Genomic DNA, 115,343 nt, shown 5'->3' on the forward strand with positions numbered 1-115,343 from the left:
CGTAGAGATGCATTTTTTGTGACAATGGTAGAACCTTTTCTGAACCATACGCATAGCGTATGGTTTTCTTTTCATAAAATAAAAACAGCAGTAAGGAGGCTAACACTCAGAAAAGTCTTACTGCTGTTTTCTATTAGAATGATCTTTAATGCGCACAGGAATTCGATACGAAACAAATATGATTATCTGTGTAATTACAAAATAAAACTACTATAGTAAAAAGAAGATAAAGACGATGATAATAAATGCATCGAATATAATTTTCTTGATGTTTTTATCAACAACATCAGGTAAGGACATAAGTATAAATCCTAGAATTAGAGTGTAGCGACATATGTTCATAATTGTTGCTGTAAACTCGATATTAAATGAAAACTTTAAAAATATACTTATAAATAAAATGACAAACGACGCAATTGCAATAAAACTGCCGTATGTAGCTATCTTTGTTACGAGACTATTTTGATTATTTTCAGCCATTGTAAAATCCTCTTATTTCATCTTAATTATTTTAAACATATCATTTTCCTGTTATTTAATAAAGTTTCTTGACACGATTGGCTGATGTAATTGATATGATTAGTTTTGAAAAATAGACAAATTAGATGCATTGATTTCACTGTTATGAGTTCATAAATAATTATTTATGATACCACGTTATTGTGAATGTTTTTATAAAAATAAAGCAAAAGTTTTATATAGTAATGAAAATCATGATACTTGTCGTTGTAGTGATTAAAATGTGATAAAATAACAAATGCTAGGATTTTTTAAAAGAGGTGAATCAAAGGATGATTGGTATAATTGGTGCCATGGAAGAAGAAGTAACAATATTAAAAAATAAATTAACACAATTAAGCGAAATTTCAGTTGCACATGTTAAATTTTATACTGGCATTTTAAAAGATAGAGAAGTAGTGATTACCCAAAGCGGCATTGGAAAAGTTAATGCTGCAATTTCTACGACATTATTAATTAATAAGTTTAAACCGGACATCATTATTAATACAGGTTCTGCTGGAGCTTTAGATGAAAGTTTAAATGTAGGTGACGTTCTTATAAGTGATGATGTAAAATATCATGATGCGGATGCAACAGCATTTGGTTATGAATATGGACAAATACCACAGATGCCGGTAGCATTTCAATCAAGTAAACCTTTAATAGAAAAAGTATCTCAAGTTGTACAACAACAACAATTAACAGCTAAAGTAGGCTTAATTGTAAGTGGTGATAGCTTTATCGGTAGTGTTGAACAACGCCAAAAAATTAAAAAAGCATTTCCAAATGCGATGGCGGTTGAAATGGAAGCAACTGCAATTGCACAAACATGTTATCAATTTAATGTACCATTTGTTGTAGTTCGTGCAGTTTCAGACTTAGCAAATGGAGAAGCGGAAATGAGCTTCGAAGCATTTTTAGAAAAAGCAGCTGTATCATCAAGTCAAACTGTTGAAGCATTAGTGTCTCAATTATAAAAAGGTAAAGGTGAGTTAAATGGGTTTAGTTCGCAAGTTTTTTATGCCGAATTCATATGTTCAATCAATATTTCAAATTGATTTAGACAAGTTAGTGGACAAAGGTGTTAAAGGTATTATTACAGATTTAGATAATACGCTAGTAGGTTGGGATGTTAAAGAACCTACAGAACGTGTTAAAGCATGGTTTAAGGAAGCTAATGAAAAAGGAATCACTATTACAATCGTGTCTAATAATAATGAGTCTCGTGTTGCTAGTTTTAGTCAGCATTTAGACATCGATTTTATTTTTAAAGCGAGAAAGCCAATGGGGAAAGCGTTTGATAAAGCAATAACTAAGATGAATATCAGACCAGATCAAACTGTTGTAATAGGTGACCAAATGCTTACTGATGTATTTGGTGGTAATCGTCGAGGTTTATATACAATTATGGTCGTTCCAGTTAAACGAACTGATGGCTTTATTACGAAGTTTAATAGATTAATTGAAAGACGATTATTACGTCATTTCAGTAAAAAAGGTTATATCACATGGGAGGAAAATTGATTGTCTGACATTTTAAAATGTATCGGTTGTGGTGCGCCACTTCAATCTGAAGATAAAAATAAACCTGGTTTTGTACCAGAGCATAATATGTTTCGTGATGACGTGATTTGCAGACGTTGTTTCCGCTTGAAAAATTATAACGAAGTTCAAGATGTAGGATTAGAAAGTGAAGACTTTTTAAAATTATTATCAGGACTTGCGGATAAAAAGGGTATTGTCGTCAATGTTGTGGATGTATTTGACTTTGAAGGATCATTTATTAATGCAGTTAAACGTATTGTCGGAAACAAAAAAATCATTTTAGCAGCAAATAAATTGGATTTATTGCCGAAACAAATTAATAAACGTCGAGTTAAAGAATGGTTAAAACGAACAGCAAGAAAATATGGTTTGGAAGCTGACGATGTCGTATTAATTTCAGCTGAAAAAGGCTGGGGCATAGACGACTTATTATCATCAATTGCGAATATTCGAGAAAATGAAGATGTGTATATTGTAGGGACAACGAATGTTGGGAAATCTACATTGATTAATAAACTGATTGAAGCTAGTGTTGGTGAAAAAGATGTAGTAACAACTTCAAGATTCCCTGGAACAACTTTAGATATGATAGATATTCCTTTAGATGAAACATCATTTATGTATGATACACCAGGTATTATTCAAGATCATCAAATGACGCATTTAGTTAGTGAAAAAGAATTGAAAATTATTATGCCTAAGAAAGAAATAAAACAACGCGTATATCAATTAAATGAGGCGCAGACATTATTCTTCGGCGGTCTAGCGCGCATAGATTATGTATCAGGTGGTAAACGTCCGTTAGTTTGTTTCTTTTCTAATGACTTGAATATACATCGTACTAAAACGGAGAAGGCCAATGATTTATGGCGTAATCAACTTGGCGATTTATTGACGCCACCTGGAAATCCACAAAATTTTGACCTTAATGAGGTAAAGGCTGTTAGACTTGAAACAGGCAAAGAGAAACGCGATGTTATGATCTCTGGTCTAGGCTTTATAACTATAGGACCAGGAGCTAAAGTAATCGTTCGTGTTCCTAAAAATGTTGATGTTGTATTAAGAAATTCTATTTTATAAGGTGATTTAAAAAATGAAATTTGCAGTTATCGGAAACCCTATTTCACATTCCTTGTCGCCCGTTATGCATAGAGCAAATTTTAATTCTTTAGGATTAGATAATACTTATGAAGCTTTAAATATTCCAATTGAAGATTTTCATTTAATTAAAGAAATTATTTCAAAAAAAGAATTAGATGGCTTTAATATCACAATTCCCCATAAAGAACGTATCATACCGTATTTAGATTATGTTGATGAACAAGCGATTAATGCAGGTGCAGTTAACACTGTTTTGATAAAAGATGGCAAGTGGATAGGGTATAATACAGATGGTATCGGTTATGTTAAAGGATTGCACAGCGTTTATCCAGATTTAGAAAATGCATACATTTTAATTTTGGGCGCAGGTGGTGCAAGTAAAGGTATTGCTTATGAATTAGCAAAATTTGTAAAGCCCAAATTAACTGTTGCGAATAGAACGATGGCTCGTTTTGAATCTTGGAATTTAAATATAAACCAAATTTCATTGGCAGATGCTGAAAAGTATTTAGCTGAATTCGATATCGTTATTAATACAACACCAGCGGGTATGGCTGGAAATAACGAAAGTATTATTAATTTAAAGCATCTTTCTCCCAATACTTTAATGAGTGATATTGTTTATATACCGTATAAAACACCTATTTTAGAGGAAGCAGAGCGCAAGGGAAACCATATTTATAATGGCTTAGATATGTTTGTTTACCAGGGTGCGGAAAGCTTTAAAATTTGGACTAATAAAGATGCTGATATTAATTCTATGAAAACAGCAGTTTTACAACAATTAAAAGGAGAATAACATATGCTTACTGGCAAACAAAAAAGATACTTAAGAAGTTTAGCACACAATATTGATCCGATTTTTCAAATTGGAAAAGGCGGTATCAACGAAAACATGATTAAACAAATAGATGATACGTTAGAAAACAGAGAATTGATAAAAGTACATGTACTACAAAATAACTTTGATGATAAAAAAGAATTAGCTGAAACATTAAGCGAAGCTACGCGTAGTGAATTAGTGCAAGTGATTGGATCTATGATAGTGATTTATAGAGAATCTAAAGAAAATAAAGAAATTGAATTGCCATAACAATGAAAAAGATAGTACTTTACGGCGGTCAGTTTAACCCTATCCATACTGCACATATGATAGTAGCTAGCGAAGTATTTCATGAATTACAGCCAGATGAATTTTATTTTTTACCTAGTTTTATGTCTCCATTGAAAAAGCACAATAATTTTATAGATGTTCAGCACAGATTAACAATGATACAGATGATTATCGACGAGCTTGGTTTTGGAGATATTTGCGACGATGAAATTAAACGTGGTGGTCAAAGTTATACCTATGACACGATCAAGGCATTCAAGGAGCAACACAAAGACAGTGAGTTGTACTTTGTTATTGGGACAGATCAGTATAACCAACTAGAGAAATGGTATCAAATTGAATACTTAAAAGAAATGGTTACTTTTGTAGTTGTAAATCGAGACAAAAATAGTCAAAATGTTGAAAATGCTATGATTGCAATTCAGATACCTAGGGTAGATATAAGTTCGACAATGATTCGACAAAGAGTTAGTGAAGGGAAGTCTATCCAAGTTCTTGTTCCTAAATCCGTTGAAAACTATATTAAGGGGGAAGGATTATATGAACATTGATAAAGCAAAACGGCTTGCAAAAGAGAAACTGCCAGAGAAACGTTATAATCATTCTTTAAGAGTTGCAGAAACAGCGATTAAATTAGCAGAAATTTATGATGGAGACACTAGTAAAGTAGAATTAGCAGGTGTATTACATGATTTCTGTAAATATGATGATTTAGGTAAAATGTATCAAATTGTTCGACAATACGAATTAGGTAATGATCTACTGAGTTATGGTAGTGAAATATTGCATGGTCCTGTGTGTGCAGCAATCATGGAACATGAATATGGTATCAATGATGAGGAAGTATTAATGGCTATCAAATACCATACTACTGGACGTCAACAAATGACAAAAACTGAAAAACTGATTTTTATTGCAGATTACATCGAACCTGGAAGAACAATCCCAGGAGTTGATGATATTCGAGATATGGCATACAATCAAGGTAGTTTAGATAAGACAATTTATGAAATTTCTAAACGCACAGTACTATTTTTAATACAGAAAGATATTACGGTATATAATAAGACGATTGACTGTTTAAATTATTATAACTATAGTGACGAAAGAATAAAGGATGATTAAATGAATTCACAAGAATTATTAGCAATTGCTGTGGATGCAATTGACAATAAAAAAGGCGAAGATACAATTTCTTTAGAAATGAAAGGTATCAGCGATATGACAGATTATTTTGTTGTAACGCACGGAAATAATGAACGACAAGTTCAAGCGATTGCTAGAGCGGTGAAAGAAGTAGCCAATGAACAAAATATAGAAGTAAAACGTATGGAAGGTTACAATGAAGCGCGTTGGATATTAATTGACTTAGCTGATGTTGTGGTACATGTTTTCCATAAAGACGAAAGAAATTATTATAATATTGAAAAGTTATATCAAGATGCACCATTAGAATCATATGGTCAGGTTGCGTATTAATTATGTTGCAATATGCAGAAATGAGCCTAGTGTACGATCAATTGACTCAAGATCAACCATATGAAAAATGGTTTGAAATTGTAAAAAATCACTGCAAAGATGAATCAAATATTTTAGATATTGGATGCGGTACTGGTAGTTTAACAGTTCAATTAGAAGCTTTAGGTAATGTTACTGGTATGGATTTAAGTGTTGATATGTTGACTGTTGCAGCTCAAAAATCAGCAAATGTAAATTGGCTTGAAGGAGATATGACATCTTTTGATTTGCAACAACAATTTGATATCATCACTATTTTTTGTGACTCTCTAAATTATTTGCAAGATGAAACTGCAGTTATTGAAACATTCATCAATGTTTATCATCATCTGACTGATTCAGGTGTATTTATTTTTGATGTACATACTGTTTATAAAATGATGACTTTGTTTAATAATCAAAGTTATATTGATGATAAAGGGGACATTTTTTTAGCATGGGATGCTGTGCAAGGAGATTTACCTTTAAGTGTTTATCATGATATGACATTTTTCATTCGACATGAAGATGAAACATATTCAAGATTTGATGAGTCTCATTTTCAGAGAACATTTGATGAAAAGACATATTTGTCTTGGTTAGCTCAAGTCGGTTTTAAACATGTTGAAACATTTACTGATTTTAATATAGATGAACATAACGAAGATGCAGAAAGATTGTTTTTCATTGCGAAAAAATAAAAGTAAAACCACTCGCTCAGACGTGTATAAAGTTGAGGAGTGGTTTTATTGTATCAATTTTTATTACGCTATAAAGATTTTTTAACTCAATGGAAGTTATATATTATAAGTGCTGTTGTTTTAATTATGGTATTAATTGGTTTTATATTCTGGAGACAAGATGATTATACTTCTAGAAATTTTGAAAATAAAGATACTGCTCTGAAACAAAGCACTAGTGAAAATAGTAGTTTGTCCAAATTAGAAGATGTCCAGGTCAAAGATGGAGATAATTCCAAAAATAAAGGTCCTGTATATGTCGATGTAAAAGGTGCTGTTAAACATCCTAATGTTTATAAAATGACATCTAAGGATAGAGTAGTTGATTTGCTTGATAAAGCACAATTATTGGATGATGCAGATGTAAGTCAAATTAATTTGTCTGAAAAATTAACAGATCAAAAAATGATTTTCATTCCTCATAAAGGACAAAAGAATGTTGAACCACAAATTGGAGTAAACAGTGTGCACGTAAAAAATGGGAACACAAATAATACTAAAGTAAATTTAAATACGGCATCTGTATCAGAATTGATGTCTGTTCCTGGAGTTGGGCAAGCGAAAGCTAATGCAATTGTTGAATATCGCAACCAACAAGGTGCATTTCAAGAAATTGACGATTTGAAAAAAGTAAAAGGTTTTGGAAGTAAAACTTTTGATAAACTGAAATCTTATTTCACGACATAATGGATTATTTTAATTGCAAATTTTATTTTTTGTGATTAATCTTATATTATTAGAAAATGTTACTAAATTTTAAGTATGGAAGGTGAACATCTTGGAAAGAATCAAATGGGAAGAATATTTTATGGCACAAAGTCATTTGCTAGCATTACGTTCAACTTGTCAAAGACTATCTGTAGGTGCAACGATTGTTAAGGATAATCGTATTATTGCTGGTGGTTATAATGGCTCTGTAGCTGGCGAGGTGCATTGTATAGATGAAGGATGTTTAATTGAAGATGGACATTGTATCAGAACGATACATGCAGAAATGAATGCTTTATTACAATGTGCAAAACAAGGTGTATCTACTGAAGGTGCAACAATCTATGTTACTCATTTTCCATGCCTAAATTGTACAAAGTCAATTATTCAAGCAGGTATAAAGCGTATCTACTATGCAGAAGATTATCATAACCATGAATATGCAACTAAGTTACTCAAACAATCTGGTATTGAATTTAAAAAAATTCCATTTTCACCAGAATATGTTGCTAAATATCTGACTAAAGGTTGATGTTTTGCTGTATGTCGCGTTATCAATGATTGTAGGAGTGCTTTGGAATTCTAGCAAAGTGCTCTCTACATTTCTTTTCATTTTACTTTTGTATATTGCTTATCGTAAAAATAAAATCGTTTATGCCCCTATTTCTCTTTTTTTAATCATTTTCTCCTCATGGTATTTACATTATTCACAACAAGCAATATTTAATTATATCAATTATATTGAACGTAATTCTCAGTTTAATGAGCGTGCTCAAGTAATCCAAATTCAACGTCAAGGTAGTGACACATATAAAGGTAGGTTGAGTTTAAAAAATGAAATATATCCTTTCTTTTTAACAAATAAAAAGAATTTTGATTTAAAGGAAATTGAAAGTCGTAATTGTATTGTTAAAGGACAATTCAAAGTTAATGACAATAAGTTTGTAACTCTTAAATTACAAAGTATAGTTGTACAAAGCTGCCTAGAATCGAACCGGTCTAATTTAATTGAGAAACATAAACAGTTTATAATGAATCGAATTTATGATTCGGGTATTAAGTTTCCGGATCGTATTATGGCATTGATTACTGGTGACGTAAAAGAAATTAATGAGCAATTTAAGGAACGTGTTAAAGAGATAGGTATATATCATTTGCTGGCAGTTAGTGGCTCGCATATAGCTGCAATTGTATTCTTAATTTACCAACCTTTAAAACGATTAAATTTACCTTTATTTGTCATTAAAGGAATTACAATCATTGTATTAGCTTTATTTGCTCAATACACAAATTATGCACCTAGTGCTGTAAGAGCTATAATAATGACAACTCTTGTACTGCTTATTACTAAGCAAATTAAAATAAAGGGTATTCAGCTATTAGCATTTGCATTTATAATTATGTTTATTTTAAATCCGCTAGTTGTTTATGATATTGGATTTCAATTTTCATTTATCATTTCATTTTTTATTATGCTACTTTTTCCTTTTTTACAGCAATTGTCAAAGTTACAATCATTATTCATAATTACGTTTATTGCACAATTAGCTTCATTTATCGTTGCCATTCCAAACTTTCATCAACTTCAATGGATGGGATTTTTATCTAATTTGATTTTTGTACCGTACTATTCGATTATATTGTTTCCGCTATCTATTTTATTCTTTATTACAAGTCATTTTATTGTGAGATTAACGCCGCTAAATTACTTGGTTGACCTAAGTTTTAATTTTCATGACTGGTTACTAGACCTATTCACAAGAATCAAGCAATCACATTTTTCTGTTCCCAAGTTTAATGATTGGATATTTATAATATTTATAATTTCTGTTTATTACATATTTTGGTTATTGTCTAAACGTAAATATATATTGGTTACGTTTTGGACTATAATTATTCTGACATTATTAATAACGTTTCCAACAAATTCACATCACAAAATTACAATGTTAAATGTGGGGCAGGGAGACAGTATTTTATATGAAGGTGGTAAGAACCAAAATGTCTTGATTGATACAGGTGGGAAAGTGATTAATGATACTAAACAACCTAGTTATTCAATTTCTAAATATCATATTTTACCAACGCTAAATGAAAGAGGGATAAATGAATTAGAGTATCTAATTTTAACACATCCACACAATGACCATATTGGTGAATTGGAATATATTATTAGTCATATTAAAATTAAACATATAGTGATATACAATAAGGGATATAGTAGTAATACATTGATGTTATTATCGAAATTAAGCCATAAGTACAACATTAAACTTATGGATGTAAGACAAGTTAGTAGTTTTAAACTTGGAGATAGTAGTTTTCTATTTTTTGATAGTTTTATTCCAAATAGCCGAGATAAAAATGAATATTCGATTATTACTATGATTACATATCAAAATAAAAAAGTTTTATTAATGGGCGATGCTAGTAAAAATAATGAATCTTTACTACTAAAAAAATATAACTTGCCGGAGATTGATATTTTAAAAGTAGGACATCATGGGAGCAAGACAAGTAGTTCTAAAGAATTTATAGAGATGATTAAGCCTAAAATAAGTTTGATTTCTTCTGGAAAGAACAATATGTATCATCTTCCTAACATAGAAGTTGTTAAACGATTGCAAAGGATTCGCAGTCGCATTTACAATAGTCAACAAAACGGTCAAGTTACAATTGACTTAGATGATAATTTAAAAGTTGATTCAAACTCTTATGGAAATGCAAGTGGTTTATAGATACAGAAACATGATATAATCTATTGATGTGTCAAACGAATGAAAGGGTGTAATGAATGAGCGACAATATTGTAGCTATTTATGGAGATGTGCCTGAATTGGTTGAAAAACAAAGTGCAGAAATCATATCACAATTTTTGAAAAGTGATAGAGATGACTTTAACTTTGTGAAATATAATTTATACGAAACAGAGATTGCACCAATTGTTGAAGAAACATTAACATTGCCTTTCTTTTCAGATAAAAAAGCAATTTTGGTTAAAAATGCATATATATTTACAGGTGAAAAATCGCCAAAAGATATGGCTCACAATGTAGATCAATTAATAGAATTTATTGAAAAATATGATGGCGAAAATTTGATTGTCTTTGAGATATATCAAAATAAACTTGATGAAAGAAAAAAGTTAACTAAAACTCTAAAAAAGCATGCAAGGCTTAAAAAAATAGAGCAAATGTCTGAAGAAGAAATAAAAAAATGGATTCAAAGTAAATTAAATGAGAATTTCAAAGATATCAAAAGAGATGCATTAGATTTATTTATTGAGTTGACAGGTATTAACTTTAATATTGTCTCACAAGAGATAGAAAAGTTGATTTTATTTTTAGGCGATAGACCAACAATTAATAAGCAGGATGTTAATCAAATTATTAATAGAAGTTTAGAACAAAATGTATTTTTACTGACTGAATACATTCAGAAAAGAAAGAAAGAACAAGCAATTCATTTAGTAAAAGATTTAATAACTATGAAAGAAGAACCCATTAAATTACTTGCACTAATTACAAGTAATTACCGATTATTTTATCAATGTAAGATTCTGAGTCAAAAAGGATATAGTGGACAGCAAATTGCTAAAACAATAGGCGTACATCCATACAGAGTAAAATTAGCGTTAGGACAAGTAAGACATTATCAACTTGATGAATTATTGAATATTATAGATGCTTGTGCGGAAACTGATTATAAACTTAAATCATCATATATGGATAAACAGTTAATACTGGAATTATTCATTCTATCTTTATAAAAAATAAAAGTTCAAGCATGCGCTTGAACTTTTATTTAAAAAGATTATTTATTTGCAGTCATTAATTGTGATTTAATACGGTCAGCTTTGTTTGAATGTATTAAATTACTTTGAGCAGCTTTGTCTACTAACTTAACTGCTAAGCTTACTAATTCATTTTTATTATCAGCGTTATTTGAAACAGCTGTTTTAGCGTTTTTAACTGCTGTACGCATTGCACTCTTTTGTGAAATGTTGCGTGCTTCAGCTTTTTCAGTTGTTTTTACACGTTTAATTGCAGATTTGATATTTGCCATTTCTGTCACCTCCTAAAAGTGAGTTCATCTTATCAAAATTTTATTTGATTACAACAAGAAATATTTTAACAAAAGTCTAACCGTTGTGCAATCATTTATTTGATGGGGTTAGCTTAAAATTTTGCAGATTTATTAAATTGTGTTGGAAACACAATCAATACGTTTTATAATTATAAGTACGTAATTAACATATTAACATATCGCAAGTATGTATTTAAATAAAGATTGTTATAATTTCAAAGTTCATCCAAGATTATGGCGTTTGCATTTACCTATTAAAAACGTTATTATATCAAAGATGCGAAAGATAATACGGGTTTATTTTATGAAAGTGAGAAGGATAAAATGGATAATGAGCAACGCTTAAAAAGAAGAGAGAATATAAGGAATTTCTCGATTATAGCACATATTGACCACGGAAAATCTACATTGGCTGATAGAATTTTAGAAAATACCAAATCAGTTGAAACAAGAGATATGCAAGATCAGTTACTAGATTCAATGGATTTAGAAAGAGAACGTGGTATTACAATCAAATTAAACGCAGTACGTTTAAAGTACGAAGCTAAAGATGGAAATACTTATACATTCCATTTAATCGATACGCCTGGACATGTCGATTTTACATATGAAGTGTCACGTTCTTTGGCAGCTTGTGAGGGCGCGATTTTAGTAGTAGATGCGGCTCAAGGTATCGAAGCACAAACATTAGCAAATGTTTATTTGGCATTAGATAATGAGTTAGAGTTATTGCCTGTAATTAACAAAATTGATTTACCTGCTGCAGAACCTGAACGCGTGAAACAAGAAATTGAAGATATGATAGGTTTAGACCAAGACGATGTTGTTTTAGCAAGTGCTAAATCTAATATTGGAATTGAAGAGATACTTGAGAAAATAGTTGAAGTTGTGCCAGCTCCAGATGGTGACCCAGAAGCACCACTAAAAGCGTTAATATTTGATTCTGAGTATGATCCATATAGAGGGGTAATTTCATCGATAAGAATTGTAGACGGTGTTGTTAAAGCCGGAGATAAAATTCGAATGATGGCCACTGGTAAAGAGTTCGAAGTAACAGAAGTTGGAATTAATACACCTAAGCAGCTTCCAGTTGATGAATTAACAGTTGGTGATGTTGGTTATATTATTGCAAGTATTAAAAATGTTGATGATTCTAGGGTTGGTGACACAATCACATTAGCTAGTAGACCTGCATCAGAACCATTGCAAGGTTATAAGAAAATGAATCCAATGGTATATTGCGGACTGTTCCCGATAGATAACAAAAATTATAATGATTTAAGAGAAGCATTAGAAAAATTACAATTGAATGATGCATCATTAGAATTTGAGCCTGAATCATCACAAGCATTAGGTTTTGGTTATAGAACTGGTTTCTTAGGTATGTTACACATGGAAATAATTCAAGAAAGAATTGAAAGAGAATTTGGCATTGAATTAATTGCAACCGCACCATCTGTAATTTATCAATGTATTTTAAGGGACGGTTCAGAAGTGACGGTTGATAACCCAGCACAAATGCCAGATCGTGATAAAATTGATAAAATATTTGAGCCATATGTTCGTGCAACTATGATGGTTCCAAATGACTATGTAGGGGCAGTAATGGAATTATGTCAACGTAAACGTGGACAATTTATAAATATGGACTATTTAGATGATATTCGTGTAAATATTGTTTATGAATTACCTTTAGCTGAAGTTGTATTTGATTTCTTCGATCAACTTAAATCTAATACCAAAGGATATGCATCATTTGATTATGAGTTCATCGAAAATAAAGAAAGTAATTTAGTGAAGATGGATATTTTATTAAACGGTGATAAAGTGGATGCTCTAAGCTTTATAGTTCATAGAGATTTTGCATATGAACGTGGTAAAGCATTAGTTGAAAAACTTAAAACGTTAATTCCAAGACAGCAATTTGAAGTACCTGTACAGGCTGCAATAGGACAAAAAATTGTAGCACGTACAAATATTAAATCAATGGGTAAAAACGTTTTAGCTAAATGTTATGGCGGTGACATAAGCCGTAAACGTAAATTACTTGAAAAACAAAAAGCAGGTAAAGCTAAGATGAAAGCAGTTGGTAATGTTGAAATTCCACAGGATGCTTTCTTGGCTGTATTGAAAATGGATGACGAATAATTTTTAAAAATCAATTAACAATTTACAATGAATAAAGTTTAATAACTAAAAAGAGGGAGCCTAGGATAAATTAACGTCCTGGGCTTTACAATGTTATATTGGCAGTCATCGACCGAGTTAGAATGAGCTTATAACAATGGGGCCCCAACACAGAAGCTGACGAAAAGTCAGCTTACAATAATGTGCAAGTTGGGGATGGGCCCCAACACAGAGGAATTGGATTTCCAATTTCTACGGACAATGCAAGTTCGCGGGGCCCCAACATAAACAGGCTGGGACATAATTCAATGTTCTATGCTCTACGAAGTTATATTGGCAGTAGTTGACTGAATGAAAATGCGCTTGCAACAAGCTTTTTTTCAATTCTAGTCAACCTTGCCGGCGGGGCCCCAACACAGAGAAATTGGATTTCCAATTTCTACAGACAATGCAAGTTGGGGTGGGGCCCCAACATAAAGAAATACTTATTCTTTAGAAATTAGTATTTCTTATGCATGAATTTAACTCATGTAATTCTATTTTTAAGTACATATTACCTCTGGCTAATGTGTAAGAGCCACTACATAATAAATCATTAGTGGTTCTTTATTATTTCTATCTCACTCTCTCCTAACATTTATAAATATTAAAGTGAATCGATATATTAGACAATCATTGATTAAACGTTAAAGTTAAAAGTAAGAATAATTGCAGATAGTCCAACAGGATATAGCCAATTGGATAAAAAGTCTGAGAAGCGGGGCATTAAAATGACGGTACAAAGTGCATATATACATATTCCATTTTGTGTAAGAATATGTACATATTGTGATTTCAATAAATATTTTATACAGAATCAACCTGTAGATGAGTACTTAGATGCACTAATCACAGAAATGTCTACAGCAAAATATAGGAACTTAAAGACCATGTATGTAGGTGGCGGCACACCAACGGCCCTTTCTATTAATCAGTTGGAAAGATTACTTAAAGCAATACGTGATACGTTTACAATCACAGGCGAGTATACATTTGAAGCAAATCCTGATGAGTTAACTAAAGAGAAAGTCCAACTATTAGAGAAATATGGAGTAAACAGAATTTCAATGGGCGTTCAAACATTCAAGCCGGAGTTATTGTCTGTTTTAGGTAGAACGCACAATACTGAAGATATTTACACTTCGGTGTTAAATGCTAAAAACGCAGGTATTAAATCAATCAGTTTAGATTTAATGTATCATTTACCGAAACAGACGATTGAAGATTTTGAACAAAGCTTAGATCTAGCTTTAGATATGGAAATTCAACATATTTCGAGTTACGGCTTAATACTTGAACCTAAAACCCAATTTTATAATATGTATAGAAAAGGTTTGCTCAAACTTCCTAATGAGGATTTAGGTGCTGACATGTATCAGTTGCTGATGTCTAAGATAGAACAATCTCCTTTCCATCAATACGAAATATCTAATTTTGCATTAGATGGCCATGAATCAGAACATAATAAGGTTTACTGGTTTAATGAGGAATATTATGGATTTGGAGCAGGTGCAAGTGGTTATGTAGATGGTGTTCGTTATACGAATATCAATCCAGTGAATCATTATATCAAAGCTATAAATAAAGAAAATAAAGCAATTTTAGTATCAAATAAACCTTCTTTGACTGAGAGAATGGAAGAAGAAATGTTTCTTGGGTTGCGTTTAAATGAAGGTGTGAGTAGTAGAAGGTTCAAAAAGAAGTTTGACCAATCTATTGAAAGTGTCTTTGGTCAAACAATAAATAATTTAAAAGAGAAGAAATTAATTGTAGAAAAGAACGATGCGATTGCACTTACAAATCGAGGGAAAGTCATTGGTAATGAGGTTTTTGAAGCTTTCCTGATAAATGATTAAAAAAATTTGAAATTTCGAGTCTTTAACATTGACTTACTTTGACCAATTTGATAAATTATAATTAGCACTTGAGATAAGTGAGTGCTAATGAGGTGAAAACATGATTACAGATAGGCAATTGAGTATATTAAACGCAATTGTTGAGGATTATGTTGATTTTGGACAACCCGTTGGTTCTAAAACACTAATTGAGCGACATAACTTGAATGTTAGTCCTGCTACAATTAGAAATGAGATGAAACAGCTTGAAGATTTGAACTATATCGAAAAGACGCATAGTTCTTCAGGGCGTTCGCCATCACAATTAGGTTTTAGGTATTATGTCAATCGTTTACTTGAACAAACATCTCATCAAAAAACAAATAAATTAAGACGATTAAATCAATTGTTAGTTGAGAATCAATATGATGTATCATCAGCATTGACATATTTTGCAGATGAATTATCAAATATATCTCAATATACAACTTTAGTTGTTCATCCTAATCATAAACAAGATATTATCAATAATGTACATTTGATTCGTGCTAATCCTAATTTAGTTATAATGGTTATCGTATTTTCATCAGGTCATGTTGAGCATGTACATCTTGCTTCAGACATACCGTTTAGTAATGATAAACTAAATACAATATCAAATTTTGTTACTAACAAATTAACTGAGTTTAATCAGAATTTACAAGATGATATTGTCTCTTTTGTTCAATCAGAGCAGGAAGAAATATTTATCAATAAATTGTTAAATACGATGAATAATCATATTTCTAATCAAAGTAATAGCATTTATATGGGTGGAAAGGTTAAACTTATTGATGCATTGAATGAAACTAATGTATCTTCAATTCAGCCCATTCTACAATATATAGAATCAAATAGAATTGCAGAATTATTACAAGATATATCTTCACCAAATATTAATGTAAAAATTGGTAATGAAATTGATGACAGCTTAAGTGATATTTCAATTGTAACAAGTCAATATCATTTTGATGAAACGTTAAAAGGTCAAATCGCTGTGATTGGACCTACAGCTATGCATTATCAAAATGTCATTCAATTATTAAATAGAATTTGGTAATGATGGATTAGAAAGTATTGGAGGACAGAAAATGACAAATAAAGACGAATCAGTTGAAAAAAACACTGAATCAACAGTTGAAGAAACAAACGTCAAACAAAATATTGATGATTCAGTTGAACAAACTGAAGAAAGTAAAGGTCATTTACAAGATGAAGCAATAGAAGAAACGTCTGACGAGAATGTTATTGAAGAAATAGATCCAAAAGATCAAAAAATTAATGAACTTCAACAATTAGCAGATGAAAACGAAGAGAAATATTTAAGGCTCTACGCTGAGTTTGAAAATTATAAGCGTAGAATTCAAAAAGAAAATGAAATAAATAAAACATATCAAGCACAACGTGTGTTAACAGATATTTTACCAGCAATAGACAATATAGAACGTGCACTTCAAATTGAAGGTGATGATGAGACTTTTAAATCTCTTCAAAAAGGTGTACAAATGGTGCATGAAAGTTTGATTAACGCACTAAAAGATAATGGTCTTGAAGTTATTAAAACTGAAGGTGAAGCATTTGATCCAAATATTCACCAAGCTGTAGTTCAAGATGATAACCCTGATTTTGAATCTGGCGAAATCACTCAAGAACTACAAAAAGGATACAAGCTTAAAGATAGAGTATTAAGACCATCAATGGTCAAAGTAAACCAATAACTTAAATTTGGCGAAACGACATTGTTTAAAATCAAATTAATTTAATGATTAAATGGAGGAATTTTATTATGAGTAAAATTATTGGTATAGACTTAGGTACAACAAATTCATGTGTAACAGTATTAGAAGGCGATGAGCCAAAAGTAATTCAAAATCCTGAAGGTTCACGTACAACACCATCTGTTGTAGCTTTCAAAAATGGAGAAACTCAAGTTGGTGAAGTAGCTAAACGTCAAGCTATTACAAACCCAAATACTGTTCAATCTATTAAACGTCATATGGGTACTGATTATAAAGTAGATATTGAAGGTAAATCATACACACCACAAGAAATCTCAGCTATGATTTTACAAAACTTAAAAAATACAGCTGAAAGCTATTTAGGTGAGAAAGTTGACAAAGCTGTAATTACAGTACCTGCATACTTTAACGACGCTGAACGTCAAGCAACTAAAGATGCTGGTAAAATTGCTGGTTTAGAAGTTGAGCGTATCATTAATGAACCAACAGCTGCAGCATTAGCATATGGTTTAGACAAAACTGATAAAGATGAAAAAGTTCTTGTTTTTGACTTAGGTGGCGGTACATTTGACGTATCTATCCTAGAATTAGGTGACGGTGTATTCGAAGTACTATCAACAGCCGGTGACAACAAACTTGGCGGTGATGATTTTGACCAAGTAATTATTGACTACCTAGTTGCAGAATTCAAAAAGGAAAATGGCGTAGACTTATCTCAAGATAAAATGGCATTACAACGTTTGAAAGATGCTGCTGAAAAAGCTAAAAAAGACTTATCAGGTGTATCACAAACTCAAATCTCATTACCATTTATCTCAGCTGGTGAAAACGGTCCATTACACTTAGAAGTAAACTTAACTCGTTCTAAATTTGAGGAATTATCAGATTCATTAATTAGAAGAACAATGGAACCTACACGCCAAGCAATGAAAGACGCTGGCTTAACAAATTCAGATATCGATGAAGTTATCTTAGTTGGTGGATCAACTCGTATTCCAGCGGTACAAGAAGCTGTCAAAAAAGAAATCGGTAAAGAACCTAACAAAGGTGTAAACCCAGACGAAGTAGTGGCAATGGGAGCTGCAATCCAAGGTGGCGTTATCACAGGTGACGTTAAAGACGTAGTATTATTAGACGTAACACCACTATCTTTAGGTATTGAAATTTTAGGTGGACGTATGAATACGTTAATTGAACGTAACACTACGATTCCTACATCTAAATCTCAAATCTATTCAACAGCAGTAGATAATCAACCATCAGTAGATGTACACGTATTACAAGGTGAACGTCCAATGGCTGCGGATAATAAAACACTTGGTAGATTCCAATTGACTGATATTCCACCAGCTGAACGTGGTAAACCTCAAATTGAAGTAACGTTTGATATCGATAAAAACGGTATTGTAAATGTAACTGCAAAAGACTTAGGTACAAATAAAGAACAAAGAATTACAATTCAATCAAGTTCTTCATTATCAGACGAAGAAATCGACCGTATGGTAAAAGATGCTGAAGTTAACGCTGAAGCAGATAAAAAACGTCGTGAAGAAGTAGACTTAAGAAACGAAGCTGACAGCCTAGTATTCCAAGTTGAAAAAACTTTAACTGATTTAGGCGAAAATATCGGTGAAGAAGATAAAAAATCTGCTGAAGAGAAAAAAGACGCTCTTAAAACTGCTTTAGAAGGTCAAGATATAGAAGATATTAAATCTAAAAAAGAAGAACTTGAAAAAGTGATTCAAGAATTATCAGCAAAAGTATATGAGCAAGCGGCTCAACAGCAACAACAAGCACAAGGTGCTAATGCTGGTCAAAACAACGATAGTACTGTAGAAGATGCTGAATTTAAAGAAGTAAAAGACGACGACAAAAAATAATTAAACAATACAATTAGAATGTTGTCATGATCTGAAAAGTCAAAGTCAATAGAACATTGGCTTTGGCTTTTTATTTGGATAGTATGACATATTACGTTAAACTATATGAGTTAATTAAGAAAAGGAGAGATAGCTGTGGCCAAAAGAGACTATTATGAAGTTTTAGGCATTAGTAAAGATGCTTCAAAAGATGAAATCAAAAAAGCGTATCGAAAGCTTTCGAAAAAATATCATCCAGATATTAACAAAGAAGAAGGTGCAGATGAAAAGTTTAAAGAAATTTCTGAAGCCTATGAAGTTTTAAGTGATGATAATAAACGCGCAAGCTATGATCAATTTGGACATGACGGGCCACAAGGTTTTGGTGGACAAGGATTCAATGGCTCTGACTTTGGCGGTTTTAGTGGCTTCGGTGGCGGCGGTTTTGAAGATATCTTTAGCTCTTTCTTCGGTGGCGGCAGACAAAGAGATCCAAATGCACCGCAAAAAGGTGATGATCTTCAGTATACAATGACATTGACATTTGAAGAAGCGGTATTTGGTACAACAAAAGAAATTTCAATCCGTAAAGATGTAACATGCGAAACATGTCATGGTGATGGTGCAAAGCCTGGAACAAGTAAAAAGACTTGTAGTTACTGTAATGGCGCTGGTCATGTAGCTGTAGAACAAAATACAATTTTAGGTAGAGTTCGTACTGAACAAGTTTGTCCTAAATGTAATGGAAGTGGTCAAGAATTTGAAGAAGCTTGTCCAACATGTCACGGAAAAGGTACTGAAAATAAAACAGTTAAATTAGAAGTGAAAGTACCTGAAGGTGTCGACAATGAACAACAAATTAGATTAGCTGGCGAAGGCTCTCCAGGTGTGAATGGAGGACCTGCTGGTGATTTATACGTAGTATTTAGAGTTAAACCATCTGAAACATTTAAACGTGATGGTGATGATATTTATTACAAATTAAATGTTAGCTTCCCACAAGCAGCTTTAGGCGATGAAATAAAAATACCAACATTAAATAATGAAGTTATGTTAACAATCCCTGCTGGTACACAAACAGGTAAGCAATTCCGCTTAAAAGAAAAGGGTATAAAAAATGTTCATGGCTATGGATACGGAGATTTATATGTTGATATTAAAGTAGTAACACCTACTAAATTAACAGATAGACAAAAAGAACTAATGAAAGAATTTGCCCAATTAAATGGTGAAGAAATTAATGAACAACCTTCGAATTTTAAAGATAGAGCAAAAAGATTCTTTAAGGGAGAATAAAGTATGAACTGGACAGAGCTTTCAATTATTATTAATCATGAAGCAGTAGAATTGGCTACCAATATACTTGAAAATCATGGATCAAATGGTGTCGTGATAGAAGATTCAGATGATTTAATTAATCAACCAGAAGATAAATACGGTGAAATTTACGCTTTGAAAAAAGAGGATTATCCAGATAAGGGAGTAAGATTGAAAGCCTATTTTAATGAGATGACTTATGATGATAAGTTGCGACAGCGAATTAAAGATGAGTTATTAAATTTAGATGAACTTGATCAACATAACGTTCAATTCAGTGAGCAAATCATTGCAGAAACGGATTGGGAAAATGAATGGAAAAACTATTTCCATCCATTCCGAGCGTCGAAGAAGTTCACAATAGTCCCTAGTTGGGAAACATATGCTAAAGAAGCGGATGAAGAGCTTTGCATTGAGCTCGACCCAGGTATGGCTTTTGGAACAGGCGATCATCCGACTACAAGTATGTGTTTGAAGGCAATAGAAACATATGTATTGCCACAGCATTCAGTGATTGATGTTGGTACTGGCTCAGGTATATTAAGTATTGCAAGTCATCTAATCGGTGTAAAACGTATTAAAGCGTTGGATATTGATGAAATGGCAGTGAGTGTAGCTAAAGAAAACTTCAGAAGAAATCATTGTGAAACGTTAATTGAAGCTGTTCCAGGTAACTTATTGAAAGACGAAACAGAAAAATTTGATATTGTAATAGCAAATATTTTAGCGCATATTATTGATGAAATGATTGAAGATGCTTATAATACTCTAAATGAAGGCGGTTATTTTATTACTTCTGGTATTATAAAAGAGAAGTATGAAGGTATACAGTCACATATGGAGCGTGTAGGTTTTAAAATTATTTCAGAACAACATGACAACGGTTGGGTTTGTCTTGTTGGCCAGAAAGTGAGTGAATAATGTGCAACGTTATTTCATAGACCAAAACGCTGATGTAAGTCAGCGTTTTTTTATTACAAAAAAAGAAGATATTCATCATATAACAAATGTAATGAGATATGATGTTGGTAGTAAAATTATTTTAACTTTTAATGATCAAACAGTTTATTTATGTGAAATTGCTGATATAACAAGTGATAAAATTGCAGTTGATTTAAAAGAAAAACAAAATATTAATACAGAATTGCCAGTTGATGTTACGATTTGCAGTGGACTAATTAAAGCTGACAAATATGAGTGGTTGCTACAAAAAGCTACTGAATTGGGTGCTTCATCATTTATAGCTGTTAGCATGGAACGTTCAATTGTTAAATTAAACGAGGCAAAAGTTGCCAAAAAGATAGAGCGTTGGCAAAAAATAATTAAAGAAGCTGCTGAACAAAGCTATCGTTTAGTGATTCCATCTATTCAATTCGAGTCGAATTTAAAATTAATTTGTGATACTATTGATAATTATGACTATATTCTTATTGCATATGAAGAGGAAGCAAAAGATGGTGAGTTAAGCAATTTCAAGCAAACTTTACAACAATTCAAGGCTCAGGATAAAGTGTTGATGATTTTTGGTCCTGAGGGTGGTTTGTCAGAAAATGAAATTTCATTATTTAGTAATACTAGTACAGTTGTTGGTCTTGGACCGAGAATTTTACGGGCAGAAACTGCGCCATTGTATGCGTTAAGTGCAATAAGTTATGAAAAAGAATTAATGGGGTGAATATTTATGTCAACAGTTGCGTTTCACACATTAGGTTGTAAAGTAAACCATTATGAAACTGAAGCAATCTGGCAATTATTTAAAGAAGCAAACTATGAGCGCGTTGACTTTGAAGCGAATGCTGATGTATTTGTTATTAATACTTGTACAGTAACGAATACGGGTGATAAAAAAAGTCGTCAAATAATTAGACGTGCAATAAGACAAAATCCTGATGCTGTAATCTGTGTAACAGGTTGTTATGCGCAAACTTCATCAGCTGAAATTATGGAAATTCCTGGTGTCGATGTAGTAGTTGGTACACAAGATAGACATAAACTATTAGGTTACATTGACGAATTCCGTAAAGAACGCCAACCAATTAATGGTGTTGGAAATATCATGAAAAATCGTAAATATGAAGAATTAGATGTCCCTTATTTTACAGATAGAACACGTGCGTCATTAAAAATTCAAGAAGGTTGTAACAACTTCTGCACATTCTGTATTATTCCATGGGCTCGTGGTTTAATGCGTTCAAGAGATCCGGAAAAAGTAGTTGAACAAGCGACGCAACTAGTGAATTCAGGATATAAGGAAATTGTATTGACGGGAATTCATACAGGTGGATATGGTCAAGATTTAAAAGATTATAACTTGGCCCAATTATTACGTGATCTTGAAACGATTAATGGATTAGAACGAATTCGAATTTCTTCAATTGAAGCAAGTCAACTTACAGATGAAGTAATTGATGTTTTAGAACGTTCAACAAAAGTTGTGCGTCATTTGCATATTCCATTACAATCTGGTTCAGATACAGTATTAAAACGTATGAGACGTAAGTATACAATGGATAGATTTTCAGAACGATTAACAAAATTGCATAAAGCTTTACCAGACTTGGCAGTTACGAGTGATGTAATTGTTGGTTTCCCAGGTGAAACTGAAGCTGAGTTCCAAGAAACATATGATTTTATCGTAAAGCATAAGTTCTCTGAACTGCATGTTTTCCCTTATTCTCCTAGAATTGGCACGCCAGCTGCAAGAATGGATGACCAAATTGATGAAGAAATTAAAAATGAACGCGTGCATAAGTTAATTACGCTAAGCAATCAACTCGGAAAGTTATATGCGTCTAAATTTGATCAAGATGTGCTTGAAGTAATTCCTGAGGAACAGGGTGACACAGAAGGTACATTAGTTGGATATGCAGATAATTATATGAAAGTACAATTTGAAGGTGACGAATCACTCATAGGTCAAATTGTAAAAGTTAAAATTACGCAAGCAAATTATCCATTAAATGAAGGGCAAGCAATTAAAGTTGTTGATTTCGCAACAAATAAATCTGATAGAGAAGTTTTAGTTTAAGTATTCCTTGATTCATACCATAAGGTTCCGTATTAAAGATATAGGTTTTGTAACGTTGTTTTAACGGCTTCACAATTTACTATATAAGCAACTCTTCTCATTAAATAAATTATTAAGAGATTTTTAGAACAAAATCTAAAAGTCTTTGTGATTTTGATGTGAAATATGTTTCAAATAAAAAACAATTTACTAATTGACCATAAATTACAGATATATTATACTTATAAATGCATAGTTTTACTGTGCAATTGACTATAAAGTTCCGTTGATATTTGGAGGGAGGGAAATACAGATGTCTAAAACAGTAGTACGTAAAAATGAATCACTTGAAGATGCGTTACGTAGATTTAAACGTTCAGTTTCTAAAAGTGGAACAATCCAAGAAGTACGTAAACGTGAATTTTACGAAAAACCAAGCGTAAAACGTAAAAAGAAATCAGAAGCTGCACGTAAACGTAAATTCAAATAATTAATACCTCTGTTGACTCCCTCAACACGAATATTAATTATATAAAACAAACATCACAAGTTAGTGTCTGACACTAATATGTGATGTTTTTTTGTTGTCAATTTTTAATTAAAAAAAGTTATATAGTTTATAAATAATCAAATTGATATTCTATAGGTTCTTATAACTATAAAGTATATTCAATTTCATGTATAATTAATGTGAGGGCGAGGTGAAATTGTGAGTTATAATAATTTTTTACAAATGACAACTATCTTGGAATCAACGGCTGGAGATACTTGGGTTGAACAAGTTAGTAATATAATTGTTCAACCTATTTTTACGTTAATATTAACCTGTTTGACATTCTTAGGATTTGTATATCAACTTTACTCTAAAAAAATCAATGCAGCTGGTATTATCGCCACATTATCATTACTTATTTTATTTTTGGGATTTCTAATCCAAGGAAATGTCAATATGCATTCTATCTTAATATTCTCAATTGGCGTTATATTAGTTGTAATTGAATTATTTGTAGTTGGTGCAGTAATTGGTATTATTGGCATGATACTGATAACTATAAGCATAACAACGCTCGGTGATAATTTGCTATTTATGCTTGCGAATGTTATCGTTGCCTTGATTTTAACGATTGTAGAATGGGTGATATTAGTGAAGATTTTCAACAGAAAGATTCCGTTTTTGGATAAAGTTATCTTAAAAGATTCAACTAATTCTGAGTCAGGTTACAATTCTCATGATAACCGCTCGCACCTCGTAGGAAAGACTGCTCAAACAGTTACAGATCTTCGACCAGCAGGGATTATTTTTTGTGAAAATGAACGTATTGATGCTGTTTCAGATGGCAACTTTATTTTACGCAATAAAACGGTAAAAATCCTTGAAGTTGAAGGAACAAGAGTAGTTGTGAGGGAAGTAGATTAATTAAAAGGAGCGATACCATGTTTAGTTTAAGTTTTATCGTAATAGCAGTTATTATAGTAGTTGCATTACTTATTTTATTCTCATTTGTACCGATTGGTTTATGGATTTCAGCGTTAGCAGCTGGCGTTCATGTTGGTATAGGTACATTGGTTGGTATGCGTTTACGTCGTGTATCTCCAAGAAAAGTTATAGCGCCATTAATTAAAGCGCATAAAGCAGGACTTGCATTAACAACAAACCAATTAGAATCGCATTATCTAGCAGGAGGAAATGTGGACAGAGTTGTTGACGCTAATATTGCTGCACAACGTGCTGACATTGATCTTCCTTTCGAACGTGCTGCTGCAATTGACCTTGCAGGACGTGACGTGTTAGAAGCGGTTCAAATGTCTGTTAATCCTAAAGTCATTGAAACACCATTTATCGCAGGTGTAGCAATGAACGGTATTGAAGTGAAAGCCAAAGCTCGTATCACAGTTAGAGCTAATATTGCTCGACTTGTTGGTGGTGCTGGTGAAGAAACAATCATTGCACGTGTTGGTGAAGGTATCGTTTCAACAATTGGTTCTAGTAAGCATCATACAGAAGTACTTGAAAACCCAGATAATATTTCTAAAACAGTATTAAGCAAAGGTTTAGATTCAGGTACTGCATTTGAAATTTTATCAATTGATATTGCTGACGTTGATATTAGTAAAAATATTGGTGCAGACTTACAAACTGAACAAGCATTAGCAGACAAAAATATTGCACAAGCAAAAGCTGAAGAACGTAGAGCTATGGCTGTAGCAACTGAGCAAGAAATGAAAGCGCGTGTACAAGAAATGCATGCTAAAGTAGTTGAAGCCGAATCTGAAGTACCATTAGCTATGGCTGAAGCATTACGTTCAGGTAATATCAGCGTTAAAGATTATTATAATTTGAAAAATATCGAAGCTGATACAGGCATGAGAAATGCAATTAATAAACGAACTGATCAAAGTGATGATGAGTCACCTGAACATTAAGTCGAGAGGTGATTAAATGAGTGTCGGTATTCTAATTTTTGTCATATCAGTGATCATTTCTATCATTACTACTATGCGCGAAAATAGTCATAAAGATAGACAAAATCAAAAGCCACCTCAAAAAACTTCTACCGATAATGAACCAAAAAAAGGTGGCTTTTTTGAAGAAATTGAGCGAACGTTTAAAGAAATAAGTGAAGAATTAAATGAAGAAGAAAAGAAATCATCGAAACGAAAATATGATGATACGTTACCACCTTTATTCGATGAACTTCCAAAGGAAGAGCCTAAATCGAAACCTGTTGTAGAACCTATGGCACCTAAAAAACAACAAGAGACAAAACCGATGACAGAGAAACCAATTACAGTGCCTAAAGTAGAACCGGTGGAACAGAAACATAGACCTTCTAGACAAGATAATTCTGACGAAATTAGACGTCAATTAGAAAAATCACTTAGAGATGATATTAAAACGATTCGTACTGACATTGATAGAGAAAAAGAAAAGCAAATTGCTAAAATGGAAAAACGTGCTAGAGATATTATTGAGGATAAATACTTATCTGAACGTACAAAACGTTTGAAATTAAAGCAGTTGCTTAATTCTCAAAATGTCGAAAAAGATTTGACTAAATCAGCGTTCCAATTTGATAAAGATGAAGTAATCAATGGTATGATATGGTCAGAAATTTTAGCTAAACCAAAACAATTATAAATTTTTTTGAAAACAAGCACTATCGTAATGGTAGTTGCTTGTTTTTTTACGTTAAGAAAAATTGAAAAACAAAGAGAATCTTTCGAGAAATATTAGTTATTTAAATTACAACAAAATATTGATTAGTCTAAAATTGAATCTGCTTTTATGACAAGGTGAAAAGTATAAATGATTATTTTAAATTAAAGAAAAATGAGTAAGTCAATGCAAAGATGTTTAAATCAATCAATTGCATGATATAATTAAGTAGATATTAAAGCATCATAGAATGAATATAAATGATATATGAAAAGGAGCGCGTGTATGCCTGGAATTATACAAATAGACGATATGAACCAATCTCAAGCTTTAATTGGAAATAATGATGAACATTTAAAAGCAATTGAAGAGAGTTTCGATGTTGTCATCCATGCAAGAGGACAAGAAGTTGCCGTTAAAGGTACAAAAATAGAAAACGTAGAAAAAGCGGAATCAGTATTAATCAATTTGCTGAAGGTTATTGATTTAGGTAATAATATTACAATTAAAGATGTTGAAGCAGCTATTAAAATGGCACATAATAACACAATTCAACATCTGTTAGATTTATATGATGAAGAGATAACTAAGGATGCATTTGGTAAGACGATTCGTGCGAAAACGATGGGGCAACGTATATATGTTAATGCCATGAAAAATAATGATTTAGTATTTGGTATAGGTCCTGCTGGTACAGGTAAGACATTCTTAGCTGTAGTTTATGCAGCAAAGCAACTCCGTAAAGGTGCTGTTAAACGTATTGTATTAACAAGACCTGCTGTTGAAGCAGGAGAGTCACTTGGATTTTTACCAGGAGATTTGAAAGAAAAGGTGGATCCATATTTAAGACCTTTATATGATGGTCTATATACTGTTCTTGGGCGTGAACAAACAGAGCGATTTATTGAAAGAGGCATTATCGAAATAGCGCCACTTGCATATATGCGCGGACGAACATTAGAAGATGCATTTGTAATTCTTGATGAGGCGCAGAATACGACACATGCGCAAATGAAAATGTTTTTAACAAGACTAGGATTTGGCTCAAAAATGGTAGTTACTGGTGACCAAACTCAAATCGATTTACCTAAAGGTGTTAAAAGTGGACTTAAGGAAGCGGTCAGTAGGTTACACAACGTTAAAGGTATAAGTATATTGAAATTAGATCAGAGCGATGTAGTAAGACATCCATTGGTAAGTAAGATCATTGAACATTATGAAGGAGAGAATTAAATGTTTACGATAGATTTTAGCGATCACACAGGCTTAGTTAAAGATGCTTGGTATAAACAAATTGAAGATTTATTAGAATTTGCTAAAAAAGAAGAGCATATAGAAGACGATGCTGAGCTTTCTGTTACATTTGTAGATAAACAAGAAATACAAGAAATTAATCGAACATATAGAGATAAAGATAAAGTTACAGATGTAATCTCATTTGCTTTAGAAGAAGATGAGCCAGATATTGATTATAGTGATCTTGATATACCACGTGTTTTAGGGGATATAATTATCTGTACGGATGTAGCGCAAGAACAAGCAAACAATTATGGACATTCTTTTGAACGAGAATTAGGATTTTTAGCATTACATGGATTTTTGCATCTATTAGGTTATGATCATATGACTGAAACGGATGAAAAGGAAATGTTTGGTCGACAAGATACAATATTAAACGCATATGGATTAACACGAGACTAATTATGAAAAGGTTTAAATATGCACTTGATGGGCTGAAAATCTTAATTCAAAAAGACTATAAATTTCTTTTACATGTGTTTGCAATGATTGTTGCTATTGTCTTTGGTCTCGTACTAAATATTAATCGGATTGAGTGGATATTTATACTCATTGCTATTGCATTAGTTCTCACTGTTGAAGCTTTAAACACTGCTATTGAATATGTTGTAGATTTAGTGACCGCTGAATATCATGATTTAGCTAAATACGCTAAAGATATAGCGGCTTTTAGTGTACTTATAGTTTCAATATTAGCATTTATTATAGGTTTAATAGTATTTTTACCACATTTTATAGCGTTATTTTAGGGAGGCATATATGAGTTATCAACCTCATTATTTTCAAGAAGTTAGAAAAGCACAACAAGAATCATATTCGCCATACAGTCATTTTAAAGTAGGGGCTTATTTAAAAACGAAAGACGGTAGAACTTTTTATGGTACCAATGTAGAAAATGCTTCTTATCCATTATCGATATGTGCTGAACGAGCTAGTTTGGTATCGGCAATTTCTCAAGGATACAGACCAGGTGATTTTGAATCAATAACTGTAACCGTAGATGCAGATAAACCGTCATCACCTTGTGGTGCATGTCGTCAAGTTTTGAAGGAATTATGTGATGATGATATGCCTGTGTATATGACAAATCATAAAGGAGATATGGTTATGATGACAGTCGCAGAGTTACTACCATTTGGATTTTCAGGAAAGGATTTAGAATAAATGACAGAACATAAATCAGGATTTGTTTCAATTATAGGTAGACCAAACGTAGGGAAGTCAACATTTGTTAATAGAGTGATTGGCCATAAAATAGCAATCATGTCCGATAAAGCTCAAACAACTAGAAATAAAATTCAAGGTGTAATGACAAGAGATGATGCGCAAATTATATTCATTGATACGCCAGGTATTCATAAACCTAAACACAAATTAGGTGACTATATGATGAAAGTCGCTAAAAATACATTATCTGAGATAGATGCAATCATGTTTATGGTTAATGCCAATGAGGAAATTGGACGAGGCGATGAATATATTATAGAAATGTTGAAAAATGTTAAGACACCAGTATTTTTAGTATTAAATAAAATAGATTTAGTGCATCCAGATGAATTAATGCCAAAGATTGAAGAATATCAAAGTTATATGGACTTTACAGAGATTGTACCTATTTCAGCATTAGAAGGGCTAAATGTAGATCATTTTATTGATGTATTAAAGACGTATTTACCCGAAGGACCTAAATATTATCCAGATGATCAAATTTCAGACCATCCTGAACAATTTGTAGTGGGTGAAATCATTCGTGAAAAAATCCTTCATCTTACAAGTGAAGAAATCCCTCATGCGATTGGTGTTAATGTGGACCGTATGGTTAAAGAAAGCGAAGATCGTGTTCATATCGAAGCAACTATATATGTTGAAAGAGATTCGCAAAAAGGAATTGTCATTGGAAAAGGCGGTAAAAAGTTAAAAGAAGTAGGAAAACGTGCGAGACGTGATATAGAAATGCTTCTAGGCTCTAAAGTTTACTTAGAATTATGGGTCAAAGTTCAAAGAGACTGGCGAAACAAAGTTAACTTTATTCGCCAAATTGGTTATGTTGAAGACCAAGATTAATCTTAAAAGTGGTGAAGATAATTGTTAATGCGCCAAAAAGGGATTATCATCAAAGCAGTTGATTATGGTGAATCTGATAAAATTATCACGATTTTAAATGAGCATGGTGCAAAAGTACCACTTATGGCAAGGCGTGCTAAAAAAGTTAAGACGGGTTTACAAGCGCAAACGCAATTGTTTGTTTATGGTTTGTTTATTTACAATCAGTGGCGAGGTATGGGAACGTTAAATTCTGTAGATGTTATTAGTCAACATTATAAATTACAAATGGACCTTTACGTAAGCAGTTATGCGTCTCTGGCAGCTGAAACTATTGAGCGCTCAATGGATGAAGGTGACATTGCACCATATAACTATCAATTATTACAATTTGTTCTTGAAAAAATAGAATCAGGTACATCTGCACAGTTAATGTCAGTCGTTGTTATGTTAAAGTGTATGAAACGATTTGGTTTTACCGCATCATTTAATCGCTGTGCTGTGAGTGGTAATGACACACAAGCTGATTTAATAGGTTATAGTTTTAAGTTTGACGGTGCGATTTCAAGGCAAGAGGCTTCTAAAGATGTACATGCAGTTATATTATCGAACAAAACACTATATTTATTAGATGTATTACAAAAATTACCAATAGATAAAATGAATTCATTGAATATCCATCAAGAAATTATTGATGAAATGTCAGATATCATTTTAATGTTATATCGTGAATATGCAGGTATGTTTTTTAAAAGTCAGAAACTAATCAACCAATTAAAAAGATTGGAACAATAACATAAAATAATAAAAGGTATTCAAGTAGCCACATAGATGTGTTTATTTGAATACCTTTTTCGAATAGAAAAGAGATACTGGCAATTTTACTAACCAGTATCTCTTTTTATAAATTATATAGCCACCACATATGGTGGAGAGTCTTTTTAATTAGAATTTTGTTTTTTCAGTTAAGAAAGCTTCTAACTCTGAGATTGGCATACGAACTTGTTCCATTGAATCTCTGTCACGTACTGTAACTTGATTATCTTCTAATGAATCAAAGTCGAATGTTACACAATAAGGTGTACCGATTTCATCTTGACGACGGTATCTTTTACCGATAGATTGTGATTCATCGAAATCGATTGAGAATTTAGAACTTAATTGCTCAAAAATCTTAATCGCTTCGCCAGATAATTTCTTACTTAAAGGTAAGATCGCTGCTTTATATGGTGCTAATGCAGGATGGAAGTGTAAAACTGTACGTGCATCTTTGCTACCTTCAACGCCTTCTTCATCATATGCATCACATAAGAAAGCTAATGTTACACGATCTGCACCAAGTGATGGCTCGATACAATATGGAATATATTTTTCGTTCGTTTCTGGATCATGGTATCTGAAATCTTCACCAGAGTGTTCAGCATGTTTACGTAAGTCGAAGTCTGTACGACTTGCGATACCCCATAACTCACCCCAACCAAATGGGAATTTATATTCAATATCAGTTGTTGCATTTGAGTAATGAGATAATTCATCTTCATCATGATCACGTAAACGCATATTTTCACTGCTCATATTTAAGCTTGTTAACCAGTCACTTGCAAAAGTTTTCCAATAATTTTGCCATTCAATTTCTTCACCAGGTTTACAGAAGAATTCAAGTTCCATTTGTTCAAATTCTCTTGTTCTGAAAATGAAGTTACCTGGAGTGATTTCATTACGGAATGATTTACCAATTTGACCGATACCAAACGGTAATTTTTTACGCATTGAACGTTGCACGTTTTTATAGTTTACAAAAATACCTTGTGCTGTTTCAGGACGTAAGAAAATTTCATTTGTAGAATCTTCAGTTACACCTTGGAATGTTTTAAACATTAAATTGAATTGGCGAATTTCAGTCCAGTTAGCAGTTTTACTTACAGGACAAACAATACCTTCATCGTCAATAATTTTTTTCATTTGTTCAAAACTTAAACCATCGGCAATGAAGTTTTCATCACCTTTAACATCTTGCATATAATCTTCAATTAATTTATCAGCGCGATATCGAATTTTACTATCTTTATTATCAATCATTGGGTCGTTGAAGTTGTTTAAGTGTCCTGAAGCTTCCCATACTTTTGGATTCATTAAGATTGCAGCATCGATACCAACGTTAAACGGTGATTGTGTAATGAATTTTTGCCACCAAGCTTTTTTAACATTATTCTTTAATTCAACACCTAAAGGACCATAATCCCATGTGTTTGATAAACCACCGTAAATATCACTACCAGGGAACACAAAACCTCTGTGTTTTGCTAATGAAACAATTGTATCCATATCTTTTGCCATAATTACCTCTCCTCATACATGAAAACGCCCCATGGAAAATAACAGCATAGTAAATATGCTTTACTTCCATGGGACGAGTTAATATTTTAAATTGTATATAATACAAAATAAGTTACGTATTTAACCCGCGGTTCCACCCAAATTAGTGTAGTCACTCGCTTTTATTTTAAAATGATTCGTTGCGCCAATCTTATTGTTAAGCTTACACTATCCTTAACTCGCTGTACGTTTATTCTAATTGATAGATTATTTAAAGGCAAGTAAAATTAATGTGTTTGTGACATGAAAGAAATATCGGTATAATAATAAGTGAATAAAAAAGGGGTGAAGACCTATAGAACTCAGTCAAAGACAAGAACGAATCATCGAAATTGTTAAAACTCAAGGACCCATTACTGGTGAACAAATAGCAGATAAGTTGAATTTAACAAGAGCAACGCTCAGACCAGATTTAGCGATATTAACAATGTCAGGTTTTTTAGAAGCGCGTCCCCGAGTTGGATATTATTATTCAGGTAAATCAAAAGGTAAATTTTTTAATGAAAAACTTCGACAATTTGAGGTTAAGGACTATATGTCTCAACCTGTTGTGCTAAGAGAGAATACAACAGTTTATGACGCTATTTGTACAATTTTTTTAGAAGATGTAAGTACATTATTTATTATTAATGAAGATAACGATTTTGTTGGTGTGTGTTCAAGAAAAGATTTATTAAGAGCTTCAATGATTGGAGCAGATATTCATACAGTACCTATCAGTGTAAATATGACACGTATGCCTAATGTCACTTATTTAGAGGAAAGCGAATTAGTCATATACGCAGCAGATAGAATGATTGAAAAAGAAATTGATTCGATTCCAATTGTAAGAAAAAAAGATAATCAAAAGTATGAAGTAATTGGAAGAATTTCCAAAACAACAATAGCTAAGTTATTAGTAGCATTATATAAAGAATAGGTGAGAAGTAATGGAAAAAATTAAAATTATCGTAGCCTCAGATTCTATAGGTGAAACGGCAGAGTTAGTTGCTAGGGCAGGTATTTCACAATTTAATCCTAAGCAATGTAAAAATGAATTATTAAGATATCCGTATATTGAATCTTTTGAAGATGTTGATGAAGTGATTCAAGTTGCTAAAGATACAAATGCTATCATTGTTTATACACTTATTAAACCTGAAATGAAGCAATATATGAGTGAGAAAGTAGCAGAATTCCAATTGAAGTCCGTCGATATTATGGGGCCATTAATGGATTTATTATCAGCATCGGTTGAAGAAAAACCTTATAATGAGCCAGGTATCGTTCATAGATTAGATGATGCATATTTCAAGAAAATTGATGCGATAGAGTTTGCAGTTAAATATGATGATGGTAAAGATCCTAAAGGATTACCTAAAGCTGATATTGTTTTACTTGGTATTTCGAGAACTTCAAAGACACCATTATCTCAGTATTTAGCGCATAAGAGTTACAAAGTTATGAATGTACCGATTGTACCAGAAGTGACACCGCCAGATGGCTTATATGATATTGATCCAAAGAAATGTATCGCACTTAAAATAAGTGAAGAAAAATTAAATCGCATTAGAAAAGAGCGACTAAAACAATTAGGACTAGGTGACACAGCTCGTTATGCAACAGAAGCTCGAATCCAAGAAGAATTGAATTACTTTGAAGAAATCGTAAGTGAAATTGGATGTCCTGTCATTGATGTTTCTCAAAAAGCAATCGAAGAAACAGCAAACGATATAATCCATTATATTGAACAAAATAAATCGAAATGATTTCATTTTTGTCAAAAATTAGGTATAATAGTATAACTAATGCTTAATAGGTGATTTAATTTGCGAATAGATCAATCGATCATTAATGAAATAAAAGATAAAACCGACATTTTAGACTTGGTAAGTGAATATGTAAAATTAGAAAAGAGAGGACGCAATTATATAGGTTTGTGTCCTTTTCATGATGAAAAGACACCTTCATTTACAGTTTCTGAAGATAAACAAATTTGTCATTGTTTTGGTTGTAAAAAAGGTGGCAATGTTTTTCAATTTACTCAAGAAATTAAAGACATATCATTTGTTGAAGCGGTTAAAGAATTAGGTGATAGAGTTAATGTTGCTGTAGATATTGAGGCAACACAATCTAACTCAAATGTTCAAATTGCTTCTGATGATTTACAAATGATTGAAATGCATGAGTTAATACAAGAATTTTATTATTACGCTTTAACAAAGACAGTCGAAGGCGAACAAGCATTAACATACTTACAAGAACGTGGTTTTACAGATGCGCTTATTAAAGAGCGAGGCATTGGCTTTGCACCCGATAGCTCACATTTTTGTCATGATTTTCTTCAAAAAAAGGGTTACGATATTGAATTAGCATATGAAGCCGGATTATTATCACGTAACGAAGAAAACTTCAGTTATTACGATAGATTTCGAAATCGTATAATGTTTCCTTTGAAAAATGCGCAAGGAAGAATTGTTGGATATTCAGGTCGAACATATACCGGTCAAGAACCAAAATACCTAAATAGTCCTGAAACACCTATCTTTCAAAAAAGAAAGTTGTTATATAACTTAGATAAAGCACGTAAATCAATTAGAAAATTAGATGAAATTGTATTACTAGAAGGTTTTATGGATGTTATAAAATCTGATACTGCTGGCTTGAAAAACGTTGTTGCAACAATGGGTACACAGTTGTCAGATGAACATATTACCTTTATACGAAAGTTAACATCAAATATAACATTAATGTTTGATGGGGATTTTGCGGGTAGTGAAGCAACACTTAAAACAGGTCAACATTTGTTACAGCAAGGGCTAAATGTATTTGTTATACAATTGCCATCTGGCATGGATCCTGATGAATACATTGGTAAGTATGGCAACGACGCATTTACTGCTTTTGTAAAAAATGACAAAAAGTCATTTGCACATTATAAAGTGAGTATATTAAAAGATGAAATTGCACATAATGACCTTTCATATGAACGTTATTTGAAAGAACTGAGTCATGACATTTCACTTATGAAGTCATCAATTCTACAACAAAAGGCTATAAATGATGTTGCGCCATTTTTCAATGTTAGTCCTGAGCAGTTAGCTAACGAAATACAATTCAATCAAGCACCAGCCAGTTATTATCCAGAAGATGAGTATGGCGGTTACATTGAACCTGAGCCAATTGGTATGGCACAATTTGACAATTTGAGCCGTCAAGAAAAAGCGGAGCGATCATTTTTAAAACATTTAATGAGAGATAAAGATACATTTTTAAATTATTATGAAAGTGTTGATAAGGATAACTTCACAAATCAGCATTTTAAATATGTATTCGAAGTCTTACATGATTTTTATGCGGAAAATGATCAATATAATATCAGTGATGCTGTACAGTATGTTAATTCAAATGAGTTGAGAGAAACACTAATTAGCTTAGAACAATATAGTTTGAATGACGAACCATATGAAAATGAAATTGATGATTATGTCAATATTATTAATGAAAACGGACAAGAAACAATTGAGTCATTGAATCATAAATTAAGGGAAGCTACAAGGATTGGCGATGTAGAATTACAGAAATACTATTTACAGCAAATTGTTGCTAAGAATAAAGAACGCATGTAGCATGTGATTTTAAAGAATAATACGAATAATGATTATGTCAAAATGTATAAGGGTAAATGATAGTTACCGCATTTAAACAACACTGTTGAAAAATAAATATTGGGATTAGTTCCTATTTGTAAAATAAAATTAAAAATATGGATGAATTAATTAAGAATTTAGTTTAAAATAGCAATATTGAATAAATTTCGAATGTTCATATTTAAAATCGGGAGGCCGTTTCATGTCTGATAACACAGTTAAAATTAAAAAACAAACAATTGATCCGACATTAACATTAGAAGATGTTAAGAAGCAATTAATTGAAAAAGGTAAAAAAGAGGGTCATTTAAGTCATGAAGAAATTGCTGAAAAACTTCAGAATTTCGATATCGACTCTGATCAAATGGATGATTTCTTTGATCAATTAAATGATAATGATATTTCACTAGTTAATGAAAAAGATAGTTCAGATACTGACGAGAAACTGAATCCAAGTGATCTTAGTGCCCCTCCAGGTGTTAAAATAAATGACCCAGTTCGTATGTACCTTAAAGAAATTGGGCGTGTTAACTTATTAAGTGCACAAGAAGAAATCGAATTAGCCAAACGTATTGAACAAGGTGATGAAGTAGCAAAATCAAGACTTGCAGAAGCGAACTTACGTTTAGTTGTAAGTATTGCTAAAAGATACGTAGGTCGTGGTATGTTATTCCTTGATTTAATCCAAGAAGGTAATATGGGTCTTATTAAAGCTGTTGAAAAATTTGACTTTAACAAAGGATTTAAGTTTTCAACATATGCAACATGGTGGATTAGACAAGCAATCACTCGTGCAATTGCTGACCAAGCACGTACGATTCGTATCCCTGTGCATATGGTAGAAACAATTAATAAATTAATTCGAGTTCAACGTCAATTATTACAGGACTTAGGTCGAGATCCAGCACCAGAAGAAATTGGTGAAGAAATGGATTTACCAGCAGAAAAAGTTCGTGAAATTTTAAAAATTGCGCAAGAACCTGTTTCATTAGAAACGCCAATTGGTGAAGAAGATGATAGTCATTTAGGAGACTTTATTGAGGATCAGGAAGCACAAAGTCCTTCAGATCATGCGGCTTATGAATTATTAAAAGAGCAATTAGAAGATGTGCTTGATACATTAACTGATAGAGAAGAAAATGTATTACGATTAAGATTTGGTCTTGATGATGGCAGAACAAGAACACTTGAAGAAGTTGGTAAAGTTTTCGGTGTTACACGTGAACGTATTCGACAAATCGAAGCAAAAGCACTTAGAAAATTAAGACATCCAAGTCGTAGTAAACGTTTGAAAGACTTTATGGATTAATTTATATCAATTTTAATGATTGATACCAAGACATGAATAAGCGCTTATTTATTTTTAGATTAAGATTTAACTTGAGTGAGGTTGGTACATTGAATAATGTTCAACCTCTTTTTTCATAAAGGAGAATAAAATGATTTCGTTAAATAACCGATTAACGACGGTAAGTCGATTTTTAAAACAAGGTACAATCGCGGATATTGGCTCAGATCATGCTTATTTGCCAATCTATGCAATTCAAAACCACTTATGCGATTGCGGTATTGCAGGAGAAGTTATTCAAGGCCCTTTTCAAGCTGCTGTGAAAAATGTAGCTGCAAATCAATTAGTAGAAAGAATTGATGTACGTTTAGGGGATGGCTTAAGTGTTATTCATCCTGAGGACGTAATCGATAATATCACAATTTGTGGTATGGGCGGACCACTTATTGCTAAAATTTTAAAAGATGGGCAAGATAAGTTAAGTCAACATCCAAGGTTGATTTTACAAAGTAATATCCAAACTGAAAATTTAAGACAAACATTACAACAATTGAATTATGAAATAATTGATGAAATAATAATGGAAGAAAAAGGCCATATTTATGAAATTGTTGTAGCAGAATATTCTACGCAATTAATAGAGCTATCATCTGATGAATTGAAATTCGGACCAAAATTGCTGAACAACAAAAATGAATATTTTATAAAAAAATGGCAAAGAGAGTTAGAAGCACTTTATCATATTAAATCGAAACTCAATACTGAACAACATCATCAACGTTTAGCTCAAATTAATGACGAAATTGCTGTAATTGAAAGGGTGTTATAGTAATGAAAATAGCTGATTTAATGACATTGTTAGATCATCATGTGCCATTTAGAACTGCTGAATCTTGGGATAATGTAGGATTGTTAATAGGTGATGAAGATGTTGCAGTTACTGGTGTTTTAACAGCATTAGACTGTACGTTGGAAGTAGTAAATGAAGCAATCGAAAAAGGTTATAATACTATTATTAGTCATCATCCTCTAATCTTTAAAGGCGTAACATCATTAAAAGCTAATGGTTATGGTTTGATTATTAGAAAACTAATTCAACATGACATTAATTTAATAGCGATGCATACAAATTTAGATGTAAATCCTCATGGTGTCAATATGATGTTGGCGAAGGCGATGGGATTGAAGAACATTTCAATAATAAATAATCAACAAGATGTATACTATAAAGTTCAAACATATATACCTAAGGATAATGTTGGACCATTTAAAGATAAGCTTAGTGAAAATGGATTAGCACAAGAAGGTAATTATGAATATTGTTTCTTTGAAAGTGAAGGAAGAGGGCAATTCAAACCAGTTGGTGAAGCTAATCCAACAATAGGACAAATTGATAAAATTGAATATGTAGATGAAGTTAAAATTGAATTTATGATAGATGCATGTCAAAAGTCAAGGGCTGAGCAATTAATTAAACAATACCATCCATATGAAACACCGGTATTTGATTTTATTGAGATAAAACAAACATCCCTTTATGGACTTGGCGTTATGGCAGAAGTGGATAATCAAATGACATTGGAAGATTTCGCAGCTGATATTAAATCTAAATTAAATATCCCAAGTGTCCGTTTTGTTGGTGTGTCTAATCAGAAAATTAAACGTATTGCAATTATTGGTGGTTCAGGTATTGGATATGAATATCAAGCTGTTCAACAAGGCGCAGATGTCTTTGTTACAGGTGATATTAAACATCATGATGCCTTAGATGCTAAAATTCATGGTGTGAACTTAATTGATATTAATCATTACAGCGAATATGTGATGAAAGAAGGTTTAAAAACGTTACTAATGAATTGGTTCAATACAGAAAAAATAAATATAGATGTTGAAGCATCTACAATTAATACAGATCCATTTCAATATATTTAAACTAAAATCTCGGGATTTCTAAATTTTGAAATTTCGAGGTTTTAATATTTTTATTTAAAATAGCACATTTATACTTTATAATAGTAAAGATGAACATAGAAGGAGGCCAAATCATGGCAAAACATCCATTCGAACAATTTAATCTAGAATCTAGTTTAATTGACGCTGTGAAAGACCTTAATTTTGAAAAACCAACTGAAATTCAGAATCGAATTATTCCAAGAATACTAAAGAGAACAAATTTAATTGGTCAATCTCAAACGGGTACAGGGAAATCTCATGCATTTTTATTACCATTAATGCAGTTAATTGATAGTGAAATAAAAGAACCACAAGCAATCGTAGTTGCACCAACAAGAGAACTTGCACAACAACTATACGATGCAGCGAACCATTTAAGCCAATTTAAAGCTGGCGTTTCAGTTAAAGTTTTTATTGGTGGTACAGATATAGAGAAAGATAGACAACGTTGTAATGCACAACCACAATTGATTATAGGCACCCCTACTAGAATTAATGACTTAGCTAAAACGGGACATTTACATGTGCACTTAGCATCATATTTAGTTATTGATGAAGCGGATCTTATGATTGACTTAGGATTAATTGAAGATGTAGATTACATTGCTGCAAGATTGGAAGATAATGCAAATATTGCGGTGTTTAGTGCTACAATTCCACAACAGTTACAACCATTTTTAAATAAATATTTAAGTCATCCAGAATATGTAGCTGTCGACAGTAAAAAACAAAATAAAAAGAACATCGAATTCTTTTTAATACCTACTAAAGGTGCAGCTAAAGTTGAAAAGACTTTAAATTTAATTGATATACTAAATCCATACTTATGTATTATTTTCTGTAATAGTAGAGATAATGCAAATGATTTAGCACGTTCACTAAATGAAGCTGGCATTAAAGTTGGTATGATTCATGGTGGTTTAACGCCACGTGAACGTAAACAACAAATGAAACGTATACGTAATTTAGAATTCCAATACGTTATTGCCAGCGATTTAGCATCTCGTGGTATTGATATTGAAGGTGTTAGTCATGTCATCAATTTTGATGTGCCAAATGATATTGACTTCTTTACACATAGAGTCGGCCGAACTGGCCGTGGGAATTATAAAGGTGTAGCAATTACGCTTTATAGTCCTGATGAAGAACACAATATTTCATTAATAGAAGATCGTGGTTTTGTTTTCAATACTGTTGATATTAAAGATGGTGAGTTAAAAGAAGTTAAAGCGCACAATCAGCGTCAAGCAAGAATGCGCAAAGATGACCATTTAACTAATCAAGTGAAGAACAAAGTTCGAAGTAAAATTAAAAACAAAGTTAAACCAGGTTATAAGAAGAAATTTAAACAAGAAGTTGAAAAAATGAAACGTCAAGAGCGTAAACAATTTAGTAAGCAGCAAAATAGACAAAAACGTAAGCAAAACAAAAAAGGTTAGGTGTGTTTTATGTTATTAGGATCACATGTTTCAATGAGTGGTAAAAAGATGTTAGAAGGTTCTGCTATAGAAGCGCATGAATATGGTGAAACAACATTTATGATTTATACTGGTGCACCTCAAAACACGCGCCGTAAAAGTATTGAAGATTTAAATATAACTAAAGGTCATGAAGTGATGGAAAAATATGGCTTATCTAATATTGTTGTTCATGCACCATACATCATTAATATTGCAAATACAACCAAACCAGAAACGTTTAATCTTGGTGTAGATTTCTTGCAACAAGAAATTGAAAGAACGCAAGCTATAGGCGCTAAAGATATTGTATTACATCCGGGTGCGCATGTTGGAGCTGGTGTTGATGCCGGAATTAATAAGATTATTGAAGGATTAAATGAAGTTTTAACGAATGACAATAATGTACGTATTGCGCTTGAAACGATGGCAGGTAAAGGTACAGAGATTGGTCGTTCGTTTGAAGAGTTAGCACGTATTATTGATGGAGTTCATAATAACGAACGTTTATCAGTATGTTTTGATACATGTCATACGCATGATGCTGGATATAATGTGAAAGAGGACTTTGATGGCGTATTAAATGAATTTGATAAAATCATTGGAGTCGACAGAATTAAAGTTGTTCATGTCAATGATTCTAAAAATGACCGTGGCGCTCAAAAAGACCGACATGAAAATATTGGCTTCGGTTACATTGGTTTTGATGCATTAAATTACATTGTGCATCATGATTGTTTTAAAGATATTCCGAAAATCTTAGAAACACCTTATGTTGGTGAAGATAAGAAAAATAAAAAACCGCCATATAAACTTGAAATTGAAATGTTAAAACAACAGCAATTTGACCCAGAATTAAAAAATAAAGTTATGCAACAATAAAATGATAATGCTCTCTTCAAGAAATGCGATAAATAATACTTGAAGGGGGCATATCTCTTTATTTTGTCTTGTTTTGAGTCGTAAACATTACTGTTTACATATGTTACTAGGAGTTGTATAGTTGAATGCGAGGTGAGAATACGATGACACCAGTCTTTGAATTGAAAAATGTCAATTACTACTATGATCATAAAAAAGTGTTAGAAAATATAAACATTAAAATAAATAAAGGTGAATTTTTAGCAATTGTTGGACCAAATGGTGCTGGTAAATCAACATTATTGAAGTTGATTCTAGGATTATTACCTTTACAAAGTGGTGAGATTTTTGTTGAAGGTATAGATTTTAAAAATAAGAAAACATCAATTAAATTAAGCTATGTATCACAAAAAGCAAATGCCTTTAATTCAGGTTTCCCAGCAAGTGTTAAAGAAGTTGTTTTAAGCGGATTAACAAAGACAAAACGTCTTTTCCAAACATTTAATAGCAAAGATAATGAAAAAGTGATTAAAGTACTAGAAAGACTGAATATAAGTGATTTAATTCATAAAAATATAGCAGAATTATCAGGTGGTCAACAACAACGTGTAATGATTGCTCGAGCATTGATTTCAGAACCTGCAGTATTAGTACTTGATGAACCAACGAATGGTATTGATGCAAAACATGTAAGTGAATTTTATAATACTTTAGATCAATTAAAACAAGAAGGTATCACCATTATCTTAGTTACTCATGATATTGGTGTTGTAGCAGATACTGCTACTGAAGTAGCATGTTTAAATAAGCATTTGCATTTCCATGGTACAACTGATGAGTTTAAATCACTTGATGAAGTTGAAATTTCAAAAATTTATGGACATCCTGTACGTTTTGTCGATCATCAGCATAATCGAGAATGTTGTAATTAATAAAGATTTGAGTTTATTTAAAATGGAAAGGCGTGTCACAATTGATAGATGCATTATTGAATTTTGATTTTATGAGGTACTCTTTAATTAGTGGTATCTTGATAGGTTTTATTGCGCCTCTAATCGGTGCTTTTATCGTTGTTAGACGACTATCACTTATAGCTGATGCTCTAAGTCATGTAACTTTAGGTGGTATATCCTTCGGTATGTTTTTACTTACTATTATGCCAACACTAGTATTTATTAATCCAATGTGGTTTGGAATCTTATTCGCAATAGTAGGTGCGCTTCTAATTGAAAAATTAAGAACGTCATACACTGCTTACCAAGAAATCGCTATTCCAATTATAATGAGTGCTGGTATCGCCTTGAGTGCAATCTTCATTTCATTAGCTGATGGGTTCAATCAAGAAATTGTTGGATTGCTATTTGGCTCAATAAGCGCAGTGAATATAAGTGATTTAACAACGATTATTGTCATTGCCATCATAGTTGTTCTGTTTATTACATTGTTTTATAAAGAATTATTTATATTGTCATTTGATGAGGAATATAGTAAAGTCATTGGCATTCCTAAATGGATTCAATTTTTATTTATTGTTATTGTAGCGATGGTTATTTCTGCCTCAATGCGTGTTGTAGGGATACTGTTAGTAAGTGCGTTAATCACGTTACCAATTGCAATAAGTATGAGAATAACAAAAAGTTTTAAGCAATTGATATTACTAAGTGTATTTTTAGGTGAATTATCAGTAATATTAGGCTTAGTCCTAGCTTTCTATATGGACATTTCTCCGGGTGGTGTAATTGTAGTTCTACTAGTTATTTTACTTATGATTACAATGGCTTATCAGAAAATGCGAATGAAGTTTAAAAAGGGAGCTAATATCAATGAATACAAATGATGCTATTAAAATTTTAAAAGAGAACGGTTTAAAATATACAGATAAACGTAAAGATATGTTAGATATTTTTGTCGAAGAAGATAAGTATATTAACGCAAAGTATATACAACAAGTTATGGATGAAAATTATCCTGGAATTTCATTCGACACAATATATAGAAACCTGCACTTATTTAAAGATTTAGGGATTATTGAAAATACAGAACTTGATGGTGAAATGAAGTTTAGAATCGCTTGTACGAACCATCATCATCATCATTTTATCTGTGAAAAGTGTGGAGATACAAAGGTAATAGATTATTGTCCAATAGATCAGATAAAATTATCACTACCTGGTGTTAATATTCACAAACACAAACTTGAAGTTTATGGTGTATGTGAGTCTTGCCAAGATTAATATAAAGAAATGAGATTTATGCACATTTGGTCAGATGTATGCATAAATCTCATTTTTTAAATTATAGAAGATAAAGGTTCATTTCATACTCCGTTCGTATGATTTTATGGCAAATCTGTTAACTTTTTATATACAAAATGTTTAATTATTTTTGATTTGAGTTATATTAAATGAGTAGAGAAAATAATAAGTAGTAGAATTTAAGCAAATTCTTTGTTGAACCAGTCACTGCTTGTTATTATTTACTTACAGACATTTTAGGAGGATGATTATTTATGGCTTTTGAATTACCAAAATTACCATACGCATTTGATGCATTAGAACCACATTTTGACAAAGAAACTATGGAAATTCACCATGACAGACATCATAACACTTATGTTACGAAATTAAATGCTGCAGTAGAAGGTACAGATTTAGAATCTAAATCTATTGAAGAAATTGTTGCTAATTTAGACAGTGTACCAGCTAACATCCAAACTGCTGTACGTAATAATGGCGGTGGACATTTAAACCATTCATTATTCTGGGAGTTACTTTCACCAAACTCAGAAGAAAAAGGTACTGTAGTAGAAAAAATTAAAGAACAATGGGGTTCTTTAGAAGAATTTAAAAAAGAATTTGCTGACAAAGCAGCTGCACGCTTTGGTTCAGGTTGGGCTTGGTTAGTCGTAAACAATGGCCAGTTAGAAATTGTGACTACACCAAACCAAGATAATCCATTAACTGAGGGTAAAACACCTATTTTAGGTTTAGACGTATGGGAACACGCTTATTACCTAAAATATCAAAACAAACGCCCTGACTACATTGGCGCATTTTGGAATGTAGTTAACTGGGAAAAAGTTGACGAATTATATAATGCAACAAAATAAAGTATGATTACTTGTTCGGTCTCTTAAATGAGACCGTTATTTTTTTGTCAAAAAGATAGAAATAATTTCTAAATTCATATATGATTTAAAGTGAAAGACTTTGAATAGAGGTAGGTAGTTTTGTTAAAAAGACTAAAAGAAAAATCAAATGATGAAATCGTTCAAAATACAATTAACAAGAGAATTAACTTTATATTTGGTGTGATTGTATTTATTTTTGCAGTACTAGTACTACGTTTAGGTTATTTACAAATCGCACAAGGCTCACATTATAAACAAATTATAAAAAATGATGAAAACATTACAGTAAATGAGTCTGTGCCAAGAGGTCGTATTTTAGACAGAAATGGGAAAGTTTTAGTTGATAATGCTTCTAAAATGGCTATTACATATACTAGGGGTCGAAAAACAACACAATCGGAAATGTTGGATACGGCTGAAAAGTTATCAAAGCTAATCAAGATGGATACTAAGAAGATTACAGAACGTGATAAGAAAGATTTCTGGATTCAGTTGCATCCTAAAAAAGCAAAAGCAATGATGACAAAAGAACAAGCTATGTTAGCAGATGGAAGTATTAAACAAGATCAATATGATAAACAACTGTTATCGAAAATCGGAAAATCACAATTAGATGAATTGTCTTCTAAAGATTTACAAGTTTTAGCCATTTTTCGAGAGATGAATGCAGGAACAGTTTTAGATCCACAAATGATAAAAAATGAAGATGTCAGTGAAAAAGAGTATGCAGCAGTTTCTCAGCAACTTTCCAAATTACCAGGTGTTAACACGTCTATGGATTGGGATAGAAAATATCCATATGGCGACACTTTAAGAGGTATATTTGGAGATGTATCGACACCTGCTGAAGGTATTCCAAAAGAATTGACAGAACATTACTTATCCAAAGGATATTCACGCAATGATCGTGTTGGAAAATCTTACCTAGAATATCAATATGAAGATGTATTGCGTGGTAAGAAGAAAGAAATGAAATACACAACGGACAAATCTGGAAAAGTTACATCTTCAGAAGTGTTAAATCCTGGCGCTCGCGGTCAAGATTTGAAATTAACAATCGATATAGATCTTCAAAAAGAAGTAGAATCATTATTAGATAAACAAATTAAGAAGCTTCGCAGCCAAGGTGCCAAAGATATGGATAATGCTATGATGGTTGTACAAAATCCTAAAAATGGAGACATTCTTGCGCTTGCCGGAAAGCAGATTAATAAGAGTGGTAAAATGACTGATTATGACATTGGTACGTTTACTTCTCAATTTGCGGTTGGATCTTCTGTAAAAGGTGGAACATTATTAGCTGGTTATCAGAATAAAGCTATCAAAGTTGGAGAAACAATGGTCGATGAACCATTACATTTCCAAGGTGGTTTGACAAAACGATCATACTTTAATAAAAACGGGCATGTATCTATTAATGATAAGCAAGCTTTGATGCATTCATCAAACGTATATATGTTTAAAACAGCATTAAAATTAGCGGGAGACCCTTATTATTCTGGTATGGCTTTACCTTCAGACATAAGTTCACCTGCCCAAAAGCTAAGAAGAGGATTAAATCAAGTAGGTTTAGGTGTGAAAACAGGAATAGATTTACCAAATGAAACAAGAGGTCAAATCGAACCATTAACAAATAATCCAGGTAATTATCTAGATTTATCAATTGGTCAATATGATACCTATACACCATTACAATTATCACAATATGTTTCAACTATAGCGAATGATGGTTATAGAATACAGCCACACATTGGATTAACGATTCATGAATCAACTAATAAAGATGAGGTTGGTCCACTCAAGAAGAAAATTAATGGCACCGTATTGAACAAGGTTAATAATACTGAAAAAGAAATCAAACAAATTCAAGAAGGATTCAAAATGGCATTTAATGATAAAGATGGTACTGGATATGTTAGTTTTAAAGATACAGTAGTCCCTACTGCTGGTAAAACGGGTACCGCTGAAGTGTTCCAAAACGGAGAGCCAAGAGTTAACTCTACTTATATAGGATACGCGCCAATTGATGATCCAAAATTAGCGTTTTCAATTGTATATACAAATCAGCCTGTACCACCACCATGGTTAACAGGTGGAGACTTAGGTAGAGATGTAATTAACTACTACTTTAAGCAGTTAGGTAAAGATGATAAAAATAAAGACAAAGACAAATAAAATTTAGCCTGACGATTGTGTAGCGCATGGTTGTAAAATTTTAACTTTGCAAATATTATAGATGTTGGTATAATAATAAAGTCGTATTTAGAAATGATAAGGAGGAATAACCATGCGCGTAAACGTAACTTTAGCTTGTACGGAATGTGGTGACAGAAACTACATTACAACTAAGAACAAAAGAAATAATCCAGAACGTGTTGAAATGAAGAAATTCTGTTCACGTGAAAACAAACAAACTTTACACCGTGAAACAAAATAATCATTAAAATTAAATTTAAATTAACAATAAAAAAGGTGAAATCTCAAAATAAGAGGTTTCACCTTTTTAATTGTGCACACGTATGAAATGATAAAAGATTTTCAATTGAAATAATAAATTTTAGAATTGTCGCATAATTCATCATGACAACATAATGACATGTATTGTTATTAACGATATAATAGAATTGAATAAAGTGGGTGATAATGTGACTAAAAATGAGATTAGAAAATACATTTTACATAAAATGAAGAATTTTAATAAAGCTGAAAAGCGAAAAGCAGACACATGGTTAAGAAATCAATTTTTTGCAACTGAAGAATACAAAGAAGCAAACGCAATTGCGCTAGTTCTTTCTTTTAATCATGAAGTTGATACTTTTTCTATAATTGAACAAGCCTTAATGGATCATAAACGTATTTTTGTACCGAAAATGGATTATTTAAACCATCAAATGACTTTTAAAGAGATATTTAATCTCAAAGATATTGATGTCGATAATAAGGGGATTTACTATCCAACTTCAAAAGGTGAAACAACGAATAACCTAGATTTAATTGTTGTTCCTGGTGTCGGATTTCAAAACGATGGATATAGAATTGGGTATGGTGGTGGCTATTACGACAGGTTTTTAGCTAATTATCAGACAAAGACAATAAGCTTATTATACGATTTTCAAATAACATCATTTGAACCGGAATCATTCGATCGACCAGTCGATAAATTGATTATATATCAATCAGCATAGTGGAGGACTAAATGAACATAGACAAACAATTTTGGAAAACAATATATTATTGGATTAGGTACTTGAATTTTGATATTGTCAGTAGGGAAAAAGATGATCAAGAAATTTGGTTAGCCCATAAAAGAAAAAAACAAGTAGTCATTTTTAAACAACATATCAAGTCTACCCAAGAAATACGTTTTGACAAAGCGAAGGTGCTTGAACACAAAGATGAAATAGCAAATTTTATTTCTTTCGAACCACAAAGTTTTGAATTTTATTATTTTACAGAATCGGAATTTTCAGAAGAACAATTAAATGAAGTTTCGCCAATTAGAATTAAATTCAATGTTATAAGACACACAAAAGATTTGATAAAGCATATGCCGAATATATTTTTGGCTAGACTTATTTCAGAAGATAATGATAAAAAGACATATATGTTCTATAAACGCAAAGTATTAACTGATAACTTTTTAGATAAATATATGCAGAAATTTTCACCGGCAACATACACAATAATATTTGTAAATGTCTTAATATGGTTATGTATGATTTTATATTTAAATAATTTTTCGGATGTAAAATTATTAGATGTTGGCGGGTTAGTGCATTTTAATGTCGTACATGGTGAATGGTATCGAATTGTTACATCGATGTTTTTACATTTTAGTTTTGAACATATACTTATGAATATGCTTTCATTATTTATTTTTGGTAAAATAGTCGAAGCAATTATTGGTTCATGGAGGATGTTAACTGTATACTTTATTGCAGGGCTGTTTGGAAACTTTGTATCACTTTCATTTAATACGACTACAATTTCAGTTGGGGCTAGTGGTGCTATATTTGGTCTGATTGGATCAATTTTTGCGATGATGTATGTTTCAAAAACATTTAACAAAAAAATGTTAGGACAGTTATTAATTTCATTAGTGATATTAGTTGGTGTTTCTCTGTTTATGTCAAATATAAATATTGTGGCGCATATTGGAGGATTCATTGGTGGTTTATTAATAACTTTAATTGGCTATTACTATAAAGTGAATCGTAATATTTTTTGGATTTTACTAATTGGTATGCTTGTTATATTTATTGCACTTCAAATTAGAATTTTTACAATTAAAGAAGATAATATTTATAATAAATTGATCAAAGATGATATGACTAGTGGTAATTATGATAATGCTCAAAATATTGTGAAGCAGACAATAAATAAAAATTATGCCGATGATCAAACATATTATTTAAGTGGTATGATTATGGCTACTATCAATTCTAAGTCTGAAGGTATGACAGAATGGGAGCGAGGACTTAGAATGTTTCCTAAATCAGGTTTATTAAATTTTGAGTTAGCGATAGCAAATCGTTCATTAAATGATGATGAAAAAGCATTAAAATATGTGCGTAAAGCATTAAATGCTGACCCTAAAAATACAGATTATATTAACTTAGAAAAAGAGTTGACTAAATCAAATGAGTCGAAAAATAAATAACTTTTATGATGTACAACAGTTATTGAAAAGTTACGGATTTCTAATATATTTTAAAAATCCAGAAGATATGTACGAAATGATTCAACAGGAGATTTCATCATTGTATCAATATGAACTGTTATCTAAGGAAGAATATTTGAAATGTACGTTGATAATTAATCAGAGAAGGAATGAACAGAAATGACAAAAATTATTTTAGCAGCTGATGTAGGCGGGACGACTTGTAAATTAGGTATTTTCACACCTGAATTAGAACAATTACATAAATGGTCTATTCACACTGATACATCTGATAGTACAGGATATACACTTTTGAAAGGAATTTATGATTCGTTTGTTGAAAAAGTAAATGAAAATAATTATAATTTTTCAAATGTACTTGGCGTAGGTATTGGTGTACCAGGTCCTGTTGACTTTGAAAAAGGTACAGTAAATGGAGCAGTAAACTTATATTGGCCAGAAAAAGTTAATGTACGTGAGATTTTTGAACAATTCGTTGATTGTCCAGTGTATGTAGATAATGATGCTAACATAGCTGCTTTAGGGGAGAAACACAAAGGTGCTGGTGAAGGTGCCGATGATGTTGTTGCCATCACACTTGGTACAGGACTGGGTGGAGGAATTATTTCAAATGGTGAAATCGTACATGGTCATAATGGCTCTGGCGCAGAAATAGGGCATTTTAGAGCAGACTTCGATCAACGATTTAAATGTAATTGTGGTCGTTCTGGATGTATTGAAACAGTTGCTTCAGCCACAGGCGTTGTTAACTTAGTTAACTTCTACTATCCTAAGTTGACGTTTAGATCTTCTATATTAGAATTGATTAAAGAAAATAAGGTTACAGCAAAAGCTGTTTTTGATGCGGCAAAAGCTGGTGACCAATTCTGTATTTTCATTACTGAAAAGGTTGCAAACTATATTGGATATTTATGTAGTATTATTAGTGTTACAAGTAATCCGAAATATATCGTTCTAGGTGGAGGAATGTCTACTGCAGGACCTATTTTAATTGAAAATATTAAAACAGAATATCATAATTTAACATTTACACCTGCTCAATTTGAAACTGAAATTGTACAAGCGAAATTGGGTAATGATGCAGGTATTACAGGAGCAGCAGGATTAATCAAGACCTATGTATTAGATAAAGAGGGGGTAAAATAATGGCTATTGTTGATGTGGTTGTTATTCCAGTTGGAACGGAAGGTCCGAGTGTTAGTAAGTATATTGCAGATATTCAGAAAAAACTTCAAGAATATAAAGCGATGGGTAAAATTGATTTTCAATTAACACCAATGAATACTCTAATTGAAGGTGAATTAAGCGATGTATTAGAAGTTGTGCAAGTGATACATGAATTACCTTTTGATAAAGGTTTAAGTAGAGTTTGTACAAATATACGTATTGATGACCGACGAGACAAATCTAGAAAAATGAATGATAAACTAACATCAGTACAAAAACATTTAGAAAATAGTGGTGAAAACCTATGAGGATTTCAAGCTTAACTTTAGGCTTAGTTGATACTAATACGTATTTCATCGAAAATGACAAAGCTGTTATCCTGATTGACCCTTCAGGTGAAAGTGAAAAAATTATTAAAAAATTAAACCAAATAAATAAACCGTTAAAAGCTATTTTATTAACACATGCACACTTTGATCATATCGGAGCAGTCGATGATATAGTTGATCGATTCGATGTCCCGGTTTATATGCATGAAGCAGAGTTTGATTTTCTAAAAGATCCCGTTAAAAATGGGGCAGATAAATTTAAGCAATATGGATTACCAATTATTACAAGTAAGGTAACTCCTGAAAAGTTAAACGAAGGTAGCACAGAAATAGAAGGATTTAAGTTTAATGTGTTACACACACCTGGACATTCACCAGGAAGTTTAACATATGTGTTCGATGAATTCGCAGTTGTTGGAGATACATTATTTAATAATGGAATCGGACGTACAGATTTATATAAAGGTGATTATGAAACGCTAGTTGATTCTATTCAAGATAAAATATTTGAATTAGAAGGCGATTTACCTTTATTCCCTGGACATGGTCCATATACGACGGTTGATGATGAACAATTAAATCCATTTTTACACGGTTAAATTGAAGTAATAAAAACACCTCCTACGTGATTATATGTAGGAGGTGTTTTTTTGAAGATTCTATTTCAAGAAATAATTAATAAAGCGATAGAAATGAAAGCGAGTGATGTACATTTTATTCCAGTTAAAAATGAAGTAAGTATTAAATTTAGAATTAATGATAACTTGGAGCAGTATGAACAAATTGGGAATAGCATTTATCAAAAGTTATTAGTTTATATGAAGTTTCAAGCTGGGCTTGATGTTTCTACACAGCAAGTCGCACAGAGCGGTCGATATAGTTACCATTTCAATAAAATATATTTTTTGAGAATATCAACTTTACCATTGTCACTTGGCCAAGAAAGTTGTGTTATCAGAATTGTACCTCAATTTTTTCAACAACAGAAATCAACTTATAAATTCAATGATTTTAAACACCTCATGAATAAGAAACAAGAATTACTATTGTTTAGTGGGCCAACTGGTTCAGGAAAGAGTACATTAATGTATCAAATGGTCTCATACGCGAATAAAGCCCTGAATTTAAATGTAATTTCTATAGAGGATCCTGTAGAGATGCAAATTCCTGGTATCGTCCAAATTAATGTGAATGATAAAGCTGGCATTAACTATGTAAATTCGTTTAAAGCTATTTTAAGATGTGATCCTGATGTAATTTTAATAGGTGAAATCAGAGATAAAGATGTTGCCAAGTGTGTTATACAGGCTAGTTTAAGTGGTCACCTTGTTCTGACTACATTGCATGCAACTGATTGTAAGGGTGCTATTTTAAGGCTATTAGAAATGGGCATTTCTGTACAAGAATTGATACAGGCAACTAACTTAATTATAAACCAACGACTTGTAACTACTATTAAGCAACAGCGACAATTAGTATGTGAAATTCTATCTCAGCAACAACTCCGATATTTCTTTTCCCATAATCATTCATTACCATCATCATTTAAGAACTTAGAAGATAAACTTGATGATATGACAAAAGCAGGTGTCATTTGTGAAACTACAATGGATAAATACATTTAAACTACATTCTAAGAAGCGACAATTAAGTAAGGCCCAACAAATCGATTTACTTTCAAATTTATGTAATTTGTTGAAATATGGTTTCACTCTGTATCAAAGTTTTCAATTTTTAAATCTTCAAATGGCATATAAAAATAAGCAATTAGGTACCACCATTCTAAGTGAAATTTCAAATGGTGCACCATGCAATCAGATATTATCACTGATAGGTTATAGCGATACTATCGTCATGCAAGTATATTTGGCAGAAAGATTTGGCAATATCATAGACGTTCTAGAAGAAACCGTAAATTATATGAAAGTGAATAGAAAGTCAGAACAACGATTGTTAAAGACACTGCAATACCCCTTAATACTAGTTTCTATTTTTATTGCTATGATTATTATATTAAACCTCACAGTAATTCCACAGTTTCAACAATTATATACTTCTATGAATATTCAACTATCTTCTTTTCAAAAAACATTGTCTTTTTTCATTACCAGCTTACCTACTATAATTGTAGTAATGCTCATAATGGTATCTATATTGGCTATTATTATGAAATTATTTTATAACAAATTAAATATGCTCAATAAGATAAACTTTGTGATGAAACTACCGTTAATATCAGGCTATTTCCAATTATTTAAAACTTATTTTGTAACTAATGAATTAGTGTTGTTTTATAAAAATGGTATTACACTTCAATCAATAGTAGACGTTTATATTAACCATAGTAGTGATCCATTTAGACAGTTTCTAGGTAAATACTTATTAACTTATTCAGAAATGGGATATGGTTTACCTCAAATTTTAGAAAAACTAAAATGCTTTAAGCCTCAATTAATTAAGTTTGTGCTACAAGGTGAAAAGAGAGGGAAGCTAGAAGTAGAACTAAAGTTATATTCGCAAATATTAGTAAAACAAATAGAAGATAAAGCGATAAAACAGACTCAGTTTTTACAGCCTATTTTATTTTTGATTTTAGGTTTATTTATTGTCGCAATTTATTTAGTAATTATGTTACCAATGTTTCAAATGATGCAAAGTATAAAATAATGGAGGTTAATATATGTTTAAATTTCTTAAGAAAACTCAAGCGTTTACATTGATAGAGATGCTATTAGTGTTATTAATCATCAGTTTATTATTAATTTTAATCATTCCAAATATTGCTAAACAAACTGCTCACATACAATCAACAGGTTGTAATGCACAGGTAAAAATGGTTAATAGTCAAATTGAAGCGTATGCATTGAAACATAATAGAAATCCATCGTCTATTGAAGACTTAATTGCAGATGGTTTTATAAAAGAAGCACAAAAGACATGTAAATCAGGAGAGACAATAACAATTAGTAATGGAGAAGCAGTTGCAAATTAGAAAGCAGTCAGCATTTACTATGATTGAGATGCTTGTGGTAATGATGTTAATCAGTATATTTTTACTTTTGACAATGACATCTAAAGGATTAAGCAATCTTAGAGTAATAGATGATGAGGCAAATATCATTTCTCTTATTACTGAATTGAATTATATTAAGTCGCAAGCTATAGCAAATCAAGGATATATCAATGTTAGATTTTATGAAAACAGTGACACTATTAAAGTAATAGAGAATAATAAAATACGATTTCTAAAATTAAAAGTAGGCAAAATAATTAATGTTGCAAAAGTTGATATTATTGCCTTTGATAAAAAAGGGAATATCAATAAATTTGGTAGCATAACAATTGATAATAACAATTCAATTTATAGAATAATATTCCATATTGAAAAAGGAAGAATTCGTTATGAAAAGCTATAAGTGTAAAGGATCATTCTTAATAGATAGTATGGCTGGATTTTTGCTTATTGGATTGATTACATTACTATTGATACCAATGATGAATCAAATGCAAGCGAGTATAAACCATAAACTACAAACAATTGATGCTTCTAAAGTAATTTTGACGACTGTATCTAAAATTAATAAAGAAGAGCTTAAGAAGGGGGTAACTATAGGGAAGTATGATATTAAGCAAAGTGACCAACAAATTTGTGCTATTTCAAAAAATACCACTTCTTATCAAAAGACATGTATACAGTATTAATGTCAAAGCTTTTTCTCTCATTGAAATGTTAGTAGCGATGATGGTTATAAGTATAACTTTACTAATTGTTCCAGACTTAATTAGACTTAGCAAAACTTTTCTAATTGAAAGTAGGGAATTAACAACTGTAGATTTCGAATTTTTCTCAAGAGATATTCTAGAGGATTTTAAAGGAGTAGATAGAAACAATATTGAAAATAGGGAACAGCGTATCATTTTACATAAAGGTGAAGAAATGATCGAATACAAATTAATAAATAATAAAATTATTAAAGTTGTAAATGACAGAGGAAATATAACAATGATTAATAATGTTACAGCATTTACTGCAAATATCTACTATAAATCCATTATTAAAATAACGATAACAGTTAAAGTCGGTACAAATGTGCAGACTAAAACTATTTATGTATAACTTACTAGAATTTAAATGAGTACTATTAAAAAGGATGTGAAATAATTTATTAATTTTGATTTATATAAAGAAAAAGGGTATGTTACGCCTTTCTTATTGATGCTAACAGCAATTTATTTTTCCATTTTCACTTTTTATATCAGTCAATATAGTTTAAAATTAAAGACATTATATAATATTGAAACTGACTATAACTATAAGATTGTTTTGTTATTGAAAGAAGGGAAAACGCATGAATCATGATAAATCACCAATAATTTTAATTGGTTTCATGGGTACCGGTAAATCTACGATTGGTAAATACGTTGCAGATGAGCAACATTTATCATTTATTGATATAGATTCATATATCGAAGAAAAGTATAAGTTAACAATACCAGAAATATTTAGTAAACATGGTGAACAATATTTCAGGAATTTAGAGTTCACATGTTTGCAAGAATGTATTAACACTGCAGATATAATTGCTACTGGTGGTGGTATTATTGAAAGTGAAGAGGCATTTAATTTTTTGAAAAATCAAAAAAACATTATTTGGTTAGATTGTAATATTGATATTATATATAGTCGAATCAATGATGACCCACATCGACCTAATGCAAATAATAAGACAATCACGCAGTTAAATGACTTGTATTGCTCGCGGATTTTAAGATATAATGAAATCGCATTCAAGAAATTTGATAGTCATTTGCTATCAATTTCAGAAATATATTATGAATTGCTAAATTTAATAAAAGCGAGTGATCAGTATTAGAGAGAATAGAGCGTTAAGACTCTATCGCCGAAGGTGCAAGTAATTTATTACGAAACTCTCAGGCAAAAGGATAATACTGTAACGCGTTCCTGAATTGGTGATTTATAAACAGGGTAGCGATTGCTATCCTGTTTTTATAATTTTAAGGGGGTATTTCAATGTCAAGTGATTTAAAACAAACACCTTTATATCAAAATTATGTTGATAGAGGTGCAAAAATTGTGGAATTCGGAGGATGGGCGATGCCTGTTCAATTTTCAAGTATTAAAGAGGAGCATAATGCTGTTCGATACGAAATTGGCCTGTTTGATGTTAGTCATATGGGTGAAATTGAAGTAACAGGTAAAGATGCTAGTCAGTTTGTGCAATATTTATTATCAAATGATACTGATAATTTAACTACTTCAAAAGCATTATATACTGCTTTATGTAATGAAGAAGGCGGTATTATTGATGATTTAGTAATATATAAATTAGCTGACGACAATTACTTATTAGTCGTTAATGCCGCTAATACTGAAAAAGATTTTAATTGGATTTTAAAACACAAAGAGAAATTTGATGTTGAAGTACAAAATGTATCAAACCAATATGGTCAATTAGCAATACAAGGACCAAAAGCTAGAGATTTAATTAATCAATTAGTTGATGAAGATGTAACTGAAATGAAAATGTTTGAATTTAAACAGGGCGTCAAATTATTTGGAGCAAACGTCATTTTATCTCAATCAGGTTACACAGGTGAAGATGGGTTTGAAATTTATTGTAATATCGATGATACTGAAAAAATTTGGGATGGTTTATTAGAGTATAATGTTATGCCATGTGGGTTAGGCGCTCGTGATACATTAAGATTAGAGGCTGGGTTGCCATTACATGGACAAGATTTAACTGAATCAATTACACCATATGAAGGTGGTATCGCTTTTGCAAGTAAACCATTAATTGATGCTGATTTTATTGGTAAATCTGTATTAAAAGATCAAAAAGAAAATGGTGCACCAAGAAGAACAGTGGGATTAGAATTACTTGAAAAAGGAATTGCAAGAACTGGTTATGAAGTTATGGATTTAGATGGAAATATTATTGGAGAAGTAACTTCAGGAACACAGTCTCCATCATCAGGAAAATCAATTGCACTTGCAATGATAAAAAGAGATGAGTTTGAAATGGGTAGAGAGTTGCTTGTTCAAGTTCGTAAGCGTCAATTAAAAGCGAAAATTGTTAAGAAAAATCAAATTGATAAATAATTAAAAAGGGGTGTGCATTGTGAGTCATCGTTATATACCTTTAACTGAAAAAGACAAGCAAGAAATGTTACAAACAATTGGTGCAAAATCTATAGGAGAATTATTCGGTGATGTACCAAGTGACATTTTATTAAATAGAGATTTAAATATTGCTGAAGGCGAAGCGGAAACAACGTTACTTAGAAGATTAAATCGCATTGCAAGCAAGAATATTACTAAAGAAACGCATACATCATTTTTGGGTGCTGGTGTTTATGATCATTACGCGCCATCAGTTGTGGATGCTATGATTTCAAGATCAGAATTTTACACAGCATATACGCCATATCAACCGGAAATTTCTCAAGGTGAATTACAAGCCATTTTTGAGTTCCAAACTTTAATTTGTGAATTAACAGATATGGATGTAGCAAATTCTTCTATGTATGATGGGATGACTAGCTTTGCTGAAGCATGTATTTTAGCATTTAGTCAAACAAAGAAAAATAAAATTGTAGTCTCAAAAGGTTTGCATTATCAAGCATTACAAGTACTTCATACTTATGCTAAGACGCGTAAGGAATTCGAAGTAGTGGAAATCGATTTAGATGGCACTGTTACAGATTTGAAAAAATTAGAAGCAGCAGTGGATGATGAAACAGCAGCTGTTGCAGTACAATATCCAAACTTCTACGGTTCAATTGAAGATCTTGAAAAGATTCATAGCTTTATTGAAGATAAAAAAGCATTATTTATCGTATATGCAAATCCACTAGCATTGGGATTACTTACACCTCCAGGTTCATTTGGTGCAGATATTGTTGTAGGTGATACTCAGCCATTCGGAATTCCTGCTCAATTCGGTGGGCCACATTGTGGATATTTTGCAACGACGAAAAAGTTAATGCGTAAAGTGCCAGGTAGATTAGTCGGTCAAACACAAGATGATGAAGGTAATCGTGGCTTTGTATTAACATTACAAGCACGTGAACAACATATTCGACGCGATAAAGCGACATCTAATATTTGTTCTAACCAAGCATTAAATGCCCTAGCGTCATCAATTGCAATGTCAGCACTTGGTAAACAAGGTATCTATGATATTGCAGTTCAAAATATAGAACATGCTAACTATGCTAAACAACAATTTATTAAAAAAGGTTTTGAAGTATTAGATGGTACATCTTTCAATGAGTTTGTAGTCAAATTTGACAAACCAATTCAACAAGTTAACGAGGAATTAGTGAAGTACAATATTATCGGTGGTTTTGATTTAGGTGTTGTTTCAGACGACTTTAAAAATCACATGTTAATAGCTGTAACTGAATTAAGAACAAAGGATGAAATCGATACATTTGTAGAAAAGGCTGGTGAGTTAAATGACTAGTAAATCAAGTCCATTAATTTTTGAAAGATCTCGTGAAGGCAGATATGCATATTCATTACCAATAAGTGATATTAAAACAAATTCTGTTGAGTCATTGTTAGATGATAAATTTATTCGTAAAAACAAAGCGGAGTTTCCTGAAGTTGCTGAACTAGACTTGGTACGTCATTATACTGAACTTTCAAATAAAAATTTCGGTGTAGATAACGGATTTTATCCATTGGGTTCATGTACGATGAAGTATAACCCTAAAATTAATGAAAAGGTTGCTAGAATACCAGGATTCAGTGAATCACATCCATTACAAGATGAAGACCAAGTTCAAGGTTCATTAGAAATTATTTATAGTTTGCAAGAAGAATTAAAAGAAATTACTGGTATGGATGAGGTAACATTACAACCAGCTGCTGGTGCACATGGTGAATGGACTGCATTGATGATATTTAAAGCTTATCATGAGAATAATGGTGAAGGTCATCGTGATGAAGTCATTGTGCCAGATTCTGCGCATGGTACGAATCCAGCCTCAGCTTCATTTGCAGGATTTAAATCAGTTACTGTAAAATCAAACGAACGTGGCGAAGTTGATATTGATGACTTGAAACGTGTTGTAAATGAAAATACAGCAGCTATTATGTTAACTAATCCAAACACTTTAGGTATTTTTGAAAAAAATATTATGGAGATCCGTGAAATCGTCCATAATGCTGGTGGTCTATTATATTATGATGGTGCGAATTTAAACGCTATTATGGACAAAGTTCGCCCAGGAGATATGGGATTTGATGCTGTTCATTTAAACTTGCATAAAACATTTACTGGTCCACATGGTGGCGGCGGTCCTGGTTCAGGTCCAGTCGGAGTAGTAAAAGAACTAGCAAGTTATTTACCAAAGCCAATGGTTATTAAAGATGGCGACAAATTTAAATATGATAATGACATTAAAAATTCTATCGGACGTGTAAAACCATTTTATGGTAACTTTGGTATTTACTTAAGAGCTTATACGTATATTCGAACTATGGGAGCAACTGGACTTAAAGAGGTTTCCGAAGCAGCGGTTCTTAATGCGAATTATATTAAAGCACGTTTATCTGAACACTTTGAAATACCTTATAAACAATATTGTAAACATGAGTTTGTGTTAAGTGGTGTGCGTCAAAAAGAATTTGGTGTACGTACTTTAGACATGGCTAAGCGATTATTAGATTTCGGTGTACATCCACCAACAATCTACTTCCCATTAAATGTTGAAGAAGGTATGATGATTGAACCAACTGAGACAGAGTCTAAAGAAACGCTTGATTATTTTATCGATACATTAATTAGTATTGCTGAAGAAGCTAAAAATGATCCTGATAAAGTGCTAGAAGCACCACATACAACTGTGATTGATCGATTAGACGAAGCTACAGCTGCTCGTAAACCAATATTAAAATTTGAAAACCTTAAACAGGAAAAATAAGGTATTAAACACATATTCCGAGAATTATTATTCTACCTTTGTATGAAGATTTAAGGATAATGGTTTCAAAATCAATTAAAAAAGACAATTTCTATTTGAAAAAGAAAACTAAACCGAACTAATAACTCTTAGGGTTTGGCTTTATTCTTTCATAGAAATTGTCTTTTCACTTTTTAGATTGAGGTAAATGAAACGTATTGAAAATGAGCTGAACTTTCTTTATTATGCTGAAACTAAGTTTAATGATCTGTGAAGCTAGAGAAATATAGTAACAGACTTTGTTAAAAAATTAAAATCTGAGTATTGTTATTGATGATCAATTAACACTCAGATTTTATTAAATCGTATATTAAATTTACAAAACTATTTTTTAGACTTTATTTTTCCAGTCCATTTTTTATAGCCGCCTTTTAACATATAGATATCTGTATATCCATTCTTTTTCAAAATACGAGCGGCTCTATAGCTAGCAATCCCATTGGCATCACATAAGTATACCGGTTGGTCTTTTCTTAACCCTTGGAATCGTTGCCTGAACATTGTCATAGGAATATTGCGAGACCCATTAATGTGACCGTAGTCATAGTCAACTTTCTCTCTAACATCGATGACTTGAGCTTTTCTAATCCCATTATGGAATTCATTTTGATCTAATTCTTTAACAGCTCGCTTGTTAAGAATTTGTTGAACAATCATATAAGCAATAATTGCTATAACTAAAATTATTGCGATGTACAAACTAGCACTCATCTTGCATCCTCCCTAATTAAACGATAATATAATTATAAGACTGTTAGGTCAAATTATCAAAATATTTCACTAAAGAATTGCAATTATTATTCATTTAGTTAAATTGATTAATTAGCGAATCAAATATTATACATTTTGCTGATAGGAGTTCTTGAATATGACTGAAACTTGGAATTTTATTAATACAGGAAGTAAAGACCCATATTATAATATGGCAATGGATGAAGCGTTATTAAATTTTGTCTCTAGAGGTGAAATTGATCCAGTTATACGTTTTTACACATGGAATCCTGCAACATTATCAATAGGGTATTTCCAAAGGCTACAAAAAGAAATTGATATTGATAAGGTTAAAGAGAAAGGTTTTGGTCTCGTAAGGCGTCAAACTGGTGGCCGTGGGGTACTTCATGATAAAGAGCTAACTTACAGTGTGATTGTGCCTGAATCGCATCCCAATATGCCTTCTACTGTTACAGAAGCGTACAGAGTGATTTCACAAGGATTATTAGAAGGATTTAAAAACTTAGGATTTGATACTTATTTTGCGGTACCTAAAACGCCTGAAGAGCGTCAAAAATTAAAACAACCTCGAAGTTCAGTGTGTTTTGATGCACCAAGTTGGTATGAGCTAGTTGTTGAAGGCCGTAAGATTGCCGGGAGTGCTCAAACGAGACAAAAGGGCGTAATCCTCCAACACGGTTCGATTTTACAAGATATTGATATTGATGAATTGTTTGATATGTTTATTTATAAAAATGAAAGATTAAAATTAAAAATGAAAGAGGCATTCGTTGAAAAAGCAGTTGCCATCAATGATATTTCAGATGAACACATTACTATTAGTCAAATGGAAGAAGCTTTCGAGAAAGGTTTTAAGAAAGGTTTAAATATAGAATTAAAGCCACTTGAATTAACAGAAGCTCAATTGGCAGAAGTGGAAGAATTAACTGAAAAATATCGTTCAGATGAATGGATGTTTAGAAAGTAGTTTTTAGAATAAAAAATGGAAGCACGTAGACTATTTTATCTACAACTGCTTCCATTTTTTTATCTATTTTCTTCTTTGATTTCTTTTATACTTACGCATTGCTTTGCGATATTTGCGTTGGTCTTCAGTTAAGATGAAGAAATAATAAATCAGATAAATAATACCAGCTATTACAGCAAAGCTGACTAACATTCTGACGATTGAAAAAATAAAGGCATCTAGATTCATTACTAATCCAATCGCAGCAATAATAAGTACAAGATAAAATATTATATTACGCATTAAAAGACTCCTATCATGATTTTGCATTTAAGTTTAATTTTGACAACGCTTGTTGTCCTTTTGTAAGTTGTTTTTTATCTTTATTTTGATAGCCATTTTTAATATCATCAAATGCATGATTCAAATCAGAGTTTAATTTATCGATATTTTTAGACGTTTTTTTATCATCATCACTAAGTGATAAACCATCGATAGCATCTTTGTATGAAGTGTGAGCACTTTGAATATCATTAGAAATTTGATTTGATTTCGATTGAATATTCTTATCGCCTTTGTTTTTACTTACATCTTTCTCAATATCGTTATAGGATTTCAAAGCTTTAGCAACTTTGTCGTAGTATGTTGATGTAACATTCATCAATTTAATTTTCGTATTATTAGATGCAGTTTTTTTACTGTTTTCTTTATCCTTTTCAAGCCCTTTTATTTTAGATTTAGAATCACTAATTTGTTGATTAAGTTCTTGAATATCTAGTTTGAGTTGATGATTATCTTCTCTTAAATCTGTTGTTTTTTCTTCTAATGGTGCTAAATTTTGTGATCCACATCCAGCTAACAATAATGTTGCGCCAACAATTGAAACCAATTTTTTCATTACTATCTCCCTAAAATCAATATCTATTATTTTTTATCCTTATTATGATATTATTTTAATGTATAAAGTTGAAATGCACAAACGTTTCACTAGGAGGTAATAAGATGAGCAGAATAACACAAGTGCATCGTATTTTAGAACAAAAACATTTAGATGCGATTATCATTCTTTCGGATTACAATAGAAGATATTTATCAGGTTTTACTGGTACCAGTGGAGCACTTATCATATCTAAAGATAAACAATATTTGATAACAGACTTTAGATATATTGATCAAGCAACTAAGCAGGCGCCAAATTATGAAATTATTAATCGTAAATCTACTATTATTGGTGAGATTAAAGAATTACTACACCAAGAAAATTTTGAAAATGTAGGTTTTGAGGGGCATCATGTTAGTTATGATACATACCTTGAATTAAATAAAAGCCGTATATCATTAATAAGCATTTCTAATACTGTAGATAAAATTAGAGACGTCAAAGATGCTGACGAAATTGCTTTAATTCAAAAAGCAGCTAATATTGTTGATGAAACATATGAATATATTTTAACTGTTGTAAAAGCAGGTATGACTGAAAAAGAATTAAAGGCAATATTAGAAAGTAAAATGCTAGAATTAGGAGCAGATGGACCATCATTCGATACGATTGTAGCATCTGGTCATAGAGGTGCATTACCACATGGTGTTGCAAGTGACAAAATTATTGAAAAAGGCGACATGATTACATTAGATTTTGGCGCATATTATAACGGCTATTGTTCAGATATTACTAGAACATTTGCTATTGGAGAACCAGATCCTAAACTGAAAGAAATATATCAAATAGTACTTGAATCTCAAATGAAAGCAATTAATGAGATTAGACCTGGCATGACTGGTGCAGAAGCTGATGCCATTTCAAGAAACTATTTAGAGTCAAAAGGGTATGGAAAAGAATTTGGACATTCACTAGGACATGGTATTGGTTTAGAAATCCATGAAGGGCCAATGCTGGCTCGTACGATACAAGATAAACTTCAAGTTAACAACTGTGTTACAGTAGAACCAGGTGTTTATATAGAAGGTTTGGGCGGTATAAGAATAGAAGATGATATTTTAATTACAGAAAATGGTTGTCAAGTCTTTACTAAATGCACAAAAGACCTTATAGTTTTAACATAAGCGTGTAAAATGAGGAGGAAACTGAATGATTTCGGTTAATGATTTTAAAACAGGTTTAACAATTTCTGTTGATAACGCTATTTGGAAAGTTATAGACTTCCAACATGTAAAGCCTGGTAAAGGTTCAGCATTCGTTCGTTCAAAATTACGTAATTTAAGAACTGGTGCAATTCAAGAGAAAACGTTTAGAGCTGGTGAAAAAGTTGAACCAGCAATGATTGAAAATCGTCGCATGCAATATTTATATGCTGACGGAGATAATCATGTATTTATGGATAATGAAAGCTTTGAACAAACAGAACTTTCAAGTGATTACTTAAAAGAAGAATTGAATTACTTAAAAGAAGGTATGGAAGTACAAATTCAAACATACGAAGGTGAAACTATCGGTGTTGAATTACCTAAAACTGTTGAATTAACAGTAACTGAAACAGAACCTGGTATTAAAGGTGATACTGCAACTGGTGCTACTAAATCGGCAACTGTTGAAACTGGTTATACATTAAATGTACCTTTATTTGTAAACGAAGGTGACGTTTTAATTATCAACACTGGTGATGGAAGCTACATTTCAAGAGGATAATCTCTAATTTGTTAACAAATAGCTTGTATTCACTATACTGATTTAACGTAAGATATTCCAAATAAGTCTCATAAAGCTATTGCCTAAAATGATTATAGGTTATATGCTGATATGAGGCTTTTTATTTTTAAATTAAATTTTAAAATATAAAACGAATCGTCTAATTGGTAGTGAAAAACATAGACATAAGTAAAGGTATATATCTACATATCATATTGTTGAGGATAAAACATAATAGCTAATAAAAATAACATTGATATGTTTAACTGAATGCATAAAATTTTTAATCAAGAGTTAAGATGAGTCAATGTTAAGTAATAAATACACAAGTGTTTTTAATTTAAAATGTGTTTTTATTATAACTTAGGGATAGACATATAATGTCGCCAGCAATATGAACATGCTTGAATTGAAGAGTTGTCTCAAGTAAAATAGACGGGTAGATGAAAACAAACTGAAGGAGTCAGTAATAATGAACTTTAAAGAAATCAAAGAATTAATTGAAATTCTGGATAAATCAACTTTAACGGAAATCAATATTGAAGATACTAAAGGCAAAGTGACGCTAAAGAAAGAAAAAGAAACTGAGATTATCACGCCACAAATCTCACAAATGCCAGTTGAAGCTGCGGCAATGCCTATGCCTCAAGTACAATCAACTGATAGTAATAAAACTGAAGCTCCAAAGCCAACTTCAGATAATCACAAAACAATTAATGCACCTATGGTAGGTACATTTTACAAATCGCCATCTCCAGACGAAGAAGCGTATGTGCAAGTTGGGGACACTGTTTCAAATGAAACAACAGTGTGTATTTTAGAAGCAATGAAACTATTTAATGAAATTCAAGCAGAAATTTCAGGTGAAATTGTTGAAATCTTAGTAGAAGACGGGCAAATGGTAGAGTATGGCCAACCGTTATTTAAGGTGAAATAATGAAAAAGGTTTTAATTGCAAACCGCGGTGAAATCGCAGTTAGGATTATTCGTGCTTGTCGTGATTTAGGCATCCAAACTGTTGCAATCTATTCTGAAGGGGATAAAGATGCGCTACATACTCAAATTGCTGATGAAGCATATTGCGTAGGTCCCACTTTGTCTAAAGATTCATATTTAAATATTCCGAACATCTTATCTATTGCAACTTCTACAGGTTGTGATGGCGTTCATCCGGGTTATGGCTTTTTAGCTGAAAATGCTGACTTTGCAGAATTATGCGAAGCATGCCAATTGAAGTTCATTGGACCAAGTTATCAATCTATCCAAAAAATGGGTATCAAAGATGTTGCTAAGGCAGAAATGATTAAAGCCAATGTTCCAGTTGTTCCTGGTAGTGACGGTTTAATGAAAGACGTCTCAGAAGCTAAGAAAATCGCTAAAAAAATTGGCTATCCGGTCATCATTAAAGCTACTGCTGGTGGTGGCGGAAAAGGTATCCGTGTTGCTCGTGATGAAAAAGAACTTGAAACTGGCTTCCGAATGACAGAACAAGAAGCTCAAACTGCATTTGGTAATGGTGGACTTTATATGGAGAAATTCATCGAAAACTTCCGCCATATTGAAATCCAAATTGTTGGGGACAGCTATGGTAATGTAATTCATTTAGGAGAACGTGATTGTACAATTCAAAGACGTATGCAGAAATTAGTGGAAGAAGCACCTTCCCCAATTTTAGATGACGAAACACGTCGTGAGATGGGAAATGCCGCAGTGCGTGCAGCGAAAGCTGTAAATTATGAAAATGCGGGAACAATTGAGTTTATATATGATTTAAATGATAATAAATTTTATTTTATGGAAATGAATACACGTATTCAAGTAGAACATCCTGTAACTGAAATGGTAACAGGAATTGATTTAGTTAAATTACAATTACAAGTTGCTATGGGCGACGTGTTACCGTATAAACAAGAAGATATTAAATTAACAGGACACGCAATTGAATTTAGAATTAATGCTGAAAATCCTTACAAGAACTTTATGCCATCACCAGGTAAAATTGAGCAATATCTTGCACCAGGTGGATATGGTGTTCGAATAGAGTCAGCATGTTATACTAATTATACGATACCGCCATATTATGATTCGATGGTAGCGAAATTAATCATACATGAACCGACACGAGATGAAGCGATTATGGCTGGCATTCGTGCATTAAGTGAATTTGTGGTTCTTGGTATTGATACAACTATTCCATTCCATATTAAATTATTGAATAACGATATATTTAGAAGCGGTAAATTTAATACAAACTTTTTAGAGCAAAATAGCATTATGAATGATGAAGGTTAATAGGAGGTCAATCCATGGTCAAAGTAACTGATTATTCAAATTCAAAATTAGGTAAAGTAGAAATAGCGCCAGAAGTGCTATCTGTTATTGCAAGTATAGCTACTTCAGAAGTCGAAGGCATCACTGGCCATTTTGCTGAATTAAAAGAAACAAATTTAGAAAAAGTTAGTCGTAAAAATTTAAGCCGTGATTTAAAAATCGAGAGTAAAGAAGATGGCATATATATAGATGTATATTGTGCATTAAAACATGGTGTTAATATTTCAAAAACTGCAAACAAAATTCAAACGTCAATTTTTAATTCAATTTCTAATATGACAGCGATAGAACCTAAGCAAATTAATATTCACATTACACAAATCGTTATTGAAAAGTAATGTCATACCTAATTCAGTAATTAAATAAAGAAAAATACAAACGTTTGAAGGAGTTAAAAATGAGTCGTAAAGAATCCCGAGTGCAAGCTTTTCAAACTTTATTTCAATTAGAAATGAAGGACAGTGATTTAACGATAAATGAAGCGATAAGCTTTATTAAAGATGATAATCCAGATTTAGACTTCGAATTTATTCATTGGCTAGTTTCTGGCGTTAAAGATCACGAACCTGTATTAGACGAGACAATTAGTCCTTATTTAAAAGATTGGACTATTGCACGTTTATTAAAAACGGATCGTATTATTTTAAGAATGGCAACATATGAAATATTACACAGTGATACACCTGCTAAAGTCGTAATGAATGAAGCAGTTGAATTAACAAAACAATTCAGTGATGATGATCATTATAAATTTATAAATGGTGTATTGAGTAATATAAAAAAATAAAATTGAGTGATGTTATATGTCAGATTATTTAAGTGTTTCAGCTTTAACGAAATATATTAAATATAAATTTGATCAAGATCCACATCTCCAATCTGTATTGATTAAAGGTGAGCTTTCAAATTTCAAAAAGCATTCAAGTGGTCATTTATACTTTAATGTGAAAGATAAAGAAAGCGTTATAAGTGCCATGATGTTCAAAGGTAGTGCTTCTAAATTAAACTTCGAACCTAAAGAAGGAGATGAAGTCTTATTAGAAGCACGTGTTTCTGTTTTTGAACGTCGTGGAAACTATCAAATTTATGTAAATAAAATGCAATTAGATGGTATAGGGAACTTATATCAAAAATTAGAAGCATTAAAGAAAAAATTAACTGAAGAAGGTTGTTTTGATAAAGCGAATAAGAAATCAATACCTAAGTTTCCTAAAAAAATTGCAGTTTTAACAGCGAGTACAGGTGCCGCAATTCGAGATATCCATTCAACGATAAATAGTCGTTTTCCATTAGCTGAACAAATACAAATTAGTACTTTGGTTCAAGGTGAAAAAGCAAAAGACGACATTATTGAAAAAATTGAATATGCAGATAGTTTAGGTGTAGATACCATTATTGTAGGTCGAGGCGGTGGATCCATAGAAGATTTATGGAATTTCAACGAAGAAGCTGTCGTCCGTGCAATATATAATTGTAAGACACCGATTATATCAGCAGTAGGTCATGAAACAGACTTTACATTAAGTGATTTTGCTGCAGACATCAGAGCTGCGACCCCAACTCAAGCTGCTGTTATTGCAACACCAGACCAATATGAATTGCTGCAACAAATACAGCAATATCAGTTTACATTGACTCGTTTCATCAAGAAACATTTAGAACAACAACGTAAACATGTTGAACATTTGTCATCGTATTACAAGTTTAAACAACCAACTTTATTGTATGATCAACAGATACAACGTCGTGATGATTTAGAAAAGAGACTGAAACAACAAATTCAGGCAACTTTTGAACAACAGAGACATCGATTAATGCTGTTGCAACAACGCTATAATTTAAAAGCGTTACTAAGTAGTGTTAATCAAGAACAACAAAATAATCTTCAATTGACAAACCAACTTGTTAAATTATTGAATTCTAAAATATTAAGTTATAAAAATGATTTGAAAAATAAAGTAGAAAACTTAAACAATTTAAGTCCAACTAATACAATGTTGCGTGGATATGCAATTGTTAATAAAAAAGACGAAGTCATTACGAGTACTAAAGATTTAACAGAAAATGATCAATTGACGTTAACAATGAAAGATGGCTTAGTAGATGCAAAAGTTACGAAAGTAAGGTGTAATAATGACTAAAGAAACGCAAAGTTTTGAAGAAATGATGCAAGAATTAGAGCAAATTGTTCAAAAATTAGATAATGAAACAGTATCTTTAGAGGAATCATTAGATTTATATCAACGTGGTATGAAACTATCAGCAGCTTGTGACACAACTTTAAAAAATGCCGAAAAAAAGGTGAATGACTTAATAAAAGAAGAGGCTGAGGATGTAAAAAATGACGAATCTACCGATGAATAAATTAATAGATGAAGTCAATAATGAATTATCGGTTGCGATAAATAAATCAGTAATGGATACTCAGCTAGAAGAAAGTATGTTGTATTCATTAAATGCTGGAGGTAAACGCATCCGACCAGTTCTGTTATTACTCACTTTAGATTCACTAAATACCGAGTATGAGTTAGGTATGAAGAGCGCAATTGCACTAGAAATGATTCATACATATTCACTTATTCATGATGACCTACCAGCGATGGATAATGATGATTATCGACGAGGGAAATTAACAAATCATAAAGTATATGGTGAGTGGACTGCGATATTAGCAGGTGATGCTTTATTAACTAAAGCATTTGAACTTATTTCGAGTGATGATAGATTAACTGATGAAGTAAAAATAAAAGTTCTACAACGGCTGTCAATAGCAAGTGGTCATGTTGGAATGGTCGGCGGTCAAATGTTAGATATGCAAAGCGAAGGCCAACCAATTGATCTTGAAACTTTGGAAATGATACACAAAACCAAAACAGGAGCACTATTAACCTTTGCGGTTATGAGTGCAGCAGATATCGCTAATGTCGATGATGCAACTAAAGAACATTTAGAAAGTTATAGTTATCATTTAGGTATGATGTTTCAGATTAAAGATGATTTATTAGACTGCTATGGTGATGAAGCGAAGTTAGGTAAAAAAGTGGGCAGCGATCTTGAAAATAATAAAAGTACTTACGTGAGTTTATTAGGAAAAGATGGCGCAGAAGATAAATTGACTTATCATAGAGACGCAGCAGTGGATGAACTAATGCAAATTGATGAACAATTCAATACAAAACACTTATTAGAAATCGTTGATTTATTTTATAGCAGGGATCACTAAAAGCAAATATATCGATTAGCAACAATTGTAAAGTTTGAAATGTCTCAAAAGACATATTTAACTGACGTTGTTTGTTAATCGATTTTTCTCATGTTGTAACTTAAAATTATGTTGAAGTCTTTTTATTTAAAAATAGAATTTTCAATTTCTATACGACAATATTCGCATCTGTGACATCAATGTGATTTTAATTAAATATGTTCAAACAATTGACGCTTATTAAATCTAATAATTAGCAAGTTTATTACACATATATTCATTTTTATACATATTTTAAGCAATTGTTATGCGTAATATGAAAAATATTTATAAATAGATAACCAAGATAGATAAACCATGTTTACCCTTTTTACGTAAAGGTGTTTAGTAGTCGTAAATCAGTGCATGTGTTAAAATAAATGTATAAATATTCGTAATCAGAGGTGTTTACTGTGCCCAAAAAATCGGTTAGGCATATTAAAATTAGAGAAATTATTTCAAATGAACAGATAGAGACACAAGATGAATTAGTTAAACGATTAAACGATTATGATTTAAATGTCACTCAAGCAACTGTATCTCGTGATATTAAGGAACTACAACTTATTAAAGTACCTATACCTTCAGGTCAATATGTTTATAGTTTACCAAATGATAGAAAATTCCATCCTTTAGAAAAATTGGGACGTTATTTAATGGATTCCTTTGTTAATATAGATGGTACTGATAATTTACTTGTTCTAAAAACATTACCTGGTAATGCACAATCTATTGGAGCTATATTAGACCAAATCAATTGGGAAGAAGTACTAGGCACAATTTGTGGTGATGATACTTGTTTAATTATTTGTCGAAGCAAAGAGGCAAGTGATGAAATCAAGTCAAGAATTTTCAATTTGTTATAAGGATGCGATGAGTTTATGTTACAAACCTTATCAATCAAGCAATTTGCTATTATTGAAGAGTTAGAAATTCAATTTTCTGATGGTTTAACTGTTTTAAGTGGTGAAACGGGTTCAGGTAAGTCAATTATTATAGATGCAATTGGACAATTAATTGGAATGAGAGCTTCATCTGATTTTGTAAGACATGGTGAAAAAAAGGCTGTCATCGAAGGTATATTTGATATTGACGAGAGTAAAGATGCTATACATATATTGAAAAATATGGATATTGATGTAGATGAAGATTTTTTATTAGTTAAACGGGAAATTTTTAGCTCTGGTAAAAGTCTTTGTAAAATTAATAATCAAACAGTTACTTTACAAGATTTACGAAAAGTTATGCAAGAATTATTAGATATTCATGGCCAACATGAAACGCAGTCTTTGTTGAAACAAAAATACCATTTAACATTATTGGATAATTACGCAGAATCACGTTATCAAGATTTGTTGGATAAATATCACCAAACTTTTCAAAATTATAAAGCCAAAAAGAAAGAGTTAGAAGATTTAGAATCAGCAGACCAAGCATTGCTGCAGCGTTTAGATTTAATGAAATTTCAATTAGAAGAATTGTCTGAAGCACATCTAAAAGAAGGCGAAATAGAGCAACTTGAAATAGATATTAAACGTATTCAAAACTCTGAAAAATTAAGTTTAGCGCTTAATAACGCACATATGACATTAACGGATGAAAATGCTATCACTGATCGTTTGTATGAACTAAGCAACCATTTGTTAACAATAAACGATATAGTTCCAAACAAATATGACAAATTAAAAGAAGATATTGATCAATTTTATTACATTTTAGAAGATGCAAAACATGAGTTATATGATGAAATGGCTAATACAGAATTCGACGAACAAGTGTTAAACGAGTATGAATCTCGTATGAATTTGCTGAATAATTTAAAACGCAAATATGGAAAAGATATTTCAGAATTAATCGCATATCAAGAAAAGCTTAATAATGAAATCAATAAAATTGAAAACTATGAACAAAGTACATCGCAGTTACGAGAAGAAATAAATGCATTGTATAATCAAGTTATAGAGGTTGGACAAGCGTTATCTAAGCAGCGTCGTATAGTTGCTAGGGAGTTAAGAGACCACATTGTATCGGAAATTCAAAACTTACAAATGAAAGATGCAAACCTTGAGATTTCATTTAAAAAATTAGAAGAACCGAATATTGATGGAATCGAATTTGTAGAATTTTTAATCAGTCCTAATAAAGGGGAACCATTAAAAAGTTTAAATAAAATTGCGTCAGGTGGAGAACTTTCTAGAATTATGTTAGCGTTAAAAAGTATTTTTGTTAAATCGAGAGGTCAAACTGCAATTTTATTCGATGAGGTTGACTCAGGTGTATCTGGACAAGCCGCACAAAAAATGGCAGAGAAAATACGAGATATAGCAGAATATATACAAGTTATTTGTATATCTCACTTGCCACAAGTTGCATCGATGAGCGACCATCATTTATTAATTTCGAAATCATCAAAAGATGATCGTACAACAACACAAGTTCAAGAGTTAATTGGCGATGATAAAGTAGATGAAATTGCACGAATGATTTCAGGTGCAAGTGTTACTGATTTAACTCGTGAAAATGCAAGAGAAATGATACAACACAATCAAAGACGTAGATAATTTCCAAAGTGTGTTGAATACTCATTTGTGGATTTATTTATGTGCATTCAAACTAAATAGACAATCATGTAAAATAGGTAATTAATGGACATGAAAACTATGTATTAATAAATTTTCAATGGATATATATCATTAGTTAGGAGTAAGAACATGTCAGAGAAACAATATGATTTAGTCGTTCTCGGTGGAGGTACTGCAGGATATGTTGCTGCGATACGTGCGTCTCAATTAGGTAAGAAAGTGGCAATAGTAGAACGACAACTATTAGGAGGTACTTGTCTCCATAAAGGTTGTATTCCTACTAAATCGCTGCTTAAATCTGCTGAAGTATTTCAAACAGTAAAACAGGCAGCAATGTTTGGCGTTGATGTCAAAGATGCTAATGTTAATTTTGAAAATATGTTGGCACGAAAAGAAGACATTATTAATCAAATGTATCAAGGTGTAAAGCATTTAATGCAACACAATCACATTGACATTTATAATGGCACGGGACGTATTCTAGGTACATCTATATTTTCACCTCAAAGTGGCACAATTTCTGTCGAATATGAAGATGGTGAATCAGACTTATTACCCAACCAATTTGTATTAATTGCAACTGGTTCTTCGCCTGCAGAGTTGCCATTCTTATCATTTGATCATGATAAAATTTTATCTAGCGATGATATATTATCATTAAAGACGTTACCATCAAGTGTTGGTATTATTGGTGGTGGTGTTATCGGAATGGAATTTGCATCATTGATGATAGATTTAGGTGTTGACGTAACAGTTATAGAAGCTGGTGAAAGAATTTTACCAACTGAAAGTAAACAAGCTTCACAACTATTAAAAAAATCATTGTCAGCACGTGGTGTTAAATTCTATGAGGGAATAAAACTTTCTGAAAATGATATAAATGTTAACGAAGATGGTGTTACATTTGAAATTTCTTCAGACATAATTAAAGTAGATAAAGTGTTGCTATCGATTGGTAGAAAACCTAACACATCAGATATTGGTTTAAACAACACTAAAATAAAACTTTCAACATCAGGACATATTTTAACGAACGAATTTCAACAAACTGAAGATAAACATATTTATGCAGCTGGTGATTGTATTGGAAAATTACAATTGGCACATGTTGGATCAAAAGAAGGAGTTGTGGCTGTCGATCATATGTTTGAAGGGAACCCAATCCCAGTAAACTATAACATGATGCCTAAGTGTATTTATTCACAACCTGAAATTGCTTCTATCGGCTTAAACATTGAACAAGCAAAGGCAGAGGGAATGAAAGTTAAAAGTTTTAAAGTACCATTTAAAGCAATTGGTAAAGCAGTGATTGATAGCCATGACGCAAACGAAGGGTATAGCGAAATGGTGATTGATCAATCAACTGAAGAAATTGTGGGTATTAATATGATTGGTCCACATGTAACAGAATTGATTAATGAGGCATCACTGTTACAGTTCATGAATGGCTCGGCATTAGAATTAGGACTAACAACACACGCGCATCCTTCCATCTCTGAAGTGTTGATGGAATTAGGATTGAAAGCAGAAAGTAGAGCTATTCACGTATAAATAGGAGGATTTAACATGATTGATTATAAATCATTAGGCCTTAGCGAAGAAGACCTAAAAGTAATATATAAATGGATGGATTTAGGTAGAAAAATAGATGAAAGACTGTGGTTATTGAACCGTGCAGGTAAAATTCCATTTGTTGTAAGTGGTCAAGGACAAGAAGCAACTCAGATTGGGATGGCATACGCATTAGAAGAAGGTGATATTACTGCGCCTTATTATAGAGATCTAGCTTTCGTTACTTATATGGGTATCTCAGCGTATGATACGTTTTTATCAGCGTTTGGAAAGAAAGACGATGTTAACTCTGGTGGAAAACAAATGCCATCACACTTTAGTAGTAGAGCTAAGAATATTTTGTCACAAAGTTCACCGGTAGCAACTCAAATACCCCATGCTGTTGGTGCTGCTTTAGCTCTAAAAATGGATGGTAAGAAGAAAATTGCAACAGCAACTGTTGGTGAAGGCAGCTCAAACCAAGGTGACTTCCATGAAGGTTTAAACTTCGCGGGTGTACACAAACTTCCTTTTGTATGTGTCATTATAAATAATAAATATGCAATTTCAGTACCTGATTCATTACAATACGCAGCTGAAAAATTATCTGATAGAGCACTTGGTTACGGTATACATGGTGAACAAGTAGATGGTAATGATCCTTTAGCAATGTATAAAGCGATGAAAGAAGCAAGAGATCGAGCTATTTCTGGTCAAGGTTCAACTTTGATTGAAGCAGTAACTTCTCGTATGACAGCACATTCATCAGATGATGACGACCAATATCGTACAAAAGAAGAGCGTGAAGCGCTTAAAAAAGCAGACTGCAACGAAAAGTTCAAAAAAGAGTTACTTTCAGCTGGCATTATCGATGATGCTTGGTTGGCAGAAATAGAAGCAGAACATAAAGACATTATCAATAAAGCGACAAAGGCTGCTGAAGACGCGCCATATCCAAGTGTTGAAGAAGCCTATGCATTTGTGTACGAAGAAGGGAGTCTTAACTAATGGCTAAATTATCTTATTTAGAGGCGATTCGCCAGGCGCAAGACTTAGCATTACAACAAAATAAAGATGTATTTATTCTTGGTGAAGATGTTGGTAAAAAAGGTGGCGTATTTGGTACTACTCAAGGACTGCAACAACAATATGGTGAGGACAGAGTTATCGATACACCATTAGCTGAGTCAAATATTGTCGGAACAGCCATTGGCGCAGCTATGGTTGGTAAAAGACCAATTGCTGAGATTCAGTTTGCAGATTTTATCTTACCTGCAACAAATCAAATTATTAGTGAAGCCGCTAAAATGCGTTATCGTTCAAATAATGAATGGCAATGCCCATTAACGATTCGTGCACCATTTGGTGGCGGTGTTCATGGTGGACTTTATCATTCACAAAGTATTGAAAGTATATTTGCTTCATCACCAGGTTTAACAATTGTTATCCCTTCAACACCGTATGATGCTAAAGGTCTATTATTATCTTCAATTGAATCAAATGATCCTGTTTTATACTTTGAACATAAAAAGGCGTATAGATTCTTAAAGGAAGAAGTGCCAGAAGAATATTACACTGTACCTTTAGGAAAAGCAGATGTTAAACGTGAAGGTGAAGATTTAACAGTATTTTGTTATGGATTAATGGTCAATTATTGTTTACAAGCCGCTGATATTTTAGCTGCAGACGGTATCAATGTTGAAGTCGTAGATTTACGAACTGTTTATCCATTAGATAAAGAAACAATTATTGATCGTGCTAAACATACAGGTAAAGTTTTACTTGTAACTGAAGATAATTTAGAAGGCAGTATTATGTCTGAGGTGTCAGCGATTATTGCAGAACATTGTCTGTTTGAACTAGATGCACCAATCATGCGTTTAGCTGCTCCAGATGTACCATCTATGCCATTTTCTCCTGTATTAGAAAATGAAATTATGATGAATCCAGAAAAAATCTTAAATAAAATGCGTGAATTAGCAGAATTCTAGGGAGGGAAAGTCATGGAAATAACAATGCCTAAGTTAGGTGAGAGTGTTCATGAAGGTACCATTGAACAATGGTTAGTTTCTGTTGGTGATCATATTGATGAATATGAACCATTATGTGAAGTTATTACAGATAAAGTGACAGCTGAAGTCCCTTCCACGATATCTGGAACAATTACTGAAATTTTAGTTGAAGCGGGGCAGACGGTAGCTATTGATACAATTATCTGTAAAATTGAAACTGCTGATGAAAAGACAAATGAAACAACTGAAGAGATACAAGCAAAAGTGGATGAGGATACTCAGAAATCTACTAAAAGAGCTAGTGCAACAGTGGAACAGACATCTACTGCTAAACAAAATCAACCACGAAATAATGGTCGCTATTCACCTGTTGTATTTAAACTCGCTTCAGAGCATGACATTGATTTATCACAAGTTGTAGGTAGTGGATTTGAAGGTCGTGTAACTAAGAAAGATTTAATGTCAGTTATTGAAAATGGTGGTACCACAGCTCAATCTGACAAACAAGTTCAAACACAATCAACTTCAGTAGATACATCAAGTAACCAATCATCTGAAGGCAATAGTGAAAATAGCACAATACCAGTAAATGGTGTGCGTAAAGCAATTGCACAAAACATGGTTAATAGTGTAACGGAGATTCCACATGCATGGATGATGATTGAGGTTGATGCTACAAACCTTGTGAATACGAGAAACCATTATAAAAACAACTTTAAAAATAAAGAAGGATATAATTTAACTTTCTTTGCTTTCTTTGTAAAAGCTGTAGCAGATGCTTTAAAAGCATATCCATTATTAAATAGTAGCTGGCAAGGAAATGAAATTGTCTTACATAAAGATATTAATATTTCAATTGCTGTTGCTGATGAAAATAAATTATACGTACCTGTGATTAAGCATGCAGACGAAAAGTCAATCAAAGGTATAGCTAGAGAAATTAATACTTTAGCAACAAAAGCGCGTAATAAGCAATTGACAACTGAAGATATGCAAGGTGGAACATTTACAGTTAATAATACTGGTACATTTGGTTCAGTATCATCAATGGGGATTATAAATCATCCTCAAGCAGCGATTTTACAAGTAGAATCCATCGTTAAAAAGCCAGTAGTAATTAATGATATGATAGCAATTCGAAGTATGGTAAATTTATGTATTTCAATAGATCATCGTATTTTAGATGGTTTACAAACAGGTAAATTTATGAATCATATTAAACAGCGTATCGAACAGTATACTTTAGAAAATACAAATATATATTAGTGATAACATAGATGCATCTATCGACAACTTGTTTTATCTTGTTCTTGTCGATGGATGTATTATTTTTTGGCAATAAAATATTTGCAATATATTCAAAAAAGATAAAGAACAATAATCAACATGGTTGAATGCATTTTTGCAGTAAAGTCAAAATAAGACATCATACTTGAAATATATTAATGAAAACAGGGGAATAAATTAGTTTCCATGATTTTAAGCACAATAATGTTTGGTATATTGTTAAAATTGTGTCTAAATATAGGTGTGATTCAGATTAGTTTATTGAACAATATGTTATTAATTAGTAGAATGAGGATAGTTTAAATATAAAGGGATAGGTGATTGAACTTATGGACATGAATTTCGATTTATACATGAACGGTGTTGTAGAACAAGCAAGGAATGAAATTGAATCTGCGGGATATGAGCAATTAACTACTGCAGAAGATGTTGACAAAGTCCTTAAACAAGATGGTACAACACTAGTTATGATCAATTCTGTATGTGGTTGTGCAGGTGGTATCGCAAGACCAGCAGCATCACATGCTTTACATTATGACGTATTACCTGATCGTCTAGTGACAGTATTTGCTGGACAAGATAAAGAAGCGACACAAAGAGCGCGTGAGTACTTCGAAGGTTATGCGCCTTCAAGTCCGTCATTTGCATTATTAAAAGATCGAAAGATTACAGAAATGATTGAAAGACATCAAATCGAAGGTCATGATGTGATGAACGTAATTAATCAATTACAAACATTATTCAATAAATATTGTGAAGAAAGATAAGAGGCGCTAACCCATGTTAAAGTTAAATCCTTACAAGATTGGATTTAGAACAATAAAAACAGCAGTGGGTATGACTTTAGGTGTAATTATTAGTAAGCTGTTAGGTTTAGATAATTATGCTTCAAGCGCCATATTAGTCGTATTATGTATTAAACATACAAAAGTACATTCGCTACAAGCGATTATTTCAAGATTAGTATCATGTTTTTTAGTATTGTTTTTAGGTTCAGCAATATTTAGTTTATTAGGTCAGAGTCCAATTGTACTCGGTATTATCGTATTGTTATTTATACCATTAACTGTCGTATTAAAAGTACAAGAAGGTGTCATTACGAGTTGCGTTATATTACTTCATGTTTTTAATGCAAAATCAATTGATGCACATTTAATTGTTAATGAAACATTATTACTGTTAATTGGACTAAGCATTGCATTTACAATGAATTTAATGATGCCAAGTTTAGACAAACAACTAGACGAATACAAATGTAAAATTGAGCAACAAATTGCTGATATTTTTAGTAAATATAGTTATATTTGTGAAAAATATGAAGATACCATTGCGATTGAATTTGAAGCGTTACTTTTAAATATTAAAAAGGCGAAGTCTATCGCGTTCCGAGATGTTAAAAATCATTTTGTTAGAAACGAAAATTCATACTATCATTATTTTGATATGCGAGAAGAGCAAGTGGAATTGTTAATGAGAATGAAACCGCTCATCGAAAGTATCTGTCATAAAGATCCACTTTTAAATGATGTTGCGTCACTGCTGAAAGAAATTGGTCTAAATGTGAATAGTAATGACTATACAGCAATGCGTTTACACAATTTGTATGAGACGCGTTTGAAATTGGATGAACTGCCATTGCCAACAACGCACAAAGCGCTTAACTCGAGAGCAAGTATTATTCAAATATTAAATGAATTAGAAGAATATTTACAAATCAAATCGCAATTTGGTTCATTGAAAATGCATAGTGAAGTAGCTTAAAAAATAATCCATCCGTATGACCCATGTTTGAAAGTAATCGTTGCAATACGATAACTTATTAATACATGCGTTTATAACGGATGGATTTTTAATTGTATGATTTTGTATAGGTAGTTGAGATATAGTTTATAAAATTGGAATAATACTCGTTAATAACAATGCTAATACAACTGATACAAGCATAACGATAATGATAATTCTTAAAACTTTATTTTGCATTTTGTGTGCCTCCAAATGAATAACCTTTGTATTAATAATTACGACATAAGATATAAAACTTTTAACTTGAGACGATATAACTAGCAATCATCATAAAGGAATATTATAAAAAACATGAGTAAGTTTGCTTATGTCATTTTCCTCATTATACGATATCTTTGAAAAATCAATCAATATATTTTTGACAAAGCTTAGTTTGAGTTACAATAAATATATATATTAAATTGAAAATAATATGACACAATTTACAAGCCTGATAAATCTGTGTAACGTCAATTACTGTAACATTTTATTTCATCAATTTTTACCGTTTGGCGTACTTGAAAATTTTGATAAAAGGGGTTCCATTATGATTAATGAGGAAAGATTACTTAATACGTTTTTAGAACTTGTACAAATCGATTCTGAGACAGGGAATGAATCAACAATCCAACCTATTTTAAAAGAAAAATTCATAGCATTAGGGTTAGATGTTAAAGAAGATGAAGCGGCTAAACATCCGAAATTAGGTGCCAATAATCTAGTGTGTACAATGAAAAGTACTATCGAAGAAGGCGAAGTACCTAAATTATATTTGACGAGCCATATGGATACTGTTGTACCCGCAATTAATGTAAAGCCAATTGTAAAAGATGACGGCTACATATACTCTGACGGTACGACTATTCTAGGTGCAGATGATAAAGCAGGATTAGCAGCTATGCTTGAAGTTTTGCAAGTGATAAAGGAACAACAAATCCCACATGGACAAATTCAATTTGTGATTACTGTTGGAGAAGAATCAGGTTTAATTGGTGCTAAAGAATTAAATTCAGAGTTGTTGGACGCGGACTTTGGTTATGCTATTGATGCAAGTGCTGATGTCGGTACAACGGTTGTAGGTGCACCGACGCAAATGTTAATTTCAGCTAAAATTTTTGGCAAAACGGCTCATGCAAGTACGCCAAAAGAGGGTGTTAGTGCTATTAATATTGCGGCGAAAGCAATTAGTCGAATGAAATTAGGACAAGTTGATGAAATAACTACTGCCAATATTGGTAAGTTTCATGGCGGTTCAGCTACGAATATTGTTGCAGATGAAGTCATTTTAGAAGCAGAGGCACGTTCTCACGATCCAGAAAGAATAAAAACACAAGTCAAACATATGACTGATGTGTTTGAAACAACTGCATCAGAATTAGGTGGGAAAGCAGTAGTTACAGTGGAGCAAAGTTATCCAGGATTTAAAATTAATGATAATGAAACGGTTGTTAAAATTGCACAAGAAAGTGCTCGTAATTTAGGATTATCTGCAAATACAATTATTTCTGGTGGCGGTTCAGACGGCAGTATTATTAATACATTTGGTATTCCTTCAGTCATTTTAGGAGTGGGTTATGAAAAAATCCATACAACAAATGAGAGAATGCCGATTAAATCATTGAACTTGCTTGCAAGTCAAGTGTTAGAAATAATCAAAATAGTTGCGCGACAATCGAAATGATTTAGTGTAGTGTATGTCTATTTTGTGATACAATACTAATGAAAAATCAACAAGTGAGGTAAGTAATATGACACAACAAATTGGAGTTATTGGTTTAGCCGTTATGGGTAAAAACCTAGCTTGGAATATTGAATCACGCGGATATAGTGTATCTGTATTTAACCGCTCAAGTGAAAAAACTGATTTAATGGTTGAAGAATCAAAAGGGAAAAATATTCATCCAACGTACTCATTGGAAGAATTTGTTAATTCTTTAGAAAAACCACGTAAAATTTTATTAATGGTTCAAGCAGGTAAAGCTACGGATGCAACGATTGATAGTTTGTTACCTTTATTAGATGATGGAGATATTTTAATTGATGGTGGTAATACAAACTATCAAGATACTATCAGACGTAATAAAGCATTAGCACAAAGTGCAATCAACTTTATTGGTATGGGCGTTTCTGGTGGTGAAATTGGAGCGTTAACTGGTCCGTCATTAATGCCGGGTGGACAAGAAGAAGCTTATAACAAAGTTGCAGATATTCTTGATGCAATTGCTGCAAAGGCAAAAGACGGTGCTTCATGTGTTACTTATATTGGACCTAATGGTGCTGGACACTATGTGAAAATGGTACACAATGGTATCGAATATGCTGACATGCAATTAATTGCAGAAAGTTATGCTATGATGAAAGAATTATTAGGCATGTCTCATGAAGACATTGCTCAAACGTTCAAAGACTGGAATGCTGGTGAATTAGAAAGTTATTTAATTGAAATCACTGGTGATATTTTCATGAAATTAGATGAAAATAAAGAAGCATTAGTTGAAAAAATTCTTGATACTGCAGGTCAAAAAGGTACAGGAAAATGGACTTCAATTAACGCATTAGAATTAGGTATTCCATTAACAATCATTACTGAATCTGTATTTGCACGTTTTATCTCTTCAATCAAAGAAGAGCGCGTAAATGCTTCTAAAGAATTAAATGGTCCAAAAGCATCATTTGATGGTGACAAGAAAGACTTTTTAGAAAAAATTCGTAAAGCATTATATATGAGTAAAATTTGTTCTTATGCACAAGGTTTCGCGCAAATGCGTAAAGCAAGTGAAGATAATGAATGGAATTTAAAACTTGGTGATTTAGCTATGATTTGGAGAGAAGGTTGCATTATCCGTGCACAATTCTTACAAAAGATCAAAGATGCTTACGATAATAATCCAGGATTACAAAACTTATTGCTAGATCCTTACTTTAAAAACATCGTTACTGAATATCAAGATGCGTTACGTGATGTTGTCGCAACTGGTGTTCAAAATGGTGTACCAACACCTGGTTTCTCATCAAGTATTAATTACTATGATAGTTACCGTGCAGCTGATTTACCTGCAAACTTAATTCAAGCACAACGTGACTACTTCGGTGCTCACACGTACGAAAGAAAAGATAAAGAAGGCGTATTCCATACACAATGGATTGAAGAATAATATTGACTAAAGGATAGTTGAAAGATACTATCCTTTTTTATATCTTTTGATTAATATAAAAAAGAGTGTGATAGAGTAGATACAACCTATAAAAAATTACACAAGTATTATCTTTGACCGTAAAATCATCCTGCCATATTTTTAAGCATTTTGTGAAGTAATAAAATATTTACTGTGTTATGATAGCATGTACTATAGAGAAATAGAGGTACTATTTTATGGAAAAGTTAAATCAAGTTATGTTATATGTTGATGATGTTGAAAAAGCGAAAGCATTTTGGACAGAAACTTTAGAATTTGTTGTTGTAAGTGAAACACCGTTAGCTGAGGACTATGTTGCAGTTGAAGTATCACCTACGAAAGATGCTGAAACGTCATTGACGATTATGGCAAAAGAATTTATTGAAAAGTATAGCCCGGAGGTGAACCTAGGAACACCATCTTTAATGTTTAAAGAGAAAAACTTTGATGCATTATACTCAAAATTAAATGATTTAGGTTTAACTGGGCATGATATAGCAGAAATGAATGGTCGACGTGTATTTAATTTCCAAGATGGCCAAGGTAACTATTTTGCAGTTAGTGACTAAACAATCGATTTTAATATTTATACAAACCTTTATATTGATTTTCGGATTGAATTTCAGTATGAAGGTTTTATTTTTATCGTTTTATGCAATCGTTTGCACAAATCTTTTGACTTTTTTAGAAAGTGTGACTAAACTGATATTATACAGGGATTGGAAGCGTTTTCCAATACAGAGATTAACAGGAGGTGATTAAATGGTTACGATTAAAGATGTTGCACTAAAAGCCGGTGTTTCTCCTTCGACAGTTTCAAGAGTTATAAAAGGAAATCAACGTATTAGCGAAGCGACAATTTCAAAAGTGAAGAAAGTTATGGAAGAATTGAATTATTTTCCTAATACCGCTGCTAGAACTTTAATTACAAACCAAACATATAAAATTGGTTTAGTGTTAAAAGGTTCTGAGGAGCCTATTCGACTGAATCCATTCTACATCAATGTATTGCTAGGGATTTCTGAAACGTGCAACCAGCATGGCTATGGTACACAAACGACAGTCTCAAATAATATGAATGATTTAATGAATGAAGTTTATAAAATGATTAAACAACGAATGGTTGATGCGTTTATACTGCTCTATTCAAAAGAAAATGATCCGATTAAACAAATGTTAATTGATGAAAACATGCCATTTATTGTGATTGGTAAACCTACATCGGATATAGATCATCAATTTACACACATAGATAATGATAATATATTAGCTTCTGAAAATTTGACACGACATGTTATTGAACAAGGTGTAGATGAATTAATATTTATTACAGAAAAAGGCGATTTTGAAGTTTCGAAAGACAGGATTCAAGGATTTGAAACGATAGCTTCTCAAAATAAAATTAATTATCAAATTATTGAGACTAGTAATGAAAGAGAAGTTATTTTTAATTACATGCAAAATCTACATACGCGTTTGAAGGACCCAAATATTAAACAGGCAATCATTTCGTTAGATGCTATGTTACATTTAGCGATTTTAAGTGTCCTATATGAACTTAATATTGAAATTCCGAAAGATGTAATGACAGCAACGTTCAATGATTCTTATTTAACCGAAATTGCGTCACCACCTCAAACCTGTATTGACATCAAGCCTCGAATGTTAGGTCAACAGGCTGGTGCAGCAATTTTAAATATATTAAAAAATAAAGCACAGGATGTTATTGAACTCGTCATTATAGATACAGAATTAAAAATAAGAAAATCAACACAGCGATAGCAAAGGAGTTTTAAAATGAATAAGCAATGGTGGAAAGAAGCAGTAGCATATCAAGTATATCCAAGAAGTTTTAATGATAGTAATCACGATGGTATTGGGGATTTACCTGGAATGATTGATAAATTGGACTACTTAAAAGATTTAGGTATCGATGTCATTTGGCTCAGTCCAATGTTTAAATCACCTAATGATGACAATGGTTATGATATTAGTGACTACCAAGAGATTATGGATGAATTTGGAACGATGGAAGACTTTGATCGTTTATTAAAAGGTGTTCATGATAGAGGCATGAAGCTTATTTTAGATTTAGTTGTAAATCATACATCTGATGAACATCCTTGGTTTATAGAATCTAAATCTAGTAAAGACAATCCCAAACGTGATTGGTACATTTGGCAAGATCCAAAGCCAGATGGCTCTGAACCAAACAACTGGGAAAGTATCTTTAATGGATCTACATGGGAATATGATGCTAATACTGAGCAATATTATTTCCATCTATTCAGTAAAAAACAACCTGATTTGAATTGGGGTAATCCGGAAGTTAGAGATGCTGTATTTGAAATGATGAACTGGTGGTTTGATAAAGGCATTGATGGCTTTAGAGTAGATGCAATTACGCATATTAAGAAGACGTTTGAAGCGGGTGACTTACCTGTACCTGAGGGTAAAACATATGCCCCAGCATTAGATGTAGATATGAATCAGCCAGGTATACAAACTTGGTTACAAGAGATGAAAGATCGCTCATTAAGTAAGTATGACATTATGACTGTTGGTGAAGCGAATGGTGTAAGCCCTGATGATGCTGATGACTGGGTCGGGGAAGAAAATGGTAAATTTAATATGATATTCCAATTTGAACATTTGGGACTGTGGAATAGTGGTGATTCTCACTTTGATGTAAATTCGTATAAATCTGTATTAAATAGATGGCAAAAACAACTTGAAAATAAAGGTTGGAATGCGTTGTTTATTGAAAATCACGACCAACCACGACGTGTATCGACGTGGGGTGACGATGACAAGTATTGGTATGAATCAGCAACAAGTCATGCAGCAGTTTATTTCTTGCAACAAGGTACGCCATTCATTTATCAAGGTCAAGAAATTGGTATGACGAATTATCCATTTGAAAGTATTGAAACATTTAACGATGTTGCTGTTAAAAATGACTATCAAATTGTGAAAGCTCAAGGTGGAGATGTAGACGCTTTACTTGCAAAATATAAAGATGAGAACCGAGATAATTCTCGCACACCAATGCAATGGGATGATACGTTAAATGGAGGATTTACAAATGGTGAACCGTGGTTCCCAGTGAATCCGAATTATAAAACTATCAATGTTGCACAACAATTAGAAGATGAGCATTCAGTATTACAATTTTATAAAGATTTAATTCAATTAAGAAAGTCTAATGATGTTTACGTATATGGTCAATTTGATTTAGTAGATGCTGAAAATTTACAAGTTTTTGCATACACGAGAACATTAAATGAAAAGCAAGTTCTTATTGTAGGTAATCTTACTAACCACGAAGCAGAATTAACTGTACCATTTGATATAAGTCATGGAGAAGTGAAGCTATTTAATTATGATGCCAAAGTTAATTTAAAACAGTTACGTCCATATGAAGCATGTGTTATCGAATTAAATTAACATATTAATATGCCCCCTAATAGTATCTAAGGCCATTTGTAGACCTATAGATATATTAGGGGGCTTCTTTGTTTTTAATTATTTAATCTTCGTCATAAGGACTCTGTTTAACAGGAATCCAAAGCTGAATTTTAGTGAATGGGTCATTAAATGAAATATCGAGAGGGTACACTTCAACATATAAATCATTTCGTTCATATGGCAATGTTAACTGCAAACTTGATTCAATATAGTACCAAGCTTCATTAGTTGCATAATCAATTTCACCTTGTAAATTGAATTTCGCACAATGTTTGCCAGGTAAAAATCGACTTTCTAAGTGTGCAGGATAACGTTCACTTGGTACACCTACAAATATTTCTAAACCATTTTCAAGAGGACAACTAATAACAAATAGTTCAAATGGACTAACGTCATTATATCGTCGTAACTCTTTAATTTTACCATCAATGAGCAAGTCTTCTAAAAAATCCGGAACATTAAAAGGATGTGACAAATACTTAGTGTCTATAAATCGTGCATATCCAACCAATGAAATATCATCTGTCTCTTCTAATCTGTATGGATAGGGTGCTCTCTCAGTAGTTGATAATTTGATATATAATCGCTCTTGAATTTGTAATTCATCTTTTTTAGTAGAAGCTTGAATAGGTGATACGCCGTGAAAATCACTAAAATCATTTGCAAAATCATTTGAATTTGCATAGTGATATTTTTTAGCGATATCTACAAGTCGTGTAGCACCATTAATCACATCATTTGCAGCGAGTGTCATTTTACGCGCGCGTGCATAAGCTTCTGGAGATAAGCCGACAATCATTTTAAATGATTGATCAAGATGGTATGGCGAAAGACCAACGTAATCACTTAATTCTTGCAAATTGAAAGGCTCTAATAAACGATCTTCAATATAAACAATTGCCTGTTGTATTTGCTTGATAACGTCCAAAACTTTCACTCCAATTAATTCAATCATTTATTTTTATTCTACATTATTTCTATAAATTATACACCCATTTGTTCAATGATTATTAAAATAGTTTTGGGCATTGTAAAATATAATTTCATAATATAGTCTAGAAAAAAAGCGAATGATAGAACAATTGATTTACTTGATTCGTAATCAATCCTTGTCATTCGCTCATTTATTTTTGTTTAACATGTGCGTTTTAATTCAATTATTGAATATCGTCCCACCAATGGTTACCATCACGAGCAAGTAATAAATCACTTTCTAATGGACCATTAGTACCTGATTCATAGTTAGGGAATTCTGGATCAACCATATTCCATTCATCTTGAATTGCATCAACAAATTTCCATGTTGATTTTAATTCTTCCCAGTGCGTAAAGTTAGTGGCATCACCTTTAAGACAATCAAATAATAGATTTTCATATGCATCTACAGTATTCATTTTATCTTGAGCGCTCATTGAATAAGACAATTGAACAGGTTCAGTTTCGATACCTTGTGTATTTTTCTTAGCATTTAGATGTAAAGATACACCTTCATTAGGTTGAATATTGATTACTAATAGGTTTGAATCTAACAGTTTATCAGTTTCATAGTATAAGTTCATTGGTACTTCTTTAAATTCAACGACAACTTGAATTGTTTTAGATTTCATACGTTTACCAGTACGGATATAGAATGGTACGCCAGCCCATCTAAAGTTATCAATTGTTAATTTACCTGAAACAAAGGTAGGAGTGTTAGAGTCATCTGCAACGCGATCTTCATCACGGTATGCTTTAACTTGTTTACCATCGATATAGCCTTCGCCATATTGACCACGAACAAAGTTCTTTTTAACATCTTCAGATTGGAAATGACGCAGTGATTTAAGTACTTTTACTTTCTCAGCACGGATATCTTCACTATTTAAACTAATAGGTGCTTCCATAGCTAATAATGCAACCATTTGTAACATGTGGTTTTGCACCATATCTTTTAGTGCACCACTTGATTCATAATAACCACCACGATCTTCAACGCCCAGTATTTCAGAAGATGTAACTTGGATGTTTGAAATATATTTGTTATTCCATAATGGTTCAAACATCGCATTCGCAAAACGTAATACCTCGATATTTTGAACCATGTCTTTTCCTAAATAGTGGTCAATACGATAAATTTCTTCTTCTTTAAATGATTTACGAATTTGATTGTTTAATGCTTCGGCTGATTTTAAATCACTACCGAATGGTTTTTCGATAACAAGGCGTTTAAATCCTTTTGTATCAGTAAGACCAGAAGATTTTAGATAATCAGAAATAACGCCAAAGAATTGTGGTGCCATTGCTAAATAGAATAGTCGATTACCTTTTAATTCAAATTGGCTGTCTAATTCATTACTAAAATCTAATAATTCTTGATAGCTTTCTTCATTACTAACATCATGTCTATGATAGAAGACATGTTCCATAAACGCGTCAATTTTGTTTGTATCTTTTACGTGCTTTTGAATTGATGATTTTACTTGATTACGGAAATCATCATTAGTAATGTCACGACGTCCAATACCGATGATGGCAATATGTTCATCTAAATTGTCTTGTTGGTAGAGATGGAATATTGATGGAAACAACTTACGATGGCTTAAGTCACCAGTTGCACCAAAGATTGTGATTAAACAAGGGATGTGTTTGTTTTTAGTACTCAAGATTAAAACCTCAATTCTTAATTAGATATATGATTTATTATTATAAGATAATCCATTCAGCAGGTCATTCAATATGCTCGACAGTATGCAGTGTCTTAAATGAAATATCGATTCATGTATCATGTTTAATGTGATACTTATTAATGATAAGTATAACGTAATTATCAAAATTTATATAGTTTTGTCTACGTTAAAGTTAGAAAAATTAACTAGCAAAGACGAATTTTTAACAGATTTTGATTCAAGTATAAATTAAAACTAAATTGATACAAATTTTATGATAAAATGAATTGAAGAAAAGGAGGGGCATATATGGAAGTTACATTTTTTGGAACGAGTGCAGGTTTGCCTACAAAAGAGAGAAATACACAAGCAATCGCCTTAAATTTAGAACCATATTCCAATTCCATATGGCTTTTCGACGTTGGTGAAGGTACACAGCACCAAATTTTACATCATGCAATTAAATTAGGAAAAGTGACACATATATTTATTACTCATATGCATGGCGATCATATTTTTGGTTTGCCAGGATTACTTTCTAGTCGTTCTTTTCAGGGCGGTGAACAAAAGCCGCTTACATTAGTTGGACCAAAAGGAATTAAAGCATATGTGGAAATGTCTATGAATTTATCAGAGTCACATTTAAACTATCCAATTACATATATTGAAATCGATGATCATCTAACATATCATCATGATGGTTTTACTGTAGAGGCGCATTTACTTAATCATGGTATTCCATCATATGGATATAGAGTAATGGCACCTGAAACTACAGGTACAATCAATGTTGAAGCGTTAAAAAACATTGGTCTTGAACCAGGTCCTAAATATCAAGAAGTAAAATCTCATGATACATTTGAACATAATGGTCAAGTTTATCAATCAAAAGATTTTAGAGGTGAGTCCAAACAGGGTCCAATTGTAGCAATTTTTGGTGATACAAAACCATGTTCTAATGAACGTGTGATTTCTAGAGATGCTGATGTGATGGTACATGAAGCGACCTATATAGATGGTGAAAAGCATTTAGCCAACAATTATCATCATAGCCATATTGAAGACGTATTTGCATTGATAAAAGAAGCCAATGTTAAACGTACGTTGATTACACATTTGAGCAATCGCTATAATACAGAAGATATAAATGAAATTTATCAAACATTGATACAAAATGAGGATACGCCGAATTTTAATTTTGTGAAAGATTTTGATAGTTTTAAAGTCTAATGACAAAGTAATAAACAATGCTTGCCAAATAGTAATAATTTATAAAAATAACCCGTCAAACACAGTGCTTGCGATGATGCATACATGTGTTGGCGGGTTTGTTTTTATTGGTCTTCTATATTAGAAAGTTCAATACTACGGTCGACGGCAGCGTTTAGACAATCTTCGAAAATAGATACTAAATCATATTGTGACAATGTATCAAGGCCAGCTTGTGTCGTACCACCTTTAGAGGTAATATTTTTTCTTAATTGAGCCATGCTCAAATCTGAACGTTCAATCATCTTACTTGTACCTATAATAAGGTTGCGTATAGATTCTTCAACTTGTTCTTTTTCTAGACCAAGTTTCGTACCAGCTTTAACGTATTGCTCGAATACATGATATAAAAATGCTGGGCCGCTTCCGGTGATAGCTGTTACTTGATGTAAATGATCCTCTGATACTTCAATTACAGAACCAAATGCTTTAACTAAATCGTTAATTTCATCTTTAGATTTAGGGTCAAAGTTGTTTGAAAAACTAATGCCAGTAACTGAGTGTCCAACTTGCGCATTTGTGTTTGGCATAATTCTAGCAACTGGATTTTGGCATTCTAATTGTTGTTTAATATAATCAATCGGAATACCTGCCATAATTGAAATGAAGCAATTGTCTTTTGTGATATGTGGTTTGATGCGTGTTGCTAGAGCATCAAAGTCATGTGGTTTGGTACCTAAAAATACATAATCTGCATCTTTTAATAATGTCGCATCATCATAACTATAGTTAACACCTAGTTTTTCAGCGAATGCTTTTAAAGCTTGTTCATTAGATTTATTTGTTAAATATATATCATTGGCATCTAAGTTGCTTGAGTTAATAATTCCTGTAAATATAGCTTGTGCCATATTACCAGCTCCATAAAATACGAGTTTCATTAACGTCACATCCCTTTAGTTTTTGATTTGTATGTTATATTTTCTTATTATTGTATATATATTAGGAAAGATAATCAACTTGTCTCAATTATGTAAAGTTGATAAATTGCATTCTATATAATGGAAAAGGAAGGTTAATTGATGAAAGGACAACATTTTATAGTGACTGGTGGTACAAGTGGTTTAGGTTTATCGATTGTCCGAAAGTTACTAGAAAATAAAGTGAATGTAACGTTGTTGGTGCGTGATGTTGATAAAGCAGCTAGAATCTTTGAACAGGAATCGGGGAAAACTATAAATGTTATTCCTTGTGACTTAAATGATATGAAGTCGATACAGGCACTGCAATTTGAAGAAAATATATCATTCGATGGATTCATTTATAGTGCAGGTTTAGGTTATTTTAAATCTATTTCAGACCATAATTTTTCAGAAATGATTGAAACGTATCAGCTTAATTTAATTAGTTTTAATGTTTTATATACTGTGTTGAGACCATATTTAACATCTAACGCACATATTGTAGGTATTTCAAGTCAAGCTGCATTTTCCACACAAGCAAATGCTGCACATTATGGGGCATCGAAAGCAGGGTTTTATGCATTAATGAATGCTTTAAGACTAGAGTCACCAAACTTACATATCATGACAGTTAATGTTGGCCCGATTGATACACCTTTTCATCAAAAAGCCGACCCATCAATGAAGTATGCTAAAAAGATGGGGAAAATTATGCTTGATGCTAATCAGCTTGCAGAAGATATCATTTATGGCATTAAAACAAAACAATTAGAAATTAATCGGCCTAAATGGATGCATCATGCGTTGAAAATGTATCAAATTGCGCCTAGATTTTTTGAACGATGTTTCCCTAAATTATTTAAAAATAAAGCATAAATAGGTGGGATGGCAATGAACTGTCAATCGGAGAGTGTGTTAAGACTTTGTGTACGATATGCGGAACAACTATCAGTATTTGAAGAATTTACAGTGCTGGATATTTTAAGCGATATTTCTGTAGACCAATTTTCAGACAGTACATTATATTATACTTGTGAAAAATTCAAACTACTTGTGTTGCAAGGAAATGTGCTGGGTGTACAAGTAATAACTAATAATGATGAATCAACATGCGAAGTGAAATATAGAAAGGTGTTTTAATAAAATTATTAAAAGATGAAGTGGCAGAAGTTTGCTTAAGGCACTGCCGCAGGGCGAAATTACTAAATACTGATGCGTAAGGACAACGCTTTAATTTCTATCATAAGTGAGTAATCTTAATCATAAATTATAGCGAATTTTACATAAACAACAGCAGTAAGGCATTTTTATAATGAAACGCCTCATACTGCTGTTTTTATTACTGAAAATGACTTCTACACTAAATGATTGGTATATTCCAAATCCTTGACACGAGCTCTTGCTGTTTTAATCTGATCTAAACTAACTTTAGTATGATAGTTTTCAATATTTTCTTTTAATTGGTCGACGCTACTTGCACCTACAATGATGGAACCAAGCACGTCATGTGATGTTAAATAACTAAATGTCAATGCAGATAAATTACTTTCAATTTCTTTAATAGAGGCTATTGTTTCACCCAATTCATCATGAGAATAATCAAAAATACCATCTTTAAATTTATTGTCGAGCACATTAACACTGTTTGAAGTTAATAATCCTTTAGACACAGGTCCTCTTGCTAATACTTTAACATCATTGTTGTGAATTGCATCTAATAATGATTCTGGACGATTATCAATCAAATTGAATTGAGACATTATCGTTTCGATTTGACTATGTTTTAAATAATAATCAATTACATTTGGGCGAATAGAAGAAATACCGTAAGCACGTATAATTCCTTCTTGTTTCAATTCATCAAATGCGCTTATTGTTTCGTCTAATGGGTCATCAATGCTTCCGCCATGAAGTTGATATAAATCGATATGATCAATGCCTAAACGCTTTAGTGAACCTTTAACTGCCTCTTTAATATAGGATTTACTCGGATCCCATGTTATACTGCCATCTTTTGTTAAACGATTGCCTACTTTTGTACCAATGACAATATCATCGCGTTGTTGATATTTAAGAAGTGCCTTACCAACAACTGATTCATTTATACCTTTATCGTACATGTCTGCTGTATCAAAATAAGTGATACCATTTTCAACAGCGCAATCTAAAATTTGTTCGGCTTTTTTTAAATCTGTACCTAAACTCATGCAACCTAGACCTAATTCAGATAATGCAATACCACTTTTTAATATATTTTTTTGCATGTCTGTTCTCCTTTCGATACACTTTAGCTAACAAGCATAGTGTATCAATATATAATATGAATTTAAAGGAACGTGATTATAATGGATTTAAATGAAAAAACAATTGATCGAACAGTTATTTATAATGGCAAAATTGTAGATGTAGAAATTCATACAGTGACATTACCAAACGGTGAAACGTCAACAAGAGAATTAGTTTATCATAATGGTGCAGTTGCTGTTTGTGCAGTGACACCTAAAAAAGAAGTCGTATTAGTGAAACAGTATCGTAAACCAGTAGAAAAACCATTGCTAGAAATTCCAGCTGGTAAATTAGAAGATGATGAAGATAGAGTCGAAGCGGCTAAGCGTGAATTAGAAGAAGAAACAGGATATATTGCCAAAGAGTTAACACATGTTGTAGATATGTATGGTTCACCAGGTTTTTGTGATGAACAATTATCAATATATTTTACGGATAATTTAGAAGAAGGCACAGTTCACTTAGATGAAGATGAATTTGTCGAAGTCATTAAAGTTCCGATTGAGAATGTTAAATCGATGCTAATGAATAAAGAAATAGAAGATGCGAAGACTATCATTGCATTGCAACACCTATTATTAAATTATAATCATTCTAAATAACAAATGAGAAAAGCTTGCATTTTATTGAGAAAACTGTTAGTTTTAATTGTGAAGTTTGAAATTATTTGTAATGATTTTAATTATTAGTAGGGGAGTGGACATCGTTGGAAGAACGATTAAATCGCGTTAAGCAACAATTACAACAATCATCATATAAGCTAACGCCACAACGCGAAGCTACTGTTAGAGTTCTAATTGAAAATGAAAAAGATCATCTAAGTGCTGAAGACGTATATCTGAAAGTAAAAGACAAAGCGCCTGAAATTGGCTTGGCGACAGTATACAGAACGTTAGAGTTGTTAGCTGAACTAAAAGTTGTCGACAAAATTAACTTTGGTGATGGCGTCGCTCGTTTTGATTTAAGAAAAGAAGGCGCAAAACATTTCCACCATCATTTAGTATGTATGGAATGTGGTCGTGTAGATGAAATCGATGAAGATTTGTTACCAGAAGTTGAAAATCGAGTTGAAAATGAGTTCAATTTTAAAATTTTAGATCATCGTTTAACTTTCCATGGTGTGTGTGAAACGTGCCAAGCTAAAGGTAAAGGATAGTAAATTGCGTAGGTTAAATTAACCTTCGCTTTTTTTAGAGGTGTGGTTATGGAAACAATTATTGAAGAATATTTGCGTTTTATACAAATTGAAAAAGGTCTAAGTTCTAACACAATTGGTGCTTATAGACGTGATTTGAAAAAGTATCAAGATTATATGACTGAACATCATATCTCGCATATTGATTTTATAGATCGACAATTAATTCAAGAGTGTTTGGGGCATTTAATAGACCAAGGGCAATCTGCTAAATCTATTGCGCGATTTATTTCAACAATCCGTAGTTTTCATCAATTTGCTATAAGAGAAAAATATGCGGCGAAAGATCCAACGGTATTATTAGATTCACCAAAATATGACAAAAAATTGCCTGACGTTTTAAATGTTGACGAAGTGTTGGCTTTATTAGAAACGCCGGATTTAAATAAAATTAATGGTTATCGTGATCGTACGATGTTAGAACTTCTGTACGCAACGGGAATGCGTGTATCTGAATTGATACATTTAGAGTTAGAGAACGTGAACTTAATAATGGGGTTTGTACGCGTATTTGGTAAAGGCGATAAAGAAAGAATTGTACCATTAGGCGACGCAGTCATTGAGTACTTAACCACTTATATTGAAACGATTAGACCGCAACTTTTAAAAAAGACTGTTACTGAAGTCTTATTTTTAAATATGCATGGTAAACCTTTATCACGACAAGCAATATGGAAAATGATTAAACAAAATGGTGTAAAGGCAAACATTAAAAAGACGCTAACGCCACATACGTTACGCCACTCTTTTGCGACACATTTATTGGAAAATGGCGCAGATTTAAGAGCAGTGCAAGAGATGTTAGGTCACTCTGACATCTCTACTACCCAACTCTATACACATGTTTCAAAATCTCAAATTAGAAAAATGTATAACCAATTTCATCCTAGAGCATAAAGTGAACCATAACTCAAAAGTCACAATACACATGACTAAAAATGTCTGTGCTATTGTGGCTTTTTTAAATTGGTTGATTAATTACGTCTATGTTTTCTTAATTGAATCGCTTCTTCTTTTGCTGCAATAACTTCTGAACGATCACGCCGCATGTGATGGTCTACAATAAAAGGATCTGTTGCTGTTTCGTGATTATAATTATAATCTGGATAGTTGGCCTTGATGATGCGCTCAAAGTCTGGAGTTATTGGTAATATAACAGATGAAAAAGGCTTTGCTGCATTCAATTTTGCAATCTGTTGCTCAATTAACAACTGATAATCATTTAAATTAAGGTGTAACGCATCTCTATCTTTAGCATTTTGTATTATTTCTTTAGATTTATTAAAAGACTTATAGGCGCCTTTTAAATTATTGCGGCGATAATGGTAACAAGCAGTTGCAAACAAGATTAAACTAACAACTGCATCTTGCTTACTGTAGTTATTTTCAGCTTTCCATGCATCTTCTAAAATGTCATGACATAGGAAATAATGTTGCTTAGTATGAAATTGATAATAGAAATTTATCAGTGCCTGTTGCATTTTGTTATCACCCCAATTTAAAAGTAAGTTATTTTCATGCTATAATATTTTAGAGAATTATGCACATATGACGCAATACGAGGTAGATATTATGTATGAAGTTAAATTAGATGCTTTCAATGGACCATTAGATTTATTACTGCATCTTATCCAAAAATTTGAAATAGATATTTATGATATTCCTATGCAAGCATTAACAGAGCAGTATATGCAGTACGTTCATGCAATGAAACAGCTTGAAATTAATATTGCAAGTGAATACCTAGTATTAGCGTCAGAACTCTTAATGATTAAAAGTAAGATGCTATTACCACAATCAACATCAGATATGGATGTTGATGATGACCCACGGGAAGATTTAGTTGGGCGTTTAATAGAATATCAAAATTATAAAGAATATACTGCTATTTTAAATGACATGAAAGAAGAAAGAGATTTTTATTTTACAAAAAGACCGACAGATTTATCTCATTTGGAAACAGATGAATCTTGGGATCCAAATCATACGATTGATTTAACTGAATTAATTGTAGCTTATCAAAGAGTTAAAAATAGAGTTGAGTTAAATACACCTAAATCTGTTGAAATCCGAAAAGAGACATTTACCATTCAACAAGCTACAGAACAATTGACATCGAGATTGAAAGATAAAGATCATTTTAACTTCTTTAGTCTGTTTACGTTTTCTGAGCCAATTGAACAAGTAGTCACTCACTTTTTAGCTATTTTAGAGATGTCAAAAGCAGGAATAATTAATATTGAGCAACAACGTAATTTTGAAGATATTAACATTATTAGAGGAGTGAACTACCATTTTGGATAATCACGGTATATTAGAGTCGCTATTATATACAGCTGGCGATGAAGGTTTAGATGAAAAACAGCTATTAGAAATTTTAGATATATCGAAAGACCAACTCGTAGAATTAATTGAAAATTATTCATCACATGGATTAATAATACAACGATTTGGAACGACGTATGTTTTAACGACTAAAAAAGAAGCGGCAACGTACATTGAACAATTAATTGAACAAAAGTCACAAATGAAATTATCACAAGCAGCAATGGAAGTACTATCAATTATTGCTTATAACCAACCATTATCAAGAAGTGATATTGAATTAATTCGTAGTATCAATTCAGATGGTGCAGTTAAAACATTGATTGCCAAAGGACTAGTTGAGGCTAAAGTGGTCAATGAACAGCGTAGCCAACAATTAATCACTACTGATTTATTTTTAAATGTATTTGGTATTTCAAGTATAAAAGATTTGCCGACAACTGAAGAAGACGATGAAGAAATGGATGCTTTTTTCAGTAATCTAGTCAATCAAAAAGGAGAAAAAAATGACTAAAGAATTAGAACGATTACAAAAACGTATAGCAAATAGCGGTTATACTTCAAGACGTAAAGCAGAAACTTTAATTTCTGAAGGAAAAGTGAAAGTGAATGGTACAACTGTCACTGAATTAGGAACAAAAGTGAAGCCTTCAGATATGATTGAAGTTGAAGGTATTAAAATAGAACTAGAAGACAAAATTTACATTTTATTCCATAAACCAACTCAAGTGATAACAAGTGTATCTGATGATAGAGGACGTACAGTGGTTACAGATTACTTTAAAGATATCGAAGCGCGTATTTATCCTGTTGGTCGTTTAGACTATGATACTTCTGGACTGTTATTACTTACAAATGATGGTGAATTTACAAATTTAATGACACATCCTCGATATCAAATTAAGAAGAAATATGTCGCAAAATTAAAAGGCTATTTAATGCGTGAAGAAGTGAAAGCGCTAGAAAAAGGTATTGAATTAGAAGATGGTATGACGCAACCGGCTGAAGTGAAAGTTAAGAAACAAGATAAAGATAAAAACACAACATTGGTTGAAATTACAATTACAGAAGGGCGTAATCGTCAAGTCAGAAGAATGTTCGAACATTTTGGTCATCAAGTGACGAAACTGTCTCGTATTGAATATGGGCCTTTAAATGTTGTCGGTTTGAATGCTGGTGAAGGACGTGTATTGACGCCTCATGAAGTAAAGGTGATGCGTCATTTAGCAGAACATGGGAAATAATTAAATAAAATATGTATTTATCACAAAGTTTGAGAATTTTTTCACAAAATTTTAGGTTTTTAATAACTGTATGCGCTTTCCTGTGATATAATACTTTTGTAAAGAAAAGCATGTGTGGGAGGTATGACCTGTATGTCGAACGAAATACTTATCGTAGATGATGAGGATAGAATCAGAAGATTACTTAAAATGTATTTAGAAAGAGAATCTTTTGAAATCCATGAAGCAAGTAATGGCCAAGAGGCTTATGAACTTGCAATGGAGAATAATTATGCTTGCATACTACTAGATTTAATGTTGCCTGAAATGGATGGTATCCAGGTGGCAACTAAATTGCGTGAACATAAACAAACACCGATTATTATGTTGACTGCTAAAGGTGAAGAAACAAACCGTGTTGAAGGTTTTGAATCTGGTGCAGATGATTATATCGTCAAACCATTTTCACCAAGAGAAGTAGTCTTAAGAGTTAAAGCACTTCTAAGAAGAACGCAATCTACAACTGTAGAACAAAGCGAACCTCACGCACGTGATGTGATTGAATTTAAACATTTAGAAATAGATAATGATGCACATCGCGTACTTGCTGATAATCAAGAAGTTAATTTGACTCCTAAAGAGTACGAATTATTAATATATTTAGCTAAAACACCAAATAAAGTATTTGACCGTGAACAATTATTAAAAGAAGTTTGGCATTATGAATTCTATGGTGATTTAAGAACAGTTGATACTCATGTTAAACGACTTAGAGAAAAGTTAAATCGTGTGTCTAGCGAAGCTGCGCATATGATTCAAACAGTCTGGGGCGTTGGGTATAAATTTGAGGTTAAATCTAATGATGAGCCGGCTAAATAGTGTCGTAATTAAACTGTGGTTAACTATTATTTTAATAGTGACGACAGTTTTAATTTTATTAAGTATTGCTTTAATTACCTTTATGCAATACTATTTCACACAAGAAACCGAAAATGCCATAAGAGAAGATGCTAGACGTATAAGTTCACTGGTCGAACAATCACATAATAAAGAAGAAGCAATAAAATATAGCCAAACATTAATTGAAAATCCTGGTGGGTTGATGATTATAAATAATAAACATCGTCAATCAACGGCTTCACTTTCTAATATTAAAAAGCAAATGTTGAATGAAGTAGTCAACAACGACCATTTTGACGATGTGTTTGATAAAGGTAAATCTGTTACTCGAAATGTAACGATTAAAGAAAAGGGCTCATCTCAAACATATATTTTGTTAGGCTATCCAACAAAAGCACAGAAGAATAGTCATAGCAAATATAGTGGCGTTTTTATATATAAAGACTTGAAATCAATCGAAGATACAAATAATGCTATTACGATTATCACTATAATTACGGCTGTTATTTTCTTAACAATTACAACAGTCTTTGCGTTTTTCTTATCGTCAAGAATTACAAAACCTTTAAGACGTTTAAGAGACCAAGCTACACGTGTATCTGAAGGGGATTACTCTTATAAACCTTCTGTCACAACGAAAGATGAAATTGGTCAATTATCGCAGGCATTTAATCAGATGAGTACAGAAATCGAAGAGCATGTCGACGCATTATCCACATCTAAAAATATTAGAGACAGTTTAATTAACTCTATGGTAGAAGGTGTCCTAGGTATTAATGAGAGTCGACAAATTATCTTATCTAATAAGATGGCGAATGATATTATGGACAATATTGATGAAGATGCTAAAGCTTTCTTATTAAGACAAATTGAAGATACTTTTAAATCAAAACAAACTGAAATGCGCGATTTAGAAATGAATGCACGATTCTTTGTTGTGACCACAAGCTATATCGACAAGATTGAACAGGGAGGTAAAAGTGGTGTTGTTGTGACAGTTCGTGATATGACTAATGAGCACAATCTAGATCAAATGAAGAAAGATTTCATTGCTAATGTATCACATGAATTACGTACACCGATATCATTACTTCAAGGTTATACTGAGTCAATTGTAGATGGTATTGTTACAGAACCGGATGAAATAAAAGAATCGCTTGCCATTGTCCTTGATGAATCGAAACGTTTAAATCGTTTAGTTAATGAATTGTTAAATGTCGCTCGCATGGATGCTGAAGGGTTATCCGTAAATAAAGAAATTCAGCCTATTGCAGTGTTACTAGATAAGATGAAAATTAAGTATCGCCAACAAGCTGATGATTTAGGTCTAAATATGACTTTTAATTATTGTAAGAAGCGTGTTTGGGGTTATGATATGGATCGCATGGACCAAGTACTAACGAACTTAATTGATAATGCATCACGTTATACGAAACCTGGAGATGAAATTGCAATTACTTGTGCTGAAAATGAAAGCGAAGATATTTTATACATTAAAGATACAGGCACAGGCATTGCACCAGAACATTTACAACAAGTATTTGATCGTTTTTATAAAGTTGATGCAGCGAGAACGCGAGGTAAACAAGGTACCGGTTTAGGTTTGTTCATTTGTAAAATGATTATCGAAGAGCATGGTGGTTCCATTGATGTTAAAAGCGAATTAGGAAAAGGCACAACGTTTATTATCAAATTACCAAAGCCGGAATAAAACTGAATATAGTTATTTAAGAACGCATGTTATTGATTAGAGACTCTAATTTATAGCATGCGTTTTTTTAAATTGATGTGGGGAGTTTTGTATGTGGATTAGGATTTAGGTTTTTTGCGAATATCAACTATTAAATATATTACTAATTTATATAAAAATATAAAGTTTGATAAAGTTATTTATTTGATTATAAAAATAGGGTAAAATATAGATATATTGTAATAATTAAATTATTCGAGGTGTCATATGAAAAAATTCATTGGATCAGTTTTAGCTACGACATTAATTTTAGGGGGATGTTCCACGATGGAAAATGAATCAAGTAAAGACACGAATACAGAAACAAAATCAGTACCAGAAGAAATGGAAGCTTCAAAATATGTAGGACAAGGCTTCCAACCGCCTGCAGAAAAAGATGCGATTGAATTTGCGAAGAAACATCGTAAAGAATTTGAAAAAGTAGGTGAACAATTCTTTAAAGATAACTTTGGACTAAAAGTTAAAGCTACAAATGTTGTAGGTAAAGATGATGGTGTAGAAGTTTATGTGCATTGCGAAGATCATGGCATTGTATTTAATGCAAGTCTACCTTTGTACAAAGATGCCATCCATCAAAAAGGATCAATGCGTAGTAATGACAACGGTGATGATATGAGTATGATGGTGGGTACAGTGCTGAGTGGCTTTGAATATCGAGCGCAAAAAGAAAAGTATGATAACTTATATAAATTTTTCAAAGAAAATGAAAAGAAATATCAATATACAGGTTTTACTAAAGAAGCAATTAACAAGACGCAAAACGTCGGGTATCAAAATGAATATTTTTATATCACATATTTATCAAGAAATTTAAAAGAATATCGTAAATATTATGAACCATTGATTCATAAAAATGATAAAGAATTTAAAGAGGGTATGCAACAAGCCAGAAAAGAGCTAAATTATACTGCCAATACTGATGCAGTTTCTACACTTTTTTCAACTAAGAAAAACTTTACTAAAGACAATACAGTAGATGATGTGATTGAATTGAGTAATAAATTAAAAGAAAAACCCAATATGCCTCAAAAATCTCAAGTTACTATTCAATTAGGAAAATCTAGTATAAATACTAAAAAACCATTTTATGACGATATAAATCCAATTGAAGGGTAAGTGAATATAAAGTGAATAAAATAAATGATAGGGACATAGCAGAATTGAGCAGTTATTGGGTTTATCAAGATATAAATGAAAAAAAAGATTTTAAAGTAAATGGAAAACGGTTCAAACAAATAGATAATTATAATGATAATAGTAATGATAATATGAATGGTGCTGCTGATATTAAAACATACGAGTTACTTAATGATCAGGGGAATCCAACTGGTCAACAGACAATAATTTATCAAGGAACATCTAATGAGGCAATTAACCCAAATAATCCATTGAAATCATCGGGTTTTGGAGATGATTGGCTCCAAAATGCTAAATTAATGAATAATGATAATGAAAGCACAGATTATTTAAAGCAAGTAGAAGAATTCGCAAATAGTTATCGACAAAAAATTAAAGATGCTTCGGTTCTTGATGAAAATGAATTTAGAAGAAAATACAAAACTATACCTTATAATTACAAAAACAAAACAATTGTGGCGAATGGTGGTAATTCAGAAGGCGGTGCAGGAGCAAAATATCAAGGAGCGAAACATCCGAATGAAAAAGTTGTTGCTACTGATTCAGCAATGATTCCTTATGCTGCTTGGCAGAAATTTGCTAGACCACGCTTTGATAATATGATTAGTTTTAATAGTACCAACGATTTATTAACATGGTTACAAGATCCTTTCATCAAAGATATGCCGGGAAAACGCGTTAACATTAATGATGGTGTACCTAGGTTAGATGCTTTAATAGACAGCCATGTAGGTTATAAAAGGAAGTTAAATAGAAAGAATAACACATACGATACCGTACCATTAATCAAAATAAAGTCGGTAAAAGATACAGAAATTAAAAATGGAAAAAAGGTAAAAAAGATTATTAACATAACATTAGATATGGATGGGCGAATTCCAATAAATGTTTGGACCGGAGATTCGATTGCACGTTCCGGAAAAGGAACTTTAATTAAACTTAATTTAGAAAATCTTGATGCGTTGAGTAAACTGATTACTGGTGAAACTAGTGGTATGCTAGCAGAATGCGTAATCTTTTTAAATGAAAGTTTTAACATCTCAGAAAATGAAAATAAAAATTTTGCAGATAGAAAGCAACAATTATCAGAAGGATTTAAGGATAAGATTAACTTATTTCAATTAGAAGAAATGGAAAGAACTTTAATTAGTAAAATAAACTCACTTGAAGAAGTTGCAGATGAAACAATAGAAAGTATTAGTGCTGTTAAACACTTATTACCTGATTTTGCATTGGATGCATTAAAAGAAAGAATTAATGAATTGTTTAATGGAATAAAATCATTTATAGAAAAAGTATATGATAGTATAGATAGTAAAATTAAAGAAATTTTCAAAAATATTGATCATGACTTCAAGGATGGAGTATCTGAGGAAATGATGAAACATTTAAAAGTAGTAAAACAGAATATTCAGCAAATAAAAAATCAAAATGATATTTATGGTAGGCAAATTGCAGATATTAGAAGTATTATGAAGCAACAAGATGCAACAATTTTAGATGGAAATTATCAAATTAATTATAGCGGTGAAAATATGGTGCAGGGTCTAGCTTTACCTTCTAATTATTTAGGAAGAAAAATGAAAATATTAAAAGACCATATCGATGATGGTATTAAAAAATTGGCAGATTATGTTCAAGGTATATATGATGAATATGCAGCAAAAATTGTCGATTTAATAAAATATTTGATTAATACAATACCCAAAATACGTAAGAATTTAAGACATGCAATTGAAATATTAAATGTAAAAAAGAAAGAATTTTTGTCCATAATTCCTAAAGCGACTTGTAATTATATTAAAACTAAATTAGAAGAATTAGATAATAATTTAGGCAAATGGGAGCCATTTCTTAATGATTTAAAAGCAGTGTCACCAATTTTAGATAACCATTTAGATGATATTGTTAAGAACATGAAGCCTTTGATTGTACAAATGTTATTTGAACCATCTCATTATGATGACATGTTTATTTTAAACGCACAAGCCCATGCACGTCTTGATCAAATGGCACAACAGTTTGAAGTTGTTTGTAATGGCTTGAATGAAAATGAAGGACAAGCAATTCAAACGATGGATCAATCTGCCTCTCTAATTCGCTCAAACTTAATTAAAGTTAAAGAACAGTTAGAAAAACTAGCAGTATACTAATTAATTTATTAAATGCTACTTGTTTTCATTGAGAATAAGTAGCTTTTTCAAAAATAAAATTTTTATAAACACATAAATGGGTGATGAGCTATGTTTAAAAGAACTAAACTAATCTTAATAGCAACGACACTACTATCAGGATGTTCAACTACCAATAACGAATTCAACAATGAAACAAAATCAGTACCAGAAGAAATGGAAGCTTCCAAATATGTAGGACAAGGCTTCCAACCACCTGCAGAAAAAGATGCGATTGAATTTGCGAAAAATCATAAAGATAAAATTGCTAAACGTGGCGAACAATTTTTTATGGATAACTTCGGTCTAAAAGTTAAAGCTACCAATGTTGTAGGTAGTGGTGACGGCGTAGAAGTATTCGTGCATTGTGATGACCACGACATCGTATTTAATGCGAGTATTCCATTTGACAAATCAATTATTGACAGTAATAGCTCATTAAGAAGTGAGGATAAAGGCGATGATATGAGTACTTTAGTAGGTACAGTGTTGAGTGGCTTTGAATATCGAGCACAAAAAGAAAAGTATGATAAATTATATAATTTTTTCAAAGATAATGAAGAGAAATACCAATATACAGGATTTACTAAAGAGGCAATTAACAAAACACAAAATAGTGGATATGAAAATAAATATTTTTATATAGTTGCTAATATACCGACGCTCCGAGAATATAGGAAATATTACGAACCCCTAATAAAGAAAAATAATCTGAATTTTAAAAAAGGTATGAAAGAAGCAAGGAAAGGAGTAGGCTATAAAGCTGAAATAGAAGTACATACTACATTGTTTTCGAAAAGTAGTAACTTTTCAAAGGACAAAAAATTAGATGATGTTATAGATTTGTCTGAAAGTACGAAAAAGTTACACCTTAATTTTGAAAATACGAAAATATTTTTACAACTAGCAAAATCTACTATTAGTACTAATCGAGTTAATTACAGTGATAATGAGTCTATAAGGATTGAGGTCGAATGACTTGAAATCAGCTAATTTCTCTATATTCTAAACAAACACATAAATGGGTGATGAGCTATGTTTAAAAGAACTAAACTAATCTTAATAGCAACACTTCTGCTATCAGGATGTTCCACGATTGAAAATGAAACAAAAGAAGACACGAACACAGAAACGAAATCTGTACCAGAAGAAATGGAAGCTTCAAAATATGTAGGACAAGGCTTCCAACCACCTGCAGAAAAAGATGCGATTGAATTTGCGAAGAAGCATAAAGATAAAATTGCTAAACGTGGCGAACAATTTTTTATGGATAACTTCGGTCTAAAAGTTAAAGCTACGAATGTTGTAGGTAGTGGCGACGGCGTAGAAGTATACGTGCATTGTGATGACCACGATATCGTATTTAATGCGAGTATTCCATTTGACAAATCAATTATTGACAGTGATAGCTCATTAAGAAGTGAGGATAAAGGCGATGATATGAGTACTTTAGTTGGTACAGTGTTGAGTGGCTTTGAATATCGAGCACATAAGGAAGAGTTGGATAATTTAACAGAAGTTTTAAAAGAATATAAAAGTAAATATAAATATACTGGTTATACTGAAAATGCAATTATGAAAACGCAGAATAGTGGTTTTAGAAATGAGTATTATTATTTGACTGCAATTCCATATACTTTAGATGAATATAAAAGGTATTTTCAACCCTTAATCAAAGAGGATGATAAGTCTTTTAGGGACGGTATGAGAAACTCAAAAAAACAACTTAAAGATAAATCACGTCCATATGTTGTTACAACTTTATTTAGTACTAAAGATAATTTTACTAAAGATAATACAATAGACGAGATGATTGATTTTTCTGAAGTACTAAAAAAGAAAAAGAATATTCCTCATGATTTGAATGTTTCTCTTCAAATTTCTAATAAATATATAAATACAACAAGACCTAATTATAGTAAGAAGGATGTAATAGAAGTAGGTGTATTTAATCATGAAAAAACTAACACGAATGATTAAACTAATAACAATAAAAAGGTAGGTTCAAAAAACCGTCCCAAAATCCATCTCAAAAAACAATCAAGCAAACAACATTCCAACCAATGAACGCAAATCACCAATGTATCACTCTCCAATTACGTAACTATGATCTAATTAAAGCATAGTTATTGAGGTTTTGTGATATATAGTATAAAATTAATGAGAATTAAATTTAATAATGTAAAATTCATCTTCGGGGTCGGGTGTAATTCCCAACCGGCAGTAAATAAAGCCTGCGACCTGCTAGTATGTATCATATTAGTGGCTGATCTAGTGAGATTCTAGAGCCGACAGTATAGTCTGGATGGGAGAAGATGGAGGTTTTTTGTTGTGCAATAATCCTCCTATTCTTACGAGATGAATGGAAGGAGAAAATTGAATATGCAACAAAATAAACGTCTTATCACAATAAGTATGTTGAGCGCGATTGCGTTTGTGTTAACTTTTATCAAGTTTCCTATACCATTTTTGCCACCATACTTAACTTTAGATTTTAGTGATGTACCGTCACTACTAGCTACATTTACGTTTGGACCAGTTGCCGGTATCATAGTTGCACTGGTTAAAAATTTATTGAACTACTTATTTAGTATGGGCGATCCAGTTGGACCATTTGCTAATTTTTTAGCAGGTGCAAGTTTCTTATTAACTGCTTACGCCATCTATAAAAATAAACGTTCAACAAAATCTTTGATTACTGGATTAATCATTGCGACAATCGTTATGACTATCGTGTTGAGTATCTTGAACTATTTCGTTCTATTACCTTTGTACGGTATGATATTTAACTTAGCTGATATCGCAAATAATCTTAAAGTAATCATTGTTTCAGGAATTATACCATTCAATATTATTAAAGGTATCGTCATTTCTATTGTATTTATTTTACTATATAGAAGGCTTGCGAATTTCTTGAAAAGAATTTAATCAAATTAAAGCAAAATAATATACACATAATAATAAAAAGCAGGTGACTATCAATAAACGATAGCTTGCCTGCTTTTTCTATGGAACATTTGTCTAAAAAATCAATTATTCAAATTTTAAAGCGTCCCCATCAAATGATTCGTCTGCAATTTTAATAGAATCTGTAGGGCATCCATCAATTGCATCTTCCATATCTTCATATAATTCCTCAGGCACTTCTGCAGTACCTTGGTTATCGTCAAGGATTACGAAAGCAATACCTTCGTCGTCGTAATCATATATATCTGGCGCTGCTGCACCGCATGCACCACATGCAATACAAGTATCCATATCAACGATTGTATATTTTGCCAATGTCTTCGCCTCCTTTGATAAAAATGCTAAAATAGTAATGTGACTAAAATTTTAGACAGCATCATTTTTATTTTCAAATTATCCGTTTTACAGAGTGAGGGTTAAACTTGCAACACATTATAAAAACAGCATTACAACAAACATTTAACTATAAAACAAATAAAAGTATTTACAATATCTTAGTTGGAAAGAAATCTCACCAAACCTTTTTTGACGCTTGTAGTCAACAACAGTTGTCATTATATCACAGTTTACCACTATTAAAATATCCATCTTTTGAGCTATTTTTAGAAAATATAACTGAATTTAATGCTGAAATGGAAATCATGTTGCATCCTAGATATACATTTGAAAGTATGGGGCAAACATTTCAAGCAATTCAACTATTAGTGCAAACCATGTCTAATACTATGCAGCAAGATTTTCGTTTCGTACCAATCTCTCAAAATAATAAGATACAAGAAACTGTAAAGATTGTCTATAACTACATTAAAGAAAACAAACTACAAATTGATTTTGAAAATGAACTACATAACTTATTTAAAGCAATAACTTTAAAAGGGCCATGTTACTTACATTATTATTTGCAAGGCTATGATGAACCAATGTATACGAGACAGCAAGTTAGTTTAATAGAAAAATTATCTCAACAGCAATTGTTTGAATACGAAATGAATAATTTAGTGACAATGATGTTTGAATTAGAAAGTGGAGAATATACGATTTTATCAAAAATAATAATGAAACCTACATTATTAAATCAAACTTATATTACATATACAAGATTGCTTGAACAATTCACGATGGAAGATATAGCGGCTCAACAACAAGTTAAAATCAATACTATCGAAGATCATGTACTTGAAATCTTAATCAAAGGTTACATGTCTAATTACGATGATTATGTTGAACAAGAAGATCAACTGCAATTTTTGAATTTTTATCAACAGCATCGTGGCGAACGATTAAAATTTTACAAAGAACAATTTGACACGTTATCATATTTTCAATTAAAAGTATTAATCGTTGGATTTGAAAGAGGTGATCTGAATGTTGCATGATATTTTACGAAACAAATTTGGTTTCGAGAGTTTTAAACCGGGACAACAGGAAATTATAGAAAGTATAATGTCTCAACAACACACTCTAGGTATTCTTCCAACTGGAAGTGGAAAGAGTTTGTGTTATCAAATACCTACGTATTTATCAGGTAAGCCGACATTAATTATCTCACCGCTAATATCTTTAATGGATGACCAAGTTATGCAGTTGAAAATAAATGGAGAAAAACGTGTAACATGTATTCACTCTGGTATGGATGAAATTGAGAAAAAGCATAATATTAAATGTTTACGACATAGCCGCTTCATCTTTCTAAGTCCAGAATTTCTCCTGCAACCGGCAAATTTTAAATTAATTTCCACGATAGACTTTGGCATGATTGTACTAGATGAAGCACATTGTTTATCTGAATGGGGCTACGACTTCAGACCACATTACGCGCTAATAGGAAAAGTAACAAAGCATTTTAAAGAAGCGGTAGTCTTAGCATTGACAGCAACTGCACCACCGCATTTACAAGATGATTTGACGGAAATGTTAGCGATTCAATTCAACGTTATTAAAACTACAATGAATCGCCCAAACATAAGCTTTAAGCATCTTAATTTTAATGATGATGAAGATAAAATTGAGTGGTTACTGCCGTTTCTACAACAGTCGGGACCAACGATTATTTATGTCTCATCGAAAAAGATGTGTCTGAATTTAGCGCAACTTATTTATGATTCAGGTTTTCTTACAGGCATTTATCATGGTGATATGAATTATCAAGAGCGACACACAGTTCAACAACAATTTTTAAATAATGATATTCCGATTATAGTCGCAACGAGTGCTTTTGGTATGGGGATTAATAAAAAAGATATTCGCACAATCATTCACTTTCATCTTTCAACAAGTCCTTCTAACTACATTCAAGAAATTGGCCGTGCGGGTCGCGATGGTGAACTAAGTCAGGCAATTAGTTTATTCCAACCGGACGATAAATATATTTTAGAAACGTTATTATTTGCAGATATGATAACAGAAGAAGATGTACAAAATTTCGAAATAGGAGAATTTTTAGCACCCGATAAGCAAGACGTTTTGACAACGTTGCATTCATTCTACAGTATCGGCGCCTTGAAACAAATATTTAAGCAATCGTTTAAACGAAAGCAATTAGGATTCTTTCGCATGATTGGCTATTGCAAATTGGATCAATGTAGACGGAAGTATTTATTAGAATTTTTCGGTGAATATCCACCGACACAAGATCGATGTTGTGACAATGATTCTAATATAACTGATATCGCAATTTTAAATAAGAAGAAGGTAATTAGAAGTATTGGATTTGATGAAAAGTTGCAAAATTTATTTCTCAGATAGTATTACTTTACTAAAAGAAAATTGACAAGCTATAATTAGTGTATACACAATTGAAAAATGATTGAAATAATTTTGAAAAATATACATAAACTTGTGTCATAAGGGTATATTTTATGTAAAATCATTGTAATAGAATAGAAAGGAAGATGGCTATGTCTAATAATTTTAAAGATGACTTTGAAAAAAATCGTCAATCGATAGACACAAATTCACATCAAGACCATACGGAAGATGTCGAAAAAGACCAATCAGAATTAGAACATCAAGATACAACAGAGAATACGGAGCAACAGTTCCCACCAAGAAATGCCCAAAGAAGAAAAAGACGCCGTGATTTAGCAACAAATCATAACAAACAACATCACGATGAATCACAAGCATCTGACGACAATGTTCAAAATGAGGCTGGCACAATAGATGATCGTCAAGTCGAATCATCACACAGTACTGAAAGTCAAGAACCTAGCCATCAAGACAGTACACCTCAACATGAAGAGGGATATTATAATAAGAATGCTTTTGCAATGGACAAATCACATCCAGAACCAATCGAAGACAATGATAAACACAAGACTGTTAAAGATGCAGAAAATAACACTGAGTATTCAACAGTTTCTGATAAGAGTGAAGCTGAACAATCTCAGCAACCTAAACCATATTTTGCAACAGGTGCTAACCAATCAGAAACATCAAAAGATGAACATGATAATGATTCTGTAAAACAAGATCAAGCTGAACCTAAAGAACATCATAGTGGTAAAAAAGCAGCAGCAATTGGTGCTGGAACAGCGGGTGTTGCTGGTGCAGCTGGTGCAATGGCTGCTTCTAAAGCTAAGAAACATTCAAATGACGCTCATAACAAAAGTAATTCTGGCAAGGCGAATAACTCGACTGAGGATAAAGCGTCTGAAGACAAGTCTAAAGATCATCATAATGGTAAAAAAGGTGCAGCAATCGGTGCTGGAACAGCAGGTTTAGCTGGAGGCGCAGCAAGTAAAAGTGCTTCTGCCGCTTCAAAACCACATGCCTCTAACAATGCAAGTCAAAACCATGATGAACATGACCATCATGACAGAGATAAAGAACGTAAAAAAGGTGGCATGGCCAAAGTATTGTTACCATTAATTGCAGCTGTACTAATTATCGGTGCATTAGCGATATTTGGAGGTATGGCATTAAACAATCATAATAATGGTACAAAAGAAAATAAAATCGCGAATACAAATAAAAATAATGCTGATGAAAGTAAAGACAAAGACACATCTAAAGACGCTTCTAAAGATAAATCAAAATCTACAGACAGTGATAAATCAAAAGAGGATCAAGACAAAGCGACTAAAGATGAATCTGATAATGATCAAAACAACGCTAATCAAGCGAACAACCAAGCACAAAATAATCAAAATCAACAACAAGCTAATCAAAATCAACAACAGCAACAACAACGTCAAGGTGGTGGCCAAAGACATACAGTGAATGGTCAAGAAAACTTATACCGTATCGCAATTCAATACTACGGTTCAGGTTCACCGGAAAATGTTGAAAAAATTAGACGTGCCAATGGTTTAAGTGGTAACAATATTAGAAACGGTCAACAAATCGTTATTCCATAATATAACTATATTAATTGTAACTGAACTGCTATATACAAACGTGCATATTATAAAGTTTCTCTAAATATTATAGAGAACTTAAATTGCTCTTATAAGTATGTAGCGGTTTTTTCATTTTCAAAGTTTGTTATTTAACAAGGTGTTGTCTCGAATATTGGTATATCAATTAAACTTTTTACATAGTCATCAAAAAGATAAAACACCACAATCAACAAATTTAACAAGGATGAATAAAAAATAAATCAACATATTAAATTGTAGTGTTATTCAACTCCATGGCTAACAATTCTCTATGCACATTAAACAAATTGTCAAAAATATATCATAAATCTTCAAGCACAGACTTAGCGCATCAATCACTGAACTGTTATAATAGTTTGGGATTAAAGGAGGCCGAAACAATGCAAAAAGTTGAAAGTATCATAATTGGTGGAGGGCCATGCGGATTAAGTGCGGCTATTGAACAAAAAAGAAAAGGTATTGATACCTTAATTATTGAAAAGGGTAATGTCGTAGAATCAATCTACAATTATCCTACTCACCAAACATTTTTCTCATCAAGTGATAAATTAAGTATTGGGGACGTACCGTTTATCGTTGAAGAAAGTAAACCAAGACGTAATCAAGCGCTAGTTTATTACCGAGAAGTTGTAAAACATCATCAATTAAAAGTAAATGCATTTGAAGAAGTATTAACTGTTAAAAAAATGAATAATAAATTTACTATTACTACGACGAAAGATGTTTATGAATGTCGATTTTTAACAATCGCGACAGGCTATTATGGTCAGCATAATACATTAGAAGTTGAAGGTGCGGATTTACCTAAAGTGTTCCATTATTTTAAAGAAGCACATCCGTATTTTGATCAAGATGTTGTTATTATTGGTGGTAAGAATTCGGCTATCGATGCTGCTTTGGAGTTGGAAAAAGCTGGTGCTAACGTGACGGTTCTATATCGTGGTGGAGATTATTCGCCTTCAATTAAACCGTGGATACTTCCAAATTTCACAGCATTAGTAAATCATGAAAAAATTGACATGGAATTTAATGCTAATGTTACCCAAATAACTGAAGATACTGTGACTTATGAAGTAAATGGTGAAAGTAAAACAATACACAATGATTATGTATTTGCGATGATTGGTTATCATCCCGATTATGAATTTTTAAAATCTGTAGGCATTCAAATTAATACAAATGAATTTGGAACAGCGCCTATGTATAATAAAGAAACATACGAAACAAATATCGAAAATTGCTACATTGCAGGTGTGATTGCTGCAGGGAACGATGCGAATACCATTTTTATTGAAAATGGTAAGTTCCACGGTGGCATTATTGCTCAAAGCATGCTAGCTAAGAAACAAACGCCCTTAGAATCATAAAAATAAAGGTCTACGTACTAAATAACTTAGTTTTACAACGACTGACATTCATGATATGTCAAATGAGGTTGATGACTAATTATTGTACATAGACCTTTTTATGTTACGTAATCATTATAATTCAAAATATGATTTGATTTCAGCTTTGTCTAAATTATTGCTTAACGCGACTAATAATTTTAATCTTGCTTTTGGACCATTCAAACCGTTAGAAAAAATAAAACCTTGTTGTGCGAGTTGGTAACCACCACCATCGTATGCGTAAGTTGGACTCACAATACCATTAAAGGAACGTGAAACTAGCACAATAGGTATATTTAAATATACTAATTGTTGAATGCCTTCTAATGCGCTTGGAGGTATGTTGCCTTGTCCTAACGCTTCAATAACCATACCATCGATACCTTCACGACTATAAAAACTAAAAATGTCACCTGGCATACCCATATATGCTTTTACTAATGGTACATTTAGTTTCTCATTGACATTTTCCAATGCTTGTTGGCGATATGGCATATGATGGAATTGCACACGATCCTTTGTCAATACACCTAGCGGACCATGATTTGGACTTTGAAATGTGTTTGTATTAGACGTATGTGTTTTGGTAACATTACGCGCCGTATGAATTTCATCATTAAATACAACCATGACGCCTTTATGACGGGCCTTTTCATCAGAGGCAACGCGAATAGCGGAAATATAATTATATAATCCGTCAGAACCAATTTCATTAGACGAGCGCATTGCGCCAGTAATAACAACAGGTTGCTCGATACCTAATATTAAATCAAGTAAAAAGGCAGTTTCTTCTAACGTATCGGTACCATGCGTGATAACGAAACCATCATAATATTTATTTGTTACTGCTTCTAAAATAATATCCTTTAATTGTTTAACATGTTGGATTGTCATATGAGGTGATGGTACATTAAAAGGATTTAATTCATCTATTTGTGCATATTGATTTATGACATCTTGATGCATTGAAATAGGGTTGATATCATTTGTTACTACTTTATTAGATTGGTCTTGTGACATACTAATGGTGCCACCAGTATGAATAACAAGTAGATGTTTCATATATTTCCTCCTATATTTCATTTACCTAATTATGATAAAATATTATTCATAAAACGACAAGGAAGGGAAATGACGCATGAAAGCCATTAATATTGCATTAGATGGTCCAGCTGCTGCCGGAAAAAGTACAATTGCGAAACGTGTAGCCAGCGAACTATCAATGATTTATGTCGATACAGGAGCAATGTATCGCGCATTAACATACAAATATTTAAAATTAAACAAAACTGAGGACTTTGCAAAACTAGTTGACCAAACAACATTAGATTTAACTTATAAAGCAGATAAAGGTCAATGTGTCATTTTAGATAACGAAGATGTAACAGACTTTTTGAGAAATAATGATGTGACGCAACATGTTTCATACGTTGCATCTAAAGAGCCAGTACGTTCATTCGCCGTTAAAAAACAAAAAGAGTTAGCTGCAGAAAAAGGTATCGTAATGGATGGCCGCGATATCGGAACTGTAGTGCTACCAGATGCAGATTTAAAAGTATATATGATTGCATCAGTTGAAGAGCGAGCAGTAAGAAGATATAAAGATAATCAATTAAGAGGTATCGAATCAAATTTTGAAGATTTAAAACGTGATATTGAAGCACGTGATCAATATGACATGAACCGTGAAATATCGCCATTAAGAAAAGCAGATGATGCAGTGACATTAGATACGACAGGCAAGACGATTGAAGAAGTTACTGACGAAATTTTAGCGATGGTGAATCAAATTAAATAATCTAGTAAGTCATAACTATTTATTTGTAATGGGCAACGCTTAATGCATATACAAATTGAATGTGCTGTTAATGATTTACTCAAATTAAAAGGTGATTTTTATTCAACGATGAATGAAAGTTGCCTTTTTATTTTTGGTAAAAGTTAATGCATCAGTCAATTGTGTAAGTTTTTCAAAAAGTAAACAGAAATAATAAAGATAAATTATTAGAATTCCAAAAATAATTCATTACATTCATAAAGCATTTTACAAATGGTAAGAAAATGAGTGTTACAAATCTAAGAATTGCAAAAGAAGCTGATTTAGTCACAAAAAAAGTCCTATGTAATAATTCGAGAAAGATGCACTATATACGGTTTTCTTACTATTCAATTGTAAAAGTTGCTTATTTGCGTGGCTTTTTGTTTTATAAAAGTATAAAATTTTACTATAATATATCTTGTAGAGAACAATGAAATGACAGACTTATAAAACAAAATAGTGAGCTATGCTAATTTTTATACAAAAATATGTATAAACATAGCGGACTTTATTACTTGTTTGAATATATGGTTGTAATAAATATATGTCCAAATAATACACAGAATGAGATTAAGTGACATATTTATGGATACAACTAATTTACTAAATGTAATAAAGGTTGAATTTCTTGACAATTCTGTCAGTTTATAAGATGTTATAAATATGTAGTGTATAAGGAGGCAAACAAGATGACTGAAGAATTCAATGAATCAATGATTAACGATATTAAAGAAGGTGACAAAGTCACTGGCGAGGTACAACAAGTTGAAGACAAGCAAGTTGTTGTTCATATCAACGGTGGTAAATTTAATGGGATTATTCCTATTAGTCAACTATCTACGCATCATATTGATAGCCCAAGTGAAGTTGTAAAAGAGGGCGACGAAGTTGAAGCATATGTCACTAAAGTTGAGTTTGATGAAGAAAATGAAACTGGAGCTTACATCTTATCTAGAAGACAACTTGAAACTGAGAAGTCTTATAGTTATTTACAAGAAAAATTAGATAATAATGAAATCATCGAAGCGAAAGTAACAGAAGTAGTTAAAGGTGGTTTGGTTGTTGATGTAGGACAAAGAGGTTTTGTTCCGGCTTCACTAATTTCAACAGACTTCATTGAGGATTTCTCTGTGTTTGATGGACAAACAATTCGTATTAAAGTTGAAGAATTGGATCCTGAAAATAATAGAGTCATTTTAAGCCGTAAAGCAGTTGAACAAGAAGAAAACGATGCTAAAAAAGATCAATTATTACAATCTTTAAATGAAGGCGATGTTATTGATGGTAAAGTAGCGCGTTTAACTCAATTTGGTGCATTTATAGACATTGGCGGTGTCGATGGTTTAGTGCATGTATCTGAACTTTCTCACGAACATGTTCAAACACCAGAAGAAGTAGTTTCAATTGGTCAAGATGTTAAAGTTAAAATTAAATCTATTGATAGAGATACAGAACGTATTTCATTATCAATCAAAGATACGTTACCAACACCTTTCGAAAATATTAAAGGTCAATTCCGCGAAAATGATGTCATTGAAGGTGTCGTAGTAAGATTGGCAAACTTTGGTGCATTTGTTGAGATTGCACCAGGTGTACAAGGACTTGTACATATTT

Annotated in this window: 126 protein-coding genes, 1 pseudogene and 2 riboswitches (1 of these 129 running past the window's edge); of the genes and pseudogenes, 113 read left to right on the top strand and 14 right to left on the bottom strand. The window is 32.0% G+C overall.

The window, feature by feature from the left end:
• Positions 1-210: 210 nt before the first annotated feature.
• A complete protein-coding gene (locus ACXQH5_RS00005) occupies positions 211-480 on the bottom strand; it encodes a hypothetical protein (RefSeq protein ID WP_000829750.1) in 270 nt (89 codons plus the stop codon).
• Between the two features lie 311 nt (positions 481-791).
• Here ACXQH5_RS00005 and mtnN point away from each other — a divergent pair, with 311 nt between their 5' ends.
• From mtnN to holA, 13 genes are all read left to right on the top strand, one after another.
• Positions 792-1,478, top strand: coding sequence for a 5'-methylthioadenosine/S-adenosylhomocysteine nucleosidase (mtnN, locus tag ACXQH5_RS00010; protein WP_000579267.1), 687 nt, complete (start codon positions 792-794; stop codon positions 1,476-1,478).
• A gap of 19 nt (positions 1,479-1,497) precedes the next feature.
• On the top strand, positions 1,498-2,025 hold the full coding sequence (locus ACXQH5_RS00015; RefSeq protein ID WP_000524902.1) for a YqeG family HAD IIIA-type phosphatase: 528 nt from the start codon (positions 1,498-1,500) through the stop codon (positions 2,023-2,025).
• Positions 2,026-3,126, top strand: coding sequence for a ribosome biogenesis GTPase YqeH (gene yqeH, locus ACXQH5_RS00020; protein WP_001280141.1), 1,101 nt, complete (start codon positions 2,026-2,028; stop codon positions 3,124-3,126). It abuts the gene before it with no gap.
• A 13-nt stretch (positions 3,127-3,139) separates the two neighbouring features.
• A complete protein-coding gene (aroE, locus tag ACXQH5_RS00025; RefSeq protein WP_000666767.1) occupies positions 3,140-3,946 on the top strand; it encodes a shikimate dehydrogenase in 807 nt (268 codons plus the stop codon).
• Positions 3,947-3,949: 3 nt separating this feature from the next.
• Complete coding sequence (yhbY, locus tag ACXQH5_RS00030; protein ID WP_000955235.1) at positions 3,950-4,240, top strand: ribosome assembly RNA-binding protein YhbY; 291 nt, start codon at positions 3,950-3,952, stop codon at positions 4,238-4,240.
• Between the two features lie 2 nt (positions 4,241-4,242).
• Positions 4,243-4,812 carry a nicotinate (nicotinamide) nucleotide adenylyltransferase gene (gene nadD, locus ACXQH5_RS00035; protein WP_000725167.1) on the top strand — a complete coding sequence of 190 codons (570 nt, stop codon included), beginning with the start codon at positions 4,243-4,245 and terminating at the stop codon, positions 4,810-4,812.
• Positions 4,802-5,386: a bis(5'-nucleosyl)-tetraphosphatase (symmetrical) YqeK gene (gene yqeK, locus ACXQH5_RS00040; RefSeq protein ID WP_001017838.1), complete on the top strand. Its 585-nt coding sequence runs from the start codon at positions 4,802-4,804 to the stop codon at positions 5,384-5,386. The genes nadD and yqeK overlap by 11 nt, the downstream gene beginning before the upstream one ends.
• Positions 5,387-5,740, top strand: coding sequence for a ribosome silencing factor (gene rsfS / locus ACXQH5_RS00045; RefSeq protein WP_001088020.1), 354 nt, complete (start codon positions 5,387-5,389; stop codon positions 5,738-5,740).
• Between the two features lie 2 nt (positions 5,741-5,742).
• Positions 5,743-6,459 (top strand): class I SAM-dependent DNA methyltransferase, encoded by a 717-nt coding sequence (locus ACXQH5_RS00050; RefSeq protein WP_000942456.1) that lies wholly within the window; start codon positions 5,743-5,745, stop codon positions 6,457-6,459.
• Between the two features lie 39 nt (positions 6,460-6,498).
• Complete coding sequence (locus ACXQH5_RS00055) at positions 6,499-7,185, top strand: ComEA family DNA-binding protein (protein WP_078055782.1); 687 nt, start codon at positions 6,499-6,501, stop codon at positions 7,183-7,185.
• Positions 7,186-7,276: 91 nt separating this feature from the next.
• Positions 7,277-7,738: a ComE operon protein 2 gene (locus tag ACXQH5_RS00060; RefSeq protein WP_000439693.1), complete on the top strand. Its 462-nt coding sequence runs from the start codon at positions 7,277-7,279 to the stop codon at positions 7,736-7,738.
• Between the two features lie 4 nt (positions 7,739-7,742).
• Complete coding sequence (locus tag ACXQH5_RS00065; protein ID WP_000967504.1) at positions 7,743-9,944, top strand: DNA internalization-related competence protein ComEC/Rec2; 2,202 nt, start codon at positions 7,743-7,745, stop codon at positions 9,942-9,944.
• A 56-nt stretch (positions 9,945-10,000) separates the two neighbouring features.
• Entirely contained in the window at positions 10,001-10,975 is a 975-nt protein-coding gene (holA, locus tag ACXQH5_RS00070; RefSeq protein ID WP_001282570.1) for a DNA polymerase III subunit delta, read from the top strand.
• A gap of 44 nt (positions 10,976-11,019) precedes the next feature.
• Here the strand turns inward: holA and rpsT are convergent, their stop codons facing one another.
• The gene (rpsT, locus tag ACXQH5_RS00075) at positions 11,020-11,271 is read right to left on the bottom strand and encodes a 30S ribosomal protein S20 (protein WP_001274017.1); all 252 of its coding nucleotides are present in this window, start codon (positions 11,269-11,271) and stop codon (positions 11,020-11,022) included.
• Positions 11,272-11,616: 345 nt separating this feature from the next.
• Between rpsT and lepA the strand changes: the two genes are divergently transcribed.
• From lepA to recO, 19 genes are all read left to right on the top strand, one after another.
• Positions 11,617-13,440: a translation elongation factor 4 gene (gene lepA, locus ACXQH5_RS00080; RefSeq protein ID WP_000368338.1), complete on the top strand. Its 1,824-nt coding sequence runs from the start codon at positions 11,617-11,619 to the stop codon at positions 13,438-13,440.
• A gap of 749 nt (positions 13,441-14,189) precedes the next feature.
• Complete coding sequence (gene hemW, locus ACXQH5_RS00085) at positions 14,190-15,314, top strand: radical SAM family heme chaperone HemW (protein ID WP_000218109.1); 1,125 nt, start codon at positions 14,190-14,192, stop codon at positions 15,312-15,314.
• Positions 15,315-15,414: 100 nt separating this feature from the next.
• Positions 15,415-16,392 carry a heat-inducible transcriptional repressor HrcA gene (gene hrcA / locus ACXQH5_RS00090; RefSeq protein WP_000627148.1) on the top strand — a complete coding sequence of 326 codons (978 nt, stop codon included), beginning with the start codon at positions 15,415-15,417 and terminating at the stop codon, positions 16,390-16,392.
• Positions 16,393-16,423: 31 nt separating this feature from the next.
• Positions 16,424-17,050 carry a nucleotide exchange factor GrpE gene (gene grpE, locus ACXQH5_RS00095; RefSeq protein WP_000182221.1) on the top strand — a complete coding sequence of 209 codons (627 nt, stop codon included), beginning with the start codon at positions 16,424-16,426 and terminating at the stop codon, positions 17,048-17,050.
• A 68-nt stretch (positions 17,051-17,118) separates the two neighbouring features.
• Positions 17,119-18,951 carry a molecular chaperone DnaK gene (dnaK, locus tag ACXQH5_RS00100; RefSeq protein WP_000034716.1) on the top strand — a complete coding sequence of 611 codons (1,833 nt, stop codon included), beginning with the start codon at positions 17,119-17,121 and terminating at the stop codon, positions 18,949-18,951.
• 135 nt (positions 18,952-19,086) lie between these two features.
• Positions 19,087-20,226, top strand: coding sequence for a molecular chaperone DnaJ (gene dnaJ / locus ACXQH5_RS00105; protein WP_001119021.1), 1,140 nt, complete (start codon positions 19,087-19,089; stop codon positions 20,224-20,226).
• 3 nt (positions 20,227-20,229) lie between these two features.
• Positions 20,230-21,168, top strand: a complete 939-nt coding sequence (gene prmA / locus ACXQH5_RS00110; protein WP_001104614.1) for a 50S ribosomal protein L11 methyltransferase — start codon at positions 20,230-20,232, stop codon at positions 21,166-21,168.
• Between the two features lies 1 nt (position 21,169).
• On the top strand, positions 21,170-21,922 hold the full coding sequence (locus tag ACXQH5_RS00115; protein ID WP_001190118.1) for a 16S rRNA (uracil(1498)-N(3))-methyltransferase: 753 nt from the start codon (positions 21,170-21,172) through the stop codon (positions 21,920-21,922).
• Positions 21,923-21,928: 6 nt separating this feature from the next.
• A complete protein-coding gene (gene mtaB, locus ACXQH5_RS00120; protein ID WP_000108667.1) occupies positions 21,929-23,275 on the top strand; it encodes a tRNA (N(6)-L-threonylcarbamoyladenosine(37)-C(2))-methylthiotransferase MtaB in 1,347 nt (448 codons plus the stop codon).
• 292 nt (positions 23,276-23,567) lie between these two features.
• Complete coding sequence (gene rpsU, locus ACXQH5_RS00125) at positions 23,568-23,744, top strand: 30S ribosomal protein S21 (RefSeq protein ID WP_000048060.1); 177 nt, start codon at positions 23,568-23,570, stop codon at positions 23,742-23,744.
• Positions 23,745-23,987: 243 nt separating this feature from the next.
• Positions 23,988-24,671 carry an NfeD family protein gene (locus ACXQH5_RS00130; RefSeq protein ID WP_001802667.1) on the top strand — a complete coding sequence of 228 codons (684 nt, stop codon included), beginning with the start codon at positions 23,988-23,990 and terminating at the stop codon, positions 24,669-24,671.
• Positions 24,672-24,688: 17 nt separating this feature from the next.
• Positions 24,689-25,678, top strand: a complete 990-nt coding sequence (gene floA / locus ACXQH5_RS00135) for a flotillin-like protein FloA (protein ID WP_000492114.1) — start codon at positions 24,689-24,691, stop codon at positions 25,676-25,678.
• Between the two features lie 16 nt (positions 25,679-25,694).
• On the top strand, positions 25,695-26,393 hold the full coding sequence (locus ACXQH5_RS00140; protein WP_000110606.1) for an SPOR domain-containing protein: 699 nt from the start codon (positions 25,695-25,697) through the stop codon (positions 26,391-26,393).
• Between the two features lie 303 nt (positions 26,394-26,696).
• Entirely contained in the window at positions 26,697-27,644 is a 948-nt protein-coding gene (locus ACXQH5_RS00145; RefSeq protein ID WP_001117767.1) for a PhoH family protein, read from the top strand.
• Positions 27,645-28,112, top strand: coding sequence for an rRNA maturation RNase YbeY (gene ybeY, locus ACXQH5_RS00150; RefSeq protein ID WP_000494132.1), 468 nt, complete (start codon positions 27,645-27,647; stop codon positions 28,110-28,112).
• A gap of 2 nt (positions 28,113-28,114) precedes the next feature.
• Positions 28,115-28,459, top strand: a complete 345-nt coding sequence (locus ACXQH5_RS00155) for a diacylglycerol kinase family protein (protein WP_000819531.1) — start codon at positions 28,115-28,117, stop codon at positions 28,457-28,459.
• Between the two features lie 10 nt (positions 28,460-28,469).
• A complete protein-coding gene (gene cdd / locus ACXQH5_RS00160) occupies positions 28,470-28,874 on the top strand; it encodes a cytidine deaminase (RefSeq protein ID WP_000121871.1) in 405 nt (134 codons plus the stop codon).
• Positions 28,875-29,774 carry a GTPase Era gene (gene era, locus ACXQH5_RS00165; protein ID WP_000134765.1) on the top strand — a complete coding sequence of 300 codons (900 nt, stop codon included), beginning with the start codon at positions 28,875-28,877 and terminating at the stop codon, positions 29,772-29,774. It begins immediately after the preceding gene.
• A gap of 27 nt (positions 29,775-29,801) precedes the next feature.
• Positions 29,802-30,548 (top strand): DNA repair protein RecO, encoded by a 747-nt coding sequence (recO, locus tag ACXQH5_RS00170; RefSeq protein WP_001557361.1) that lies wholly within the window; start codon positions 29,802-29,804, stop codon positions 30,546-30,548.
• Between the two features lie 150 nt (positions 30,549-30,698).
• On the opposite strand, the gene ACXQH5_RS00175 is transcribed toward recO, so the two are convergent.
• Positions 30,699-32,090 (bottom strand): glycine--tRNA ligase, encoded by a 1,392-nt coding sequence (locus ACXQH5_RS00175; RefSeq protein ID WP_001030080.1) that lies wholly within the window; start codon positions 32,088-32,090, stop codon positions 30,699-30,701.
• Positions 32,091-32,424: 334 nt separating this feature from the next.
• On the opposite strand from ACXQH5_RS00175, the gene ACXQH5_RS00180 reads away from it, so the two are divergent.
• From ACXQH5_RS00180 to gcvPB, 31 genes are all read left to right on the top strand, one after another.
• On the top strand, positions 32,425-33,048 hold the full coding sequence (locus ACXQH5_RS00180) for a helix-turn-helix transcriptional regulator (protein WP_001794939.1): 624 nt from the start codon (positions 32,425-32,427) through the stop codon (positions 33,046-33,048).
• A gap of 10 nt (positions 33,049-33,058) precedes the next feature.
• Positions 33,059-33,877, top strand: coding sequence for a pyruvate, water dikinase regulatory protein (locus tag ACXQH5_RS00185; protein WP_000411298.1), 819 nt, complete (start codon positions 33,059-33,061; stop codon positions 33,875-33,877).
• Positions 33,878-33,937: 60 nt separating this feature from the next.
• A complete protein-coding gene (gene dnaG, locus ACXQH5_RS00190) occupies positions 33,938-35,737 on the top strand; it encodes a DNA primase (RefSeq protein WP_001217251.1) in 1,800 nt (599 codons plus the stop codon).
• Positions 35,738-35,960: 223 nt separating this feature from the next.
• Positions 35,961-37,067 (top strand): RNA polymerase sigma factor RpoD, encoded by a 1,107-nt coding sequence (gene rpoD / locus ACXQH5_RS00195; RefSeq protein ID WP_001283055.1) that lies wholly within the window; start codon positions 35,961-35,963, stop codon positions 37,065-37,067.
• A gap of 130 nt (positions 37,068-37,197) precedes the next feature.
• Entirely contained in the window at positions 37,198-37,875 is a 678-nt protein-coding gene (locus ACXQH5_RS00200; protein ID WP_000624567.1) for a tRNA (adenine(22)-N(1))-methyltransferase TrmK, read from the top strand.
• A gap of 2 nt (positions 37,876-37,877) precedes the next feature.
• Positions 37,878-38,978, top strand: coding sequence for a Nif3-like dinuclear metal center hexameric protein (locus ACXQH5_RS00205; protein WP_000683914.1), 1,101 nt, complete (start codon positions 37,878-37,880; stop codon positions 38,976-38,978).
• Between the two features lie 113 nt (positions 38,979-39,091).
• Positions 39,092-40,438, top strand: coding sequence for a DEAD/DEAH box helicase (locus ACXQH5_RS00210; protein WP_001062177.1), 1,347 nt, complete (start codon positions 39,092-39,094; stop codon positions 40,436-40,438).
• A 9-nt stretch (positions 40,439-40,447) separates the two neighbouring features.
• Positions 40,448-41,338: a deoxyribonuclease IV gene (locus ACXQH5_RS00215; protein WP_000924210.1), complete on the top strand. Its 891-nt coding sequence runs from the start codon at positions 40,448-40,450 to the stop codon at positions 41,336-41,338.
• A 125-nt stretch (positions 41,339-41,463) separates the two neighbouring features.
• The gene (locus ACXQH5_RS00220; RefSeq protein ID WP_001213908.1) at positions 41,464-42,249 is read left to right on the top strand and encodes a metal ABC transporter ATP-binding protein; all 786 of its coding nucleotides are present in this window, start codon (positions 41,464-41,466) and stop codon (positions 42,247-42,249) included.
• A gap of 41 nt (positions 42,250-42,290) precedes the next feature.
• The gene (locus tag ACXQH5_RS00225; RefSeq protein ID WP_000564316.1) at positions 42,291-43,154 is read left to right on the top strand and encodes a metal ABC transporter permease; all 864 of its coding nucleotides are present in this window, start codon (positions 42,291-42,293) and stop codon (positions 43,152-43,154) included.
• Complete coding sequence (locus tag ACXQH5_RS00230) at positions 43,141-43,551, top strand: Fur family transcriptional regulator (RefSeq protein ID WP_001095260.1); 411 nt, start codon at positions 43,141-43,143, stop codon at positions 43,549-43,551. Before ACXQH5_RS00225 ends, ACXQH5_RS00230 begins: the two co-directional genes overlap by 14 nt.
• Positions 43,552-43,826: 275 nt before the next feature.
• The gene (locus ACXQH5_RS00235) at positions 43,827-44,426 is read left to right on the top strand and encodes a superoxide dismutase (RefSeq protein ID WP_000863556.1); all 600 of its coding nucleotides are present in this window, start codon (positions 43,827-43,829) and stop codon (positions 44,424-44,426) included.
• A gap of 120 nt (positions 44,427-44,546) precedes the next feature.
• Positions 44,547-46,622: a peptidoglycan D,D-transpeptidase FtsI family protein gene (locus ACXQH5_RS00240; RefSeq protein WP_000919773.1), complete on the top strand. Its 2,076-nt coding sequence runs from the start codon at positions 44,547-44,549 to the stop codon at positions 46,620-46,622.
• A gap of 112 nt (positions 46,623-46,734) precedes the next feature.
• A complete protein-coding gene (gene rpmG, locus ACXQH5_RS00245; RefSeq protein WP_001265709.1) occupies positions 46,735-46,884 on the top strand; it encodes a 50S ribosomal protein L33 in 150 nt (49 codons plus the stop codon).
• Between the two features lie 208 nt (positions 46,885-47,092).
• Positions 47,093-47,632 carry a 5-formyltetrahydrofolate cyclo-ligase gene (locus ACXQH5_RS00250; RefSeq protein ID WP_000164548.1) on the top strand — a complete coding sequence of 180 codons (540 nt, stop codon included), beginning with the start codon at positions 47,093-47,095 and terminating at the stop codon, positions 47,630-47,632.
• Between the two features lie 11 nt (positions 47,633-47,643).
• Positions 47,644-49,107: a rhomboid family protein gene (locus ACXQH5_RS00255; RefSeq protein WP_001017869.1), complete on the top strand. Its 1,464-nt coding sequence runs from the start codon at positions 47,644-47,646 to the stop codon at positions 49,105-49,107.
• Complete coding sequence (locus ACXQH5_RS00260; protein WP_000087561.1) at positions 49,088-49,291, top strand: YqgQ family protein; 204 nt, start codon at positions 49,088-49,090, stop codon at positions 49,289-49,291. Before ACXQH5_RS00255 ends, ACXQH5_RS00260 begins: the two co-directional genes overlap by 20 nt.
• Positions 49,288-50,274 (top strand): ROK family glucokinase, encoded by a 987-nt coding sequence (locus ACXQH5_RS00265; protein ID WP_000161315.1) that lies wholly within the window; start codon positions 49,288-49,290, stop codon positions 50,272-50,274. Before ACXQH5_RS00260 ends, ACXQH5_RS00265 begins: the two co-directional genes overlap by 4 nt.
• Positions 50,274-50,603: an MTH1187 family thiamine-binding protein gene (locus tag ACXQH5_RS00270; protein WP_001018871.1), complete on the top strand. Its 330-nt coding sequence runs from the start codon at positions 50,274-50,276 to the stop codon at positions 50,601-50,603. Before ACXQH5_RS00265 ends, ACXQH5_RS00270 begins: the two co-directional genes overlap by 1 nt.
• A complete protein-coding gene (locus ACXQH5_RS00275; protein WP_001223008.1) occupies positions 50,600-51,223 on the top strand; it encodes an MBL fold metallo-hydrolase in 624 nt (207 codons plus the stop codon). The genes ACXQH5_RS00270 and ACXQH5_RS00275 overlap by 4 nt, the downstream gene beginning before the upstream one ends.
• 51 nt (positions 51,224-51,274) lie before the next feature.
• Complete coding sequence (gene comGA / locus ACXQH5_RS00280) at positions 51,275-52,249, top strand: competence type IV pilus ATPase ComGA (RefSeq protein ID WP_000697218.1); 975 nt, start codon at positions 51,275-51,277, stop codon at positions 52,247-52,249.
• On the top strand, positions 52,221-53,291 hold the full coding sequence (gene comGB / locus ACXQH5_RS00285; protein WP_000776407.1) for a competence type IV pilus assembly protein ComGB: 1,071 nt from the start codon (positions 52,221-52,223) through the stop codon (positions 53,289-53,291). The genes comGA and comGB overlap by 29 nt, the downstream gene beginning before the upstream one ends.
• A 13-nt stretch (positions 53,292-53,304) precedes the next feature.
• Positions 53,305-53,616, top strand: coding sequence for a competence type IV pilus major pilin ComGC (gene comGC / locus ACXQH5_RS00290; protein WP_000472256.1), 312 nt, complete (start codon positions 53,305-53,307; stop codon positions 53,614-53,616).
• Positions 53,594-54,040 carry a competence type IV pilus minor pilin ComGD gene (gene comGD / locus ACXQH5_RS00295; protein ID WP_001796473.1) on the top strand — a complete coding sequence of 149 codons (447 nt, stop codon included), beginning with the start codon at positions 53,594-53,596 and terminating at the stop codon, positions 54,038-54,040. Before comGC ends, comGD begins: the two co-directional genes overlap by 23 nt.
• A complete protein-coding gene (locus ACXQH5_RS00300; protein ID WP_000844413.1) occupies positions 54,027-54,326 on the top strand; it encodes a hypothetical protein in 300 nt (99 codons plus the stop codon). Before comGD ends, ACXQH5_RS00300 begins: the two co-directional genes overlap by 14 nt.
• Positions 54,244-54,741: a competence type IV pilus minor pilin ComGF gene (locus ACXQH5_RS00305; RefSeq protein WP_001838632.1), complete on the top strand. Its 498-nt coding sequence runs from the start codon at positions 54,244-54,246 to the stop codon at positions 54,739-54,741. Before ACXQH5_RS00300 ends, ACXQH5_RS00305 begins: the two co-directional genes overlap by 83 nt.
• Positions 54,742-54,837: 96 nt before the next feature.
• Positions 54,838-54,984 carry a hypothetical protein gene (locus ACXQH5_RS00310; RefSeq protein WP_001789879.1) on the top strand — a complete coding sequence of 49 codons (147 nt, stop codon included), beginning with the start codon at positions 54,838-54,840 and terminating at the stop codon, positions 54,982-54,984.
• Entirely contained in the window at positions 54,974-55,498 is a 525-nt protein-coding gene (locus ACXQH5_RS00315) for a shikimate kinase (protein ID WP_001015116.1), read from the top strand. Before ACXQH5_RS00310 ends, ACXQH5_RS00315 begins: the two co-directional genes overlap by 11 nt.
• A riboswitch (glycine riboswitch) is annotated at positions 55,485-55,582 on the top strand. It overlaps the preceding gene by 14 nt.
• 74 nt (positions 55,583-55,656) lie before the next feature.
• Entirely contained in the window at positions 55,657-56,748 is a 1,092-nt protein-coding gene (gene gcvT / locus ACXQH5_RS00320) for a glycine cleavage system aminomethyltransferase GcvT (protein ID WP_000093349.1), read from the top strand.
• A gap of 19 nt (positions 56,749-56,767) precedes the next feature.
• Positions 56,768-58,114 carry an aminomethyl-transferring glycine dehydrogenase subunit GcvPA gene (gcvPA, locus tag ACXQH5_RS00325; protein WP_000019687.1) on the top strand — a complete coding sequence of 449 codons (1,347 nt, stop codon included), beginning with the start codon at positions 56,768-56,770 and terminating at the stop codon, positions 58,112-58,114.
• Positions 58,107-59,579 (top strand): aminomethyl-transferring glycine dehydrogenase subunit GcvPB, encoded by a 1,473-nt coding sequence (gcvPB, locus tag ACXQH5_RS00330; protein ID WP_000202177.1) that lies wholly within the window; start codon positions 58,107-58,109, stop codon positions 59,577-59,579. Before gcvPA ends, gcvPB begins: the two co-directional genes overlap by 8 nt.
• A gap of 363 nt (positions 59,580-59,942) precedes the next feature.
• Here the strand turns inward: gcvPB and ACXQH5_RS00335 are convergent, their stop codons facing one another.
• On the bottom strand, positions 59,943-60,329 hold the full coding sequence (locus ACXQH5_RS00335; protein WP_001276571.1) for a rhodanese-like domain-containing protein: 387 nt from the start codon (positions 60,327-60,329) through the stop codon (positions 59,943-59,945).
• 157 nt (positions 60,330-60,486) lie between these two features.
• Here ACXQH5_RS00335 and ACXQH5_RS00340 point away from each other — a divergent pair, with 157 nt between their 5' ends.
• A complete protein-coding gene (locus ACXQH5_RS00340) occupies positions 60,487-61,317 on the top strand; it encodes a lipoate--protein ligase family protein (protein WP_000141109.1) in 831 nt (276 codons plus the stop codon).
• Between the two features lie 63 nt (positions 61,318-61,380).
• Here ACXQH5_RS00340 and ACXQH5_RS00345 read toward each other — a convergent pair whose 3' ends face one another.
• On the bottom strand, positions 61,381-61,599 hold the full coding sequence (locus tag ACXQH5_RS00345; RefSeq protein WP_001244301.1) for an SA1362 family protein: 219 nt from the start codon (positions 61,597-61,599) through the stop codon (positions 61,381-61,383).
• Between the two features lie 13 nt (positions 61,600-61,612).
• The gene (locus tag ACXQH5_RS00350) at positions 61,613-62,194 is read right to left on the bottom strand and encodes a hypothetical protein (RefSeq protein ID WP_000737685.1); all 582 of its coding nucleotides are present in this window, start codon (positions 62,192-62,194) and stop codon (positions 61,613-61,615) included.
• 104 nt (positions 62,195-62,298) lie between these two features.
• Here ACXQH5_RS00350 and ACXQH5_RS00355 point away from each other — a divergent pair, with 104 nt between their 5' ends.
• The 17 genes from ACXQH5_RS00355 (at position 62,299) to ACXQH5_RS00435 (ending at position 78,708) form a co-directional block, all read left to right on the top strand.
• The gene (locus ACXQH5_RS00355) at positions 62,299-63,360 is read left to right on the top strand and encodes a M24 family metallopeptidase (protein ID WP_000087107.1); all 1,062 of its coding nucleotides are present in this window, start codon (positions 62,299-62,301) and stop codon (positions 63,358-63,360) included.
• Positions 63,361-63,385: 25 nt separating this feature from the next.
• The gene (efp, locus tag ACXQH5_RS00360) at positions 63,386-63,943 is read left to right on the top strand and encodes an elongation factor P (protein ID WP_000626504.1); all 558 of its coding nucleotides are present in this window, start codon (positions 63,386-63,388) and stop codon (positions 63,941-63,943) included.
• Between the two features lie 472 nt (positions 63,944-64,415).
• A complete protein-coding gene (gene accB / locus ACXQH5_RS00365) occupies positions 64,416-64,880 on the top strand; it encodes an acetyl-CoA carboxylase biotin carboxyl carrier protein (RefSeq protein ID WP_001009520.1) in 465 nt (154 codons plus the stop codon).
• Positions 64,880-66,235, top strand: coding sequence for an acetyl-CoA carboxylase biotin carboxylase subunit (accC, locus tag ACXQH5_RS00370; RefSeq protein ID WP_000756612.1), 1,356 nt, complete (start codon positions 64,880-64,882; stop codon positions 66,233-66,235). The genes accB and accC overlap by 1 nt, the downstream gene beginning before the upstream one ends.
• Before the next feature lie 14 nt (positions 66,236-66,249).
• A complete protein-coding gene (locus ACXQH5_RS00375; protein ID WP_000241588.1) occupies positions 66,250-66,612 on the top strand; it encodes an Asp23/Gls24 family envelope stress response protein in 363 nt (120 codons plus the stop codon).
• 59 nt (positions 66,613-66,671) lie between these two features.
• Entirely contained in the window at positions 66,672-67,061 is a 390-nt protein-coding gene (nusB, locus tag ACXQH5_RS00380) for a transcription antitermination factor NusB (RefSeq protein ID WP_000087385.1), read from the top strand.
• Between the two features lie 16 nt (positions 67,062-67,077).
• Positions 67,078-68,415, top strand: coding sequence for an exodeoxyribonuclease VII large subunit (gene xseA, locus ACXQH5_RS00385; protein ID WP_001286928.1), 1,338 nt, complete (start codon positions 67,078-67,080; stop codon positions 68,413-68,415).
• Positions 68,408-68,638: an exodeoxyribonuclease VII small subunit gene (locus ACXQH5_RS00390; RefSeq protein ID WP_000159865.1), complete on the top strand. Its 231-nt coding sequence runs from the start codon at positions 68,408-68,410 to the stop codon at positions 68,636-68,638. The genes xseA and ACXQH5_RS00390 overlap by 8 nt, the downstream gene beginning before the upstream one ends.
• Complete coding sequence (locus ACXQH5_RS00395; RefSeq protein WP_000183374.1) at positions 68,616-69,497, top strand: polyprenyl synthetase family protein; 882 nt, start codon at positions 68,616-68,618, stop codon at positions 69,495-69,497. The genes ACXQH5_RS00390 and ACXQH5_RS00395 overlap by 23 nt, the downstream gene beginning before the upstream one ends.
• Before the next feature lie 431 nt (positions 69,498-69,928).
• Positions 69,929-70,381, top strand: coding sequence for a transcriptional regulator AhrC/ArgR (gene ahrC, locus ACXQH5_RS00400; protein ID WP_001124985.1), 453 nt, complete (start codon positions 69,929-69,931; stop codon positions 70,379-70,381).
• A gap of 15 nt (positions 70,382-70,396) precedes the next feature.
• The gene (gene recN / locus ACXQH5_RS00405) at positions 70,397-72,076 is read left to right on the top strand and encodes a DNA repair protein RecN (protein WP_057504489.1); all 1,680 of its coding nucleotides are present in this window, start codon (positions 70,397-70,399) and stop codon (positions 72,074-72,076) included.
• A gap of 150 nt (positions 72,077-72,226) precedes the next feature.
• Positions 72,227-73,648, top strand: a complete 1,422-nt coding sequence (gene lpdA / locus ACXQH5_RS00410; protein WP_001291540.1) for a dihydrolipoyl dehydrogenase — start codon at positions 72,227-72,229, stop codon at positions 73,646-73,648.
• A 15-nt stretch (positions 73,649-73,663) separates the two neighbouring features.
• Positions 73,664-74,656, top strand: coding sequence for a thiamine pyrophosphate-dependent dehydrogenase E1 component subunit alpha (locus ACXQH5_RS00415; RefSeq protein ID WP_000568351.1), 993 nt, complete (start codon positions 73,664-73,666; stop codon positions 74,654-74,656).
• Positions 74,656-75,639: an alpha-ketoacid dehydrogenase subunit beta gene (locus ACXQH5_RS00420; RefSeq protein WP_001096637.1), complete on the top strand. Its 984-nt coding sequence runs from the start codon at positions 74,656-74,658 to the stop codon at positions 75,637-75,639. Before ACXQH5_RS00415 ends, ACXQH5_RS00420 begins: the two co-directional genes overlap by 1 nt.
• A gap of 12 nt (positions 75,640-75,651) precedes the next feature.
• Entirely contained in the window at positions 75,652-76,926 is a 1,275-nt protein-coding gene (locus ACXQH5_RS00425; protein ID WP_000406835.1) for a dihydrolipoamide acetyltransferase family protein, read from the top strand.
• 350 nt (positions 76,927-77,276) lie between these two features.
• Complete coding sequence (gene brxB, locus ACXQH5_RS00430; protein ID WP_057504490.1) at positions 77,277-77,714, top strand: bacilliredoxin BrxB; 438 nt, start codon at positions 77,277-77,279, stop codon at positions 77,712-77,714.
• Positions 77,715-77,727: 13 nt separating this feature from the next.
• Positions 77,728-78,708, top strand: coding sequence for an aromatic acid exporter family protein (locus ACXQH5_RS00435; protein ID WP_000916193.1), 981 nt, complete (start codon positions 77,728-77,730; stop codon positions 78,706-78,708).
• Positions 78,709-78,834: 126 nt separating this feature from the next.
• Here ACXQH5_RS00435 and prli42 read toward each other — a convergent pair whose 3' ends face one another.
• Positions 78,835-79,014 (bottom strand): stressosome-associated protein Prli42, encoded by a 180-nt coding sequence (gene prli42, locus ACXQH5_RS00440; protein WP_001789875.1) that lies wholly within the window; start codon positions 79,012-79,014, stop codon positions 78,835-78,837.
• A 262-nt stretch (positions 79,015-79,276) separates the two neighbouring features.
• On the opposite strand from prli42, the gene ACXQH5_RS00445 reads away from it, so the two are divergent.
• The 6 genes from ACXQH5_RS00445 (at position 79,277) to ACXQH5_RS00470 (ending at position 85,352) form a co-directional block, all read left to right on the top strand.
• A complete protein-coding gene (locus ACXQH5_RS00445) occupies positions 79,277-80,410 on the top strand; it encodes a tripeptidase T (RefSeq protein WP_000606595.1) in 1,134 nt (377 codons plus the stop codon).
• A gap of 67 nt (positions 80,411-80,477) precedes the next feature.
• On the top strand, positions 80,478-81,884 hold the full coding sequence (gene gndA, locus ACXQH5_RS00450; protein ID WP_000193707.1) for an NADP-dependent phosphogluconate dehydrogenase: 1,407 nt from the start codon (positions 80,478-80,480) through the stop codon (positions 81,882-81,884).
• A 218-nt stretch (positions 81,885-82,102) separates the two neighbouring features.
• The gene (locus tag ACXQH5_RS00455) at positions 82,103-82,474 is read left to right on the top strand and encodes a VOC family protein (protein WP_000413438.1); all 372 of its coding nucleotides are present in this window, start codon (positions 82,103-82,105) and stop codon (positions 82,472-82,474) included.
• On the top strand, positions 82,413-82,667 hold the full coding sequence (locus ACXQH5_RS00460; protein ID WP_078064550.1) for a hypothetical protein: 255 nt from the start codon (positions 82,413-82,415) through the stop codon (positions 82,665-82,667). Before ACXQH5_RS00455 ends, ACXQH5_RS00460 begins: the two co-directional genes overlap by 62 nt.
• A complete protein-coding gene (locus ACXQH5_RS00465; protein WP_000256343.1) occupies positions 82,668-83,687 on the top strand; it encodes a LacI family DNA-binding transcriptional regulator in 1,020 nt (339 codons plus the stop codon).
• A 15-nt stretch (positions 83,688-83,702) separates the two neighbouring features.
• Positions 83,703-85,352: a glycoside hydrolase family 13 protein gene (locus ACXQH5_RS00470; protein WP_001041937.1), complete on the top strand. Its 1,650-nt coding sequence runs from the start codon at positions 83,703-83,705 to the stop codon at positions 85,350-85,352.
• Positions 85,353-85,434: 82 nt separating this feature from the next.
• Here the strand turns inward: ACXQH5_RS00470 and ACXQH5_RS00475 are convergent, their stop codons facing one another.
• Together ACXQH5_RS00475 and zwf are read right to left on the bottom strand one after the other, a co-directional pair.
• On the bottom strand, positions 85,435-86,301 hold the full coding sequence (locus ACXQH5_RS00475; RefSeq protein ID WP_000382585.1) for an AraC family transcriptional regulator: 867 nt from the start codon (positions 86,299-86,301) through the stop codon (positions 85,435-85,437).
• 229 nt (positions 86,302-86,530) lie between these two features.
• Complete coding sequence (gene zwf / locus ACXQH5_RS00480; protein ID WP_000105070.1) at positions 86,531-88,015, bottom strand: glucose-6-phosphate dehydrogenase; 1,485 nt, start codon at positions 88,013-88,015, stop codon at positions 86,531-86,533.
• A gap of 312 nt (positions 88,016-88,327) precedes the next feature.
• Here zwf and rnz point away from each other — a divergent pair, with 312 nt between their 5' ends.
• Positions 88,328-89,248 carry a ribonuclease Z gene (rnz, locus tag ACXQH5_RS00485; RefSeq protein WP_000454060.1) on the top strand — a complete coding sequence of 307 codons (921 nt, stop codon included), beginning with the start codon at positions 88,328-88,330 and terminating at the stop codon, positions 89,246-89,248.
• A 104-nt stretch (positions 89,249-89,352) separates the two neighbouring features.
• Here the strand turns inward: rnz and proC are convergent, their stop codons facing one another.
• The gene (gene proC, locus ACXQH5_RS00490; protein WP_000779748.1) at positions 89,353-90,168 is read right to left on the bottom strand and encodes a pyrroline-5-carboxylate reductase; all 816 of its coding nucleotides are present in this window, start codon (positions 90,166-90,168) and stop codon (positions 89,353-89,355) included.
• Positions 90,169-90,309: 141 nt separating this feature from the next.
• Between proC and ACXQH5_RS00495 the strand changes: the two genes are divergently transcribed.
• Together ACXQH5_RS00495 and ACXQH5_RS00500 are read left to right on the top strand one after the other, a co-directional pair.
• Positions 90,310-91,065 carry an SDR family NAD(P)-dependent oxidoreductase gene (locus ACXQH5_RS00495; RefSeq protein ID WP_000678238.1) on the top strand — a complete coding sequence of 252 codons (756 nt, stop codon included), beginning with the start codon at positions 90,310-90,312 and terminating at the stop codon, positions 91,063-91,065.
• 15 nt (positions 91,066-91,080) lie between these two features.
• Positions 91,081-91,329, top strand: a complete 249-nt coding sequence (locus ACXQH5_RS00500) for a hypothetical protein (protein ID WP_000995798.1) — start codon at positions 91,081-91,083, stop codon at positions 91,327-91,329.
• A gap of 215 nt (positions 91,330-91,544) precedes the next feature.
• Here ACXQH5_RS00500 and ACXQH5_RS00505 read toward each other — a convergent pair whose 3' ends face one another.
• Complete coding sequence (locus tag ACXQH5_RS00505; protein WP_458066357.1) at positions 91,545-92,453, bottom strand: aldo/keto reductase; 909 nt, start codon at positions 92,451-92,453, stop codon at positions 91,545-91,547.
• A gap of 81 nt (positions 92,454-92,534) precedes the next feature.
• Here ACXQH5_RS00505 and ACXQH5_RS00510 point away from each other — a divergent pair, with 81 nt between their 5' ends.
• The 3 genes from ACXQH5_RS00510 (at position 92,535) to xerD (ending at position 94,567) form a co-directional block, all read left to right on the top strand.
• The gene (locus ACXQH5_RS00510) at positions 92,535-93,077 is read left to right on the top strand and encodes an NUDIX hydrolase (RefSeq protein WP_000365246.1); all 543 of its coding nucleotides are present in this window, start codon (positions 92,535-92,537) and stop codon (positions 93,075-93,077) included.
• A 104-nt stretch (positions 93,078-93,181) separates the two neighbouring features.
• Entirely contained in the window at positions 93,182-93,631 is a 450-nt protein-coding gene (gene fur, locus ACXQH5_RS00515) for a ferric iron uptake transcriptional regulator (protein ID WP_000392691.1), read from the top strand.
• Positions 93,632-93,679: 48 nt separating this feature from the next.
• Positions 93,680-94,567 carry a site-specific tyrosine recombinase XerD gene (gene xerD, locus ACXQH5_RS00520; protein WP_000447733.1) on the top strand — a complete coding sequence of 296 codons (888 nt, stop codon included), beginning with the start codon at positions 93,680-93,682 and terminating at the stop codon, positions 94,565-94,567.
• Positions 94,568-94,644: 77 nt separating this feature from the next.
• On the opposite strand, the gene ACXQH5_RS00525 is transcribed toward xerD, so the two are convergent.
• Complete coding sequence (locus ACXQH5_RS00525; protein ID WP_001183423.1) at positions 94,645-95,151, bottom strand: DUF309 domain-containing protein; 507 nt, start codon at positions 95,149-95,151, stop codon at positions 94,645-94,647.
• Between the two features lie 91 nt (positions 95,152-95,242).
• Between ACXQH5_RS00525 and ACXQH5_RS00530 the strand changes: the two genes are divergently transcribed.
• From ACXQH5_RS00530 to ACXQH5_RS00580, 11 genes and pseudogenes are all read left to right on the top strand, one after another.
• Positions 95,243-95,974, top strand: coding sequence for a segregation and condensation protein A (locus tag ACXQH5_RS00530; protein WP_000273370.1), 732 nt, complete (start codon positions 95,243-95,245; stop codon positions 95,972-95,974).
• A complete protein-coding gene (gene scpB, locus ACXQH5_RS00535; protein WP_000368658.1) occupies positions 95,967-96,509 on the top strand; it encodes an SMC-Scp complex subunit ScpB in 543 nt (180 codons plus the stop codon). The genes ACXQH5_RS00530 and scpB overlap by 8 nt, the downstream gene beginning before the upstream one ends.
• The gene (locus ACXQH5_RS00540) at positions 96,502-97,239 is read left to right on the top strand and encodes a pseudouridine synthase (RefSeq protein ID WP_000159570.1); all 738 of its coding nucleotides are present in this window, start codon (positions 96,502-96,504) and stop codon (positions 97,237-97,239) included. The genes scpB and ACXQH5_RS00540 overlap by 8 nt, the downstream gene beginning before the upstream one ends.
• Before the next feature lie 132 nt (positions 97,240-97,371).
• A complete protein-coding gene (gene srrA / locus ACXQH5_RS00545; RefSeq protein ID WP_000064078.1) occupies positions 97,372-98,097 on the top strand; it encodes a two-component system response regulator SrrA in 726 nt (241 codons plus the stop codon).
• Complete coding sequence (gene srrB / locus ACXQH5_RS00550) at positions 98,078-99,829, top strand: two-component system sensor histidine kinase SrrB (protein WP_000987767.1); 1,752 nt, start codon at positions 98,078-98,080, stop codon at positions 99,827-99,829. Before srrA ends, srrB begins: the two co-directional genes overlap by 20 nt.
• Before the next feature lie 246 nt (positions 99,830-100,075).
• Complete coding sequence (locus ACXQH5_RS00555) at positions 100,076-100,984, top strand: DUF1672 domain-containing protein (RefSeq protein ID WP_001824281.1); 909 nt, start codon at positions 100,076-100,078, stop codon at positions 100,982-100,984.
• Between the two features lie 11 nt (positions 100,985-100,995).
• Entirely contained in the window at positions 100,996-103,158 is a 2,163-nt protein-coding gene (locus ACXQH5_RS00560; RefSeq protein WP_021758259.1) for a hypothetical protein, read from the top strand.
• A 90-nt stretch (positions 103,159-103,248) separates the two neighbouring features.
• On the top strand, positions 103,249-104,154 hold the full coding sequence (locus tag ACXQH5_RS00565; RefSeq protein WP_000476889.1) for a DUF1672 domain-containing protein: 906 nt from the start codon (positions 103,249-103,251) through the stop codon (positions 104,152-104,154).
• A gap of 57 nt (positions 104,155-104,211) precedes the next feature.
• Entirely contained in the window at positions 104,212-105,156 is a 945-nt protein-coding gene (locus tag ACXQH5_RS00570; protein ID WP_000476869.1) for a DUF1672 domain-containing protein, read from the top strand.
• 34 nt (positions 105,157-105,190) lie between these two features.
• Positions 105,191-105,280 (top strand): annotated as a pseudogene (locus ACXQH5_RS00575) (hypothetical protein); the annotation flags it as partial.
• 82 nt (positions 105,281-105,362) lie between these two features.
• A riboswitch (FMN riboswitch) is annotated at positions 105,363-105,497 on the top strand.
• Positions 105,498-105,558: 61 nt separating this feature from the next.
• Positions 105,559-106,104, top strand: coding sequence for an ECF transporter S component (locus ACXQH5_RS00580; protein ID WP_001186908.1), 546 nt, complete (start codon positions 105,559-105,561; stop codon positions 106,102-106,104).
• A 105-nt stretch (positions 106,105-106,209) separates the two neighbouring features.
• On the opposite strand, the gene ACXQH5_RS00585 is transcribed toward ACXQH5_RS00580, so the two are convergent.
• Positions 106,210-106,458 carry a ferredoxin gene (locus ACXQH5_RS00585; RefSeq protein WP_001151997.1) on the bottom strand — a complete coding sequence of 83 codons (249 nt, stop codon included), beginning with the start codon at positions 106,456-106,458 and terminating at the stop codon, positions 106,210-106,212.
• A 107-nt stretch (positions 106,459-106,565) separates the two neighbouring features.
• On the opposite strand from ACXQH5_RS00585, the gene ACXQH5_RS00590 reads away from it, so the two are divergent.
• The 5 genes from ACXQH5_RS00590 to ypdA all read left to right on the top strand — a co-directional run bounded on the left by ACXQH5_RS00590 (position 106,566) and on the right by ypdA (position 111,889).
• A complete protein-coding gene (locus ACXQH5_RS00590; protein WP_001163813.1) occupies positions 106,566-107,519 on the top strand; it encodes a YpbB family protein in 954 nt (317 codons plus the stop codon).
• Entirely contained in the window at positions 107,509-108,888 is a 1,380-nt protein-coding gene (locus ACXQH5_RS00595; RefSeq protein WP_000902114.1) for a RecQ family ATP-dependent DNA helicase, read from the top strand. The genes ACXQH5_RS00590 and ACXQH5_RS00595 overlap by 11 nt, the downstream gene beginning before the upstream one ends.
• A 152-nt stretch (positions 108,889-109,040) precedes the next feature.
• A complete protein-coding gene (gene ebpS, locus ACXQH5_RS00600) occupies positions 109,041-110,501 on the top strand; it encodes an elastin-binding protein EbpS (protein WP_000069308.1) in 1,461 nt (486 codons plus the stop codon).
• A 124-nt stretch (positions 110,502-110,625) separates the two neighbouring features.
• A complete protein-coding gene (locus tag ACXQH5_RS00605; RefSeq protein ID WP_458066364.1) occupies positions 110,626-110,742 on the top strand; it encodes a hypothetical protein in 117 nt (38 codons plus the stop codon).
• Between the two features lie 160 nt (positions 110,743-110,902).
• A complete protein-coding gene (gene ypdA, locus ACXQH5_RS00610; protein ID WP_001174260.1) occupies positions 110,903-111,889 on the top strand; it encodes a bacillithiol disulfide reductase YpdA in 987 nt (328 codons plus the stop codon).
• 114 nt (positions 111,890-112,003) lie between these two features.
• Here ypdA and ACXQH5_RS00615 read toward each other — a convergent pair whose 3' ends face one another.
• Positions 112,004-112,972 carry an asparaginase gene (locus ACXQH5_RS00615; protein ID WP_000681761.1) on the bottom strand — a complete coding sequence of 323 codons (969 nt, stop codon included), beginning with the start codon at positions 112,970-112,972 and terminating at the stop codon, positions 112,004-112,006.
• Between the two features lie 76 nt (positions 112,973-113,048).
• Between ACXQH5_RS00615 and cmk the strand changes: the two genes are divergently transcribed.
• From cmk to rpsA, 4 genes are all read left to right on the top strand, one after another.
• On the top strand, positions 113,049-113,708 hold the full coding sequence (gene cmk, locus ACXQH5_RS00620) for a (d)CMP kinase (RefSeq protein ID WP_000644394.1): 660 nt from the start codon (positions 113,049-113,051) through the stop codon (positions 113,706-113,708).
• Positions 113,709-113,750: 42 nt separating this feature from the next.
• Positions 113,751-113,855: a hypothetical protein gene (locus tag ACXQH5_RS00625; RefSeq protein ID WP_031844926.1), complete on the top strand. Its 105-nt coding sequence runs from the start codon at positions 113,751-113,753 to the stop codon at positions 113,853-113,855.
• A gap of 116 nt (positions 113,856-113,971) precedes the next feature.
• A complete protein-coding gene (locus tag ACXQH5_RS00630) occupies positions 113,972-114,163 on the top strand; it encodes a hypothetical protein (protein ID WP_031844924.1) in 192 nt (63 codons plus the stop codon).
• A 255-nt stretch (positions 114,164-114,418) separates the two neighbouring features.
• On the top strand, positions 114,419-115,343 hold the 5' portion of the coding sequence (gene rpsA / locus ACXQH5_RS00635) for a 30S ribosomal protein S1 (protein ID WP_000133960.1). Its footprint extends 251 nt past the window's final position; the window shows 925 of its 1,176 coding nt (coding positions 1-925); its start codon is at positions 114,419-114,421; its stop codon lies off the right edge, out of view.

It is taken from the genome of Staphylococcus sp. SA22 (genome assembly GCF_054165785.1).

Bases quoted from the DNA above. Each gene is read 5' to 3' on its own strand.
- ACXQH5_RS00005 (WP_000829750.1), bottom strand. From the start codon at position 480: ATGGCTGAAAATAATCAAAATAGTCTCGTAACAAAGATAGCTACATAC.
- mtnN (WP_000579267.1), top strand. From the start codon at position 792: ATGATTGGTATAATTGGTGCCATGGAAGAAGAAGTAACAATATTAAAA.
- ACXQH5_RS00015 (WP_000524902.1), top strand. From the start codon at position 1,498: ATGGGTTTAGTTCGCAAGTTTTTTATGCCGAATTCATATGTTCAATCA.
- aroE (WP_000666767.1), top strand. From the start codon at position 3,140: ATGAAATTTGCAGTTATCGGAAACCCTATTTCACATTCCTTGTCGCCC.
- yhbY (WP_000955235.1), top strand. From the start codon at position 3,950: ATGCTTACTGGCAAACAAAAAAGATACTTAAGAAGTTTAGCACACAAT.
- nadD (WP_000725167.1), top strand. From the start codon at position 4,243: ATGAAAAAGATAGTACTTTACGGCGGTCAGTTTAACCCTATCCATACT.
- yqeK (WP_001017838.1), top strand. From the start codon at position 4,802: ATGAACATTGATAAAGCAAAACGGCTTGCAAAAGAGAAACTGCCAGAG.
- rsfS (WP_001088020.1), top strand. From the start codon at position 5,387: ATGAATTCACAAGAATTATTAGCAATTGCTGTGGATGCAATTGACAAT.
- ACXQH5_RS00050 (WP_000942456.1), top strand. From the start codon at position 5,743: ATGTTGCAATATGCAGAAATGAGCCTAGTGTACGATCAATTGACTCAA.
- holA (WP_001282570.1), top strand. From the start codon at position 10,001: ATGAGCGACAATATTGTAGCTATTTATGGAGATGTGCCTGAATTGGTT.
- rpsT (WP_001274017.1), bottom strand. From the start codon at position 11,271: ATGGCAAATATCAAATCTGCAATTAAACGTGTAAAAACAACTGAAAAA.
- lepA (WP_000368338.1), top strand. From the start codon at position 11,617: ATGGATAATGAGCAACGCTTAAAAAGAAGAGAGAATATAAGGAATTTC.
- hemW (WP_000218109.1), top strand. From the start codon at position 14,190: ATGACGGTACAAAGTGCATATATACATATTCCATTTTGTGTAAGAATA.
- hrcA (WP_000627148.1), top strand. From the start codon at position 15,415: ATGATTACAGATAGGCAATTGAGTATATTAAACGCAATTGTTGAGGAT.
- grpE (WP_000182221.1), top strand. From the start codon at position 16,424: ATGACAAATAAAGACGAATCAGTTGAAAAAAACACTGAATCAACAGTT.
- dnaK (WP_000034716.1), top strand. From the start codon at position 17,119: ATGAGTAAAATTATTGGTATAGACTTAGGTACAACAAATTCATGTGTA.
- prmA (WP_001104614.1), top strand. From the start codon at position 20,230: ATGAACTGGACAGAGCTTTCAATTATTATTAATCATGAAGCAGTAGAA.
- mtaB (WP_000108667.1), top strand. From the start codon at position 21,929: ATGTCAACAGTTGCGTTTCACACATTAGGTTGTAAAGTAAACCATTAT.
- rpsU (WP_000048060.1), top strand. From the start codon at position 23,568: ATGTCTAAAACAGTAGTACGTAAAAATGAATCACTTGAAGATGCGTTA.
- ACXQH5_RS00130 (WP_001802667.1), top strand. From the start codon at position 23,988: ATGACAACTATCTTGGAATCAACGGCTGGAGATACTTGGGTTGAACAA.
- floA (WP_000492114.1), top strand. From the start codon at position 24,689: ATGTTTAGTTTAAGTTTTATCGTAATAGCAGTTATTATAGTAGTTGCA.
- ACXQH5_RS00140 (WP_000110606.1), top strand. From the start codon at position 25,695: ATGAGTGTCGGTATTCTAATTTTTGTCATATCAGTGATCATTTCTATC.
- ACXQH5_RS00145 (WP_001117767.1), top strand. From the start codon at position 26,697: ATGCCTGGAATTATACAAATAGACGATATGAACCAATCTCAAGCTTTA.
- ybeY (WP_000494132.1), top strand. From the start codon at position 27,645: ATGTTTACGATAGATTTTAGCGATCACACAGGCTTAGTTAAAGATGCT.
- ACXQH5_RS00155 (WP_000819531.1), top strand. From the start codon at position 28,115: ATGAAAAGGTTTAAATATGCACTTGATGGGCTGAAAATCTTAATTCAA.
- cdd (WP_000121871.1), top strand. From the start codon at position 28,470: ATGAGTTATCAACCTCATTATTTTCAAGAAGTTAGAAAAGCACAACAA.
- era (WP_000134765.1), top strand. From the start codon at position 28,875: ATGACAGAACATAAATCAGGATTTGTTTCAATTATAGGTAGACCAAAC.
- recO (WP_001557361.1), top strand. From the start codon at position 29,802: ATGCGCCAAAAAGGGATTATCATCAAAGCAGTTGATTATGGTGAATCT.
- ACXQH5_RS00175 (WP_001030080.1), bottom strand. From the start codon at position 32,090: ATGGCAAAAGATATGGATACAATTGTTTCATTAGCAAAACACAGAGGT.
- ACXQH5_RS00185 (WP_000411298.1), top strand. From the start codon at position 33,059: ATGGAAAAAATTAAAATTATCGTAGCCTCAGATTCTATAGGTGAAACG.
- rpoD (WP_001283055.1), top strand. From the start codon at position 35,961: ATGTCTGATAACACAGTTAAAATTAAAAAACAAACAATTGATCCGACA.
- ACXQH5_RS00200 (WP_000624567.1), top strand. From the start codon at position 37,198: ATGATTTCGTTAAATAACCGATTAACGACGGTAAGTCGATTTTTAAAA.
- ACXQH5_RS00205 (WP_000683914.1), top strand. From the start codon at position 37,878: ATGAAAATAGCTGATTTAATGACATTGTTAGATCATCATGTGCCATTT.
- ACXQH5_RS00210 (WP_001062177.1), top strand. From the start codon at position 39,092: ATGGCAAAACATCCATTCGAACAATTTAATCTAGAATCTAGTTTAATT.
- ACXQH5_RS00215 (WP_000924210.1), top strand. From the start codon at position 40,448: ATGTTATTAGGATCACATGTTTCAATGAGTGGTAAAAAGATGTTAGAA.
- ACXQH5_RS00220 (WP_001213908.1), top strand. From the start codon at position 41,464: ATGCGAGGTGAGAATACGATGACACCAGTCTTTGAATTGAAAAATGTC.
- ACXQH5_RS00230 (WP_001095260.1), top strand. From the start codon at position 43,141: ATGAATACAAATGATGCTATTAAAATTTTAAAAGAGAACGGTTTAAAA.
- ACXQH5_RS00235 (WP_000863556.1), top strand. From the start codon at position 43,827: ATGGCTTTTGAATTACCAAAATTACCATACGCATTTGATGCATTAGAA.
- rpmG (WP_001265709.1), top strand. From the start codon at position 46,735: ATGCGCGTAAACGTAACTTTAGCTTGTACGGAATGTGGTGACAGAAAC.
- ACXQH5_RS00255 (WP_001017869.1), top strand. From the start codon at position 47,644: ATGAACATAGACAAACAATTTTGGAAAACAATATATTATTGGATTAGG.
- ACXQH5_RS00260 (WP_000087561.1), top strand. From the start codon at position 49,088: ATGAGTCGAAAAATAAATAACTTTTATGATGTACAACAGTTATTGAAA.
- ACXQH5_RS00265 (WP_000161315.1), top strand. From the start codon at position 49,288: ATGACAAAAATTATTTTAGCAGCTGATGTAGGCGGGACGACTTGTAAA.
- ACXQH5_RS00270 (WP_001018871.1), top strand. From the start codon at position 50,274: ATGGCTATTGTTGATGTGGTTGTTATTCCAGTTGGAACGGAAGGTCCG.
- ACXQH5_RS00275 (WP_001223008.1), top strand. From the start codon at position 50,600: ATGAGGATTTCAAGCTTAACTTTAGGCTTAGTTGATACTAATACGTAT.
- comGC (WP_000472256.1), top strand. From the start codon at position 53,305: ATGTTTAAATTTCTTAAGAAAACTCAAGCGTTTACATTGATAGAGATG.
- comGD (WP_001796473.1), top strand. From the start codon at position 53,594: ATGGAGAAGCAGTTGCAAATTAGAAAGCAGTCAGCATTTACTATGATT.
- ACXQH5_RS00300 (WP_000844413.1), top strand. From the start codon at position 54,027: ATGAAAAGCTATAAGTGTAAAGGATCATTCTTAATAGATAGTATGGCT.
- ACXQH5_RS00305 (WP_001838632.1), top strand. From the start codon at position 54,244: ATGATATTAAGCAAAGTGACCAACAAATTTGTGCTATTTCAAAAAATA.
- ACXQH5_RS00315 (WP_001015116.1), top strand. From the start codon at position 54,974: ATGAATCATGATAAATCACCAATAATTTTAATTGGTTTCATGGGTACC.
- gcvT (WP_000093349.1), top strand. From the start codon at position 55,657: ATGTCAAGTGATTTAAAACAAACACCTTTATATCAAAATTATGTTGAT.
- gcvPB (WP_000202177.1), top strand. From the start codon at position 58,107: ATGACTAGTAAATCAAGTCCATTAATTTTTGAAAGATCTCGTGAAGGC.
- ACXQH5_RS00335 (WP_001276571.1), bottom strand. From the start codon at position 60,329: ATGAGTGCTAGTTTGTACATCGCAATAATTTTAGTTATAGCAATTATT.
- ACXQH5_RS00340 (WP_000141109.1), top strand. From the start codon at position 60,487: ATGACTGAAACTTGGAATTTTATTAATACAGGAAGTAAAGACCCATAT.
- ACXQH5_RS00345 (WP_001244301.1), bottom strand. From the start codon at position 61,599: ATGCGTAATATAATATTTTATCTTGTACTTATTATTGCTGCGATTGGA.
- ACXQH5_RS00350 (WP_000737685.1), bottom strand. From the start codon at position 62,194: ATGAAAAAATTGGTTTCAATTGTTGGCGCAACATTATTGTTAGCTGGA.
- ACXQH5_RS00355 (WP_000087107.1), top strand. From the start codon at position 62,299: ATGAGCAGAATAACACAAGTGCATCGTATTTTAGAACAAAAACATTTA.
- efp (WP_000626504.1), top strand. From the start codon at position 63,386: ATGATTTCGGTTAATGATTTTAAAACAGGTTTAACAATTTCTGTTGAT.
- accB (WP_001009520.1), top strand. From the start codon at position 64,416: ATGAACTTTAAAGAAATCAAAGAATTAATTGAAATTCTGGATAAATCA.
- accC (WP_000756612.1), top strand. From the start codon at position 64,880: ATGAAAAAGGTTTTAATTGCAAACCGCGGTGAAATCGCAGTTAGGATT.
- ACXQH5_RS00375 (WP_000241588.1), top strand. From the start codon at position 66,250: ATGGTCAAAGTAACTGATTATTCAAATTCAAAATTAGGTAAAGTAGAA.
- nusB (WP_000087385.1), top strand. From the start codon at position 66,672: ATGAGTCGTAAAGAATCCCGAGTGCAAGCTTTTCAAACTTTATTTCAA.
- xseA (WP_001286928.1), top strand. From the start codon at position 67,078: ATGTCAGATTATTTAAGTGTTTCAGCTTTAACGAAATATATTAAATAT.
- ACXQH5_RS00390 (WP_000159865.1), top strand. From the start codon at position 68,408: ATGACTAAAGAAACGCAAAGTTTTGAAGAAATGATGCAAGAATTAGAG.
- ACXQH5_RS00395 (WP_000183374.1), top strand. From the start codon at position 68,616: ATGACGAATCTACCGATGAATAAATTAATAGATGAAGTCAATAATGAA.
- recN (WP_057504489.1), top strand. From the start codon at position 70,397: ATGTTACAAACCTTATCAATCAAGCAATTTGCTATTATTGAAGAGTTA.
- lpdA (WP_001291540.1), top strand. From the start codon at position 72,227: ATGTCAGAGAAACAATATGATTTAGTCGTTCTCGGTGGAGGTACTGCA.
- ACXQH5_RS00415 (WP_000568351.1), top strand. From the start codon at position 73,664: ATGATTGATTATAAATCATTAGGCCTTAGCGAAGAAGACCTAAAAGTA.
- ACXQH5_RS00420 (WP_001096637.1), top strand. From the start codon at position 74,656: ATGGCTAAATTATCTTATTTAGAGGCGATTCGCCAGGCGCAAGACTTA.
- ACXQH5_RS00425 (WP_000406835.1), top strand. From the start codon at position 75,652: ATGGAAATAACAATGCCTAAGTTAGGTGAGAGTGTTCATGAAGGTACC.
- brxB (WP_057504490.1), top strand. From the start codon at position 77,277: ATGGACATGAATTTCGATTTATACATGAACGGTGTTGTAGAACAAGCA.
- ACXQH5_RS00435 (WP_000916193.1), top strand. From the start codon at position 77,728: ATGTTAAAGTTAAATCCTTACAAGATTGGATTTAGAACAATAAAAACA.
- ACXQH5_RS00445 (WP_000606595.1), top strand. From the start codon at position 79,277: ATGATTAATGAGGAAAGATTACTTAATACGTTTTTAGAACTTGTACAA.
- gndA (WP_000193707.1), top strand. From the start codon at position 80,478: ATGACACAACAAATTGGAGTTATTGGTTTAGCCGTTATGGGTAAAAAC.
- ACXQH5_RS00455 (WP_000413438.1), top strand. From the start codon at position 82,103: ATGGAAAAGTTAAATCAAGTTATGTTATATGTTGATGATGTTGAAAAA.
- ACXQH5_RS00460 (WP_078064550.1), top strand. From the start codon at position 82,413: ATGGTCGACGTGTATTTAATTTCCAAGATGGCCAAGGTAACTATTTTG.
- ACXQH5_RS00465 (WP_000256343.1), top strand. From the start codon at position 82,668: ATGGTTACGATTAAAGATGTTGCACTAAAAGCCGGTGTTTCTCCTTCG.
- ACXQH5_RS00470 (WP_001041937.1), top strand. From the start codon at position 83,703: ATGAATAAGCAATGGTGGAAAGAAGCAGTAGCATATCAAGTATATCCA.
- rnz (WP_000454060.1), top strand. From the start codon at position 88,328: ATGGAAGTTACATTTTTTGGAACGAGTGCAGGTTTGCCTACAAAAGAG.
- proC (WP_000779748.1), bottom strand. From the start codon at position 90,168: ATGAAACTCGTATTTTATGGAGCTGGTAATATGGCACAAGCTATATTT.
- ACXQH5_RS00495 (WP_000678238.1), top strand. From the start codon at position 90,310: ATGAAAGGACAACATTTTATAGTGACTGGTGGTACAAGTGGTTTAGGT.
- ACXQH5_RS00500 (WP_000995798.1), top strand. From the start codon at position 91,081: ATGAACTGTCAATCGGAGAGTGTGTTAAGACTTTGTGTACGATATGCG.
- ACXQH5_RS00505 (WP_458066357.1), bottom strand. From the start codon at position 92,453: ATGCAAAAAAATATATTAAAAAGTGGTATTGCATTATCTGAATTAGGT.
- ACXQH5_RS00510 (WP_000365246.1), top strand. From the start codon at position 92,535: ATGGATTTAAATGAAAAAACAATTGATCGAACAGTTATTTATAATGGC.
- xerD (WP_000447733.1), top strand. From the start codon at position 93,680: ATGGAAACAATTATTGAAGAATATTTGCGTTTTATACAAATTGAAAAA.
- ACXQH5_RS00525 (WP_001183423.1), bottom strand. From the start codon at position 95,151: ATGCAACAGGCACTGATAAATTTCTATTATCAATTTCATACTAAGCAA.
- ACXQH5_RS00530 (WP_000273370.1), top strand. From the start codon at position 95,243: ATGTATGAAGTTAAATTAGATGCTTTCAATGGACCATTAGATTTATTA.
- ACXQH5_RS00540 (WP_000159570.1), top strand. From the start codon at position 96,502: ATGACTAAAGAATTAGAACGATTACAAAAACGTATAGCAAATAGCGGT.
- srrA (WP_000064078.1), top strand. From the start codon at position 97,372: ATGTCGAACGAAATACTTATCGTAGATGATGAGGATAGAATCAGAAGA.
- srrB (WP_000987767.1), top strand. From the start codon at position 98,078: ATGATGAGCCGGCTAAATAGTGTCGTAATTAAACTGTGGTTAACTATT.
- ACXQH5_RS00555 (WP_001824281.1), top strand. From the start codon at position 100,076: ATGAAAAAATTCATTGGATCAGTTTTAGCTACGACATTAATTTTAGGG.
- ACXQH5_RS00565 (WP_000476889.1), top strand. From the start codon at position 103,249: ATGTTTAAAAGAACTAAACTAATCTTAATAGCAACGACACTACTATCA.
- ACXQH5_RS00570 (WP_000476869.1), top strand. From the start codon at position 104,212: ATGTTTAAAAGAACTAAACTAATCTTAATAGCAACACTTCTGCTATCA.
- ACXQH5_RS00580 (WP_001186908.1), top strand. From the start codon at position 105,559: ATGCAACAAAATAAACGTCTTATCACAATAAGTATGTTGAGCGCGATT.
- ACXQH5_RS00595 (WP_000902114.1), top strand. From the start codon at position 107,509: ATGTTGCATGATATTTTACGAAACAAATTTGGTTTCGAGAGTTTTAAA.
- ebpS (WP_000069308.1), top strand. From the start codon at position 109,041: ATGTCTAATAATTTTAAAGATGACTTTGAAAAAAATCGTCAATCGATA.
- ypdA (WP_001174260.1), top strand. From the start codon at position 110,903: ATGCAAAAAGTTGAAAGTATCATAATTGGTGGAGGGCCATGCGGATTA.
- ACXQH5_RS00615 (WP_000681761.1), bottom strand. From the start codon at position 112,972: ATGAAACATCTACTTGTTATTCATACTGGTGGCACCATTAGTATGTCA.
- cmk (WP_000644394.1), top strand. From the start codon at position 113,049: ATGAAAGCCATTAATATTGCATTAGATGGTCCAGCTGCTGCCGGAAAA.
- ACXQH5_RS00625 (WP_031844926.1), top strand. From the start codon at position 113,751: ATGCATATACAAATTGAATGTGCTGTTAATGATTTACTCAAATTAAAA.
- ACXQH5_RS00630 (WP_031844924.1), top strand. From the start codon at position 113,972: ATGAGTGTTACAAATCTAAGAATTGCAAAAGAAGCTGATTTAGTCACA.